This window comes from Chromatiales bacterium, assembly GCA_024234935.1.
Taxonomy (GTDB): domain Bacteria; phylum Pseudomonadota; class Gammaproteobacteria; order Steroidobacterales.
On the sequence record JACKNI010000001.1, the window covers coordinates 57,672 to 172,493 of the forward strand.

Here is a 114,822-nt window from a genome sequence, read left to right on the forward strand (position 1 = left end):
CTGGCAGCGATCCGTTCCAGGGCCAGCACGCCACGGGGCGTTTCGGCCATGATCCAGATCCCGAGGCTGGCAGGTGCGCGGAACTTTTCGAGAAGCGTGACAGCCTGCCTGACGGTCTCCGGATCCTCCACCTTTGGCAACAGCACCGCATCGGCCCCGCTGGTCGCAGCGGCGCGCAAGTCGTCGGCACCCCATTCGGTATCGAATCCGTTTATGCGGATCACGATTTCATGATGGCCGAAACCGCCGGCGGCCAGCCGCTCGATGACGGCTTTACGCGCGGCGGGCTTGGCCTCTGGCAGTACGGCGTCTTCGAGGTCGAAAATCAGGCCGTCAGCCGGCAGGCTGGCCGCCTTGGCCAGTGCCTTGGGGTTGGCGCCCGGGACATAGAGTACCGAGCGACGCGGCCGGACTGTGTTCTGCTCATTCATCGGGCCGGCAAGGATACCTTATAGATGCGGATGTCGGCCTGTGCTGGCACCATCCGGGTATCGGGTCAGGCGAAGCGGGGAAGGTCGGATGTTGCGCAAGACAGTGGTGGTCGTGCTGTGGCTGTTTGCCCTGTCGGTGGTCGGCATCGCGGTTTTTACGCAGGTGGTTGACCGCTATCAGAGCGATGGTGTCCTGCAGCTGTCGGTGCTCTCGGCGCCGGTACGCGTGGTCCGGGATGAACAGGGCATCCCCTACATCCATGCGAAATCCCTCGACGATGCGATTCGTGCCCAGGGCTGGGTGACGGCGCAGGATCGCCTTCTGCAGATCGATTTTGAGCGCTACCTCGCTGCCGGCCGGCTTTCGGAACTGATTGGCGAATCAGCGCTTGAGTCGGATATCGCGCTGCGTCTGGCGGGTACGGCCCGGCATGGTCGCCGGCATGCAGAGCTGCTCGGTCCCGCTGACCGCCGGTTCTACGAACTGTATCTCGAGGGGCTAAACGCCTACATCGAACACCAGACCGGCGAACACCAGTTCGGCTTCGGGCTGCTCGGCACGCGGCCGGAACCGTGGACGGTGGCCGATGTGATGACGCTGCAGTATTTTCTCAACTGGTCGAGTTCGGTCAATCTGCAGGCCGAACTCATCAGCCAGAAAGTCATCGACCGGCTGGGGGCTGTGAAGGCAGCCGAAATCCGCATGATGACCATCAATCCGGATGACAACAGCGGTACGGGTCTCGATGCTGCCCCTTTACCGACACCGTCGGTCGCGCTGAATCTCGAGGTCGACGCGGCCTGGCTGGCACCGGGTCCAGGGCCACGGGAGATCGGCAGTAACCAGTGGGTGATGAGCGGTGCGCGCTCGATCAATGGTGCGCCGGTGCTCGCCAATGATCCGCATCTGGATGCGCGCAACCTGCCGGGCATCTGGCATCCGGTCGGATTGATTACACCGGAGTTTCGTGCCGTGGGCTCTGCCGGCCCGGGTATTCCCGGTCTCGGTGTCGGGCGCACCAGCCACATCGCCTTTGGCGTGACCAATGCCTATGCCGATGTGATCGATCTGTTCATCGAAACAGAAGATCCGCAGCGACCGGGCAATTACCTGGAAGGCGAGCAGTCCTTTCCCTTCGAGGTGATCGAAGAGACGCTGCGCGTTCGCGCGCGACCGGGATCTTCGGAATTTCACACCGTGCCGCTGAAAATTCGCCTGACGCATCGTGGACCGGTGATTTCTGACCATGGGATGAGCGTGGCCGACGGCAAGCTGATTTCGATGCGCTGGAGCGCGCCCGAGGCCATGGCAGCAGATACCGGCCAGTATGCGTTGTTTACCGCGCGGTCGGTGGAGGAGGCGCGTCGTGCCATCTGGATGAATACCGCGCCATACAATTATGTGATCGCCGATACGGAGGGCAACATCGGCCACGCTACCGCAGGCCGTGTGCCGATACGCAGGCAAGGTGATGGTTCAACACCATTGCCGGTCAGGGACAGTGCCGATGCCTGGGCAGGCTTCATTTCGCCGGACCAGATGCCGGGACAGGTGAATCCCGCACGCGGCTGGGTTGGCAATGCCAATCATCGTACGGTGCCGGCTGATTATCCCTATGCCTATTCGACGTACTTCGCCGCCTCCTGGCGCTATCGCCGCATGATCGAACTGCTCGATCAGCCAGAGCGACTTGGTGCGGACGATCACTGGCAATTCATGCGGGATACGCGAAACACCATGGCCGCACAGATTGCACCGGTGATGGCGCAGGCGTTGCTCGCGGCGGACGATACCCGCGACCTGGGTCAGCTTCTCGCCGACTGGAATCATGTCGACGATACCGGCCTGGTTGCACCGACAGTGTTCCAGGCGGTGTACCGCGAGTTTGCCCGCCAGACTTTCGTCGATGAACTCGGTGCCGAGCTCAGCGAAGAGATGCTCGGCAGCTGGTATTACTGGCATGAACGGCTGGCACAGATGGTTCGCACTGATTCATCGGCGTGGTTTGACGATACCCGGACGCCGGCCGTCGAAAGCCGCGACGATATCTTCCGGCGTGCAGCGCGCCTGGCGCGCAGCGAACTTGCAGAAGCCGCAGGCGCGGATCCCGGTCAGTGGCAATGGGGCCGATTGCACACCGTGACTTTCTTCAGTCCGCTGGTGCCGGGGAAGGGGCCGGCCAACGTATTGGGAGCGGGGACTCATCCCAAGGAGGGCTCGGGCGAAACGCTGAACCGCGCCACTTACAAGTTCGGCAAGCCCTGGGATACGACCACGATCGCTTCGTTGCGCTTCGTGGCGGATCTCGGCGATCCGGACAAGGTGACGGCTGTGCTGGTGGGCGGGGCCAGTGGCCGGCAGTTTGATGCTCACCTCAAAGACCAGACGCCCGCCTGGTTGTCGGGGGAGCCACGCTATTGGTGGTTCAGTGATGGGGCGATCGAGAGCCACGCACGCTCAACGCTGGTCCTGCAGCCCTGAGGTCGTGAATCAGTTGAATTATGTTCAATAAAAAACAGTATAAACAATGACCTGAGTGGCGGATTTATTCCCGGTCTACTTGTATCCACGCCAGTGCAGGGAGTAAGCTGAGTCCATTATTCACAGAACCTTCCCGGAATTGTCCGGAGCAGGTCAGCGATGACTCAGCGGGGAATCATCCGATGCGCAGCGTGAAGACCCTGGCCGGACTCGGCTTGATAGCAGCCGGTTTCAGTGCATTGCCAGCCAATGCCGTACCCGTGACCCTTTGCGGTACCAGCATCTGCTACGAGTACGACAACGACGCACTCGTTAACCCCGGCATCTCGGCCTATGGCGTGCCGACGCTGCTGAGTGGCGATACCCTCAAGTTTGTGCCGACCAACTTCAACGCTGATTCTGATGCCAGCACTTCCATCCCTGGTCCGACACGGGTCGAGCTGTTCAAGTTCTCACGGGTATACACCACCAATGGTGGTGAGATCGCTTCGATATCTATCACCGAGAGCGGTGACTACCAGATCATTGGTGCCGGTTTCGTCAATGTGAACATGCGCCTGCAGAGCGTCGATAATGTCGATGACGGTGCGGCGACGCCGGGCTTCCCCGAAACCACCACGCCACAGTTCAACTGGAATACCTCGACGCCGACCGGCGGTCCGCTGGTCAACTGGTCGCTGACGGGTACGGTCACGCCGGCGGCGCTGTTCTCCGACCTGGCAAGTGATATCGATTTTTCGATACAGAACACCTTGCAGGCATTTGCGACTTCGCCCAACTACGCTTTTGTGCAGAAGAAACTCAGCCTGACGATTACTGCGACCTCGACAGTACCTGTGCCGGCTGCGGTCTGGTTGTTTGGTTCGGGTCTCGGGTTGCTCGGTTTGCTGCGAAGGCGGACCGCGCTGCTTGCCTGAGCGGCGCAAATCCGGATACAGGAAAACCCGCACCAGTGCGGGTTTTTTTTGTTGATGGAAATATCGCGACAATGTTCGGTTTTATGTTGCCTTCGGCACAGCCGATCCTGGCGATTAACTAGAATGAGCTGTCTATGAAAAAAATCCCCCGGCAGATCATTCCTGTGGCCTTGCTCGCAGTGGCTGCGTTTGCGATGCCGGTTCATGCCGCGCCTGTGCAGCTCTGCGGCCAGACAGTGTGCTATGAGTACGACAACGATCCCGCGGTAAATGACGGCCTGTTGCTGTTCGGTGCGCCACGCCTGCTTGGCAACAGTGATGTGCTCAGTTTCACGCCGTCGGTTTCTTACGCGACAGCCTTTGGAGCCGACGGCTTCGACGAGCGGACTGCGAGCTTCCATTTCAACCGTATCTGGTCGCCGGCAGGATTCGAGATCGGTACGATCAGTATCCGTGATTCTGGCGATTACCAGGTGCTCAATGGCGGTACGGTCAGTGCGAGCCTGCGGTTGGAGTCGCGCGATCTGGTTGACGATGGCCATGGCCCGGGTTATCTCGAGTCCGCTGCCGCAGAGAATGGTTTCAGCAGTTCGACAGCAACCGGCCTGCCGTTCCAGAACTGGAGTTATGCAAACAGCATCGACCCCGCTGCTGCCTTTGCCGATCTTGCGACCAGCGTCGATCTGAGCATCTTCGGTCGTCTGCAGGCAACGACCGGATCTCCCGAGCAGATCGCCTTCGTCGCCAGGAAGTTGTCCCTGACGGTGGCGACCGCCGTTGTGCCGGCTCCGGCAGGAGGCTTGCTGCTGGCGACCGCCGCCATGACCTTGCTCGCTCGCGTCCGGCGACGCACCGCCCGGGACTGACCCATCCAGGGTAGCCTGGTGTCGCCGCATAGCGGCGCGCCGGGGATTCCGTGCGCTGGCAGATGGTTTCGGATGCGAAAATATTCTCCTTCTGAAGCGCGTGCTACCGGCACCGCGCCAGGCTCAAGTTGCCATATCGATGGTCCTTCAAACTCTTGAGTGCGCAGGAATTATCTTTTCCCATTGGCGTGCTCTCTTATGTAAAAAACAGCGCGCCTGGATCTGTCATGCGCCCGGCGCATAAATAGTTGTACATGTTTGTTGGGCTGTGTTTAGATCTGACCGTGACCGACTAGGCGACGGGGTCCGGAATAATCAAGAGCTGGCTGCCGGGGCGGTCGGCCGATTCAACAAGGTACGTGGGGAAATATCCATGAAGAACGCCGCAAGACTGACCGGATTGCTATGTGCACTGGCTTTACCAGGCGTTGCTTCGGCGATACCGGTCTATGACACTTTTGGCCCGCTCACCGGGGCAAATTTTGGCGGTAGCGGGATACCCAATGATTCCGTGGCGATTTCCTCGCAGTTCTACGACGGCAACAACCTGATCACGGTCGCGATGAACGCGACGCAGCGCTATTCCAACCCGGTTGTGACCAACAACGGTGCGGGTACTTTCTATGCGGGCACAGGCAGCAATACCGGTGGAAACAACGAAAGCACGACGACCGGTGCGCTGTGGAACTGGAACTACTACATCAAGGTTGAGGGCGTGGGCGCCAATCCGCCGAGCCCGATTCTCACCGACTACGACATCAGTCTCTACTATGATTTCAATCCGGCTTTCGACAATCTCGCCGCATCGACGCTGGGCAAGATCGACGTCACCGCTGCACTCAAGTGTTACGGCTCCACGGCCAGCATCACCCAGGGTTCCGAGAACCTGATGTTTGGTTACCTTGCCAGTGCCGCAACTTGTCCGGTGCCGGGTCCAAATTTCGGTACGGCCCTGCTGACGCCTTCGGTCTCGTTCCCGACCTTCAATCCGAATGTTACGGGTGAATACAACTTCTCCATCCGGGTTGCCCGGGATGGTTGGGGTGTAGAAAACGTGGCCATGGACGTGCAGGTAGTCCCGGTTCCTGCTGCTGTCTGGCTGTTCGGTTCAGCGCTCGGTTTGCTCGGCCTGTCGCGTCGTCGCCTGGCTGCCGCCTGACCGGATCCGGCTCCTGATCTGATGCAAGAAACCCCGCCAATTGGCGGGGTTTTTTCTTGTGGGCCAGGGTTTGTTCTGTTGCGACGCGTTGCGGAGATTGGCCGAAGCTCGTACTGTGGATATCGAATGCGTTGTCTGATCCGGATGCACGGACCCCGAGCAAACCTTAGAAGAAAGCGGCAGATGCCGTTCCAAGTCCTTGAGTTTTTGTTGAATCCTGTTCTCGATACGACATATCTTCTTATGTAAAAAACACGAATCGGCAAGAATTTCTTGCGATAGGTCTTGAAATGCTTGCTCAAGGTGCTGTCGCGTGTTTTTATCAGACCAAGTCCAATAACAAAAAAGGACGCCCCGGGGGGTCCAGTGAAGACAAATTTCCTTCTGGCTACAGCTTTGTTGATTGCCGCAGGGTCTGCAAATGCGGCCTCCGTCTCCTACTACATGAACCAGAGCAATGAAGAGGGAACCTGGGCCGATGGCGTCAACTATCTGCTGGTGACGATTTCCGACAGTCTTGCGAACCCGGGCGACATTGAGTTCCTGGTTACACCCCTCGCAACCCTGACCAGTACGGCGGGGAGTAATTTCGGAATCCAGCGCTTCGGATTTAATACCACCGGCGCAGGCAATGCCCTGACTGCGGCAAACATCATCGACCCGGTGGGTTGGAGCACAACTAGCGGAAATCTCGATGGTTTTGGTGCCTTTGAGGTCAGTGAGGACGGCACCGGTTCGAATCGCCAGAATCCGCTGTTTTTCCGCATCACCGGCATCAGTGGTGACAGCATTTATGACTACGCAGTCAACGGTTCTGGTGGCGCACAAGGCACCTATTTCTTTGCTGCCCACGTGGCTGGCATGACCGTCGGTCCGGGTAGTGCCTTTTTTGGTGGCAGCACCGTCGTGCCGGTTCCCGCTGCTGCCTGGCTGTTCGGTTCAGCGCTCGGTTTGCTTGGCCTGTCGCGACGCCGCCTGGCTGCCGCCTGACCGGATCCGGCTCCTGATCTGATACAAGAAACCCCGCCGGTTGGCGGGGTTCTTCTTTGGTGGGCCAGTTACCCTCTGTCAGCTTCGCATTGTTGCCGGCCCTGCGCTGGCGGGATCCGGCTTGTGCCGGTCTATTCCCAGCGTTCCGGCGGCTGCACCCAGCTCGGCTGCGGACACGGCACCGGCGTCGAAGAGCGCAGCGAGCGCCGCCCAGGCAATGTACTCAGCGCTGACTTCAAACCAGTTCCGCAGCTCCGCGCGGGATTCACTGAGCCCATAGCCATCGGTACCGAGTACCACGTAAGGACCGGGTACCCAGCTGGCGATACTGAGCGGCAGTGATTTCATGTAGTCGCTGGCCGCGACAAATACGCCTTTCTCGGCAGCCAGCAGTTCGACGATATACGGTCTTGAGGGCGTGGTGCCGGGGGCGAGGTGATTCTCCCGTTCGACGCGCAGTCCCTCGCGGCACAGCTCGTTGTAGCTGGTAACGCTCCAGACGTCTGCAGAAACACCGAGCGTTTCCAGCAGTGTCTGCGCGCGCAGAACTTCGGTCATGATCGCTCCGCTGCCAAACAGGTGCGCCTTGCGTTGTTGGTCGGCGACAGGCATCGCAACCCGGAAACGGTACATGCCGCGAATGATCCCTTCAGCTGCGCCATCGACCATCGGCGGCATGGCGTAGTTCTCGTTGTGAATCGTGATGTAGTAGAAGACATTCTCCTGCTGCTCATACATCCGGCGTATGCCTTCGCGGATGATTACCGCCAGCTCACTGGCAAAGGCAGGGTCGTAGCTCAGCAGATTGGGAACGGTGCTGGCGATGACCTGCGAATGTCCGTCCTGGTGCTGCAGTCCTTCGCCATTGAGGGTGGTGCGGCCGGAGGTGCCACCGAGCAGGAAGCCGCGACAGAGCATGTCGCCACAGCTCCAGATCATGTCGCCGACGCGCTGAAAGCCGAAGATCGAATAGAAGATGTAGAAAGGAATCGTCGGGACGCCATGAATTGCATAGGCAGTGCCGGCGGCGAGGAACGAGGCCATGGCGCCCGCTTCACAGATACCTTCCTGCAGGATCTGGCCATCGGTGGCTTCGCGATAGGGCATCAGTGTCGAGCTGTCGACGGGCCGGTACTTCTGCCCCTCCGAGGAGTAGATGCCGGCCTTTCGGAACAGCGCTTCCATGCCGAAGGTGCGAGCCTCGTCCGGTACGATCGGCACGATGTAGCGGCCGAGTTCCGGCTGGTCCATGAGCCTGGAGAGCATGCGTACGAAGGCCATGGTCGTGGAAAGCGTTCGCTCACCGGAGCCGTTCAGCTGCTCCTGAAACAGCGTCAGCGGCGGGGCAGGCAGGGCAGGGCAGTCGACCTGCCGTTGCGGCCATGCACCACCGAGTTCAGTGCGCCGGTTTAGCAGATAGCGGATTTCCTCGCTGTCGACGGGCGGCCGGTAGAAGTCAGCCCGCGCCGCCGCTTCATCGGACAGCGGGATGCCCAGCCGGCGGGCGGTTTCCTGGCGTTCCTCCAGGGCCAGGTTCTTCTTTTGATGCACGACATTGGAGCCTTCATAGCCCTGCATGCCGTAGCCCTTGATGGTCTTGATCAGGATGACCGTTGGCCGGCCTTCGCTCTGTATCGCGCGGTTGAAGGCAGCGTAGATCTTGCGCTGGTCATGACCGCCGCGCTTGATGCAGCGGATCTCCTCGTCAGAGCGCACGCGCATGATGTCGGCGAGGCGCGGATCGTTCTCGACCCAGTGCGCGCGCACTTCCGGGCCGCTGGATACCGAGTACATCTGGTAATCGCCATCCACGGCGCGTTCCATGCGCGCCTGCAGTACGCCTTCGTGGTCTATCGCGAACAGCGCATCCCACTCGCCACTCCAGATCACCTTGATGACATTCCAGTTCGCGCCACGGAAGCTGCGCTCGAGTTCCTGGATGATCTTGCCGTTGCCGCGCACCGGTCCGTCGAGCCGCTGCAGATTGCAGTTGACGACCATGATCAGGTTATCGAGGCGCTCGCGTGCAGCGATGTTGATCGTGCCCAGCACTTCCGGTTCGTCGGCCTCGCCATCGCCGATGAAGTTCCAGACCTTGCCGCCGTTCTTCGGCTTCAGGCCGCGGTTCTCCAGATATTTGGCGAAACGTGCCTGATAGATGCAGCTCGGTGTGGACAGCCCCATCGATGCACAGGGTGAAATCCAGAAGTCCGGCATGTTGCGCGGGTGCGGATAGGAGGAGAGGCCGCCGCCCGGCGCCAGTTCGCGCCGGAAATTCATCAGCTGCTCAACCGACAGCCGGCCCTCCAGCAGCGCCCGTGCATAGATTCCCGGTGAGCAGTGCGCCTGGATGCTGACCAGGTCGCCGCCGTAGTCGGGCCCCTTGTTGCGGAAGAAGTGCTGAAGGCCCACCTCAAGCATGGTTGCGCCCGAAGCATATGTGCCGATATGGCCACCGACTCCCGCGCCACTGTCGTAGCCGCGCAGCACCATGGCCATGGCGTTCCAGCGATTGATGTTCTCGATGCGCTGCTCGAGTTCGATATTGCCGGGATAGGCCGGCTGTTCCTCGAGCGGGATCGTATTCCGATAGGGGGTATTGAGCGTGGCATCTTCGATGATGACGTTGGCGTTGCTCAGGTAGTCGCGTACCGCGCGGAACAGTGCCTTGGCCCGTTCCGGACCTTCGGTTTCCAGTACGGACTCGATGGAATCGATCCACTCCCGCAGCTCATCGTCACCCGGGTCCATATCCGCGCGTCTTACAGCCATGTGTACATGCTCCACAGAACTGTGGAGAGGATAACCCGATTAGCCGGATGGATGGATGCGTCCAGGGCTCAGAATGGTATCTCGCACTTCGGCATCGGGCAGTGCCTGTGGATAATCGAGGTTGCAGTGCAGTCCGCGGCTTTCGTGGCGCGACTGGGCGCTGACGATGGTGAGTTCAGCGATCAGCACCAGGTTGCGCAGTTCGATCAGATCGTTGGTCACGCGGAAGTGGCTGTAGAACTCGGCGATTTCACTGCGCAGCAGGTCAACGCGATGGCGTGCGCGCGCCAGCCGCTTGTTGGTGCGTACGATGCCTACATAGCTCCACATGAAGCGGCGCAGTTCGTCCCAGTTGTGCGAGACCACCACCTGTTCGTCGGGATCCGTGACCCGGCTTTCGTCCCAGGGCGGGATGTCGGGTACGGGCGTCTTGTCACTGCCCAGTTCGCGCAGGATGCGGTCGTGGGCTGCTTCGGCAAATACCAGACATTCGAGCAGCGAATTGCTGGCCAGGCGGTTCGCCCCGTGGAGGCCGGTGCAGGTGCATTCACCAACCGCAAACAATCCATGCAGATCGGTTGCGGCATCCAGGTCCGTAACGATACCGCCGCAGGAATAGTGTGCGGCCGGTACCACGGGAATCGGATCACGGGTGATATCGATGCCAAAGCCGAGTAACCGTTGGCGGATGTTCGGGAAATGACGCGTGATCTCGGCGGCGGGCTTGTGACTGATGTCCAGGTACACGCAGTCAAATCCGCCGCGCTTCATTTCCGCGTCGATTGCCCGGGCCACGATATCGCGTGGCGCGAGTTCGGCCCGTGGATCATGGTCGGACATGAATTGACGACCATCCGGCAGGCGCAGAACGCCGCCTTCTCCCCGTACCGCTTCCGAAATCAGCAACGACTTGGCCAGCGGATGGAACAGGCAGGTCGGGTGAAACTGCACAAATTCCATGTTGGCCACACGGCAACCGGCACGCCATGCCATGGCGATGCCGTCGCCCGTGGACGTGTCGGGGTTCGACGTATACAGGTAGACCTTTGCGGCGCCACCCGTTGCGAGAATCACTGCGCGTGCGGCGATGGCCTCGACCTGTCCCGTATTGCGGTTCAACGCATAGGCGCCGACGCAGCGGTTGCGTCCCGGCAGACGAAGTTTTTCAGTGGTGATGAGGTCGATTCCGATGCGGTCATCAAGAATCCGGATGCCGGCATGTGCCTCTGCGCGGCTTGCCAGGCGGCTGATCACTGCATCACCGGTTGCATCCGTCGTATGCACGACACGGCGGCGTGAGTGGCCACCCTCACGTGTGAGATGCAGGTCTTCCGGCCGGCTGTCATCGACGGGCGTGAACTGCACGCCCTGGTCTACCAGCCAATGGATTGCGCGCGGTGCCTTGCCGACGACGAAGTCCACGGTTTCGCTTTTGCAGAGACCGGCACCTGCTGCCAGGGTGTCGGCCGCGTGCTCTGCGGTGGAGTCCTCGGGGTCAATGGCGGCCGCGATACCGCCCTGGGCCCAGGCGCTGGAGCTCTCAGCCGAGGGCTTCTTGCGCAGGATACCGACAGACAGGCCGGAGTCTGCCAGGCGCAACGCGGAGGACAGACCGCCGAGCCCGCCGCCGATGACGAGTACGTCAAAGTGGATCGCTGAAGTCATTTGGGCGAGTGCCCGAATCAGTCGCGCGCAGCACTGCGGCCAACGGCCAGCATGCGGTCAAGTGACAGCTTGGCGCGCTGTGCGATCTCTGCGGGAACGTCAATGGCCGGACTCAAGGTCTCCAGGGCGGCGAGGATGCGGGGCAGGGTAATGCGCTTCATGTGCGGGCACAGGTTGCAGGGCTGGATGAACTCGATATCGGGAAACTCGACTGCAACATTGCCGGCCATCGAGCACTCGGTGATCATTGCGACCTGCTTCGGGTGGACCTTCCCGACGTGGTCGATCATCGCCGAAGTGGATCCGACGTAGTCCGCTTCCTCCAGGACATCTTCCGGACATTCCGGATGCGCCATGACATGGATGCCCGGGTGCATGCCGCGGAACTCGCGCAGTTCAGCGCCCGAGAAGCGTTCGTGGACCTCACAGGCACCTTCCCACATGACCAGCTCGACTTTGGTCTGGCTGGCCACGTATTTTCCGAGAAACTGGTCGGGGATGAAGATCACCTTGTCGACACCCAGCGACTCGACGACCTGTACCGCATTGGCCGAGGTACAGCAGATATCCGATTCTGCCTTGACCTCGGCCGACGTATTGACATAAGTCACGACTGGCAGGCCCGGGTGCCTGGCGCGGAGGGCGCGAACATCGGCACCGGTGATTGACGCGGCGAGAGAGCAACCGGCCTGCAGGTCGGGCAGCAGGACGGTCTTTTCCGGGCTGAGGATCTTGGCCGTCTCCGCCATGAAGTGCACGCCGCACATGACGATGATATTGCCCTCGGTGCGCGCCCCGAACTGGGCCAGGCCGAGCGAGTCTCCCGAGTAGTCCGCGACACCGTGAAAGATCTCCGGCGTCATGTAGTTATGTACAAGAATCAGTGCCTTGCGCTCGCGCTTCAGGTGGTTGATGGCTGAAATCAGCGGTGCATGAACGGACCATTCCACGTCGGGTATCACTTGACGCACGCGGTCATAGAGGTCGCGGGTTTCGCGCTCGATTTCGGCAGTAAAGGCGGATGTCATTCCTTGGTCTCGTCCGTGGCAGGGGCGCGGATCATGCGCAGAAGCGTGAAGTATAAGGCACCAGCCGGTCTGCGCGATCTGCGAGGGGGGTCACGTCGTTCGAGCCGTGATTTCGTCAGAATTTCAGCAGGTTGGACGATACAAGGCTGCTGCGGGATTTATGGCTGATGCTCCGGCACAGGACCAGGTGCTCGGCGATTACGCTGCGTTGCTGCGTATCCTGCTGCCGCAGGCCTGTGGCTTCTATTGCTACAGCCGGGAGGGTGCTGCGATCTGGAAGGATCCCGGTTCCGGTGCAGTGAGACCCGATGGTCGCTATGAATCCGCACTCGCTGCGTTTCGCGAGGGCGAATGCACGGTTGCCGAGCGCGTGGACCTTGGTCATGGGGCTGGGTATCTGCTGCCCTTGCGCAGTGAGAAGGACCAGGCACTCGGTGTACTGGTGATCCTCGTTGAACCGCCGGCAAGCACAATGGACGCGGTGCGCTGCCTCGAACTCACACGCCCCGCCGTGCAGACATTGCAGCGTGAGCTGAGTCTCCGCTTCAGGCTGCTGGACAGTTACCGCAAACTCAACGTACAGGCCGCTGAAGAGCGGCTGCTGCATGACGTGGATCGTGTGGCTCATGATGATGGCGATTGCAATCATGTGCTGGGCAAGGTGCTGGCTCTGTGCCGCCACTATCTGCAGGTTGATTCAGCAGCGCTGCTGGTGCCCGACCGGCGAATTGCCCTGATCCAGGGTGAGGGGCTCAAGCATGCCGAGCTGGCCTCGATGCTTGACGCGAGCATCGAGGCGCAACGTGAAGCCGGTGTCCGCATGATGCCGCCGGACAAGTGGTTCGGTTCCGATCTGTATACCGTCAATATCTGCCATGCCGATAAACGTCAGGCCGGAATCCTCGCGCTGGCCGGCTGGCGCACTGCGGACTTCAGTCTGCGTCGCCGTTCGCGCGTTGCGCGTTATCTGGCTTCACACATCGAGACCATTCTGCAGCGGGGCTTCGATGACCTGACAGGCTTCATGGCCTGGTCGAGTTTCGAAGAACTGCTCAGGTCCATGGGGCAGGCTTCCGGCAACAGCAACAATGCCCTGCTTTATTTCGATATGGACCGTCTGCATGTGGCCAACGACACGCTCGGTCGTGAGGTCGGAGACGAGATCCTGAGCGGATTCGCAAAAATTGCGCGAGAGGAGCTGCCAGGTCATCTGCTGACCCGCATCACCAGCGACAGCTTTGCGGCCCTGCTGGTCGATACCGATATCGAGATGGCGCGGCAGCATGCGGAGAAGATCTGTAGCAGCGTGCGTCTGCTTGAATTTGGTCGCGGTGACCGCATCTACCGGGCTTCCGTGAGCATCGGCGTGGGACCCCTGGGCGGCGGCGACGAGGTTGAGGGCGGGCCGCTCGCAGCCGCCAAGGTCGCTTGCGGTGCCGCCAAGGATCGTGGGCGCGGGCGCGTCGAGGTCTACCAGCCTGCGGACGAATCAATCATCCAGCGCTTTGATGACATCCGTCTGGTCGGCCAGATCCGCAATGCCATAGAGTCAGACCGGCTGATGCTGGTGGCCCAGGCGATCGTCCCCATCAGGGAAGGCACGGGTCATCCCTATTGCGAAGTGCTGGTGCGCTTTCTCGACAACGAGGATCGTCACATATCGCCGGCTGACTTTCTGTCGGCGGCAGAACGCTACCAGCTCATGGAGGAGCTGGATCGCTGGGTTGTAACTCGTACGCTGCAGTTGCTGGAGCCCCATGCTGCACGCCTCGCCGGTACCGGTACCCGCTTCGCAATCAACCTGTCCGGACAAAGCCTGGGCAGTGAGCAGTTCCTGCCCTTCGTGCAGGAGCGGATCGTTGCGAGCAGCGTGCCGCCGGAGATGCTGTGTTTCGAGATCACCGAGTCCGTGGCAGTTGCCAACCTTCAGCGTGCGCAGACTTTCATGCACACGCTGAAACGGACCGGTTGCAAGTTTTCACTGGATGATTTCGGGACCGGGCTCAGTTCCTTCGCCTACCTGAAGCTGTTCCCGGTGGATACACTAAAGATCGACGGCAGCTTCATCCATGATCTGAGTTCGAACGTGGTATCGCAGTCAGTGGTGGCAGCGATCTCGGAAGTGGCGCGGGTGATGCAGCTCGATTCCGTTGCGGAGTTCGTGCAGGACGAAGCGACCCTGGCGCTGTTGCGCAAGCTGGGGATTACCTGGGCGCAGGGTTACCTGTTTGGTCAGCCTGCATCGCTGAGTGAGCGGATTGCCGGACTCGTTGGCAACAGCAGCGAGGCTGCCGTTGTCGCTTCGCCGCTCAGGTCGCGTTCAGTGCGACGTACGTAGACGCATTCATCGCACAGATCCGCTGCCTCACGGCGGGTTTGGGCAGGCGTTCCAGGCCATGCTCGTAGGCGACGATCTGCAGGCGCTTGCTGAATACTGACAGCAATTCACCGGGTGTCAGCAAGAAGTCCGGATTGCGAGGGTGGCCATAAGCTTCGTTGCCAGAGGCGAAGGTATCCATCAGCAATACACCGCCGGGGAGCAGCGTATCGGCCAGCCAGGCAAAGTGAGGCCGGTGCAGATAGTTGCTGACGATCACGGCGGCAAACTGTTCACCGATGAACGGTTGCTCGCCGGTTTCAAGATCGATTTCCAGAAGCCGAATACGCGGATCGCCGCGCCGGTCAGCGAGGCCACTGACGTCTATATCCGCGGCCGTCACCGGATGGCCAGAGTCTGCGAGCAGGCGGGTATGCCGCCCTTTGCCGCAGGCCAGATCGAGCACCCGGCCGCCGGCCGGGATCAGGTGCCGGAAACGCAGCACCCAGGCCGATGGCGCAAGGCTTTCTGCCTGCTTGCGATTGCTCATGGTCAGTCCGTCCGGCGCACACGGATGCTGCGGCCACCGGACTGTTTATACAGCAGCCAGGAACCGAAGGACGCCTTGCGGATCCGGATACTGTCGCCCGGCGCGAGCGGCAATGGCCGGCCATCGATCTGCTCCCAGCGCTGCCCGTTCTGCAATGTGAACAGCAGCTTTCCGTCCGCACGTGTTTCGACTGACGTGATCTCCGTATCAAGCATCTGCGGCGGCTTGATGCCCGTTTGCTCCTGCAGCGCTGTGCTGGTCCGGGCGGCATCGCGTCCGAACAGGGACTCGCCACTGATCGCGGCCAATGCGTCTCCGGGCGGAGGGGTGCTGTCAGCAAGCGCGTCATAGCAGGCCAGGCGTGCCCTGTCGCTGGCGATGCTCCGACAGGCTTCCAGTTCACTGCCGATCGCAAGTGCCGGAAAGCTTGCGGCCACCAGCAGGGTGGCCAGGTGGAACGATACGGGGCAGCCCGCTCTGGCTGCCCCGGTTGCGGATCGTCCGGTCACCGAGGCCCGCTCAGAACTTCGCTCGTACGCCTGCAAAGTAGAAGCGGCCGACCATGTCGTAGGTGCTCGGGTCGGTGTTCTGGTCGATGCTGTTCTCGTAGACCGGCGGCTCCTTGTCGAACAGGTTGCGGATACCGGCTGAAAGTTCGAAGGTCTCGTCGATTGCCCAGACTGCACCCAGGTCGTGATAGGTGTGGCTTGGCAGGTTCTTGTAGCCGCCATCCTCGAACACCGGAATATTTCCCTGGTTTTTCATGGCATCGATATAGGTCGTGGTCCACGTGACATTGACCGGACCGATGTCATAGCCGAGGCGCAGCACGGCCTTGTATTCGGGAAAAGAACCCCGGATGTTGTAGTAGCCACTGGTATCTGCGTAGTCGATACCATCCAGCACGTATTCGTCGAGCCACGACAGCATGAACGACAGCCGCAGCGTCTCACCCAGACCGGATACGCGCTTGCTGGCGAACTCCATCGGAATCCCGTACTGGATTTGCAGGTCTACTCCCGAGGTCTTCAGGCTCGATTCGTTTATCAGCGGTACATTGACCTTCAGATTGCTGGCCATGTCACGATAGATCAGCGGCAAGCCGAGCTCGTCGCTGTAGCAGGCAGGGCTGTCCAGGTCGAGTGAGGCGAAGCAGGCGTCAATAATGCCGTAGGCGCCGCCTCCCAGCGGGTTGATGTAGTCCTCGACGTCAATGTTCCAGTAATCGACGGAAATCTGCAGGTCGGGAATCGAGTCCGGTTGCAGCACAAGACCGAGGGTATAGGTATCGGTGGTTTCTTCCTTGAGTGAGGGGCTTCCGTATTCGAAGAATTCGTTTTGTGTGCTGCCGGTATTGAAGGCCAGGGTGTCGGTTACGCCCTGTTCGGCACAAAAGGCAGCGGTATCGGGATCATCCAGCGGGTCAAGACCTTCGCATGGATCGTAGTAGATGCCGGTATAGCCCTGATCCCCGTTCTCGAGGATTTCGAACAGACTGGGTGCCCGGCTGGCGCGCTGATACATTCCGCGCACGCGGACCGTGTCCACAGGTGCCCAGTTGAGGCCAGCCTTGTAGGCAGTTACATCACCGATGGTCGAGTAGTCGGAGTAACGCACACCGAGCTCAGCATCGAGAAAGCCGATGCCGGGCGCGTCATTGATCAGCGGAATGCGCAGCTCGCCAAACAGTTCCTTCACGTCAAAGCTGCCGCTGACCGGCTGTTGGGCGTTGAAGCCGAGGATGTCGCCGCTTTGCTTGGCCTGGTCGGGCCGGTAGCTCGACTTGTCTTCCCGGTATTCGGCACCGAGGGCGAATCCCATGTCGCCGGCCGGAAGGGTCATGAGCGTACCGTTGATCGTGCCGTTGACAACCGTGCGGCGAAATACCGTGCTGTCGGCAAAATTGAGCCGGATCCAGTCGGCTGCATCGGCACTGATGTTGCCGGCCCCGAAGGGGTTGACGGCTATGCAACCGGGGTTGAACTGCAGGTAATCGGCAGGGCAACCGGCGATGCCGGCTTCGAAGCGGGAGCGGGATACGTCGTTGCTGGTGTAGTTGTCAAAGTCCGTCCGCCCATATGACAGGTAGCTGTCGTACTGCCAGTCCTTGTAGCCCAGATCGCCGCGCAGTCCAGCCGTGATCTGCGCGAGCGTCGAATCATTTTCCTGCACACGGACGCCGGTCTCGACCATGCGCCGGCTGAGCACTGCCGGTCCGGTCGGGTCATCGCGCGAAGCGAGCAGATCCAGTGCAGACTGTGTAAGGAACGGGCTGTCCAGGTCCACGCTCACGCCGGTTGCCGGCGTGGGCGCCAGCTGGACACTGTTGCGACTGTTTACGTAGAGCAGTTCGGCATAGGCTTCCGCGTGGTCGTTGATCTCGAATCTTCCCAGGCCGCCGAGCTGGAAACGCGTTTGCGGCGTCAGCAGAAAGTTGTCCGGTGCAAAATTGTAGCGGTCGCCGAGGCCATCACTGGTTTCGGGCAGCAGGTTGATGAAACCGCGTACGGTGCCGTCAGGATTGAATGCGTAATTTTGGGTGAAGCCGCCTTCGCCGTCATCTGTCTCCGGAAACGGATTATTCGATACGTTATCGAGGCGGCCTCCGCGGCTGATAAACGATCCACCCTGTGCATCGATCCGCGTATAGCTGCGATCTCCCTGCAGTATTGATTCGCGGTCGTAGTAGCTCGCATACAGGGTGGTATTGCCACGGCCATCGGCAAAGTTGCCACCGAGCACCATGTCAAGCTGATACTCGTTGCCATCGCCCTGGTCTGAAAAACCGTTCTGGTAGCCGATATCGAGTCCCTCAAAGTCATTCTTGAGGATGAAGTTGACGACACCAGCCATGGCGTCAGAGCCGTACACAGCCGAGGCGCCGCCAGTCACTACCTCGATACGATCGATCAGCGGGGTCGGTATGTTGTTGAGATCGACGGTACCGTCATTGACGGAGGGGTTCAGCCGGCGGCCGTTAATGAGTACGAGGGTCCTGGTCGGTTTGAGACCGCGCAGATCGACAGTCGTGGTGCCATCCCCCGGATTGTTCGACGTTGCCGAAAAGCCTGGCACGACCTGCGGCAGGGTATTCAGCAGTTGCTCGATATTGGTCCGGCCGGTCGATTCGATAACGTCTGAAGTCAGCGTCGATATGGGGCTGGTTGCAACAAAATCGTCGAGGCGGATACGCGATCCCGTAACGATGATCTCTTCTTCCGCATGGCCGATGCCTATGGTCAGGCTGGTGATGCATAGTGTGAAAAACATGCCACGACGGATGGCGTACAGAATCGGGTTTTGCATGGTTCCCCCTGAGGCGAATGGATTTCAGTAACTGATGGAATGAAGTCCGCAAGCTTTGCCCGTGCCGATACTAGCAAGTGTACGGCTGTACCGGGCATCGACTGTTCTGCGACCAGTGTGCCGGGCATACACCCTTTGCGGCAGCGGGAAACAAGCCAGACGCTTCAAATATCCGTGCAATCGGGCGCGTTGCCGTTTGCAAGTTTCGGCGAGAGCGCCGGTTCACCGACCGGGTTGACGATCACCACCTGGGCGGACGTATCTGTGCCTACGGCACAGAAAATGAAGTCTCCGGTGTGTTGCTGGCTGTCGGGAGCGACCACGCGGCCCGACGGTTCGTAGCTGAACGCACGACTGAAAGTTTCGGAATTGATGACAAAGCCGGGAACCGGTGGCGAGACGCCAAGTATCAGTTCGTCCGGATCGATACCCTGATTCCGGTTGCTGTCAACGAACCGGATCCAGCCGGATTCCCAGGTGGTCTCCGCGCAGCTGCGCAGGTCAAGGCTCGGACAGACCGCTATTGGCGCATTGCGTGTAATCGCTTCGCTGCGCGCCATATGCATGGTCGCGACCAGCTGATTTACGGCAGTGGCACGGGCATTGTCGCGTGCCAGGCTCTCAAGACCGGGGATGGCGAGCGACAGGCTGATACCCAGTACCGCGAGAGTGGTCAGGGTCTCCCCCAGCGTGAAACCATGCTGGCGGGTGCCAGACTGCTGCATGACGGTTCCCCCTCCTCGATGCCAGGACCGGAGTGAGGATAGGAACTGGCGCCGGCGCTGACGTTGAAGCGCGTCACGTCCCGGCCGGAAATAGTAAAATTGCAATCGGGGCTCTGTGGCGGATTGGCAACAACAATATGCCTGAGTTGGTATTTTTCCGGTGATTACGTAAACTTAGAGCGTGTCCAGTCCTTGGATGCTGTCAGTTTTTTCAAACACCCGTTTAGAGAGGTGAAGCGATGCGATGCGTCAAGACCGGGCTGGGTTCAGCTGCCTTGATACTGATTCTGGCCTTGCAGGGGGTTCATGCCGCTGAAGACGTGGGGCGTGTCTATGTGAAGGCTCTCGGTACCTATATCGATGCGGACAGCGACCGCCTGGTCGACGATGAGGTGGCCGGCGGAGCGCTGGGCTTTGGCTATTCCCTGAGCGAGCACTTCAATGTCGAGTTCGATCTTCAGAAACTGAACATGAACGGTGACCCGTCCTCAAATCCGGATCAGGACCAGACGGCGGTCAACCTGAACCTGATGAATATCTACAACCGCAGTGGGTTGTTCGCGCCGTACCTGCTGGCTGGTGCCGGCATCGTTAACACCGACATCAAGGATGGCAGCCAGGATCATGACGACCTGCAGCTGCAGGGCGGTGCCGGCGTACTGACCCGTCTGTGGAGTGATCGGGTCTCCTTGCGTACGGAAGTCCTTTACCGTTGGCAGGATGCATCGAGCAGTCTGAGCGATGTGCTGGTCAACGCAGGCGTCAGCGTCGCGCTGGGCAGCAAGCCCGTTGAGGCAGCTCCGGTTGCTGCCCCGGTGGCTGTTCCGGTCGTCGCAGCACCGAAGGACAGCGACGGGGATGGCGTGGTTGATACGGCTGACAAGTGTCCGGGTACAGTCGCCGGTGCCAAGGTGAATGCACAGGGTTGTGAACTCGACAGCGATGCCGACGGTGTCGTCGATCGTCTCGACGAGTGCCCCGGCTCACCTGCGGGCGCCAAGGTCGATGCCCGTGGTTGCGAAGAGTCGCTGGTCCTGCGTGGTGTGGTTTTCGACAACGACTCGTCAAAGATCACCGCGCAATCTGAAATGATCCTCGATTCCGTGGCGGACATTCTCAGCAAGCGCACGCACTTCAAGCACATCGAAGTGCGCGGACATACGGACAGCGTCGGTACGGATCAGTACAACCAGAAACTCTCGCAGCGGCGCGCCGATGCGGTCAAGTCCTACCTGGTAGGCAAGGGACTGGCGGCTGGTCTGTTCACGACCAAGGGCTTTGGCGAGTCCCAGCCGATTGCGCCGAACGATACGGCCGATGGCCGCGAGCAGAATCGCCGCGTAACGCTGGAGTTCAGTGCTGGCCAGTAATACGCGGTACTGATAGCTGCAAAAGCCCCGGTGATCGTCAGGTCGCCGGGGCCTTTTTCTTGTGGCATCTGATGGCCGTCAGCGCGGTTCTCAGTCCATCAGGAGTGCGAGCATTGACTCGCGATACAGCCGTTCGCCGTCAGGATGATCCTGGTATACACGCAGTAGAGGTACTGCTGTACGTGTCAGCACACGGAAAGTGTACATAGCGCTTCTGTTGCGCAGTTGCTCGCCCTTTGCCGCGTGGTCCAGAGCCTGTTTCATTGCGGTTGTATATGCCTGGTGTGCGTTGCGCATACGTGAGAATGTCGCGGTATCCACGCCGGGAATCAGCATCAGGGCATGCCGGCGCCGATGCCAGAGGTCGGCGTACATTGCGATAATGCCGGGGACAACGGCCTTTGGCGCTTCATCAAGCAGAGCAGTCATCGCCGTGCAACCCTCCGTGAATACCGGTTCGATGATGGCTACGAGCAAGTCAGTCTTGTTTGCGCAATAACCATAAAAAGAACCGCGTGAGATCCCGGCACCTAGCAGTATCTGCTGGACACTGACGCGGGCAGGGCCCTTTTCGGCCATCAGTTGGCCGGCGGTGGCAACCAGTTTCTCCCATGTCTGGCCACGGCGCTCCAGTACCTTTGCGCTGTTGATGCGCTCGCGTCGACGCGGCTTGCGCACGGTTGCCTGTCGTTTGATCGGTGTGTTCATGGCGTCAGAAGTCGGAGAACTGTTCTAGGTATGGCCCTGGCCCAGATTGTCTCTTGTAAAACTTATACAGCGATGTATTATAAAATTCCAGCGACCCGGCGGGTATGTGCAGCGGGGTCATGCAAGGGTATATCAATGAATGAGTCAGTCGGAAAGTCCAGACTCTGGCGACCACCACTGATCGGGGTCGTTACGACCATCCTCATGCTGTTTGCTGTCGGCCTTGCACATGCGGTCATGCGCCTCATTGAGCAGTCCCTGGGTCACGACATGACCTATATCGCCTCCATCGGAATCGGATTTCTTGGCATTCTTCTCCTGTGGAGCGGCGTCAGGTCGCGAAGCGAGAGCTATGCGACCTGGGTGGGCTTCCTTGCCGGTCTGACGATCTGGATGTCCTGGGTAGAGTTCTTCTACATGTACTACGGACGAAAAAACTTCGGGATGTTGCCGCGGATGGTCGGTGATCAGGTTACGACGGAGCCGGAGTACCTGATCATGGCGGCCACCGTCGGTGTGCTGCTGTTCCAGTGCGTTTTCTACACCTTTGACAAAGACACGCGCTGCAACATGTTCATCTGGATCCAGAATCGTTTGCGGCTGCGCGGTGGCCTTGGCCCGTCGACAAAGACGGCACAGGATCGCAACTACGCCATCATTACCTTCATGGAGACCATCTACGTGACATGGTTCTGCTATGCGTGGAACCTGTTGATTTTCGATCCTGCCGTGGTCGGTGTGGGTGAAGGGGTTCGGTTGGCAATGCTCGGGACCGTATTTGTTTCGATCACGTGGGGTGGTTATTGCTTCAGCCGGCTGATCAAGTATCGGCGCATATCAACAGCGCTGCGCTACGCAATTCCGACTGCAAATATTCTCTGGATCAGCGTGGAGGTATCGTCCCGCCTCGGATTGTTGACAGAGGTATGGCTTGAGCCGCAGAAGTACGCCATGGAGATGAGTCTGTATGCGCTGGCTTTCGCAGTGCTTTCGATAATGATCTATCGGGCGCCAAAGAAACCGTCAGAGGTGGGTCAATGGAACTGAATCGGCAGCTCCGCCGGCGGGTGACTGGTCTCTGTGGTGAATTCCTCATGGCGCTCGCCATGGCTGGCATCGGTTCCCCGTTGCAGGCGGCTCCGCTTGCCCTGTACCCGGGAATGGGCGGTGTGCCTGACATGGGCGCGATTCACTGCAGAACATTCAATGAAATGTATCCGGCCGGGCCGAACGGATTGCGGCAAGCAATCCTGTACTGGACGGGGGGATACGTTTATGCACAAACCGGCAAGACGCTTGATGAAGTTCTTGCGGCGCCAGGCATGGGCACGTGGAACTTTGAAACGCTTACCGACCATATCGTTGAGTTCTGCAAGGCGCAACCCGATGCGCCAGTGCCCTTTGCGGTGATCGATCTCTGGAACCGGATCAGTTCCGGTTCCTCCGGCATGTAGGTTATTCAATCAAGGAACTGGAAAGTCATGAGAATACAGGCAGGCGTCATCGCCGTGATTGCAGCGCTGTTACTGCCCGTCGCAGGACTTCGGGCAGCAGATACTCCGCAGCCAGTTGCTGAAGCCGTGGTGCACGAGTTCAATGCTGCCATGACCAGCAAGAGCATCGACAGGATGCTTGCATGTCTGCTTGATAACGGCGTGCAGTTTGATTTGCGGCCAGCACACGCTGATCAGGCTGCCGGAACGTATCAGTTGGTACAGCCGCTGCGCGAACGCTGGACGTCCGTTACGCCGATTGTTTTCAGTGCCACGAAGTCATATACCCGTACTGCCGAGATCATCCATTCGCAAACCAGTCCTGAAATCGCAACTATATGGGCGAGGGTCACTGCCGTCATGCAGATGCCGAACGCCGAAAGTGCCAGTACAAAGACATTCATGGAGGTCTATTTCCTGATTCGTACGCCGAATGGCTGGAAAATAGGTGCAATGGTCGACGATCGGGGTACGGACAGGATTGCTACTGCGGGACCCGGCTGAGCGGGTCTGATCTGGGTGCGGTGGTCGGGGTGACAGGATTCGAACCTGCGACCTCTTGCTCCCGAAGCAAGCGCTCTACCAAGCTGAGCTACACCCCGAACGGTGTCTGGTGCTGACCGGTCCGGGCCGGCAGCAAGAATCGGGCGCCATTTATACGCGGGCCGCACGTGAGCGGCAAGGGAGATCTGGCTGGTGGCTCAGTAACGCCGCTCGACGGCAAACTCGGCCAGGTCGATGAGGGCGGTCCTGAAGATCGAATCCGGTACCCGTTCCAGCGCCAGCTGCGCCTTGTTGGCGCACTCACGCGCCTTGGCTACCGTGTAGGCCAGCGCACCGGTGGACTGGATCGCAGCCTGAATTGCGTTGATTTCCTCAAGTCCGCCATTTTCGATGGCCCGGCGGATCATCAGCTGCTGGCGTGGCGATCCGCGCAGCAGCGCAAAAATGAGGGGGAGGGTGGGTTTGCCTTCGGCAAGATCGTCGCCGATTTTCTTGCCGAGCTCACCGGGGACCGCATCGTAGTCCAGTGCATCATCGACCAGCTGGAAAGCCAGACCGAGTTGCCGCCCGTATTCGACAAAGGCGTCCTCGACGGCGCGCGTTTGTGCGGCAAGGATGGCCCCGATCTGCGCACCGGCTTCAAACAGCCGGGCAGTCTTGCGGTAAATCACATCCATATAACGCTGTTCGGTGGTGTCGGGGTCATTGCAGTTCATGAGCTGCAGGACTTCACCTTCGGCAATGGTATTGGTGGCGTCGGCCAGCACATCCATGATGCGCATCTGGCCGACCTGCACCATCATCTGGAAAGCCCGTGAGTACAGGAAGTCACCGACCAGGACGCTGGCTTCATTACCGAACACGCTGTTGGCCGTATCCTGGCCGCGCCGCAGGTCCGAGGCATCGACAACGTCGTCGTGCAGCAGGGTTGCGGTGTGGATGAATTCGATGATCGCGGCGGTCGTGATGTGCCTGTCGCCGTGGTAGCCGCAGGCCCGGGCGGAGAGCAGGGTGATCAGGGGGCGCAGGCGCTTGCCGCCGCTGCCGATAATGTAGTGGGCCACACTGTTGACCAGTGCAACATCGCTGCTCAGACGCTGGGTGATCTCCCGGTCGACCGCCGGCCAGTCATCGGCCACAAGGGCGCGTACTGCTTCCAGGTCGAAGCGGGAGTATTCAGGTTGGACTAGATGCATTGCGAAACGAATAATGCCCGCGATGGTCTGCCGTGTACACATTGCCGCCTCAGTAATTCTAAGTATTGCCAGCGTCCTGTTGCTGGTACAGGGGGCGCTGGCTTTCGGGCCCGCGGGGCACCGCATCGTGGGCGATATCGCCGATGCATACCTGTGCCCGGGCACCCGCCGGGAACTGGTACCGCTGCTCGGCACGATGAGTCTGGCTGAGGCCGGCGTCTGGCCGGACCAGCTGCGCTCCCGTCCCGAATGGGCGCACAGCAAGCCCTGGCACTACATCAATGTTGCCGATGGCGGGTCTGTAGCGGCTGCAGCCCGGGCCTCGGACGACAACGTACTGGCGGTGCTGGCGCGCTTTGAGGTGGAACTGCGTGACCGGCGGCTGCCCGTTGAGCGGCGCTCGATTGCGCTGCGGTTCATCGCCCATCTGGTCGCGGATATCCATCAGCCCCTGCACGTGGGACGAGCGGAGGACCGGGGCGGCAACGATATCGAAGTGATCGTGCGCGGCAAGGCCACGAATCTGCATGCGGTCTGGGACGGATTGGCCCTGTCTGCTGCGGACCGGCAACGCCCGGCCGATTATGCCCGCCGGCTCGGGCCGATCGATACCGCAGAGCTGCGGCGCTGGCAGGTGGCCGAGCCGCTGTTCTGGGCAGAGGAATCCATGGCGCTGCGCCCGGTCATCTATGCCTTTGGCCGGGAATTCACCCCGTCTGTCCTCAGTCAGACCTATCTGAATTCGGTCCGAACCACGCTGGATCGGCGTCTGGCGCAGGCCGGGGTCAGGCTCGCGGCGCGTCTGAATGCAGTATTTGATTGCCGTACCCGTTGAACCATGGGCGCTGATTCACTAGAATTCGCGCTCATTTCGCGTGGCCGTCAGTCGGCCCACCCCGGAGATTTATCAGATGTACGCTGTTTTCAAGACGGGCGGCAAGCAGTACCGTGCGAGCCAGGGCGATCGCCTCAAGGTAGAGAAGCTGGAGGCCAGCGCTGGCGATACGGTCGAGTTCAGCGATGTGCTGATGGTTGGCGAGGGTGCGCAGGTCCAGATAGGCAAGCCGAGCATCGACGGCGCACGGGTCACCGCCAAGGTGGTTGCCCAGGACCGTACCGGCAAGATCAGCGTCATCAAGTTCAAGCGGCGTACCACCTACAAGCGCATGAAGACCCACCGGCAGGATTTCACGCTGGTGGAGATCACGGCAATTGCGGGCGGCGCGGGCTGAGCAGCACGGGTTTCCGGCAGCATTCGATTCAGACGGCAAGACGATACGGAGTTAATCAGTCATGGCACACAAGAAAGCAGGCGGCAGTACCCGGAACGGACGCGACTCCGAGTCAAAGCGCCTGGGCCTCAAGAAGTTTGGCGGCGAACAGGTCATCGCCGGAAATATCCTGGTTCGCCAGCGCGGTACGGAGTACCACCCGGGCAAGAACGTTGGCCTCGGACGCGACCACACGCTGTTCGCCAAGGCGAACGGGGTCGTCAATTTCGAGGTCAAGGGTGCCTCCAGTCGTCGCGTTGTGAATGTCATTCCGGCCGTCAACGCCTGAGATTGACCACAACGGCGGCCGATAAAAAACCCCGCGAATGCGGGGTTTTTTGTTCCGGCAGCTTGAACCCAGGTATCCGGTACTACGCATGAAGTTCGTGGATGAAGCCAGCATCAGTGTCATCGCCGGCAACGGCGGGCGCGGCTGTGTCAGTTTCCGGCGCGAGAAGTTCATTCCGCGCGGCGGCCCGGACGGCGGTGATGGTGGCGACGGCGGGAGCGTCTGGTTTGTCGCCAGTCGCGGGCTCAATACGCTGGCCGATTTCCGTTTCAACCGGCGCTTTGCTGCGGAGAACGGCGAGCCGGGCTCGGGCAGTCAGTGCACCGGGCGTGGCGGGGCATCACTGTACATTCCGGTGCCGGCCGGTACCCGCATCATCGAAGCAGATACCGGCGAGCTGTTGGGTGACCTGACGCAGGAAGGGCAGCAGCTGATGGTGGCAGCCGGCGGCAAGGGTGGTCGCGGCAATCAGCATTTCAAGAGCAGCGTCAACCGGGCGCCGCGGCAATCCGGGCCGGGCACGCCGGGCGAGCGACGCACGCTGCACCTGGAACTGACCCTGCTTGCGGATGTGGGGCTGCTCGGCAAACCCAATGCCGGCAAGTCGACCCTGCTGCGCGCGGTTTCGGCGGCCCGGCCACGGGTTGCCGACTATCCCTTCACGACGCTGCATCCGGGCCTCGGCGTGGTGTCGGTGGGTCCGCTACGCAGTTTTGTGATGGCGGATATCCCCGGGCTGATCGAGGGTGCCGCTGAGGGTGCCGGTCTGGGTACTCGCTTCCTGCGCCATCTGGGCCGCACCCGATTGCTGGTCCATCTCGTCGACGCGGCGCCCTTTGATGGCAGTAATCCGGCACATGATGCCCGCGCGGTGGTTGCCGAGCTGGAAAGCTTTAGTCCGGCTCTCGCGGCACGGGAACGCTGGCTGGTGCTCAACAAGACCGATTTGCTCGATGAAGCCGGTGTCAGCGCCGCCGAGCAGACCATCTGTGCCGCGCTGGGACATACAGAAAGGGTTTACCGTATCAGTGCGCTGACCGGTGCGGGTACGGCCAGGCTGGCCGCAGATCTGATGACGAGGCTGGAGCAGATGGCCGCGGAAGTTGCCGAGCCGGAGGTCAGCTCTTCTTCGACACCTTCTTCTTAGTTGCCTTTTTCCTGGAAGACTTCTTCGTTGCAGCCTTCTTTGCAGCGACTGGCGTGCCAGGGGCGGCGGCGGCCAGCTTCTTGATGGCCTTGTTCAGGCGGCTCTTGTGGCGAGCAGCCTTGTTGCGGTGGGTCAGGCCCTTGTTGACCATGCTGTCGAGCGAGGCTGCGCTGGCTTTGAAGGCCGCAACAGCTTCATCGACTGAGCCGCTATCCAGCGCGTGCGTTACCTTCTTGATTGTGGTCCGCATCCGGGAACGCAGAGCCACGTTGTGCTGACGGCGCTGCTCGGCCTGTTTGGCTCGTTTCGCTGCTGACTTGGTATTGGCCACCGGGTGCTTCCGTAAGTAAAAGGCTTGAAAAAACGGGCATCAGACCTGCTGATGCCATGTGCGGCAGACCCCGCAACAGGCGCGCATTCTTTGGTTTCCCCCAGGGGATGTCAATAGTTGCGACCCGATCGGCCCGGCCTGCGGGTAGACTTGCCGCCCAATGAGCATATCGTCGAGCACATCTGCTGAACCTGGAAAGCCCGCGTCGAGCGGCCGGCAGCAACCGAGCGGCAGAAAGTTGCTGCGGTCGACCGGCACCGTCGGCGGATTCACGCTGCTGTCCCGGATTCTCGGCCTGGTGCGCGATGTGGTCTTTGCCAAGCTGTTCGGCGCTGCCAGCCTGATGGACGCATTCTTCGTTGCATTCCGAATCCCGAACATATTCCGCCGCTTCTTTGCCGAGGGCTCGTTTTCCCAGGCCTTCGTGCCAGTGTTTGCCGAATACGATGAGAAAGGCGACCACAGCGCTGTTCAGGAACTGGTCGATCGGACCGCCGGTACGCTGGGCGTCATCCTGTTCGGGATCACCGCGCTGGCCGTGATTGCGGCTCCGGTCTTCATCGCATTGTTTGCGCCCGGTTTTGTCACGGAAAGCGGCGCAGCTGATACGGATCGGTATGCGCTGTCCGTGGACATGCTGCGCTGGACCTTTCCCTATCTGCTGTTTATCTCGTTCACGGCGCTGGCCGGCGGAATCCTGAATACCTATCAGCGCTTCACCGCAGCGGCCTTTTCCCCGATTCTGCTCAACGTGGTCCTGATCGGCTTCGCTGCTTACGTGTCGCCACTCTACGCACGACCCGGCATGGCGCTGGCGGTGGGTGTGTTTACGGCGGGCGTGGTGCAGCTGGTATGCATGCTGCCCTCCCTGATGCGCGTCCGGCTCATGCCGCGCCCGAAACTGGGGTTCGGGCACCCCGGGGTGCGCAAGATCCTGCGGCTCATGTTGCCGGGTCTGTTTGGTTCATCGGTGGCCCAGATCAGTATCCTGCTCGATACGCTGATTGCCTCACTGCTGGCCACCGGCAGTATCAGCTGGCTCTACTACTCGGACCGGCTGATGGAGTTTCCACTCGGCGTATTCGGCATCGCGCTCGCGACCGTGATGCTGCCCAACCTGTCCCGGCAGCACGCCAACGGGGCCGCCGCGGATTTCGGCCGGGCGCTCGACTGGGCCATGCGTCTCGTGGTGTTGATTGTTACGCCGGCGACCGTCGGCCTGATGCTGCTGGCCGGGCCGCTGCTTGCCACGCTGTTTTATGGGGGCCGCTTCGGGGCCGGCGACGTCGAGATGGCGACCTGGAGCCTGGTTCCCTTTGCAGCAGGTCTCATCGGTTTCACCATGGTGAAGGTCCTGGCACCGGGCTATTTTGCCCGTCAGATCACGACCACGCCGGTACGCATCGGTTTGATCGCACTCGGTCTCAACATGATCCTGAATGTCGTGATCGTGGGGCCGTGGGTGCTGATGGGCTGGCCTGCGCCCCATGCAGGTCTGGCTGCGGCGACGTCGCTTTGTTCCTTTATCAACTCGGGTCTGCTGTATCGCGGACTGCGGCGCGAGGGGGTCATCAGTCCGGCGCCGGGATGGGGCCGGTTTCTGCTGCGGGTAGCCGTCGCGGTCGGGGTGCTGGTGGTCGTGCTCGTCCAGGCCGTTCCGCCGACCAGTGCCTGGATCGAGGCGGACTTCTGGACGCGCTGCCTGTGGCTGGCGGCTGCCGTCACGGGTGGCGGATGCACATACTTCGCTGCGCTGTTCGCGGTGGGATTCCGCATCGGGGACATGCGCATGCAAAGCGCAGCCCGGCCCTTATAATCCAGCCTTCTCTGGCACGCCGTGTTTCCATGCAAGTGTTTCGCCGCCCGCGACCGGGTGTCAACGCAGTGTTGCCCGGGTGTGTTGCCACGATCGGTGTGTTCGATGGCTTTCACCTGGGTCATCAGCGCATTCTGGACAGGGTGCGTAGCGAGTCGCTGCGCCTGAAGCTGCCGTCGCTGGTCTTCAGTTTTGAGCCGACACCGCAGGAAGTCATGCGTCCAGAGCAGGCGCCGGCTCGCCTGATGCATTTTCGTGACAAGGTCGGCTATCTGCATGCGAGCGGTATCGACAGCTTTTTCTGTCCGCCTTTCGACCACACCCTGGAGCACTACTCGCCGGAGGCGTTCATCGACCGCTTGCTGGCCGATACGCTGGCCGTACGGCATCTGGTGATCGGTGACGATTTTCGCTTCGGACGGGGCCGGGCCGGTAACATTGCCGATCTTGAAGCCGGCGGGAAACGATGCGGCTTCGGCGTGGAGCAGGTCGGCAGCGTGATCCGCGATGGTATTCGCGTGTCGAGTACGGCCGTTCGCGCCGCCCTCGCTGCTGGTAATCTGATGCACGCCCGTGAGCTGCTGGGGCGAAATTACCGGATGAGTGGTCGCGTGGTCGCCGGCCGGCGGCTCGGCCGGCAGCTTGGTTTTCCCACAGCGAATATCCGGCTGAATCGACGCCAGAGTCCGCTGGCCGGCATCTTTGCGGTGCGCGTGCACGGACTCGACAGTTCGCCGCTGGATGCAGTGGCGAGTCTGGGCACCCGGCCGACGGTGGCCGGCGTCGAGCCGCTGCTGGAAGTGCATATTTTTGACTTTGATGCGGATATCTACCGGCAACGGCTTGAAGTCGAGTTCGTTGCGCATCTGCGCAACGAAGAGTGCTTTGCCGATCTCGAAGCCTTGCGCCGGCAAATGGAATGCGATGCGGCTGAAGCGCGCCGCCTGTTGACAGGGACCCCCACGTGACCGACTACAAAGACACACTGAATCTGCCGCAGACAGCCTTCGCGATGAAGGCCGATCTGGCCCGGCGTGAGCCACAGATGCTGGAGAGCTGGGCCAGTCGTGATATCTACGCGCAGATCCGCAAGGCCGCTGCCGGCCGCCCGCGTTTCTTGCTGCTTGATGGTCCCCCCTATGCGAATGGCGATATTCATATCGGTCATGCCGTCAACAAGGTCTTGAAGGACATCATCGTCAAGTCGAAGACGCTGTCCGGCTTCGATGCACCCTATATTCCAGGCTGGGATTGCCACGGCCTGCCCATCGAGCTGCAGGTCGAGAAAAAATTCGGCAAGGTCGGTGACAAGCTGACGCCGGATGAATTCCGCAAGGCCTGTCGTGAATATGCGCTGAGCCAGGTCGACAGCCAGCGTCGTGATTTTCGCCGGCTCGGTGTACTCGGCGACTGGGACCGGCCTTATCTCACCATGGACCGGCGCTTCGAGGCAGAGCAGATTCGCGGCTTCGCAAAGATAGTCGCCAACGGACATCTGCACCGGGGTTACAAGCCGGTGCACTGGTGTCTGGACTGCCGTTCGGCGCTCGCCGAAGCCGAGGTCGAGTACATCGACAAGACCTCGACGGCAATCGACGTCGGCTTTGCCGTACTGGACAGCGCTGAACTTCACCGGCGCGCCGGGCTCAGCGGATCGGCACCGGTGATGTTGCCGATCTGGACGACGACAGCATGGACACTGCCCGCCAACCAGGCCGTGGCGCTCGGCGCTGAGCTTCCGTACCGGCTGGTCGAGGCCGATCTCGGCAATGGACCGGTACGACTCGTGCTTGCCGCCGGACTGGCCGAGGCCGCGCTGAGCCGCTACGGGGCCAGGACTTCCGCCACACTTGCCGTGTTCAACGGCCAGGTACTGGAGGGACTGAAGCTCAGTCATCCCTTCTATGCGCGCGAAGTGCCGGTGATCCTCGCCGATTACGTGACGCTTGATGCCGGTACCGGGGCCGTGCATACCGCACCCGGCCACGGTCAGGACGACTATCAGTCCGGGTTGCGTTACAAGCTGCCGCTGGAGAATCCGGTCGACGGGCGTGGCGTCTATGTACCGGGTACGGAACTGCTGGCCGGGCTGCATATCAAGGCGGCTGAGGAGCGGATCCTGGGCATGCTGCGCGAGGCCGGCCGATTGCTCTGCGCGCAGAAATTCCAGCACAGCTATCCACACTGCTGGCGGCACAAGACCCCGCTGATCTTCCGCGCGACGCCGCAGTGGTTTATCAGCCTCGACCAGAACGGACTGCGCGACTCGAGCCTTGCTGCAATACGCAGCGTGCAATGGATACCGGACTGGGGCCAGCAGCGCATCGAGAACATGATTGTCGGGCGCCCGGACTGGTGTATCTCGCGGCAGCGTACCTGGGGGGTGCCGATTCCGCTGTTCATTCACCGCGAGAGCGGCGAGCTGCATCCGGACACCCTGGCGCTGCTGGAAGAAGTTGCGCGCCGTATCGAAGCGCAGGGCATCGATGCCTGGTTCGATCTGGATCCGGCTGAGCTGCTTGGCGCGGTTGCCGGCGACTACGACCGGGTCACGGACACGATGGATGTGTGGATGGACTCCGGGATGGTCCACCACTGCGTTGCCCGCAGTCATGCAGAAGTGGGCTTCCCGGCAGATCTCTATCTGGAAGGCTCGGACCAGCATCGTGGCTGGTTCCAGAGTTCCTTGCTGACGGCGGTTGCCATGGAGGGCAAGGCGCCGTATCGGCAAGTGCTGACGCACGGCTTCACCGTGGATGACAAGGGCCGCAAGATGTCCAAGTCGCTCGGAAACGTCGTTGCGCCGCAGCCCGTGGTCAACTCACTGGGCGCAGACGTCCTGCGCCTGTGGGTGGCTTCCACGGATTACCGGGGCGAGATGAATGTCTCGCAGGAAATCCTCAAGCGCATGGCCGACTCTTACCGGCGTATGCGCAATACCGTCCGTTTTCTGCTCAGCAATCTCGACGGCTTTGATCCGGCCAGCGAGCAGGTGCCTGTAGCAGAACTCGTCGCGCTCGATCGCTGGGCACTCGGCCGGGCTGCAGAGCTGCAGCGCGAGATCCTCGCGGCCTATGAATCCTATGAGTTCCATCGCGTCTATCAGCAGTTGCACAATTTCTGCGTCGTTGATCTCGGCTCCTTCTATCTGGATGTGATCAAGGATCGCCTGTACACGACCGGCCGGAAATCACTGGCCCGTCGCTCGGCACAGACCGCCATGTACCATATCACCGAAGCCATGGTCCGCTGGCTGGCGCCGGTGCTGAGCTTTACGGCCGAGGAAATCTGGGCGCAGATACCCGGCAAGCGTGGTGACTCGGTATTCATGTCCACCTGGCACCAGTTGCCGGTCGTCATGGCAGCCGATGTGGCTGACCTCGACTGGAAAGGGCTGCTGCGTGTGCGTGAGACTGCTTCCAGGGCCCTCGAAGCGTTGCGTGTATCTGGCGCGATCGGTTCGGGTCTGGATGCGAAACTCACGATTTTTGCTGATGGCCGGCTGCTTGAAGACATGCGGCGTCTCGGCGATGAACTGCGCTTTGTGTTCATCACTTCGGGTGCGACTGCCCTTCCGGCTTCGGAACGCAGCGCGTCTGCGCTGGCCGGAGAGGGGCACTGGGTGGAGGCTGCACCGGATGCGGACGCCAAGTGCGTGCGCTGCTGGCATCGTCTGCCGGATACCGGCAAGAACGCTGCTTACCCTGAACTCTGTGGCCGGTGTGTAACGAATATAGACGGACCGGGCGAGATCCGTCGCTACGTCTGAGCGAGTACGAAATGGAAGCTGCTGCAGAACCTGAGCACAAGCCAGTGCCCGGACGTGTCACCTGGCGATGGCTGCTGCTTGCAGTCGTGGTGGTGCTTCTGGACCAGTGGACCAAGAAACTGGTCGTCGGACATTTCGAACTGTTTGAGCGGCTGCCGGTGATGCCGTTTCTTGATCTGGTGCGATTGCACAACACCGGTGCCGCGTTCAGTTTTCTGGCGAATGCCTCTGGCTGGCAGAACTGGTTTTTCGGCCTGACTGCGCTGGCCGTAAGTGCAGTCCTGTTGTGGTGGTTTGTTCAGCAGCCCGCCGGCAGGGTGGTGGTGCCGCTGGGGCTCGTGCTGGTGCTTGGTGGCGCGATCGGCAATCTCATCGACCGGCTGGCACAGGGCTATGTCGTCGATTTCGTGCTGCTGTATTACGACCGCTGGTCGTTTCCGGCATTCAACGTCGCTGATGCGGGAATCACCGTTGGCGTAATCCTGTTGCTGTTCGACGGATTCTTTCTGGAGCGGCGGCGCTCGTCCTGAGGCGGGACGGCGCCAGCAATTACTGCCATTTCTTCTGAATGGCCTGCCAGCGCTGCATGGCGCGGGTGTGGCAGCCTGAAAACTTCTCGTGGTCGACATCGCGCTCCATCAACTTCATCAGGTACATCGGCGCAGTCATCGGTGATTCGGCCCAGTGTATATAGCGCCAGCCCTCTGCAGTCCGGCGAAGCACTGCGCTGACCCGGATCTCTTCGCCGATGGGCTTGCGACCAATGATCTTCATCTCGAAATGCATCCACCATACTGCGATGGCGAGATCCGGTGCGATGAGCTTCACCGTGATGTCGCGCATCTCCTCGCGGATGCCCTGGACTGCCGGGCTGGGCTGGGCCGGTGCCAGATAGTTTTTCAGCGGCTCCCAGCCGATGAACCAGTCGTCCTGCTCTTCGGCCAGGTAGAACGGCACAGGCTCGGCAGGATCCCATAACTCCACAACCTTGCTGAAATCCTGCGTGTTCCAGGCTTCCGCGGTTGCGTGGATGACCGTGATCACGGCCGCAGTACTGGTGTCCGTGGAGGTGGCCGGGCTGCTGGTGCGGGTCATGTCAGTCGATCCTTGGCGGGAGTGTGCGGGATGATCCTGGAGATCAGCGCCAGCAGGTGCTGCTGATCTCGCCATTGCTGACGCCGTCTGAATTGGTCGCGGTGCGCTGGCCGCTTTGGTCGATGCTGAAGGATGCGCAGTTGGCGTCATCGCGCTGTGACTGGTCGGGCCGGGCAGTTGCGGTTGCGATGTAGCCGACGACAGCTCCGTCTGCCGCCGGCTCTACGCTGAGATCGTAGAGTCCGTGTTCCGTGCCGCCGAGGCCCAGTCCGGCCGGCGGCGGATCGCCCAGTTCGTCGGCGGTCGTCGCATAGCGGTTGTTCTGCAGGTAAAAACGCTCTTCAGCGGCCGACAGCCGCAGCAGCGCGGTGGTGGCATCGGTGCGGTTGGCGCGACGGACGTACTGCCGGTACCCCGCAACACTAGCACTGGTCAGGATCGCCATGATCACCATGACGATCATCAGCTCGACGAGCGTAAAGCCCGTGCCACATGCCGGCGCACGGCGCACCGCTTACTGACTCTCGTCCTGGAACCAGTAGGTGCGCCGGACGACGCGCCGGCTGATGCCCAGCTCATCGCCAGACAGGCACTCCGGCCCGACACAGATGCTGGTCTCGCCGTTATCGCTGCGAATACGGTTGATGGTGATCACCGGAATGCCCGAGCGCAATTCGCGGAAGCGGTCACTGAGGGTGAGTGGTCCGTCATCGACCGACCTGTCGAAGTTGGTACGCGGGCTGCCATCGAAACTGCTGATCGCATACAGACGGTTGATGCCTGTGCCGGCCGAACATTCACTGACCGTCTCACCGGGCGTGAAGCTCGTGAAAAACACCGTATTGTCGAGCGTCAGAGATTCACCGAGCACTTTTTCTCCGGGACCCTGGTTGAGCCGCAGGCGCCAGCCGGCGGTACTGAAAGCCAGCGCGGGCGAGGGGTCGTCGCTTATGTCCGCCAGCTGACCGATGGAGACGGGAGTGGCCGGATAGTCGGCACTGTCGATCACGCCGTAGGCGTTGAAGTCGCGTATCGAGAAGAACTGCTCGCTGATCGTCGTATCCAGCGGGTGACCACGATACCCCGAACCGATATTCAGCAGGATGACCAGTTTCCGGTTGATGATTGTCGGCACGACATCCGGAGCCGCATAGAAGCGGCGCAGATCGGCGGCCGTCGCATCCGGAGCCACGGCCGCACCGCCGAGCGATGCGAGCACGCCGCCTTCAACCAGGTTCGCTGGCTGCTGGCCATTGACGATGTCGAAGCGCCAGATTCGCCCGCCCATGTCGCCGACATACATCCGGTCGGCGAGGCCGTCGCCATTGAGATCGAGCGGGCGCACTGGTGCGGGTATCGAGTGCTGCATGTATTCGAGTTTCAGGCTGTGGTCGCTGACGGCATTCGGGTTACCCGCGCTCCAGATGTATTCCCCGCTCAGCAAATCCACCATGTAGATCGCATTACCCACCGTATCCGTCCGGTAGCTGCGGTTGTCCTGACCGGGGTCGTAGCCACCGCCAAATACCACGACGTCGGTGATTGCGTTGCCGATGCGCACCTTGCCGGTGCCGGGTGTCGACCACGTCTGGCCAAGGTCGGCAAACCCCGGGGTGCCGCTGCTGATCTCCCACAACAGGCGGGGTGCATCCCTTGCTGTCACGTCGACAGCGAAGACGCCATCACCGCCGCGCCCCATGCCGAACAGCAGGATGGCGCGCTCTTCACCGCTCAGGCCGGGCCGACCATCGTCATTGAGTATGACCAGGCTGATCTCGCCGTCCAGACCATAGTGCTTGGTCGCACTCTCTTCGTTGAGATACAGCGGATAAAGCCCGGTGAGCAGTCTGGCGGGCAGGAAGGCCCACAGTTCCTCGCCCGTCTGGCTGTCGAAGGCATGCAGAAAACCGTCGTTGGTAGACAGGAAGACGCTGCCGACCGGGTCATTCACCGTACCGCCGTAAAGCAGGGTGACCGGCTGTACATGCAGCGCATCGCCCATGTCGTGTCGCGTTTCAGCCAGATTGCCATCCTGATCCCGGTCGCGGACGTCGCGGCCGAGCGTCCATTCAATCAGGTCGCGTTGCTCATCCGGCGGTACGCTGGCCAGTGCCGCGATGAGATTGGTGTTGTCCACCGTGATCCGGTTGCTGGCAGCGCTGAGATTGTTGCCGGTGAGGTTGCTGAACAGCCGACGCTGACTGCTGTCAGGCAGCTGGCCTGCTGCTCCGCCTTCATTTACCCGGTCGCCATCGGGTTGATCGGACCAGAAGCTGAAGGCGTCACGCTTGAAAAGCCCGGTGACCGGATCGATGACCGCCGCGCCATTCTGACCCACCAGTTCGCCATCAGTAAAACGGTACTTCTTCAGGTTGCCGGTCCAGCGCGTACGCTCCGATGGCTTGAAGACCGAGAGGAAAACCTCGTTGAGGTTTTCCGTCCTGTTGAAGGCATTCACGGGCACGGTCGGCGCAGCAAAGCTGCCAGCGCTGTCGAAGATGGACAGCACGATGCCGCTCAGCGCTGTGGTGAGGCTGGCGGTATCGTCGACCATGTGATACTGGCCGCCGCCGCGCACCGCGGTGCTTTCGAGCAGCGGGAAGTCAGCCGCGAAGCCGATGGTATGGGTGATTACATTCTGTATGCCGGGGAGGGCCGGGCTCAGATCGTAGCGGGCCAGATAGGCTGCCAGATCGTCGAGGCAGTGGCCCTCGCCGCTGCCATCGCAGGCCGGTGCCACGGTCGCGGCAAAGCCGGGGAGGGCAAGGATCTTGCTGACCGCCCCGGCATCGGCGGAGGGTTCGCCATCGGTGAGCAGAATGATGAAGTTCTTGCTGCAGGCTTCGTCGAGCGGTGACTTGTACAGCGCACCGTTCGGGTCGTTGCCGACACGTGACGCAGCGACGCTGCGGCCATCGACAGTGTTGCCGTAATCAACCGCACGCCCCATGAAATACTGGGTTGCTTCGTACAGGGTTTCAGACAGCGGCGTCTGGCCGCTCGGCGACAGGTCATTGACGATGTTCTGTACGTTGTCCCGTGAGGTCTCGATGTTTTCAAGCGCCGCAACCACGCGGCCACCCTCATCGCGATTGAAGCGCATCACGCCCACCTTGACGTTTCTGAGGCTGGTCGTGAGGTTGTTGACTGCCTGTTTGACGATATCGAGGCGGCTTCTCTGCACCGTTGGCGGATTGGTATTCCAGTTGAGCCAGTTCCCGTCATAGATGGTGTAACGGTTGTTCCAGGCGGGTTCCTGCGCTTCAGTGGCCGCCCAGGGACCCTCCGGTCCATTGGCGGCAAAATGTTCGCTGCCTGACCCCTGGCCATTCACGCCGCGATCGCTCACGCATTCGATCGGGCTCCCGGCTCGTTCGCCGCTCAGCCTGTCCCAGCGTTCACGACTCTCGTCCCAGCTGAGCAGGAAATCGGCGTAGTAGCCAACCGCTGCCAGCGGTTGCGCGCTGGTCGCACAGTAGTTGACGGACTTCGGTACCAGGTCAGGGCTGTCACAGGGCGGTGTGGTGGCCGTTGTCGTGAAGTACAGGGCGTCGCTCCGGTAGCAACCGTCAAAACTCGCATCCGGATCGAAGGGCACCTGGGTTTCGACCAGCGTATTCATGCTGCCCGAGGTGTCGATGATGAACAGCACGTTGGCGTCGGTGACGGTCTCGCTCCGGTCGCTGAGAAAAAGCTCCGAGTCATCGGCCTGCACGGGGAGTGCAGTACCGAGGAGGACCACTGTGCAGAGAAGTCCGCACAACTGTTGCGGCATGCGCCCGTATCGGTGTGAGGTATTCCTGTTCATCGGGGTTGGGTCGGCCGTGGCAGGTCGAGCACCACCCGCCTGACCCGCAGCGTTTGCGGTTCATAGAACACGTGGACGAGTGTCTGTGGATTGCCGCTGGCCGCACGGTAAATCTCCAGTACCGCAGCCTGGCCGGCCGGTTGCCGTTCACTGAGGCTGGAATACCAGCGGGTCGCTGCGGTGACGCGCAGCGCCACGATCGGGCATCCGGCGCAGGGGCGTACCGTCAGTTGTGCATCGGGCCGCGCTGGCAGCTCAACCTGCGCGGGACCGAGTTCGAAAGCCTGCTCGATCTGCCGGATCGCCGCATGGCCAGCTGACAGCCAGGTTGCCAGCAACAGGAATGCCGCACTCTGCAACCTGATGTTCATCGGCCTGAGGCCCCTGTGACTGCGAATCCCTGTACCAGACGCGCACGTGCCCCGCGCTGCCCGGTGGTGCCGTCGGCATGTACCTCATAGTTGAAGGTCGGCACGGTGATCGAGTTGCCCTGCGTCATCGATTCACCGCGATAGCACACCATCGTGGTGTAGCTGCCGCCGAGCGCGTCGATCGCCACCGGTGCGTCAGTGGTGGCGGTGTCGCAACTGACGCCAGTAGCTGGATCACCCGCACGCAGGACCGTATCGATGCCGGTCTGCGCGAGCTGCCAGGCGTTCTGGCGATACTGGGTGTTGCCGGCCATCAGCAAACCAAGGCTGGCGGTGCGCATCGTCGATATTGCAAGAATGGTGAGCACCATCAGCAGCACCAGACTGATGATCAGAACCGCACCGCGCTGTTCGTGCATTTGTCGTGCATGCATGGACATGTCAGGACCCCTGGTTGTTCAGGTAAATGGTCTTGCTGATCTGCACGCGCCTTGCACTGGACGGATAATCGTCCGTGCCCGCAATGAGATCACCGAGGTCGGCGTCGGGGGTGGCGTAGTGCTGCGTATCGCTCCAGCCCTGATCGTCCGCTGCCGTGCCGACCAGCATCCAGAGGCGTACGGCAACAACCGCTGCATCGTCCGTGACCAACGGATTGTCCCCGTCTACATAACGGTCCACGCCACCATCGCCGTTGGTGTCGATGCCCAGCTGGACCTGCAGGTTTTCCACGCCGGGAATGACCTCATCTTCGCCAAGGCTGCCGTCGGCGCGGAGTGTCAGTCGGCGCAGCGAAGGCTGACTGGTGTCGAAGCTGGAACGCTCGTTCACGTAGTAGGCACTGACCACGACATTGTGCCGCGCGGAATCCGCGCCGAGATCCGGCGATATGCCGTCGGCAAATATCCGGCCGTGGGCAAGACTGGTTTGTACCTGCAGTCGTCCGGCTTCAGGTACGGGCTGTGTGCCGCCTGACCATGGCTCCGCATGACGCAGTGTCAGCACATCGCTGCCGGCGCGCGGACTGTTGGCAAAGGCGTTGCAGGGGAGGTCGTAGCGGTCGTCGCTGACTTCGACCGGTACGCCGACCCTGAGTGCCCACGCCGCGACATCCGGGCTGCCGCTGCAGGGCACGGTGACGCCGGCCGGGACTTCGATCATGGCGGGTTCGGCATTCCGCCCCCAGTAGCGTGCCAGGCGGATATCCGGCTCGATCGTGTCGAGTGCAAAGCGGGCGCTTTCCTGCAGGCGTGAGAGGCTGTCGCTGGCCCGATAAGTGTTCTTGCTCTGGCTGTACATATAGAGCGCGCCGCCGATCAGGAACAGGCCGATAGACATCGCGACCATCAGTTCGATCAGGGTCATGCCGCCTTGCTTCGGTGCCGGGGACGCTGCGGAACTCATGGCTGCAGCCTCAGGCTGTAACTGGCCGCTTCGGTTTGACCGATTTCCGGCCACGCCAGGGTAATGGTGTAGACCGGCGAAGGCGCCGCATCCACCTGTATCTCGGCGCTTGCCCCCTGAGGCAGCTGCGCTTCGATGTCGCTATTCCAGCTGAACCAGTCGTCCTCGGCGAGTTGAACCGGCGTGCAGTCCGCATCGCCGTTGACGCAGGACTCGTCAGTGCCGGGACCGGTGCCGGCATAGGCGTTGCCGGCGGGCAGGTTGGCGCGGATACGGTCCGCCATGTCGGCGGCAAGATTGACGGCAGTTGTCCGGTAAACGGCGGTGCGCCCGGCCCGCAGGCCTTCAAGATAGAGCGCCGCGATACCGAGCATGCCAACCGACATCACCACCAGTGCGACAAGTACTTCGACAAGCGTAAAGCCACGCGCAGCGGAGGATATTCTTGTGCGGACAGCGCGCATGGTCATCGGCAGCCACCCAGCGGGTTGATGTCGGTGTCCTGCAAATCGGAACGCATGCGCCGGATCTCCGGCTGTCCGGTCGGCTGCACGCGGATCCAGCGTCCGGCAGCCACGCCGCCACCGGTATCACGATCGCCGCGCGCATCGCAGATCTGGATGTCGGTTGTGGATTCCGCGACGCGCAAGGTACCGGCAGCGGAAAAGGTGATCCGCCCGCCGCTGTCGGCCGGAAAAACACTCAGCTCCAGAACCGGGCCGGAGCCGACAGGGCCGTGTCGTTGCACGATTGGCTCTCCCGCATCGACTGCCGCGTTGTCGTCACTGTCGATGAAAACCAGCCATCCATCCTTCAGGTCGCCGTCTGCCTGACAGCTCGTTCCCGCCGCATTTGCCGGACACAGTACGACGCTGGCCTGCCGGCTGATCGCCTCGCCGCGGGCGGCATGCAGACTGCTTACGAGGTCGTTGACCGCGGTGCTCATGCGGCTGTTGCTCAACATGTCGTTGAACGCGGGGACGCCCAGTCCCAGCGCGAGCGCCAGAACCGAGATGATGACCATGAGTTCGATGAGGCTGAAGCCTTCTTTTTTATGCACCGCAACGCCCGACAGGAGACTTTTTCTTCAGGGCCTATCGTGCCCGCATCGGTGGCGCAGGGGAAACGCTGCCGATAACCGGCAATGCATTCGGGATGACCGGGGAAACTGAAATTCATTCAGGTTGTTATGACGGACATCTAAACTGATTGCTCGCAGGAACTGCTGCAGCACGAGGTCGGCCGGTATAGCTCACGATTACGCTTCTTGCGGCGTCGGGTCCACGACGGTCGCAAAAATTCAGGGTGCCGTTCACTGATCGTTTGCCAAAGGGCCGGAACACGAAAGCGCTGCGGTTGGCTGTGATCACGCCACCCGGATAGCCGGACCCAGCCTGCAGGACTGTCTCGCCAGCATCGACCTGCGGCGGATCGTCACGATCGCGGTTGACGAAAACGATGAAGCCCGACTGCCAGGCTTGTGCATGGTTGCAGGTCCTGCCGTCGGTACTCCGGCAGAGCACCACATCGGTGCCGTACTTTTCCGCTTCCTGTCGCGCGAGGTGAATGCCATGCACATAGCGATTGACCTGTGCGACCATGTCGGCATCGAGCAGCAGCGTGCTGAATGCGGGTACGGCCAGCGTTGCGAGCACGCCCGCCAGCACGCCGACGAGCAGAAGTTCGAGCAAGCTGAATCCTGCCTGGTTTTGCATAAGTCACCGGACGGATACGCTAGCGCAGCATTCGGGCGCAGAACACGCGCCAATCAGCCGAAAGTCGCGGGATTTGCCTGGCGTGATGCCGGTTTGGTTTACACAGTGGCAGTCGGGTGGCTAAAATTCCACCATTCAAGGATGTTGTGACTGGAGTCCCAGTGAGTTTACGTACCCGGATCGAAGACACCCTGCGCGAGCATGGCGTGACCCCGACGGCGCAGCGCATCGAGGTCAGCATGCTGCTGCTCGCTGAACCCTGTCACAAGTCGGCTGACCAGATCCTCCAGACCCTGCGCAGCAATGGCAGCCGGGTCTCCAAGGCCACGGTCTACAACACGCTGAACCTGCTCTCCAGCAAGGGCATCCTGCGGGCGATCTCGCTTGATCCCACGCGGATCGTCTACGACTCCACGACGGTTGTGCACCACCACTTCCTCAATGAGGATACCGGCGAACTGATGGATATCGATCCCAGCCAGGTGGAGTTGCAGAAGCTCCCAGCCCTGCCGCCAGGCATGCGTGCCGAGAGCGTCGAACTGATCATCCGGGTCCGCCCCAGCAAGTAGCCTGTCAGCCGCAAGCGTTGCGGGGCTGCGTTGATTGATGGCCCCGGGTCCTTTCCCTATACTGCGCGCCGGCGCCGGGGTAGCTCAGTTGGTAGAGCACCGCATTCGTAATGCGGGGGTCGGAGGTTCAAATCCTCTCCCCGGCACCAAGCCGTCAACGACCACGGCGTGCCTTAAGCAAAAGCTCATATCAGTCGTATACATTGGCAAGTCCTCGGCCTGGGACTGATGATGTATCTGCTGCTTCTGGAAGATGACCTCAATCTGGGGCGAGCGCTGCACAAGCTGCTGCAGCGCCAATACCGGGTGCACTGGCTGAGAACCCTTGCTGCTGCTCGTGCCCATATGGAGCAGGGTGGCTACGACCTGGTGTTGCTTGACCTCGGATTGCCGGACGGCGACGGTGTCGACTGGCTGAGGTCGCTGCGGGCCGCAGGCTCCCAGGTTCCGGTTCTCGTCATCTCCGCCAGGGATCGCCTCGATGACCGGGTGCGCGGGCTGGACACGGGGGCAGACGACTATCTGGTCAAGCCCTTTGAGCCGGACGAGCTGCTGGCTCGCATCCGTGTGCTCCTGCGTCGCAAGGCCGGTAGCGCGGAGCCTCGCCTGACTGCGGGCAGCCTGGTCTTTGCGACCGACACCCATCAGGTGTACCTCGATGGCGAGGAAATCAGCCTGTCACCGAAGGAGCATCAGATACTGGCGGTGTTGATGCAGTCTGTCGACAAGCCGGTCAGCCGCGAACGACTCAACCGGCAGCTTTACGGGCTGGGCGAGGGGGTCGATTCAAATACCCTCGAAGTACATATTCACGGTTTGCGAAAGCTGCTGGGCAAGGAGAGGATCGAAACGATCCGCGGCTACGGTTACAGGCTGGTGCCCTTGTGAAACTCCGCTTGTCACAGCTGGTGCTGCTTCTGGCGGTGACGACGGTTGCCACCGCCGTCGCCGGGCTCGTCGCGACTTATCGTACGGCCGACCACGAACTTCGCCATGTGCTCGACGAGGATCTGGAAAGCCAAACCCGCATGCTTGCCAAGCTGCTGGCTGCCGGCCGCATCGACATGCCCCGGGCGGAACTCGCGTTACTGCTTACCAGGGCATTCAAGCCGGATGAGGACGATGCCCTGTGGGCCAGCGTCTACGACCTTTCCACCAATCAGCTGGCGAGCAACCTTCCGCACAACCTGAAACTGAAGTCGCCGGACAGCGGCAATGTGAGCCTGCGGTGGGGTGGACACGACTGGCGCGGTTACCAACGCCGTGAAGCGGAACTGGTAGTCCAGTTGCTGCGCCGGGCCGATCTCTATGCGGACGTCCAGGGGGATATCGTCGAGGACATCGTGGTGCCGGTCGTTGCCGGGTCCGCTATCAATCTGCTGTTGCTGGGTGCCTTCCTTGGCCTGCTGCTGTGGCCGCTGTCCCGGTTGGTCCGGCAGCTGGAAAGCCGCAATGCTGATTCGCTCGAACCGCTGACCGTTCGTACCCCGATTGCCGAAATCGGTGTACTGCGCGACGCCCTGAACAGATTGATGGAGGGTATCGATTCAGTCCTGCGGAGAGAGCGGCAGTTCAGCAATGATGTGGCCCATGAACTGCGCACACCGCTCACCACGCTGAAGCTGGAACTCGCCGGTCCAGACCCGGATCTCGCCATGCTGGGTACTGAAGTGAACCGGATTGCGCGCGTCGTCGAGCAACTCCTGACCCTCGCCCGAATCGAGGAGGGTCACTGGCGTGCCAGCTTCGCACAGATCCGGTTTGCTGATTTCTGGGCTGCCGAAGGGCCGCACATTGCCAGTCAGCTTGCAGCTGCACGGATGGAACTGGAGGCCGATATCCAGCCGGTCGCCATCGCCGGCGACGCCGTGCTGATCCAGGTATTGATCCAGAACCTGGTCCGGAACGTCATGCAACACTGCGCGCAGCACACCCGGATCCACATCAGCATGACCAGCGAGTCGGGGCAACCGGTACTCGCCATCAGCGACAACGGCCCCGGGATGGCCCCGGATCAGCTTGAACGACTGAATGCTGGCAGCTTCACCCGCATGGACAGCAAGCATGAGGGCCTCGGTCTTGGCCTGGCCATCTGCCACCGCATCGCCCAGGTTCACGGTGCCCGCCTTGTTTTTGCCGCCAATCCGGGCGGTGCGCCGGGCCTGCGTGTTGAAGTCCGCTTCCCGCTGATCATCTAATGGCGGCGTCCGTCGCCTGGAAAGCCGCAGCGGCTTCCGCGTGCTTGACGGTCACGAGCGCTGTACAGAGCTCTATTCCCTCGAGAGTTTCGGCCAGCGTACGGTCGGCACCGTCCAGGTGGCTGACGATGGGTGTGAAGAACCCCTCGAGTTCATCGCGCTCGGCTCTGGTGCAGAAACCGGCGCCGACAGTGGGAAACCAGCGATGACCGAAGTGGGACACCCGGGCGGTGAAGGTCTCGTCGTTTGCCTTGAACCAGTTGAAGGTGGCCCGGCGCTGGCTGGGGCGCGCCGCCAGCCCGAAGGCGATCGCGGTGGGCTCACGTCCGCGCAGCCGCGGGTCGAGTAACAGTTTGCGCACACGCTCGCCGACCCCGGGGTCGTCGGTTGCACTGAGCCCGGTAGCCGCCTGACCGCGAAACTGGCTGTCGTTGGACGCCAGCATCCGGTCAATGAGTGTCTCCGCAAAAGGTGCTCCGTATTCCTGCACGCCGACCTGCAGTGCCACATCGACGAGCGCAGGCGATACGGCGCTGGTATCCAGGGCCGTCTCCGGATTTGCATTGGTTTTTCCCATGCGGATATAGCGCCGTGCCTTGGCAGCCAGGCTCGAGCGTAGCTCGGGATCGCGCGCCTCCAGCGCCAGGAAGCGGATGAGATTGGTCTGGAATATTGCCTGTTCCGGCGTTGTCGCCGGGCCGTCCTTCTCGAGCGCATCAAGTCGTGGACGGTACAGGCTTCGCATCAGCGCCCGCACTGCATCGGCGTTTTCGGGCGCGAGATAGTCGCGCAGCCGTATCAGGTCGCTATCCGGTGCCAGAACGACCTCGGGATAGGGTGACCGGGCCATGATTCTCATCGCCTCGACCAGTGACCCGGTGGACAGCCGGTTTGCCTGGTAAGCGGCAGAGAGGCTGTCCGCCACCGCCAGTGCTTCGGCCTCACCGAGCTGGTCGAAATGCGTCATGAGCGCGCGCCAGCCATCGTCGTCGAAGCCAAAGCGGTAGTAGCCGGCGCCGTTGGCGTTGGGCATGACAAAAGTCGGGCAGCCTGCCGACTGCAGCGGAATGCTGGTTGTTGATTCAGTGAGCAGGGTGCACAGCTTGCCACCGCCAGCCGTATCTCCGTAGCGCAGACAGAGCGGCAGCTGCCAGCTGCGCGCCGGGTCACCCCGGGAACCGATTGGCAGGTAGCGCGACTGTGCAAGCCGGAGCGAAACGCCGTCAGGCCCGCATTCGGGTTTTGTCGTGACCAGCGGGACGCCGGGCTGATCGATAAAGCTGCGAAACCCGGGAACGATATCCGCACGCCCCGAGCCCTGGGCCAGTGAGGCCATGAAATCTTCCACGTTCGCCACTGCGTATGGAAACCGGCGCATGTGTGCCCGGATTCCTGCGCGGAACCTGTCTTCGCCGAGATAGCTCTCGAACATGCCGAGTACTGCGGCACCTTTGAGATAGGTAATGCCGTCGAAGGCACTGCCGATATCCTGATTGCGGGTGACGGGCTGACGGATCTGTCGTGCGGCGATCCGGCTGTCGATCGTCATGGCGGCGGGGGTCTGCAGTGCCGGCACGACATCGAAACCCAGATCAGGGTTCCATGCGTCGCCGGCCTTGAACGACATCCAGCTTGCGAAGGCCTCGTTGAGCCAGATGTCGTCCCACCACCTGGGTGTCACCAGATCACCGAACCACTGATGCGCAAGTTCATGGGCATGAATCCCGCCAAAGCCGCGGCGCTCTTGCGGGGAGGGATGATCATCCAGAAGCAATCGGCTATCGCCATAGATGATGGCTCCGGCGTTCTCCATCCCGCCACCAGCTTCCGGCGAAGCGATCAGGTCGAGTTTGGGGTAGGGGAAGGGCGTATCGAAGTACGCTTCCAGGTAGTCGATGATGGCCGCGGTATTGTCGAGCGCGTATTTGAGCTTGGGGCCCTTGCCGCGGGTTGCGATGCCGCGCAGGAGCAGGGGCCGGTCGCGGATTGCATTCGGCGGTATCGCCGGTCCATCGACAACATCGAGTGGCCCGACAGCCAGCGCAATCAGGTAAGTGGGCAGCGGCAGGGTGGTCATGAACTCCACCCGTTTGAGTCCCGCGCCAGCCGGCTGCTCGCTGCGGATGGGCGTGTTGCCGATCACGACATTCGCCGGGCGCGTCGTTACGGCAATATCGAACGGCGTCTTGTAGCCGGGTTCATCGAAGCCCGGAAACATGCGTCGTGCATCGATCGGCTCGAACTGGGTGAATGCATAGGATTCCCCGGCCACAGTCGTGCGATACAGGCCCTCGCCGACCTTGTCGAGCGGTGCGCTGTACTGAATGCGCAGCGTGCCCCGGCCCGCCGGGACTGGTGCGGCGAAGTCGATCGCCGCCACACCGGTCGGGTCCAGCTGCTGGTAGCGGCCAGCCTGCGTGGTACCGGCAAGGCGGGTTCCGACAGCACCGGTGTACGTGGCAGAGGCGACCACCAGGCCGTTGCCGTGCAGGTGGATGAGCGGCGTCGGTGCGTCAACCTGAATGTCGATCTCGGTCGTTCCCGAGAACGTCGTCTGGTCCGGCAGTATTTCCAGTTCGAGCCGGTAGGCGAGTGGCCGTACAGTGCCGCCGAGCTTTCCGGTCGGGAAGGCTGTCTGAGCGGATGCCGGCAGGGCCACAAGGAGGGCAATCAGCAGGCTACAGAAGCGCATGGCAAATATGTCCTGACAGTGCAGTGGATGGATATCAGTGCAGCGGTGAGGCCATTTGAGGCAGGGTTCAGCGCACACCACTTCGCTGTTCCGGAGTACCGGTGTAGTGTAGCAGCTGGCATTTTCGCCTGGGTTTGCGACTCTGTTCATGAAGACCAGCTCCCGCAGAATCCTGACCACTCATGTCGGCAGCCTGCCCCGTACGCAGGAAGTGGTCGATGTCGTTTTCGCGCGCGAAGCAGGCGAGGCGATCGATGCAGCACAAGCCGATGCCGTGATAGCCGATGCAATCGGCGACATCGTCAGGCGTCAGAATGACATCGGCATCGATATCGTCAGCGACGGTGAACTGAGCAAGGTCAGTTACGCGACCTATATCAAGGATCGTCTTTCCGGGCTGGGCGGAGAGTCCGACCGGGAGCCAGCCCAGGACATGCTGGAGTTCCCCGGAACCTTGCAGCGACGACAGGCCTCCGGCACCCGTTCGGTGGTCAAGCCACCCCGCTGCATCGGCGAAATCCGCGTCAAGAACCTCGAGCCACTGCAGACCGATCTGCGAAATTTCCAGGCCGCCATCCATGCCTCGCCGCCAGTCGAGGCATTCATGAACTCGGCGTCTCCGGGTGTGATTGCACTGTTCCAGCCGAATGATTACTACCCCGGCCACGAGGCTTACCTCGATGCGCTGGCCGAGGCCATGCGCGTCGAGTATGAGGGAATTGTTGCCGCGGGATTCCTGCTCCAGATCGACTCGCCCGATATCGGCATGGGCCGGCACACGATCTTCCGGCACCAGAGCGATCAGGAATACCTGAAACTTGCCAACCTGCACATCGAAGTGCTGAACCACGCGCTGCGCAATATCCCGGCGGACCGCGTACGGCTGCACGTCTGCTGGGGCAACTATGAAGGACCTCACCACCTCGATGCGCCGATGGACATGGTGCTGCCGGTGGCGTTGAAAGCCAGGGCGCAAGCGCTGCTGTTTGAATCAGCCAACCCCCGCCACGCGCACGAGTGGACCGTCTTTCGCGATACGAAGCTCCCCGATGACAAGGTGCTGGTCCCGGGCGTAATCGATTCGACAAGCAATTTCATCGAGCATCCGCTGCTGATTGCCGAGCGCATTGGCCGTTTCGTCGGGATTGTCGGCATGGAGCGCGTGATTGCCGGCACTGATTGTGGATTTGCGACCTTTGCCGGATACGGTGCCGTTGACGGCGAGGTCGCTTTTGCCAAGCTCGGCGCGCTGGTCGAAGGCGCACGAATCGCGAGCCAGCGCCTGACTGCCTGATCCGCTCGCCCATCCGGGCATCGCTATCATGTGCGTCCGGTGCTGCGAGGCGTTGCGTCTTCAGCAGGATGTGTGGAGTTCTGTCGCGGGTTGCAGCCGCGAACCGCGGTCAGAATAATGACCGCTGACGCGCGGTTACCTGTCACGCAGCAGTGCGGTGGTTTCCGGGGAGGTCGATCACGCCAGAATCAGGGCAACAGGGAGGAAAACTGGATGCAGACCACATTCAAACTGGCCGGATGCGATGTGGATGGCCGGAGCCGGGATTTCCTCCATGGACTTGTAGCCGGCAGGGGCTGAGTCGTGCTGGCGCCACTCGACTGGATCGTCGTGGCGGTTTATCTCGTCGTGGCACTGGCGGTCGGCCTCGCTGTCCGCGAGGGGAGTTCGTCTGGCCGGCTCAGCTATTTCCTCGCCGATCGTTCACTGCCGTGGTGGTGGGCGGGTGTGTCGATTGCCGCGACCACCTTCGCGGCCGACACGCCGTTGGCGGTCTCGGGGATCATTGCGGCGCGGGGCATCTCGGGCAATTGGTTGTGGCTGTCGTGGCTGCTGGTACATGCCGCGGTGGTGGTGATCTTCGCAAAGCGCTGGTGGCGGAGCGGCGTCGTGACCGACGCCGAATTCGTGACACTGAGATATACCGGCGAGGCTGCGGAGACGCTCCGCCTCGCACGAGCCGGTCTCTACGGTCTGGTCTACAACGTGATCATTCTGGGCTGGGTTCTGCGCGCAATGGGCAAGATCGCCGACCCGCTGGTCCCATGGGAACGATGGACGCCCGGGCTCGTGCAGCTGATCGATCGGGTGATGCCGGGTGGCACGGCACTTGGTGGACCCGGGGAGATGCTCACAATTGTCGTGCTGGTGACGATCGTGGCCACCTACTCCTCGCTCGGCGGCATTCGTGGAGTGGTCCGCACCGACCTGCTCCAGTTTGCGCTCGGCGTGCTCGGAAGCATCTGGCTGGCGGTCGCCGCGTGGCGCGCGGTCGGGGGACAGGAAGGCTTGCATGCGGGCCTCGTTCAACTGAACGGCCCAGATGGCCTTGAGGTCCTCAACCTTTTCCCGAGCCTGTCGGGTGGCTGGCCGAGCGGGCTCGGACTCGGTGCGTTTGGCTTCGGCGCCTACCTGCTGGTACAGGCGTTTGCGAATGTGCCCGCAGACGGCGGCGGCTACCTGCAGCAACGCCTGTCTGCCGCGCGGAGCGAGCGCGATGCTGTCCAGGCGGCCTGGTTGTTTGTCGTGCTCCAGTATCTGGTCCGGGTCTGGCCCTGGTTTATCGTCGGGGTTGCGGCCTTGGTGATGATTCCGCTGGATGGATCGACCGCAATGGTTGCGCCGGAACTCGCCGCCACGGTGCGCCTTGACCGGGAGGCCGCCTACCCGGCGTTGATGGTGGCGCTGCTGCCCCCGGGGGTACTCGGTGCATTGGTGGTATCCCTGCTGGCCGCGTTCATGAGCACCATAGATACCCACTTCAACTGGGGCGCCTCGTATGCCGTGAACGATGTCGTGCTGCGCATCAAGCCGGACCTCGCCCCCAGGCACCAGGTCCGGGTCGCGCGATTCATGGTGCTGCTGTTTGCCGTGCTCGCTGTGGCGGTTGCGCTGCAGATTGACACGATCGAACAGGCCTGGAAGTGGGTTGCGGCGCTCGGTGCCGCACTCGGTGTGCCCACTTTGTTGCGGTGGTTCTGGTGGCGAATGACCGCATGGGCGGAACTGCTGGGAGCGGCGGTGGGTCTGGCGACATCGATGGTGATCGCTGCCACCGCGGGCATCGGGTATGAGACCCAGCTGATCTGGGTTGCGGCGGCGAGCCTGGTCGGGACTCTCGTGACGATCGCCGTCGGACCCCGCGCCGACATCGAGCATGCCCGACGCTTTGCCGAATGCGTCCGGCCACCGGGGTGGTGGCCGGATCGACCGACCGGGCGGTCGATACTCGGACTCGCTCGTGAGCTGATCGGGATGGCTGGTGTGGTGGTGCTGGTGGTCGGTGGCCTCATGGCCGGACACCGGTTGTTGTTCATCCTCGGTGATTGAGGTCCAAGACCCTGGCGACGGACCGGAAAGTCGTCCATCCCGGCAGGCATGGCGGAAATGCGATTTATAGTTCCGGTTCATCGTTTGGCAAGGGGGTAGACCATGTCACGGGGCAGCGCTTGATGAACTGGCACCGTCGTCCGGCAAAACAGGTTCTCGAGGATCTTGAGGTCTCGGCTGCCGGCCTTTCTGTTGCCGAGATTCTGCGGCGGCGTGCCGAGCATGGGCCGAATATCCTGACGACAGTGAAGCCCCGCTCGCTGCCCGGTATTTTTCTGGCGCAGTTTGCCGATTTCATGATTCTGGTTCTCATCGTTGCCGCGGTGATCTCCGGCGTGATTGGCGACCTCACCGATACGGTGGTGATCATTGCGATCGTGGTGCTGAATGCGGCGATCGGTTTCGTTCAGGAGTATCGCGCCGAGCAGGCCATTCAGGCGCTCAAGGCGATGGCTGCGCCATCAGCCGTGGTAACGCGCGATGGCTGTACGGCAACCGTACCGGCTGCTGACCTGGTGCCGGGGGACATCGTGCACCTCGAGGCGGGGTGTATCGTGCCGGCCGATCTGCGGCTGGTGGAAGCAGCAAGTTTGCGCATCAATGAGGCCGCACTTACCGGTGAATCCGTGCCGGTGGAAAAAACCACCGATGCACTGTCCGGAGAGGGCGATCTGCCGGTTGGCGACCGGCGCAACATGGCCCACAAAGGCACGTACGTGACTTACGGCCGCGGGCTCGGTGTGGCGATCGCAACCGGCATGCGCACGGAGTTCGGGCGTATCGCTACGCTGCTCAGCGAGGCGCGCGCGGTGGATACGCCGCTGCAGCGCCGGCTGGCAGTGTTTGGCCGGCGACTCGCCCTGGTCGTGATCGCAATCTGCATCATCGTGTTCGCTGCCGGGCTCCTGCGCGGTGAACTGGCGTTGCCGATGCTGCTGACTGCGGCCAGCCTGGCGGTTGCCGCCATTCCAGAGGCCTTGCCGGCGGTAGTCAGCGTTGCGCTCGCGCTTGGCGCGCGCCGGCTGATGTTGCGAAAGGCGCTGATCCGCCGGCTGGCCGCAGTCGAGACGCTCGGTTCGGTCACGTATATCTGCTCGGACAAGACCGGCACTCTGACGGCCAACGAGATGCGCGTCGAGCAGTACTACTGCGACGCCGTGCAGGCCGCGCAGCCGGGTACCGGTGAAGCGTGGCAGGCGCTGCTCTCGGCGATGGCCATCAGTCACGATGCGGCCATCGCCGCCGACGGCACCGTGGTCGGTGATCCGACGGAGGTCGCACTGCTGCTCGCTGCGCGAGCTGCCGGCCTCGATCATGTCGCAGAGTGCGCAAGACTGCCGCGTGTGGCCGAACTGCCCTTCGATTCGGAACGCAAATGCATGACCACCTTTCACCGCCTTCCGGACGGCGGCTGGTGGTCGGTCACCAAAGGTGCGGCTGAAGTCGTCATCGGTGCATCCAGCAGCGAGTTTTTTGGCGGGGTCGCGGCACCGCTTGATGCGGCGCGCCTGCGGCATATTGCCGAGCAGATGGCGGCCGATGGACTGCGCGTGATCGCCGTCGGCGCGCGGTACTGGGCGGAACTGCCGGACCATATCCAGCCCTCGGTCGCGGAGGACAAGCTGGAGTTCATCGGTCTGCTGGGTCTGCTCGACCCGCCACGTGCCGAGGTCGCAATGGCGATCGCGGACTGCCACACCGCCGGCATCACACCGGTGATGATCACCGGCGATCATCCGCTGACCGCGTGCGCGGTTGCGGCCCGACTCGGGCTTGATGCCGAGGGCGAGGCCGTTCTTGCCGGTGCCGAGCTGGCACGGCTGTCGGGAGCGGAACTTGCCGGACGCGTCAGGCATGTGCGTGTCTACGCGCGGGTTTCGCCCGAGCAGAAGCTCAACATCGTCAGTGCTCTGCAGGCCTGCGGGGAAGTGGTCGCCATGACCGGTGACGGCGTAAACGATGCGCCGGCACTGCGCCGCGCCGACATCGGTATTGCGATGGGCATCACCGGCACCGATGTCGCGCGTGAGGCGGCCAGCATGGTGCTGCTCGATGACAATTTCGCAACGGTAGTGCGTGCCGTGCGCGAGGGCCGGCGCATCTACGACAATCTGCGGCGCTTCATTCGCTATGTGCTGACCACCAATTCGGGAGAGATCTGGACAATCTTTCTGGCGCCGTTCATCGGCCTGCCGGTGCCCCTCCTGCCGATACAGATCCTGTGGATCAACCTCATCACCGATGGTTTGCCGGGTCTGGCGCTTGCCGCAGAACCTGCCGAGCGCGAAGTGATGCATCGTCCTCCACGGCCGCCGCAGGAGAGCCTGTTCGCGCAGGGGCTGGGTGCGCATGCCTTGCTTGTTGGCCTGTTCATGGCAGGGCTGGCACTGGGCGCACAGGCCTGGTATTTCGGACGCGATGCGGAGCAGTGGCAGACAATGGTGTTCACGATTCTGTGCTTCATGCAGCTTGGACATGTGCTTGCGATTCGCTCCGAATGGACTTCGCTGTTCAGCCAGGGCCTGACTTCCAACCGGCCGTTGGCGGCGGTCGTGGCGTTTACCGTACTGCTGCAGCTGGCGGTGATCTATCTGCCCGCCGGTAACGCCTGGTTCGGTACCGTACCGCTGGCAGCGGCTGATCTCGGCGTGTGCGTGATCGCGGCCCTGCTGGTACTCGCGGTGGTCGAGGCCGAGAAGGCGATTCGCCGTCGCCGCCTCTTTGGCGTCCGAAAGGCGGGCGGTGGCCAATAGGCCCGTACCCCGCGTATTCTGCGCCCTATCCATAACCTTCGAGATCCGAGGAGCAAGCAGTGCACCGAATCGCCGACTCTCATCAGCAGGTATCGCGAAGCCGGGTCCTTTCTTCCGCGGTGGCCCTGGTGGCCGCAGGCTGTCTTGCTGCCTGTTCTGCCATCAAGGTGGACGCCGCCTGGAGCGCGAGCGTCACCGGTGATCCGGCCTTCAGTAACCTGCTTGTGGTCGGCCTGAGTCCGGACCGCAATGTGCGTTGCGCCTTTGAACAGGCACTCGCCGACAACCTGCGCAGTGCGACGGTCAAGGCAACCCCCAGCTGTGACGTGATGGCGGCGGATGCCAGGCTCAGTCGGGAAGCGGTAGAGGCCGTGGTCAAATCAACCGGCGCCGATGCGGTGATTGCCACGCGTCTGGTTGCCCTGAAAGCGGGTGCCAAAGAGGAGAAGACTGCGGATGCGCGGGGTGGTGGCAGTTACAAGCCGGTGGCCTATGGTTTTGACTACGGTACCTTCGGGACCTATGGCATCCCGGTGGTCTACGGCGACTTCGAGACGGTACCGTCGGTTTTCTCCGTGAGCGGCGCTGTCGAGCTGGCGACGAATGTATACGAGACCAATCACGGCGAGAAGATCTATGGCATGACCACGAAAGCGAAGAATCTGGAATCGCGCGGTATGGCACTGGCGTTGATTACGCCGCGAATCGCCGATCGCCTGCGGGACGACGGGCTGATCCGCTAGCATTGGCGCGGTATTCGGGCCGATGTCGCCTGTGGCTGAGTGTCGGCAGAAGATGGATTCGTACAAGCAAGGAGACGAAATGACGCAGGGATGTGCGGGCCGCGTGGTACTGGCGGCAGCTCTCGGGCTGGCGATGTTGTCAGCAGAGGCCCAGATCGATACGAAAATGGTTTCGGAAGTCATTGCCCCGGTCGACAAGGCGGCGGACAAGGGCCCCTGGGCGGCAAAGCTGGCGGGCGGCTATGCGAAAACCAGCGGCAACTCCGACAGTTCGGCCGCCAACTTCAGCGGTGAAGGCCGCTATGACAAGGAGCGCTGGCACCATATCCTCGGCGCCACCGCCGTTGTTGCCAGCAGTGCCGAAAATCGCGATTCGCCGACGGAGACAACGGCCGAGTCTTATTGGGGCGGGTTCAAGTCGCAGTACGATCTTGCACCAGCCTGGTACGGATTCGGCTCGCTTGACTGGTACAAGGATCGCTTCAGTGCCTATGACCACCAGCTTTACGAAGCGGCCGGCGTGGGCTGGCGCATCCTGCGCAGCGAGGCACATCGACTGGATCTCGAGCTGGGCGCCGGTGCCAAACAGGCGAAGCAGGTCAGCGGTGACAACCAGAACGAGGCGATTGCGCTGCTGCGCGGCCTCTATACCTGGCAGATCAGCAAGAATGCGGCTTTCGTACAGAAGCTCGCGGTGCTGTCGGGCTCAGACAATACCTATACGGAAAGTGTCAGCCAGCTCAAGGCCGGCGTCATCGGCAACCTCAGCATGGTGCTCGGCTACACCTGGAAGCACAACTCGGACGTGGAAATCGATACCTCGCTGGTGACGCCGCGGCCCTTTGAAAAGACCGATACCTATACGACGGTCTCCCTGGAATACGTCTTCTAGGCCGCTGCGAAATCTGTGAACCAGTGCTCCGGTTCGCAGCTGAATTCGATCGCCCTGCCGCGCCAGTCGAAGTAGAGCGCCCGGGCATGGAGGGCATGATTGGGCAGAATCAGCCGATCCCTCTGAGCAGCGGTCAGTCGGCCTTCTACCAGGGCCAGATAGGCATCTTCGTCGCCGCCGTAAATCTTGTCGCCGACGACGGGGTGACCGTGCCAGGCGAGGTGGATGCGGATCTGATGCTTGCGGCCCGTGCGCGGCAGCACGCGGAGCAGCGTGAAGGGAATACCTGTGCGCGTGAACCGGCGTAGCACCTCGAAGCTGGTTTGAGCGGCATTCCCGTCGGCGCGTACGCAATCCTTGATGGCAACGCGGCTGCACGAATCCTTGCCCAGCGCGGCATCGATCAGGCCGCGGTCTTCGCTCAAGTGGCCGTGTACGAGAGCCAGGTACTCCTTGCGTACCCGTCGAGTCTCCCATAATCGACGCAACTCGCGCGCGGCTTGATCGGACTTGGCGATCAGTATGACGCCGCTCGTTTCCCGGTCGAGGCGATTCACCAGCTGTGGGCGGATATCCGTTTCTGCCAGGTACAGGCGCACCCGGCCAATCAGACTCGATAGCTCGCCGTTCTTGCTCGGATGACAGACCAGGTCGGCTGGCTTGTTGATCGCCAGCAGTTCGGCGTCTTCATGAATGATTCTGAACAGGGCAGTCACAGCAGCATCGCTCCTCAACGCGGATTGTCCCGCTGCATCGGCCACCTTGCGTCTGTCAGTCCCAAGTGTGATCCAGTACCGCTTTTGCCTTACATAATCCCGAAATGAGATTGGCGATGCCGAAATGCGCAACGGATAATAGACCCTATCCAAGCAGTCCCGGTTTGACCGGGGCGCATAAGAACAAAATCGTGGGGAGTATCGCCGTGTACAAGTCCTTAAGCATCTCTGCCTTGTGTCTGCTGGCGGTGACGGCGCATGCCAGTTCTACCAATGTACCTGGTATGGCCAATCCCTGGCTGGCCGGGATGCCTGATGGCAGTGCGATCATCTTTGAAAACACGACTGACACTGCGCCCGCACAGTCGCCGACGCTGGTATCTGGCCTTTCCCTGGCGAGTGGTGCAGTGCGATTCAGCGACGCCAGCGGTGGGGTACACAATGGCCCCCTCTGCCCGGGAACCTGTTTTGGTCCTGATGGCCGTACTTTTCAGGGCAATGACTTCGTGAAACACGACGGTGGTGCGGTGAATGGCATCGCCGGAGTCTGGGCGCCCATGAATGCATTGATGGGTGTATTTCTCGACGATACGCAGCCTGACCTGTTGACGGCGCCTGCGGGTCTGGACTTCCGGACGATCGGGCTGGATTTCCTGTCGCTGGCGCCGACGCTTCGCCAGGTATTCTTTATCGGTGACGGTTTTACCAGTGGCGGTACGCAGCAGGAGTTCCTTGTTCCGGTTGGTGCCACCCGTCTGTATCTGGGCACCATGGACGGCTTTGGCTGGGCGAACAACAGCGGTGCATTCAATGTCTTCGTCAGCGACAGCAAGATCAGTACGGTGCCAGTGCCTGCGGCCGGCTGGTTGCTGGGTTCCGCTCTCGGCATGCTTGGTCTCGGTTCGCGGAAGCGAAAGCAAGATCGCGGCTGATACCTGCCCCCCGGTAGTCCGGTCCCCGGCGCCTGGTTTTACTTAATCACGCAAATGCATTCGCACTCTGCTGCCGAGTGGTTGATAATTCGACCAACCGCTGGAGGCCGGCAGGGATTCCCGCCCTCGCAGCAGTGGAAAGGGATTGAAGCAAAGTGTTCAGGTTTGTCAGCATAGTTCTCACATTCAGTCTGCTGGCTGTTAACGCCCACGCGGCAGCCATCACGGTGCCCGGTACCGCGAATCCGTGGCTTGCCGGGATGCCGGACGGAAGTACGGCGTGGCCCGCTGATCTGGCCCCTGCAAATTCTCCGGTATTGGTGTCGACGGTTTCTTTCGACAGCGGCGTGCTCACTTTCAGTGGCGGCACCGGCGGCGTGTTCAACATCCCGGGAAACTGCTGCGATCCGCTCGATGGCGGTGTATTCCAGGGGCAGGCCTTCATCGATCATGAGATTGGTGCGGAGAATGGCATTGCTGCCATACGGGCGCCGATCAACAGCCTGCTGGGTGTGTTTCTCGATGATACCCAGCCCAGTCTGCTCACTGCTCCCGCCGGTCTGGATTTTGAGGTGATCGGACTCGACTTCCTTTCGCTGGCGCCAACGCTGCGTCAGGTGTTTTTCATCGGTGATGGCTTCACCAGTGGCGCAATATCGCAGCAGTTTGTCATTCCGGCCGGGGCAACGCGTCTCTACCTCGGCACGATGGACGGCTCTGAATGGGCCAACAATGTCGGTACGATCGATATTGTCGTCAGCCCGATACCGGTTCCTGCTGCGGGCTGGTTGTTCGGATCCGCTCTGGGCCTGCTCGGGATGCGCTGGCGGAATAATCGCGGCTGAGGCTGCTACTGCGTCGCTCCTGCGGCGCTCTCAGGGTTGGCGCAGATCGCGCATCAGTCTCAAGGCATCTTCCCGGCCGCTGTAGTAGCGGGGTACCCGGCCGGTCTCCAGGAATCCGAGTCGGCGATAAAAGAGCAGTGCCACCGGGTTGCGTGCGCGGACTTCCAGGCAGATCGTGAATGTGCCCGCCGTGATGGCTGTGCGCTCCAGCCAGCCGAGCAGCTGACGCCCAAGTCCAAGCCGCTGATGCGCTGACTCGACGGCCAGCAGGTTCAGGTGGGCGATATCGTCGCCGAAATGCATGATCGCAAACCCTGCCAGCACCGATGTACCGCAGCCGGCCGATCTGGCGGTGATCACCATCGAATCCGGATGCCGGTAATGTCGCATTATCCGCTCGGGCGTCCAGGTCCACGGCAACCCGACTTCGACGAGGCGCCGGGACATATCAGCAATGGTTTGTATGTCGGCACTGCGTGCCGGCGCAATTTCTGCGATGGACGTCATGCGGCTTCTCCGGCCACTTCATGATTCCAGCCTAACGCTTCAGGGGTCATGCGTGGTCGGCGATTTTGCAAAATACGGATATTTCCCGGCCTCGACGGCCCGCCGTTCAGATCCTGCGTGACCGGGTTGCTGCCGGTCGGCGCATTCTTCCGGCCGGAGCGGGCTTCGCACTGCCCCGCACAGATCGCTTGCCGGTTCCTGCTGGCTGCCAGCTCGGCACCAGATGTCGTTGTCCATTGCCGATCAGGTCGGCACGGCCCATACGCTGCAGGGCTTCGCGCAGCACCGGCCAGTTCTCCGCATCGTGATAGCGCAGGAAAGCCTTGTGCAGTCGCCTGATCTTGATGCCCTTCGGTATGAATACCGGTTCACTGCTGCGTGTCACACGGCGCAGCGGATTCTTGCCGGTGTGATACATCGCGGTGGCAGTCGACATCGGCGTGGGCAGGAAATTCTGTACCTGGTCGAGGCGCAGCTTGTTGCTCTTCAGCCAGAGCGCCAGATTCAGCATGTCCTGGTCGGTGGTCCCCGGGTGAGCGGAGATGAAGTAGGGGATCAAAAACTGTTTCTTTCCAGCAGCTTCCGAGTATTTTTCGAAAAGTTCCTTGAACCGGTGGTAGGTGCCGATACCGGGCTTCATCATCTTCGCGAGGGGGCCGGCTTCGGTGTGCTCCGGAGCGATCTTCAGGTAGCCACCCACATGATGGGTGACCAGTTCTTTCACATATTCGGGGGACTCGACTGCGAGGTCGTAGCGGACGCCTGAAGCGATCAGCACCTTCTTCACGCCAGGCAGTGTTCTGGCCCGGCGGTAAAGGCTGATCAGTGCCGAGTGGTCAGTGCCCATGTTGGGGCACACGGCAGGGAATACGCAGGACGGACGGCGACAAGCAGCCTCGATCTCGCGGCTCTTGCAGGCCAGCCGGTACATGTTGGCAGTCGGACCGCCCAGATCTGAAATCACGCCGGTAAAGCCGGGTGTTCCGTCGCGGATCGATTCGATCTCGCGAATGACGGAATCCTCGGAGCGGTTCTGGATGATGCGGCCCTCGTGTTCGGTGATCGAGCAGAAGGTGCAGCCACCGAAACAGCCGCGCTGGATGATGATCGAGAAGCGGATCATCTCCCAGGAGGGAATCTTTGCCTCGCCGTAGGCCGGGTGGGGGAAGCGTGTATAGGGCAATTCATATACCCGATCAAACTCGGCCGTTGTGAGCGGAATTGGCGGCGGATTCAGCCAGATATCGCGATCACCGTGGCGCTGGACCAGCGCCCGCGCGTTGCCGGGGTTGGTTTCCAGATGCAGGACGCGAGAAGCATGTGCGTACAGCACCGGGTCGGCGTGCACGCTTTCGTAGGCTGGCAACCGCACGACGCTGCGGGAGCGATCCACCTTGAGTGCGGCACCGTGCGGTGCTTCCTCGACGCTGCTCGAATCGATTTCCGTCCAGCCCGCCGGCAACTCATTGCAGGCATAAGCGGTGCCGCGGATATCAGTGAGTTCGCTGATCTGTTCGCCACCCGCCAGGCGCTGTGCGATCTCGACAATCTGGCGTTCACCGTTGCCGTAGACGAGGAGGTCTGCCTTGCTGTCGAACAGGATCGACCGGCGCACGGTATCCGACCAGTAGTCGAAATGCGCAACACGCCGCAGGCTGGCTTCGATGCCGCCGATCACGATGGGTACGCCCTTGCAGGCTTCACGTACGCGCTGTGCGTAAACGATCACGGAATGATCCGGGCGACGGCCCGGTTCACCATTCGGCGTGTAGGCATCGTTGGAGCGGATGCGCCGGTCAGCGGTGAACCGGTTGACCATCGAATCCATGTTGCCGGCCGTGACGCCGAAAAAGAGGCGTGGTGTTCCGAGCACCTGGAACGCTTCGGGCGAAGTCCAGTCCGGCTGTGAAATGATGCCGACACGAAAGCCCTGCGCCTCGAGCAGGCGGCCGACTACGGCCATGCCGAAGCTCGGATGATCCACGTAGGCATCGCCCGTAACGATGATGATGTCGCATTCGTCCCAGCCGAGTTCGTCCATCTCGGCGCGCGACATAGGCAATACCGGTGCCGGTGTCAGCCGGCTGGCCCAGTATTTCTTGTAGCTGAACAGGTCGCGGGCGGCTTGCATGGCGGGTCGGTTACCGAAGTTGCTGACGGGAAGGGCGATGGAATCCCGCTATTCTAGACGGGAACCAACCGCGCGCAGGGAAAAAGGTGTTCGACGGCTGCTCAGGGTTGCGTCGACAGCAGCGCCCTGATCGCAGCAGCCAACTTCGGGTGTGCATCGAGCAGGCGTACGAAATCGCGCTCGTGCTGCCCGCCCTTCGCGCGCAGTGCGGCGATGGCGGACTCCTTCTGCGCCGGCGTCCAGGAGCCGAGTCCTTGCAGCGCAGCGATCAGGGGTGCCAGGCGGTAGAGACCGAGCATTTCTGCGCGACTCCAGCCGGCGAGGGAACGCAGGCCGAGGCGGCGCCCGACGATTTCACCAGCGCTTTGGTCGGAGAGTACCGGGAGCCGCAGCCCGGCAGGTGGCACCAGCGGCAGCCAGGAGCGACAGCCGCGGAATGGTGCCCAGTACAGGTGTCTGCGTGCGAGCCCGGTCAGTGTTGTGGCACTGGAGCGATGTCGATGATTGCGTCCCATGCGCGCCAGTTCCTTGCTGACCATTCGCTTGATTGCGGGGTCATGCGGCCGGAAACCAAGCTTGAAATAGAACCACCAGGCGCCCGAGGCGATGGCTTCCTTGTTGTGATGGCCAAGCTGATAGGGCTCCAGCGAGAAGGCCGCACTGCCGAGCAGGGCTCGTGTGGCGGCGAGCAGTCGTGCAAAGAGGAACGCGGACTCACCGCTGCGGAAAGTCTCGAAAGTGTTGAAGGCGATCTCCGCGCCACCGAGCAGTGCATCAACCTGTCCGTAGCCAAGCGGAACGCCGTTGCGCAGTATCAGGAATCCGTATGCAGTGGCCAGCGGCAGTCGCCGCTCCGGTACAGTGCCGATGAAGGCGTAGGCCAGGCCTTCACCGTCATCGACGACATGGATATCTTCCGGATTGCCCCAGCTAAACGTGTCGAGATCGCGGCCGCGGGTGACCATCGCCGCGCGCGCGAGATCCAGCAGTTCCGCGGCATCACCCGGTGTGGCCGCGTTCACTGCCTGCGGTGGCCGCTCCAGTTCCTTGCGCAGGTTTAGCTGTCCACGTTGCAGCGATGCCGTGATGAAAGCGATCGAGGCTCCCGACCAGCGTGCCTGCGTGCGCGAGGGTGAGTCATCCCCCGGTTCCAGCACGTACGCCGGTTGCAGCACGTCGTGCAGGGTTTCGCGTGCGAGCGTATCGCCTGCGGTCCGGTCGATGCCCTGCACGAAGAACACTGCGTCACTCGTCGACCCGCGCAGCGAGTCGAGAATGCTGAAGGGTGACTCTTCCGAGCGTTTGGCGGCCTCGGCCTGCAGCGATGGCAGCGCGACGGGCCACGCGCTCCGCAGCCAGTCCTCGCCCTCACCGCAGTCGCGGTCGAAGTGCAGGAGCGCTGGCCAGCGTGAACCGAGCCAGAGGGCCATGGGCCAGAAAAAATGATAGTGGATGGCTGTACCAGCGATGCCGGTGTCGGCGAGTTTTGCCTGAAAGCGGCGCAGGTCCTTGCGCGCGGAAAATGTCCGGAGCGCGGCGTCCGCAGCGGCCAGCACGCTCTCATCATCGGGATAGGCGCGCATCCAGCACAGTATCTCGTGCAGGCGTTGCACGGCTGATGCCGATGGCAGTTGTGCTTTCCGGAGAATGCCAATCAGGCGGAGTTTGTCAGGGGCTGCCGCCGGAGAGAAGTCCAGGCGGAGTTTTTCCAGTCGGGTCAGTGCCGAAATGCTCGCCATGCGCACAGGATACGCTGCCACGGCTGCTGCAGCATCCCGCTGACCGGGCTGTGGTCGCGATGTCCGTGGGGGTTCGTGTCGACACGCGGTAGCGCGGTGAGCATGCCATGATCGGCCTGCTGTTCTCTGCCGAACGGGAAGGATGCCGGCATGAAGGAAACCAGAATCGGTCCGCTGCGGATGCAGCCGGGCGTTGAACTGCGTCATGTGCTGACGCTGTTCTTTGCCTCCTTCTTCGGGATCGCGACGATGAGCTTTATCAATGCGAGCCAGCCCTATGTGCTGACCGAGATCATCGGCATTCCCTTTGCAGAGCAAGGTTCGCTGTCGGGACGTCTGACGATCATCCAGGAACTCGCACTGCTTGCGATGCTGGCGCCGGTTGGTGCGATATCCGACAAGTTCGGGCGCAAGCCGGTCTACGCCACCGCGTTCTTCATCATGGGCATCGCCTATTTCCTGTACCCGATGGCGGGCGCGATCTGGATGCTGGTGGTGTTCCGGCTGGTGTTTGCGGTCGGCGTGGCCGGCAATGCCGTGATGCTGCCGGCGGTTGCCAATGACTATCCGCAGGAAGCCAGCCGGGCGCGAATGCTGGCGGCCTGTTTCATCTTCAACGGCCTGGGGTTGGTACTCATTCTTTCCGTGATGCGCGGTTTGCCGGTGCGCTTTGCAGATCTGGGAATTGATCCGGTCACGGTGGGCCGTTATTGGCTCTGGACCATGACAGCGGTCTGCTTTCTCGCTGGTACCGTCGTTCTGATTGGTTTGAAGCCCGGTGCGCCCCGGCAGCTGAGTCGGCGTGAGCCGATGCTGGCCACTTTCAGGGTCGGTCTTGAAGCGGCGCGCAATCCGCGGATCGCACTGGCCTACCTGGCGGCCAGCGTATCGCGTGGCGACATGGCCGTGCTCAGTACTTTTTTTGTACTCTGGCTGACGCAGACTGGTGTGGAAACGGGTCTGACGACCGGTGCAGCGAGCCAGAAGGCGCTGACCTTTTATATCGTCATCCAGGCTTGTGCCCTGCCGGCTGCGGTGGTCATGGGCTGGCTGCTGGATCGTATCGACCGGGTGATCGGCCTTGCCATCGCGATGGCCATCGCCGGCCTGGGTTATGGCTCCCTGTGGTTTGTGCCCGATCCCCTGGGTCCGCTCATGTACGGGTCTGCAGCCCTGATCGGTGTCGGCGAAATGAGTGCGAACCTGTCGGCCACCTCCCTGATCGGTCGCGAGGCACCGGAGCGCGGTCGTGGTGCCGTACTCGGCATGTGGAGCTGGTTTGGTGCCGCCGGTATCCTCGGTATTGCGCTGGTCGGCGGCTGGTTGTTCGATAACGTGAGCAAGATCGGTCCGTTCATGTTTATCGCTGCCGCCAACCTTGCCTTGCTGCTGTGGGCGCTGCTGTTGCTTCGCCGCGCCCGGAGGATTGCAGCATGAAATCCGGAATTCGCCGGCAGATTCGCCGCCTGTGGTTGGCCGCGTTGGCCCTGATCATGAGCTGTGAGGTACTTGTGACCGGATGTGCGCAACTCCCGGCGGATTCGGCAGAACCGTCAGCGACCATCGACACCGGCCAGTTGCGCGGCGCCCGCATCGACGGCGTGCTGGCTTTCCGCGGCGTTCCCTATGCCCGGCCACCGGTCGGCGCGTTGCGCTGGCGGGCGCCGCAGCCGGCAGCCGCCTGGGATGGCATCCGACCTGCAACCGACTACGGCGCAAGCTGCGCCCAGCCGCGCACCGCGACTTTCTCCCTGCCGCTGGCCGATCTCAGCGAGGATTGCCTGACCCTCAATGTCTGGACACCGTCGCTTCGGCCGGAGCAGAAGATGCCGGTGATGGTCTGGATTCACGGTGGCGGGTTTTCAGCCGGCAGCGGCAACCTGCCGCAGCTAAACGGTACGGCGATCCCCCGGCAAGGTGTGGTCGTGGTGACGATCAACTACCGGCTGGCGATGTTCGGCTTTCTCGCCCATCCGGCACTGGCGACTGGCGGTGAGACCGCGGGCAATTACGGACTGCTGGATGCCGTGGCAGCGCTGCAGTGGGTGCAGCGAAATATCCATGCCCTCGGCGGCGACCCCGCACGCGTCACGATCTTCGGCGAGTCGGCCGGTGCCGATATGGTGAATTACCTGATGGTGTCACCAGTTGCGCAGGGCCTGTTCAGCCAGGCCATCAGCCAGAGCTCATCGGTGGGCATGGCCCCGATTCCTCGTCTCGATCAGCGGGTCGGATTCAATCCACCGGCGGCAGAGCTGGCGAATAGCTACATCAAGAAGCTTGCTCTGCCAGAGACCGCGGATCTTGCAGCGACACTGCGTGCGCTCACCACCGGGCAGTTGCTCGCGGCGATGGGTGAACGCGACCGTTTCACGCCGATCGTCGATGGTCAGATCCTGCCCGACCAGCCTGGTCGCCTGTTCGCGACGGGCAGGCAGAAAAACGTGCCGTATATGACGGGTGGCAACAGCTGGGAGGCGAGCCTTGGACGCCTGATCGGTGGCGGTTTTTCGCCGGCTTTCGCGGCAAAGCTGGTACCCGCTGCGGACAAGGCCCGCCTCTATCCGGGCCTGGCCGGCGAAACGCTGGATGATGCGGTGTTCGGCGATCTGGTCATCCTTTCGCACTCGCGCTATGTGGCGAACCAGATGCGCGCCCTGCAGGCACCCGTCCATGCCTACTATCTTTCATATGTCGCAGATGACCGTCGCACACGTCAGCCGGGTGCCGCACACTCCGACGATATTGCTTTCGTGATGGGTACCCTGGATGCCGAAACCGATCTGACCCGCGTGACCGAGCAAGACCGCAACGTCAGTCGCCTGATGATGGATTACTGGGTCGAGTTCGCACGACGCGGAGACCCCAACAAGGCAGGCCTGCCCGAGTGGCCCGCTTACGAACGCCGGTCAGCACGGGTGCTGGAGATCGGTGATGAGATTGCGGTACGCAGCGGTTTTCTGGGCGAGCGTATGCAGTATCACATGAAGCGCGGGCAGGAAATGCTGGAGCGTTCGCCCTGATCATTGGCGATCAGGCGACGAACACCAGCCAGGAACCGTAGCCGAGCACGGCGAGCGTGAAGGCCTCGAAAAACATCGAAGCGTAGTGCTTGTGCATGATGTGCAGGGGCACGGTGGCGATGAACGAGCCGCCGAACAGCGCCGCCCAGATGGCCCATGGCGTGCCGATACCGTCGGCCATGACCGTGATGCCGAGCAGCAGCGACAGGCCGAGAAAGCCCCGGCGGGCGGCAAAAATCCTGCTCGTGTACGGGTCCGTCTTGTCCAGCGTCAGTTCCACGCCGCCGGCGATCTCGATATGCCGGAAGCGGGCGAACATGAACAATGCACCGAACAACAGGGACGCAATCAGGATCTCCACATGGTACGGCACGATCCGCGCACTGATGCCGCCCGGGTCGATTGCGGCGATGACGAATGCGCCGGCCATTGTCGTGAACGGAATGCCAAAGCACAGCGCGCTGAAATTGATCCGCGCATACCAGAGCAGGAACCGTCGGTGTCTGCCGAAATGCAGGCCGAGAATATGGCTGAGAAAATCAGAGGCGGTGCCGAAAGCCACCCAGCCGAGGAGCAACAGCGCGATTTCGTCTGTCTGTGCGTACCAGGCGAAGCAAAGGGCTGACAAGAGGTAAGTGCCCAGCGTCGTGCAGTACAAGAAGGCGATGTGCGCGAACCGGCCGGCGGGCCTGATCGCGCCGGTGATACCGGCCGGTTGAGTCATGACGTCCCTGTCGTGGTGCGGAAATTCAGTGTCCTGGAGGCCGATATGACTGATGAGCACGGCGGCCGGGATGAAATTATTGTCGCCCTGCCGTGTGGGTGCAAGCGAAACGGAAGCTGTCCCATATGATGCGCGGCAACAGCCGGAGCGAGTCTCGGGCATATGACCGGTCTGGAGGCGGATGATCCAGTCTCACATACAATGCAGCTCTCGCCCTCTGCAGGAGTATCGCGATGATGAATGAATCGACGGGCATGCGCACAGCGTTCAACGGGCTGCTTCTCGTCATGCTGGTGATGGGTCTGGTCGCTTGTGCCTCTGGTCCGGATATCCGGGTGGATAGCGATCCGAATGTCAGTATCCCCGGCTATCGGACCTTCGGATTCTTCAGTCCCATGGCGACCGACAAGGCGGGTTATTCCACGATACTCACCGCCAGGCTCAAGAACGCTACCCGTCGCGAGCTGGAGAAGCGCGGCTACACCTATGTGGACCGCGACGCGGAGTTGCTGCTCAACTTCAATCTCAACGTGGTGGACAAGTCGGAGATCTATAGCACACCGAGCGTCGGCATGGGCTATGGCTACTATGGTTACCGGACTGGAATGTATGGTGCCTGGGCCGGCTATCCTTATGACATCGAGACGCGCAATTACCGGCAGGGCACCTTGAACATCGATGTCGTCGATGCGGCAAGAAAAGCGCTGGTCTGGGAGGGTGTTGCTGAAGCACGTGTCACGAAAAAGATGCGCGAAAATCCGGGCGACGCAATCGACAGCGCTGTCGCTGAAATGCTGGCCGGTTTCCCGGCCAGGAATTCCGCAGCTGCGGAGCCGGTGAGCCCCTAGACATCAACGTCTGGTGCGCCCCGCATCCTTTGGGGGCGCGCCGGTGGCCGGCGGTGCTTCGGCTGTGTAGGCCTTGTGCAGCTCGACCGGAGCGGCGGCCCTTTTCCGCAGCCGCAGGTTGAGCATCTCGACGCTTACCGAGAAGGCCATCGCGAAGTAGATATAGCCGCGTGGCACATGGGTGCCGAGCCCGTCGGCGATGAGTGCGACACCGACCACCAGCAGGAAGGCCAGTGCGAGCATCTTGATGGTCGGGTGTGCCGAAACGAAATTGCCGATCGTCGTGGCAAACACCATCATCAGTACTACCGAGATAACCACTGCTGCGATCATGATGGGGACTTCGCTGACCATACCAACGGCGGTGATGATCGAGTCCAGGGAAAAGACCAGATCGATGATGATGATCTGCATGATGATTCCGCTGAAGGTGGCCACCACGACGCTTGAGCGACTGCCGGCTTCGCCTTCGAGCAGCTGATGAATCTCGCCGGTGCTCTTCCAGAGCAGGAACAGGCCGCCGCCGATCAGGATCAGGTCCCGGCCTGAAACCGGCTGTTCAAGCACGGTGAATACCGGTTCGGTGAGGCCCACGATCCAGGCGAGCAGCAGCAGCATGCCGATGCGCATGAACATGGCGAGGCCGAGTCCGATGCGGCGGGCAAGTTCGCGGCTCTGTGGCGGCAGCTTGTCGACCAGGATCGAGATGAAGATGATGTTGTCGATGCCTAGTACCAGCTCGAGCGCAGTCAGCGTCAGCAGGGCGATCCATGTTTCGGGCTGGGTAAAGAGTTCGATCATCGCGGGTCCCCGGTTCGGTTAAATCAGCGGGTGGCGGCCCGCATTGTCGGCCAGTATCATGCATGTGTCTGTATGTTGTCAGCTGGCCGCGGGAGTGTTCATGCGACTCATCGTTGCGATTACCGGAGCCAGCGGTGCCATTTACGGCATCCGCCTGCTGGAGGCGCTGCGCGAAGTGCCGGATGTCGAGACGCATCTGGTGCTGAGCAATGGCGGCAAGCTGAATATCGCGCTGGAAACCGACCGGGATCCACGGGATGTGGAAGCCCTCGCCCACGAGGTGCACAACGACCAGAACCTGGCGGCAACCATTGCCAGTGGATCATTTGCCACAGGCGGCATGATCGTCGCGCCGTGCTCGATGAAGACCCTTTCGGGCATCGTCAATTCCTATGCCGACAACCTGGTTGTGCGGGCTGCAGATGTGATTCTCAAGGAACAGCGCAAGCTGGTGCTGATGCCGCGCGAGATGCCGCTGCATGTCGGTCACTGCCGGCTGCTGCTGCAGGCTGCCGAGATGGGCGCAGTGATTGCACCCCCGATGCCGGCTTTCTACAACGAGCCGCAGACGCTTGACGACATCGTCAACCACAGTGTGGGGCGCGTGCTGGACCTGTTCGGCATAGAGAGTGGCCTGGTCAAACGCTGGCAGGGTGCGAAAGCGGCCGGCCGGAACGCAGCGAAGAAATGACCGCGCCGGATGGCGATGCTGATTTTGCCCGCGTGCGTGAGTTGCTGGCCGGGCACAACACGCTGACGCTGGCGACTTCCGGCGAAGGCGGCGCCTGGGCGGCCAGCGTGTTCTATGCGAGCGACGAGCGCTGCAACCTTTATTTCGTATCGGATCTGAAGACGCGTCACGGGCGCGACATGGATCGCGAGCCACGCGTGGTCGCCGCGATCAACCGCGATGTTGCAGGCTGGGATGAGGTGATCGGCCTGCAGGTCGAGGGGCGGGCCGAGGTCCTGAGCGGCGTTGCCCGGGCCGCTGCATTGGCAAGCTATCTGGCCAAGTTCATCCAGGTGCGACGGATATTCGAGTCGCCGCGTGAAGCCAGCGAAAAGCTGATCGCCACGCGGCTGCAGAGCACGGCATTCTGGCGCCTGACACCCGAATGGATACGCCTCATCGACAGCACGCGCGGTTTCGGCTGGAAGCGTGAATTCCGTCTCTGAGTCCGCCCTTCAGTAGGAGTCGCCGCTGGAGTAGGGCGGCAGCGTCCCGATATGGATACCGCTGTCGACGATCAGGGTCTCGCCGGTGATCAGGTGCGGGCCTTCAAGGAACCATACCAGCACGCCGGCGATGTCTTCGGCGGTGGCCACCTTCTTCAGCGGCAGCTGATCGCCCATCGTCTTGATCATCGCCGCATATTGCTCGTCGCCCATGCCGCCTTTCAGCCAGCGGGTCTGGATCATGCCTGGTACCACGGTGTTGATGCGGATTTCCGGCGCCAGTACGTGCGCCAGCGACTTGGCCATCAGGTTGAGTGCCGCTTTCGATGCAGCGTAGGGAATCGACGAGGCGATGCCGGTTACGCCGCCGATCGAGGAGTCATTGACGATGGCACCAAAGCCCTGCTTCTTCATGATCGGTGTGACGGCCCGGATCATCTGGTAGGCGCCGACCACGTTGACGGCATAGATGTCGAGAAAGTCCTGCTTGGTTACCCCATCGAGCTTGGGGTAGGGATTGAACTTGGTACGCGCCGCATTGTTGATCAGGTAGTCGATGCGGCCCCACTTGTCGACGGCGGCCTTTGCCATCGCGCGGCAGGCGTCGTCGTCAGACACGTCGGCCTGGAAGACGATGGTTTCTGCACCCCTGGCGCTGCAGGTCGCTGCGGTCTCGTCGGCCTCGGCCTTGCTGCGCGTGTAATTGATCACCACGTTGCAGCCGTGTTCAGCCAGCAGGATGGCTGCTGCTGCACCCACTCCGGTAGCTGAACCGGTAACGATTGCGACTTTCTTCTGGCTCTTTGTCATGTCCGTCTTCCTGTTTACAGAATGGCCGTTGGCCCGCAGGGCGCATAGCCTACCGGATATCGCCGCCATTCGTGCTCGCCCCTGTCGATATGGAGCATCTGCCGGGCTGCTCCGGTCCGGCCGTCATGCTATGGTTTGCGGATTACGGTTCAGGGCTGCGAATCAAGGGAGCGACGGGCGATGGCGTTCAAGGACATGCGGGAATTTCTGGCCAGTCTGAAAAAGATCGGCCAGCTCAAGGACGTGGATGTGGCCCTGGATTGCGGCCAGGGCACCAATGAGCTTCAGGCGCTGATGCGTTATCTCGCCGAGATCAATGGTCCCGGACTGATGCTGAAAAACCTGCAGGGTTACAACACGCCTGGCGTACCCGTGATCTTCAATCCCTTTGGTACCCGCGAGCGCACCGGTCTCACCATCGGGACCGCGGATGTCATCGAAGCCAAGATGAAACATGCCAGCATCCTCAACGACCGCTCCACCTGGCACAAGCCGACCATGGTCGAGCGCAGCAAGGCACCCTGCAAGGATGTGGTGATTGGCAAGGACGATATTTCTGTCGACAAGCAGTTGCCGCATGTCTGGATCGGCAAGGAAGGTGCTTCCTACATCACCGGTGGTGTGGTCGTCACCAAGGATCCGGAAACAGGCGTGCGCAACGTCGGCTGGTATCGCCTGACGCAGCTGTGGAACTGCAAGCATCCGCAGGGTGGCAGCTATGCGGAGAAGGAACAGAAGAAGCAGCTGTCGATCTTCGCCTTCTGGAATCCGCCGATGAACCACATCGGCCTGCATCTGGCCAAGGCACAGCGCATGGGCAAGCCGCTGGAGATCGCGGTGGCCTGTCAGTGTGATCCGGCCGTGCACATGGCTGCGGCGACCGGCGTGCCCTACGGGCTGGACGAATACGAGTATGCGGGCGGATTGCGCGGTTCGCCGGTGGAACTGGTGAAGTGCGAGACGGTCGATCTGGAGGTGCCGGCGACTGCCGAATACGTGATCGAAGGCGTATTCCAGCCCGACGTGCCGCAGCAGATCATCGGCTGGCATTCGAACTCGGTCGGTTACTACGACAAGCACCAGGTCTTCCCGCTGTTCGATGTCACCTGCATCACCCATCGCAAGAATCCGCTCTGGTACGCGACCATCGAGATGATGCCGCCCTTCGATCACAACTACCTGGCGCTGATCCCGATCGAGGGCGAAATGCTCTCCGACCTGCAGCGCAAGATTCCCGAAGTGAAAGACTGCGTGGTCACGCCGAACATGACTTACATCGTGCAGCTCAATGTCGATGGTGCGCACAAGCCGCATCCGGAATTCGGCAAGTATGTGCTGCACGCGCTGTGGGGCGCCGCCGGCCGCTGGCCGCGAACCGCCAAGATCGCCGTGGTTGTCGGGCCGGACGTGAACCCTTACGACCTGTCGGCAGTCGAGTGGGCGATACAGACCCGCGTGCAGCCTTACAGCGACATCATCATCAACCGCTCGGGTCAGGCCTTCGTGCTCGATCCCTCGGCGCCGAAGGGCCCGCAGGGCTTCCCGATGGTCGGTGAGCAGATGGGCATCGACGCGACGATCAAGATTCCGGAGCGCTTCACCGAGTATGCGGACGTCAGCCAGGCTGATCCGGCAGATGTGGCGAAGATCGCCGAGAAGCTGAAGGGGATCCTCTAGCCGCTGGCTGAGCCCAGGCGATTGCTGGCGGTGTCGGGAAAGATGATGGTCGGCTTGAAGGCCTTGGCCGCGGAGAAATCCATTCCGGCATAGGACAGGACCAGGACGATATCGCCGACCGAGAACAGCAGTGCGGCGGGCCCGTTCATGCAGATGACGCCCGAGCCGCGCTCGCCCTTGATGACGTAAGTGATAATGCGTTCGCCGTTGCGCTGGTTGAGCACGTGTACCTGCTCGTTTTCGATCAGGTTGGCGGCATCCATCAGGTCTTCGTCGATGGTGATGCTGCCGATGTAATTGATGTCGGCTGCGGTAACCGTGACCCGGTGAATTTTGGACTTCAGAACCTGTATCAGCATGGTACGGTGCCGGGCGTTCGCCTTGAAAGGGAGCGACATTGTCCGGACTGTAAACACGGCAGGTCAAGCGCGACCAGCATCGGATGAGCCATCGGGCCATGGGACAGACGCTTAGCGAGAAGATTCTGGCGCGCGCTGCGGGGCAGCCGGTGGCCCGGCCGGGCGAAATCCTGACCTGCAGGGTGGATCTGGCCCTGCTGCTCGACTCCGGCGGCCCGCGGCGCATCTGGCCCCGGCTTAAAGAGCTGGGAACCGGCGTCTGGGATGCGGACCGTATCGTGCTCTGCACCGATCATTTCACGCCCGCCGTGGACGCCGAGTCGGCGGCCATCCTGCAGCTGACACGCGACTTCGCGGCCGGGTTCGGCATCCGTAATTTCTTCGATATGCGCGGTATCGGCCACGTGCTGCTCGCCGAGCAGGGCCTGCTGCAACCCGGAATGTTTGCCTGTGGTGGTGATTCCCATTCCAGCATGGGCGGGGCCTTCGGCTGCTTCATGGCCGGTTTCGGTGCCATCGAAATGACCGGCGTGGTGGTGACCGGCGAGATCTGGATCCAGGTGCCGGGGACCGTTCAGGTGAACTGGTCGGGTCGCTTCAGGCATGGCGTTGTCGCCAAGGACATCGCCCTGTTCCTGTGCCGCGAGCTCGGAATGGAGAATGGCGGCCGGGTGATCGAGTATGGCGGCGAGACGGTGCGTGCCATGTCGGTCTGGGAGCGTATGGTGCTGACCAACATGGCGGCCGAGCTGGGTGCGGAAACCGGCATTGTCGCGGCCGATGAAGTCACGCTGGCGGCGATCTGCGCGGCAGGCCGGGAACCGGCCACCGATGCCCTGCAGTGGCGTGGCGATGCCGATGCCGCATACCTTGATGTGCGCAGCTACGTTGCCGATGATCTGGTGCCGCAGGTGGCGGCGCCGCACTCACCGGCCAACAGCGGGCCGGTGGACGGCTGCGACCGCGTGCATATCGACCAGGCCTACATCGGTGCCTGCGTCGGCGCCAAGCTCACCGATCTGCATATGGTCGCTGAAGTGCTCAAGGACCGGAAAGTGGCGAAGGGTACCCGGCTGCTGGTTGCGCCCTCGTCATCAGCCGTGATGGCACAGGCGGCTGCCGACGGTACGCTGGCGACGATCTCCGCGGCGGGCGCATACCTGCTGCCCACCGGCTGCGGCGCCTGTGCCGCTCTCGGTGCGGGCGTGCTGGCGGAAAACGAGGTGTGCATCTCGTCGACCAACCGGAATTTCAAGGGCCGCATGGGTGCCAATTCTGCGGAGGTCTACCTTGCATCTCCCTATACCGTGGCGGCATCGGCGGTAGCCGGGCGGATCACCGATCCGCGAGAGTTTCTCGCATGAAGCCCATCAGTGGACGCGCCTTCGTATTCGGTGACGACATCAACACCGATGTCATGGCACCGGGTTTGTATTTCAAGGCACCGATGGCGGAGATGGCGCGGCATTGCCTGGAGGCCGTGAATCCCGATTTTCCCCGACAGGTGCAGCCCGGCGACCTCATCGTCGCCGGCCGCAATTTTGGTATCGGCTCCGCACGCGAGCAGGCGGCCATGGCACTCACGCATCTGGGCGTCGGCGCAGTGCTCGCCGTGTCCTTCGGCCGGATCTTTTATCGCAATGCCCTCAACTTTGGCCTGCCCGCGCTGGTTTTTCCGGACGCAGGCCAGATCCGCGCCGGCGATGCCCTGCAGCTGGATCCGGTGACGGGCCGTATCGAGCGGCCGGCGACCGGGGAGAGCTGGACGGTCCAGGGTCTGCCCGTGCATCTGATGGCGATGATCGAGGCGGGTGGACTGATGCCCTGGCTGAAACTGCGTTTGGCAAAAGAGAAAACCTGAATGTCACACACGACGCGTTTACGCGAACTGCTGGTCGGGCAGCCCTTCATTGCGCCGGGCTGCTACGACGCCTTTACGGCGCTGCTCATCGAACAGGCGGGCTTCGGTTGTGCCTATGTGAGCGGGGCGAGCATCGCCTTCACCCGGCTCGGTCGTCCCGATATCGGCCTGACCACCCTGACGGAAGTCGCCGAAACCGTCGGCAGTATCCGTGACCGTGTCAGCCTGCCGTTGATCGTGGACGGCGACAATGGCTTCGGCAATGCGCTGAACGTGCAGCGTACCGTGCGCCTGCTGGAGAAGATGGGCGCCTCCGCGATCCAGCTCGAAGACCAGACCTTGCCAAAGCGCTGCGGTCACCTGGACGGCAAGACGCTGGTCAGCACAGCGGAGATGATCGGCAAGTTGCGGGCGGCGCAGGATGCGCGCATGGATCCGGCCACTGCAATCGTCGCGCGCACCGATGCGATCGCGGTCGACGGTTTCGAGGCCGGGCTGGAGCGGGCGCACCGCTATGCCGAGGCCGGCGCAGATGTGCTGTTTGTCGAAGCACTGCGTACGCCGGAGCAGATGGCGCGGGTGGGCCGTGAGCTGGGTGGGCGTGTGGCGCTGCTTGCGAACATGGTTGAGGGCGGCAAGACACCGCTGTTGTCCATCCGGGAACTTGGTGAGATCGGCTTCCGCCTGGCCATTTTCCCCGGTGCGATGGTCCGCGTCGTGGGTTTCGCGGCCAGCCAGTACCTCGCGACGCTGAAGGCCGACGGTACGACGCGTGGAATGCTCGACCGGATGTTCGATTTCTCCCGACTCAATGCCACCGTCGGCACCGATGTGATGCTGCAGACGGGCGAGCGCTACTCTGCCGAGACCATGGCGAAGAAATAGCGCCGTGATACCGTCGGATTGGCTGCGTCCGGTACACTAAGGGCTGTAAATTGCGCTGGAGGCGGGCAGGACGCACCGCGACCGGGAATGCAACTGAAAAAAACCACCCGGTTCCGGCAACTGCTGGCCAGCCCGGAGCTTGAATTCCTCATCGAGGCCCATAACGGCATCAGCGCCAGGATCGGCGAGGAGGCCGGTTTTCGCGGCATCTGGGCGGGTGGCCTGTGCATGTCGGCACAGTACGGGGTGCGCGATTCAAACGAGGCGAGCTGGACGCAGGTCCTCGAGATGCTCGAGTTCATGGCCGATGCGACCAGCATCCCGATCCTGCTCGACGGCGATACCGGCTACGGGAACTTCAACAATGTGCGTCGCCTGGTGCGCAAGCTGGAACAGCGCGGCATCGCGGCGGTCTGCATCGAGGACAAGCTCTATCCCAAGACCAACAGCTTTATCGACGGTGACAAGCAGCAGCTGGCTGATGTCGACGAGTTCTGCAGCCGCATCAAGGCCGGCAAGGATGCGCAGACTGACGACGAGTTTGCGATCATCACGCGGGTCGAGGCATTCATTGCGGGCTGGGGGCTCGACGAGGCGATGCGCCGTGCCGAGGCCTATCATGCGGCCGGTTCGGACGGCATCCTGATTCACAGTGCGCTCGGCAGCGCGACGGAGGTGCTTGCCTTCCAGAAGGAATGGGCGGGCCGTTCGCCGGTCGTCATCGTACCGACCAAATATCATGCCACGCCCACGGACGTGTTCCGCGAAGCCGGCTTTTCGATCGCGATCTGGGCCAACCAGCTGTTGCGCGCGGCAGTGGTCGCCATGCAGGAAACCGCGCGGACCATTCATCGGGAACAGAACCTGCGCTCGGTCGAGGACCGTATCGCGCCGGTCAAGGAGCTGTTCCGGCTGCAGGGCGCATCGGAGCTGCAGGAGGCCGAAGAGCGTTATCTGCCGAAGCGCCAGGCACGCTCGCGTGCCTTGATCCTGGCCGCGTCGCGTGGCTCGGCGCTCGGCGAACTGACCGAGCACCGGCCGAAGACCATGGTGAAAATCCGCGGCCGTCCGCTGCTCTCGCATATCGTGTCGGCCTACAACGCGGCGGGCATCAAACGCATCAATGTGGTGCGCGGCTATCTGCCGGAAGCTGTCGACCTGCCGGCGATCAGCTATGCCGACAATGCCGACTATGCGGATACCAGTGAGCTGGTTTCGCTCGCCTGCGGTCTGGCCGGCGATCCCGATGACTCGATGGACCTGTACCTTTCCTATGGCGATGTGATTTTCAAGCGATACATACTCGACGCGCTGGCCGAAACCGATGACGATTTTGCGATCGTGGTGGATACCGAATGGCACGAGTCGGTAAACCGCGGCAGGGCCGCCGATTACGTCAGTTGCACCCAGCCGCATTCGCGACGCGCCTTCTATCAGCAGACATTCCTGGAGCGTGCAGCAGAGGATTTGCCCGAGAGCGCGATCCACGGCGAGTGGATGGGCTTCATGAAGATCTCTGCGGCCGCGCTGCCGCGATTTCGCAACACCGTGGCTGCGCTGGCCGCGGAGCCGGGGAACCGCAAAGCCAAGCTGCATGAACTGCTCACGGAGCTGGTACGCGGTGGCGAGCGGATCCGCGTGATCTACACCACCGGGCACTGGCTGGATATCGACAGCCTGGAAGACGTGGTTGCAGCGGGCAGCTTTGCATGATTGAGGCCGGCAGTTTTGTTGCGGCCGCGGCGAAGCGCGGTTTCAGTGTCTACAGCGGCGTGCCCTGTTCTTATCTGACGCCATTCATCAACTACACGATCGGTTCGGACCGGCTGCGCTATGTTGCTGCTGCAAACGAGGGCGATGCGGTGGCGATCGCTGCCGGCGCGGAGCTCGGCGGCTGCGGTGGTGTGGCGATGTTCCAGAACTCCGGTCTCGGCAATGCGGTCAATCCGCTCACCTCGCTGACCTGGACGTTCCGCATTCCGATACTGCTGATCGTCACCTGGCGCGGTGAACCGGGCGGTCATGCCGATGAGCCCCAGCATGAACTGATGGGGCAGATCACGCCGCGCATGCTGGAGCTGATGGATATTCCGTGGACGCTGTTTCCGGCCAGCGACGCGGCGATTGCACCGACGCTCGATGTCGCAGTCGCACGCATGCAGACCGAACAGAGACCCTATGCGCTGGTCATGCGCAAGGGAAGTGTCGCCGACAGCGCGTTGAGCGGAGCACTCAGGGCACCGGTGCCGCTCAAGGCCGCATCTGTTCTGCGCCGGCCGGCCGTCGCCCGGCGACAGGCGATGCTCGCAGCAATCCGGGCCGCAGACTCCGGGCGCGATGTGCTGGTGGCAACCACGGGTTACATGGGCCGCGAACTCTACGCGCTCGGTGACCGGGCCAATCAGCTCTACATGGTGGGTTCGATGGGCTGTGCGGTCAGCCTTGCTCTTGGTATCGCACTCGCGCAGCCACGCCGACGGGTAATCGCCATCGACGGTGACGGCGCTGCGCTGATGAGGCTTGGTGCGTTGAGCACGGTGGCTTATGAACGGCCGGATAACCTGGTGCACATCGTGATCGACAATGGGCAACACGAGTCCACCGGTGGCCAGAGTACGGTGTCGCCGCACGTGGACTTCTGTGCGATCGCGGCGGCCTGCGGCTATCCGGTCGTCGCGACGGCCAGCGAGCCGGGGGAACTCTCCGCACTCCTCGCCGCGAATTCGTCCGGGCCGCTGTTCATTCATGTGCCGGTGCTGCCCGGTGTGCCGGCAAAGCTGCCGCGTCCGGTCATCACGCCTGCCGAAGTCGCAGCGCGTTTGCGGCAGCATCTCAGGGACTGATTCATGCAGCAGCGGCCAACGGAAAACCAGCGTCTGATCCTGCTCAATCCGGGACCTGTGACACTCACCGCACGGGTACGCAACGCGCTCGCCGCCGGTGACTGGTGCCATCGGGAACCTGAATTCGCTGCGCTGATTCGCGATATCAATTTGCGGCTGGCGCAGGTGCATGGCAGCCTCGTGCAGGACTACTGCGCCGTCACGCTGGCCGGTTCGGGTACCAGCGCCGTGGAAGCAATGCTTTCGAGTTTTGCCCCCGACCACGGTGCGACGCTGGTGGTTGCCAACGGCGTGTACGGTGAACGCATGCAGCGCATGCTGGCGGCGCATGGCAAACCGCACCGCGTGGCAGAACACGACTGGACGGCAGGCATCGACCTGGCGGCGATGGAGAAATGCCTGCAGAGCGACCCCTCCATCAGTCATCTGGCCATCGTGCATCACGAGACGACGACCGGGCGGCTCAACGATATCGCCGCCGTCGGGCGGTTATGCCAGGCGCGTGGCCTGACCATGCTGCTCGATGCAGTGAGCAGTTTCGGCGCGGAACAGATCGATGCTGCTGCCTTGAATCTCGGTGCGCTGGCAGGTACTGCAAACAAGTGTCTGCACGGTGCGCCCGGCCTGTCTTTCGTGCTGGCTCGCAATGATCTGTGGGCCGGGCCGGCCCCGAACGCCGGCAGCATCTATCTGGACCTGCGCGCCTACTACGCGGCCCAGCACCGCGACGGCTACTCGCCATTTACGCTGCCGGTACAGATTGCATTCGCACTGCATGAGGCGCTGCTCGAGCATGCCGGGGAGGGTGGTGCCGAGGCGCGCCGCCAGCTCTATCTGGCCCGCGCGCAGCGTATCCACGCCGCGTTGTCGGTCTGCGGTATTGCGACCTTGCTGCCCCCGGACGAGTACTCCAGTGTGCTCTGGTCATACCGGTTGCCGGCGCATCGCAGTTATGCGGAGTTGCACGCGGCACTGAAAGCCGAGGGCTTTATCATCTACGCCGGACAGGGTGATCTGGGCCGGCAAATCTTCCGCATTGCGCATATGGGCGATATCCAGGAAGAAGACCTGATCCGCCTGTGTACGGCGCTGACCGGAAATCTGGGCGCCCGTCCATGAGTGCCACCGTGATTGATACGGCCGTCATCCTTGCTGCCGGGCGAGGTACGCGGCTCGCCGGCCACGTGCAGGACTGTCCGAAAGGCTTCCTGCGACTTGGTGAGAAACCGATCATCGAGGAGTCCATCGACCGCCTGGTCGCTGCAGGTATCGGGGAGGTGATCATCGTGACCGGCCACTGCGCAGGGCATTACAATGATCTTGCCAGGGCTCGTGCCGGCCTGGTGCGCGTGGTACACAACGAACGCTATGCCGATTCCGGCAGCATGTATTCGCTCTGGTGTGCGCGGGATATGGTGCAGGGACCGTTTCTGCTGCTCGAATCCGACCTGGTTTATGAGCCGCGTGCGTTGCGCTGCCTGCTCGATGAGCCGGCGACTGATGCCGTGCTGCTGTCCGGTCCGACGGGCGCCGGCGACGAGGTGTATGTCGAGGTGCGGGATGGCCGTTTGCTCGCCATGTCCAAGCAACCGGCGGCCCTGGGTGGCCCGCCGGCGGGTGAACTGGTCGGCATCTCGAAGATTTCCGCAGAACTGTTCCGGCTGATGTGCGAGATTGCCGGCCGCGCCTTTGCAACGACGCTGCGCTTCGACTACGAAACCGACTGCCTGGTCGCAGCCGCGCGCAAGCGAGCCATCGTCTGCCCGGTAATGTCCGACCTGGTCTGGGGCGAGATCGACGATCCTTCGCATCTGGCGCGTGTGCGGGACACCGTATATGCAGAGGTGATGCGTCGTTCCGCCGCCAGCGTTGCAGTGCCTGCCCAATGATTGTATACAGCCAGCAGTTTTCGCTCCCGACCCAGGACATTACAAGGCCATGAAACGGAAACCCGATGCCGCCATCATGACGGTCGCGCTGCTCAGTCTGCTGGGCTTTGCGCCGCTCGCGCAGGCCTATCTGGATCCGAGTACCGGCAGCATGATCCTGTCGGCCATCGTCGGTTTGTTTGCCACGGCGGCTCTTGCGGTCAAGACCTGGTGGTACAAGCTGAAGTCGCTGTTCCGTGGCGGACCGGACAAAAAGCCGGCCGGGCGCACCGATGCGGAAAAGTCGCAACCACCGGCCTCCGGAGATGAGGGTTCCCGTCGCAGCTGAGCAGCTGCCGGACCCGCCCGCTGCGCATGGCCGTGACGTTCTTCCGGGACTGGAGCGGTTATCGTGCATTCCGTCGCATACCGCGCGACGAGCGCCGTATCGTTTTTCTCGCCGAGAGCGGGCAGGACTGGCATCACTTCGAGCCGGTCGTCCGCCACCTGACCGACGTCCTCGGCGAACCGGTACTCTATGTGTCGTCGGATCCGGGTGATCCGGGCCTGCATCAGGCGTCGCCACTGATCCGCTCCTTCTGCATCGGCACAGGGCTCTGGCGGATCTGGTTCTGCCAGTTCCTGGATGCGGATGTGCTGGTCACGCAGATTCTCGATTTCGGCAACCTGGATCTCAAGCGTTCGGTGCATCCGGTGCACGTGGTCTACATGTTTCATTCGCTGATCAGCACGCACATGGCTGACTACGCCAACTCCTTTGACAGGTACGACACCATCCTCTGCGCCGGTCCGCACCAGATGCGGGAAATCCGCCGCCGTGAAGAACTGCACAAGCTGCCAGCCAAACAGCTGATCCCGCACGGCTACGGACGCCTGGAAGAACTGCTGGCCAACCGCCGCGAAGCGCCGCCGATCAGCAGCGATGGCGACATACATGTGCTCCTCGCGCCGTCCTGGGGCGAGGAGACGATCCTGCCGGTATGCGGTAGCGAGCTGGCGGACTTGCTGATGTCAGCCGGATTCCGGCTGACTTTGCGGCCGCACTACCAGACGCGCTGGAAGATGCCCGAAGTCATCGACCGCATCGTGGCCCGGCATGGCGCCAATCCACGCTTCAGGCTGGTGGAGCAGATGGGTGAGAGTGATTCGCTCCACGATTCCCATGTAATGATCACCGACTGGTCGGGCGCCGGGCAGGACTACGGCATGGGACTTGAAAAGCCGGTGCTCTATATCGATGTACCGCCCAAGGCGCGCAACGACACCTGGCCGGAACTCGGCATGGAGCCTTTCGAGTCATATGTACGGAACAGGCTGGGTGCGCTGCTCAAACCGGAGCGTCTGGCAGAAGCGCCGCAGCTGATTCGCGAACTGGTGCGCGACCCGGCGCGCTTCAGGCGCGAAGTCGCGAAGCTGCGTGAAGAATCGGTATACAACCTCGGCAATAGCGGTCCGGCCGGGGCGCAGGCCATTGCACGGATCGCCGCGGAGTGCAGACGCTGATGCGCAGCTGCGTCATGGTGATTCTCGCCGTGCTGCTTGCCGGGGCGGCGCATGCCCAGGCCATTCGTCTGGATGGCGACCAGCAGAAGCTGCTGATCAATCCCTACGGAGGCTTGCCCGGCCGCTGGCTCGGTTGCATGGAGCGTTGCGCGGGCACCGACGAGCCAGGTGCCGGACAGACCGCCCTGTTGCGCGTTGGGGCCGGCGGCAGCCGCTTCGCCTGGCATGTGCCGGGCGACCCCGAGGCGGGCCGGAAGCTCAATGCGCTGACCTACCGTGCCGAATATCGGCAGACGGATACCCACACAACGGTCATCCTGACTTCGCTGGAACCATTCCGCGGCATGCGCCTTGTTCACCGTTATGCACTTGCGCGTGATGGCCGGACGCTGTCGGCGTCGCTGCAGATGCCACCGGGGGCGGTACTGGAACTGACGGGCGGTGCAGACCTGGTCGGCACACCTTTGCCGGGCTTCGGCAGTTTTTACAGCTATGCCCGGGCCATAAGCGTCGATGCGGATGGTCAACAGAACCTGAGCGGCGATGAGGACGCGAGCGCAGCCGAGCGCCAGTCTGTTCCCGGTACATGGGTGGGCCTGCGCGGTCGCTTCTGGACGGTCCTGCTGCAGCCAAAGGATGCGGTACGGGTTTCAGCCGCCGACATCGCCCCGGACCAGCCGAAGCTCGGCATCCGACGCGATGGCGCGGGCGGCGGCAATCTGGATCTGCAGATCTATGCCGGTCCGGTGCAGGCCACGGAGCTTGGGGCGGTGGCGCCTGAACTGCGCGGCATGATGTACGCCTCGCTGTGGGACTGGTTGCGCGCGCTGGCATTTGCGATGCATTGGCTGCTTGGCCAGATACAGCAGCTGGTCGGCAACTGGGGCCTCGCGATCATGCTCCTCTCCTTGTCGGTCAAGCTGCTGATGTGGCCGCTGACCTTTGTCGCCGAACGCTGGCAGGCTGAGGTCAACCGCACGCAAAGCCTGCTGCAACCGCAACTCACCGCCATCAGGCGCGAGTTCAGGGGCGAGGAGGCGCACCACCGTACGCTGGCAGTTTATGCGGAGCATGGTGTCAGCCAGTTTTATACGCTGAAGAGTCTCGCCGGTTTCCTGATCCAGATCCCGGTCTTCATCGCTGCATTCGACATGCTCGGTGAGAACTTCGGTCTCGGCGGTGCCGGTTTTCTCTGGGTACAGGATTTGTCGCTGCCCGACCGGGTGATGGCCCTGCCGGGCGTGCTGCCGTTTTTTGGCGGATACCTCAATTTCCTGCCGGTGCTGATGACCCTGTTTACCATCGCATCAGCGCGCGTGCAGGAAGAAGCCTCGCTGTCCGCGGAATTGCTGGCCAGCCAGCGCCTGCGGCTGTATGCGATGGCTGCACTGTTTTTCGTGCTGCTCTACACCTTTCCGGCGGGCATGGTGCTGTACTGGACCAGCAACAATCTGCTGCATCTCTGCAAGATCCTGCCGGGAAAGTTGCTGCGCCGCTAAGTCAGCAGATCGCTGATTTTCAGCACCAGCTTGCCCTGCGTCTGGCCGCTTTCCGATTGCCGGTGCGCTTCCTGTGCCGCGTCGAGGTCCAGGACCTTGATGCGCGGTATCGGGAATGTTCCACGCGCGAAGTGGGCGACCAGTTCGGCGAGCATCGCGCCATCGGGGCGGTGGTGCAAAAATGCCGTCTTGATGTTCCGCTCTGCGATTTCCGGCATGTCCGGTGGTTCGTTGTTCATGTAGGCCACGACGCCGCCGGTCTTTGCGAGGCGGATCGCCGCTTCTGCGATGCCATCCCCGAGCAGTGACTCGAGTATCACATCCAGACCATCCGGCTCCTGCACCCTGAGTACCTGCTCATAATCGGAAGTGCTGTAGTCGATGACATGGTCGGCACCGAGACCGCGCACATAGTTGAAGTTCCTGTGCCGCGCAGTCGTGTGGACGATTGCGCCGAGTCGTTTGGCCATCGGTATGGCGACACTGCCGAGACCACCGGCGCCGGCCTGGATGAGCACCGTCTGTCCCGGTTGCAGATTCGCGTACTCGGCGAGCGCCTGCCAGGCGGTCAGGCTGACCAGTGGCAGGGCGGCGGCTTCGATGAACGACATCGTTGCCGGCTTGGCTGCAATTGCGGAGGCGTCGATCGGTGCGTATTCCGCGTAAGTGCCGTGCTGTACAGACCAGCTGAATGCCAGCCCCAGTACCTCATCGCCGGGCTTCCAGTCGCGGACATTTTTTCCCGTGGCGACGATGCGGCCGGCCAGATCCCAGCCCGGTACGACAGGAAAGGTGCGCGTGATGTATTCCTGCAGTTCTCCGCCGCGCAAACGCCGGTCGATGGGATTGACGCCAGCGGCGGCGACCTGCACCAGTACCTGGTCATCGCCAGGCACCGGTATCGGCAGTTCGCCGATCTGCAGAACCTCCGGACCACCGTGTGCTGCGTAAAATGCTGCTTTCATGACTGCAAATGCCCTTATCATTCCCGATCATGATGTTCACCCCCGATACTGTAAAGCCTGCAGCGCGAGGCCCTCGCCGGACTGGCGGCCACCCGATCTAGTGTCTCGTACCGTACCGCAATATCTGGGGCTTGCCGTGCTTCTCGCCGGCCTGTCGATGGTGAGCCCGTTCTCCATCGATACCTTCTTCCCGTCATTTCGTGCCATGGAAGCGGACCTGAACGTTTCCCGCTGGCAGATGCAGCAGACGCTCACGGCCTACATGCTGCCCTATGCGGTCACTGCCCTGTTTCACGGGCCGCTGTCAGATGCGCTCGGCAGGCGGCCGGTGATCATCTGGGGCCTCGGTCTCTACACGCTTGGCTCACTCGCCTGTGTGCTGGCACCAAACTTCGGCTCGCTGCTCGCATTCCGGGCCGTGCAGGGGGCGACCGCCGGCGCCGGCATGGTGGTGGGACGGGCGATCGTCCGCGATCTGTACGAGGGTCCGCAGGCGCAGCGTCTGATGAGTCTGGTCACGCTGATCTTTGGCGTCGCACCGGCTCTCGCACCGGTCATCGGCGGCTGGATTCACGTCGCGCTGGGCTGGCGTGCGGTGTTTGCCTTCCTCGCGCTGTTTGGCCTGGTCATGGTGATCTCGTCCCATATCCGGCTGCCGGAAACCCATGCACCGGAACATCGTGTCCCGTTTTCGTTGCGTGCGCTGGCGGCAGCGGCATTTCGCGTTATCCGCGACCGGCAGTTCCTGCTGCTGGCACTGGCCGCGAGTTTCAATTTCCTCGGCGTGTTCTGCTACGTGGGTGCGGCGCCGTCACTGATTCTCGATCACTGGAAGCTCAGTGAAACACAGTTCATCTGGCTGTTTCTGCCAATAATTGCCGGTTTCACGCTGGGTGCGACGCTTTCGGGTCGGCTGGCCGGACGGATTCCGCCGATGCGGCAGGCTGGCTTCGGCTTCGCGCTGATCGTCACCACCTGTACGCTGCGGCTGCTGTTGCACTGGCAATTTGGCGAACTGCCTGTCTGGCTCCAGCAGATCGCGCTGTTCCTGTCGGGTATCGCAACCCAGCTCGTGTTCCCGGTGCTGACGCTGCGGATGCTCGATCTGTTTCCGCAGGCGAGGGGGTCTGCCGCCTCGACGCAGTCCTTCGTGTCGCTGGCTGTAGCGAGCCTGACGGTTGGTATCCTCGTGCCGCTCGTACAGGCGAGCCTCATGCACCTTGCGCTGCTGTCGGCGTTCAGCGTCTGGTTCGGGCTGGCGCTGTGGCGCGTCGAGTGCCGGTTGTCCGCACAGGTGATTTGACCTCGGCCGTCAGAGCGGACACCTGCTCGTACAGTTCTTCCAGTGTCTGTGTCGCGAGCGCTATGCGTTTGCCGGGAATGCGGTCCGCGGCCTGTTGAATTGACTCTCCGCCGACCCGTACCCATTCGCGCATCACCTCGGAGCCATGGTCGGTCAGCTGGACCAGTTTTGCCCGGCGATGATTCGGATTGGGCAGGTACCCGACCAGGCCCTCCCTGACGAGAGCATCCGTTGCCCGCTGAACATTCTGCCGGCTCATGGCCATTTTCCGCGCTACCGCGGAGACGGTCACCGGTCCGAGGGATATGGTGCTCAGAACCATGATCCGGGATCCGGTGGTGCCGAGCCTGGCAGCCGTGCGGTCGGTGAAGGCCATCAGCTGTACGTAGGTCTTCTGGATTTCGGAAAACAGGCGATACAGCGCCAGCGCTTCCGCCGAGGGTCTGGTCTGGTCGATGAAGCTCATGGGCATCACTCAGGGCTCAGTTGGCAGCGTTGACAGCATGATGACAGACTGACACCATGCTGCGAAATTGACAACATGGTGTCAATGTTCGGCAGGCGTCACAAGTGGAGAGCCGCGACCGGTGGGTATGTCCTTGTTCGATTTCTTCTCGGTATTCGACCGCTTCCGTCGCCCGGCAAATACCCGTGATGAGGCCTTTCATCGCGTGCACCCCAGGGACAACTTCTATCAGTCGGCCGGGTTTTTTCCGATGCCCTTTGCGATGGTGACGACGGTCAACGAGCAAGGCGTTACTTCAATCGGTCCACATTCACTGGCCTTTCCCTTCGACATCATCGAACAGCCCTCGATGATGCTGATCTCGAGGGCGAGTTCGAATACCTCGACGAACCTCCAGCGCGGCAGCAAGGCCGCGCTGCATTTCATCGAATACAGGGAGAGCTGGTTGCGGCCCATCGTGGCGCTGGGTTTTCCGGGTGTGGAACCGGAAGAGAAGATGAAGGGCATTCCCTTCGAGATGGTCAGGACACCATCTGCCGAATATGCCGGAGATCCCGACTTTCCGCTGCTGATGAAGGATGCGTTCCAGGTTTTCGAGTGTGAGCTGGACGGAGAATTCCACTACCAGCCCGGCAGGGAGACCGATCCCTCCGGCTGCGAGAAGTTCTGGTGCCTCAAGGTCAGGAACATTCTCCTCAAAGAGACCTTCCATGAACGGCTGCTGGCGCAGAAGGAATTTCCCAGCATGCCCATTTCATACGGCTTCCGGCATAACGAAGCGGGTGACCGGCGTTTCTTCTTTTGCTCCCATAACCGGCCAAAGCCGGTGCCCATACCGGTTGCCAAAGGGCTCGAGGCAAATTCCATCTATTACACGGCCAACAAGCTCGATCCGGAGGTCCGCTTCGAGCTTGAGGCCTGCAAGCTCCTGATCGACGCGCCGAAGGCGCTCCTCACTGTTGCCTTGAAGGGGATCATCCGTGAGGCAAAGAAGCAGGGCGTGACCATGGTCGATGCGGACTTCGTGCGCCAGGTCAACGCAAAGCGCCGGGCGTAGCCGGGGGAGGCCGGCCCCTCCTCGGGGGGGGGCAGCGAGTTGCGCGGACTAGCGCCCGGGATCTCTGAGCGGCTGGTACGATGCCGGACCATGCAGGAACCGCGCTTCGAAGCCAGCGAACTTGCCGGGTACCGACCGGTCCTGTTGCGCTATGCACGGCTGCACCTGCGCGATGCGGCCGCCGCTGAAGATGCCGTTCAGGACACGCTGCTGGCTGCCCTGCAGTCGGCGGCTGCCTTTCGCGGCGGGTCTTCGCTGCAGACCTGGCTGATTGCCATTCTGCGTCGCAAGCTGATCGATCAGCTGCGGAGGGGGAAACGCGAGGTCGCCGAAGCGGATGCCGGTCTCGAAACCGGGGACGACGATGGCGGGCTGCTGAACCGCCTTTTCGAGCGCAACGGTCACTGGGCCGTACCGCCGGCGGTCTGGGCTGATCCCGACGCCGCGCTTGAGCAGGCCGATTTCTACGCCGCCTTCGATGAATGTGTACAGGGGCTGCCTGAGCGCACGGCACAGGCTTTCGTGCTGCGCGAGGTCAGCGGCTTCGAAGCGGCGGAAATCTGCAAGGAACTGGCGATCTCGACGTCCAACTACTGGGTACTCATGCATCGTGCGCGACTGCGCCTGCGTGAGTGCCTCGAAAAGCGCTGGTTTGGCTCACGCTCCTAGGTGTTCACTATGCTTTCCTGCAAAGACACATCGACACTGGTTTCACGCAGCATGGATGAGACGCTGTCGTGGCGGCAGCGCCTGGCGGTACGGCTGCATCTGATGATGTGCGGCGCGTGCCGGCGTTTTGTGGGGCAGATGGGCTTTCTCAGGCGGGCGGCACGCCGCTACCCGGGTAGAGCGAACCGGCCGGACGGGGACTCGCGCTGAAGCGACAGTTTGCCGGGGCCGAATATCACCACGGTGAGCAGCATCAGTCCCCACAGGAAATGCTGGGCGAGCGCTGCTTCAAAACCACTGCTGAGCAACACGTGTGCATAGGAAACAACGGCCAGCACGTTGACTGCCGACAGTCCGATCGCAGCGACGCGGCTCAGCACACCGAAAGCCAGCAGCAGCGAAAAAAACAGTTCGCCGAAGGTTCCGGCGAATGCAGCGAGTTCCGGCGACAGCAGGGGGACCCGGTACTCTTCCTGAAAGAGAAACAGCGTACTGTCCCAGTCCGTCAGCTTCAGCCAGCCGGATTTCAGGAACTGCCAGCTCACCCAAAGACGCAGCGCGAGCAGAAACAGCGGCTGCAGGTGGTTCAGTAGCCGGGCCGCCACGGTCTCGGTCGTCCACAGCATGACCGGCAGTTTCACGATATGAGACCCGTGATGACACCTGCGGATACCCAGCGGGCCAGCACCTCGCCGTGATTCAGCGAAGTATCGCCGGGCGCAGCTGCCTGCTCGATGGCCCTCTGCAGGCACTCACCCCGCAACAGCGCTTCGAGAAAGCGGAATTCGCCTGGCTCCAGGCGATGCAGCTCCACCCCGTCGCCGCTGCGGCGGATGAGCAGATCGTCCCTTGTCTTGCTGGCAGTCGGGGGCATCCCGGCAAGCTTCCCACGGCGCTGATATTCACTCCAGAGGACAAACAGCGGCAGTGCCGAACTGTACAGGCGTGTCGCCGGATGCAAACGAAAGCACAGCGATCCATGCCCTGCTTCAGGCAGTGTGGCCAGTTTGCCGAAGTCGAAGCGCGCGGACTCATCGGGAGCGACCAGTACCTGCTGGATCAGCCACTCGAAACGCGAAATGTCGGCCAGCGGTGCGTCAGGCGTGCCGGCCAGATGTGCGGCAAGAAAGTCACCGAGTCCGGCACCGCAATAAAACAGGTTTCCGGAGCGTGACGGACAGGCCCGCTGGTACGCCCATGCCATCGCGCGAAATTCATCGTGACCCATCAGTCCGTGCAGAAGGGGGAACGCAGCCTCGAGTGCGGCCGCAAAGTTTTCCCGCGTGTTGCTTCGGTAAACGGCCAGGCGGCGATGTGGCCACCTTGCCGTGTGGGCTGGATCGCGGCCCAGTATGGCGGCGAGAAAGCCGGCCTGGGCGTCACGCAACGCGGACATGAGGTACTCCGGCAATGGCATCGGCATGCCGTGCTTCGGCGACCAGCCTGTCCAGCGCGGGTAGTTGCGAGTCCCACTCGATCAGGGTTGGCAGCGGGCCGGTCCGCGCAATCGTGCGCCGGTAAAGATCCCAGACCGGATCGGCAACGGGCGCGTCGTGGGTATCGATCAGCAACCGTCCGTCATCATCGTCCACGGCAGTGTGACCGGCGAGATGGATCTCCTGGATCAACGCGATGGGCAGCGCGGCGATATAGGCGTCGGCATCGTAGCCATGATTCTGCGCGCTGACGTAGACATTGTTGACGTCGAGCAGGATGCCGCAGCCGCTGCGCCGTGCCAGTTCGGCAAGGAACTGCCATTCCGTCACGGAGTCTTCGGGAAAGCGCAGGTAGCTGGAGACATTCTCGATGAGGATCTGTCGCTGGAGAAAATCCTGTATCTGGCTCACACGCGTTGAAAAATGGGTGAGTGCTTCACCGGTATGTGGCATCGGCAGCAGGTCATTGCTGAACACATCGCCGACCGAACTCCACGACAAGTGTTCGGAAACGAGTGCCGGCTGTATGCGGTCGACGAGCCGCTTCAGGCTTTTCAGGTGTTGTCCGGACAGCGCATCGGTCGAGCCTATGGACAGCCCGACCCCATGCAGGCTGATGCCGTAGTTGCGCCGTACGGCATCGAGCACATCGATCTGCCGGCCGCCTTCAGCAAAGAAATTCTCGCTGTGCACTTCGACCCAGGGAATCCCGGGCTGTCGCTCGAGAAATTCGCGATGGTGGGGGGCGCGAAGACCGATCCCGGCGCAAGCCGGGATCGGGTGCGCGGCACCGGTCATCGAGGCCGATGCCGTGGCCATTACATCGCCGATCCGGGTGCGCTGGTCTTGCCACCGGCCGCTTCGCATTCACCCTTGGGGACGTACTTCCATTCCGCCGGATCATTGTCTGCCTTGGCCTGGCCCTGGCAGGAATGACCATTGGCGGCGCAGCTGTTCTGCCCCGCTTTTGCAATGCCATAGCACTTTTCCTTGGCGCCATCCTGCGCGGCATTGGCGCTGGCGGTAAGTCCGAGTGCGCCGAGCGCCAGCAGGCCGCTGATGGCCGTGGATGCGATGAGTGATCTGTTATTCATGGTATTTGCTCTCCATTGTGGAATGACGGCATTAGCCGCTGATGGCCCCGGCTGCCGGCTCGCGCCGGCCTTGCAGGTGGCCTGACCGTTGGTCGTGTGGCAGGGCGAATCCTTACACAGGACGGCCGGGTTTGCTGTCCGGCATATGGTTCCGCTCCCGTCCCGATTGACGCTAGACTGGCCCCGAAGTTCCTGGCAGCGGTCGGATGGCGAAGAAAAAGACGACGCAGACCAGGTCGGGCATGGTGCGTGGAAAGAAGCGTGCCGGGCGGCGGCCGGCAGTCGAGCGGCGACGTAATCTGGCGATGCGCCGGCAGTTCTCGTGGGCTGATCTGCCTGACGAGGACTTGCTCGATGTGCGCCTCTGCGATCTCGGTCTCGATACATCCCATGGCCGGATCCCGGCTGCACTGGCGCGTCTCGACGACGAGCTGGCACGGCGCGGTATCCGCTTTCGCCCGCACTGCTGGCTTTCCGAGGACTGGTTTTCGCCAGATGGCGTCCCCGGTATTGCCATCCCGTTCTATCTCGCCCATCCGCGCCTGACGCGCCTCGAACGCCGGATGATGCACGAAGTGGAGGGTGGCAACCTGCGCTGGCTGCGCCGCATCCTGCGCCACGAAGCCGGACATGCCATTGATACGGCCTACCGGCTGCGCCGGCGCAAGGGCTGGCGGGAGATCTTTGGTCCGGCCTCGGTGCCGTATCCCGTCAGCTATGTGCCACGACCCGGCAGCCGCCGATATGTCATGCATCTCGGCCACTGGTATGCGCAGAGCCATCCAACGGAAGACTTCGCCGAAACCTTTGCTGTGTGGCTGGCGCCAAATTCAACCTGGCGCAAGGACTATGCCGAATGGCCTGCACTGCGCAAGCTGCTCTATGTCGATGAACTGATGGCAGAGATCCATGATCAGGTGCCGCCGGTGCGCAGCCGGAAGCATATCGAGCCGCTGCGCGAGAACCGCAGCACGCTGCGGCAGTACTATGAGGAGAAGCGTGCCTATTACGACACTTCGGAAACCGACCGCTACGATCAACGCCTGAAGCGCGTGTTTGGCTCGCGCGCCCGTCATCCGGGCCGCCCCCTGGCCTCTGCGTTTATCCGGCAGGTACGCCCGCAACTGCAGCGCCTGCTGATCCGCCGTTCGCGGTTACATCCTTACCTGGTACATAACGTCATGCGCATCGTCATACAGCGGACGCGGGATCTCGATCTCTGCGTGCATCGGCCTCTTCGCCAGACAAAGCGCGAAACATTCCGCTTGCTTGAGCGTATCCTTTTCGATTCGATACGCCGTGGCCGGGAGCGTTACGCATTATGAGAAAGAAGTGGCGTGTGCTGGTACTGATGCACGAGAGTCTCGTTCCGCCGGATGATCTGGACGGATACACCGAGCAGCAGATCGATGCGTTTCGTACCGAGTATGACGTGATGACCTTTCTGGAAAATGCCGGTCACGAAGTACGCGCACTGGGCCTGTACGACAAGCTGTCGGAGTTGCGGCAGACGGTTCGGGACTGGAAGCCGCATATCGCCTTCAACCTGCTGCAGGAATTCCAGGGCATCGGCGCCTACGACCAGTACATCGTGGCCTACCTCGAGCTGATGCGGCAGCCCTACACCGGTTGCAACCCGCGCGGCATGATGCTGTCCAGGGACAAGGTGCTGTCGAAGCAGATTCTCGCCTATCATCGTATCCCCACACCGCATTTCCAGGTTTTTCGCCGCGGCATGCGCCTGCGCCTGTCGCGGCGGCTGTCATTTCCCCTGTTCGTCAAGTCGGCGGTTGAAGATGCCTCGCTGGGCATTGCCCAGGCTTCGATCGTCGACGATCTGGCGCATCTTGAAGAACGTGTGGCTTTCATTCATGAGAATGTCGGTACCGATGCGCTGGTCGAGGAATACATCGCCGGACGTGAGCTCTATGTGGGTGTGCTGGGAAACACGAGGCTGACGACGCTGCCGGTGTGGGAGATGCACTTCGGTACCTTGCCTGGTGTGCAGGCCGGGATCGCCACACGCAAGGTGAAGTGGGACGGCAACTACCAGCGCAAGCACGGCATACACACCGACCGTGCTGCCGACCTCCCGGATGGCGTGACCGAAAAGCTCAATCGCCTGAGTCGCCGTGTATACCGTGCGCTGCACATGAGCGGCTATGCGCGCATGGATTTCCGCCTGGCGGCCGATGGCACTCCTTACTTGCTGGAGGCGAACTGCAACCCGAACCTCAGCTACGGTGAGGATTTTGCGGAGTCGGCAGAAACGGCCGGTATCAGTTATGAGCAACTGATGCACCGGCTGATAAAGCTGGGTCTCGGCTACCAGGCTGAATGGCGGACGATGGAGCCCTGAGGTGACGAAGCGGCGGCGCGTGGCAGTCAGCGACCTCATGCAGCGCGACTACGTCTATTACCTGACCGAGCCGGTCGGCAGGAATTTCGATCCCGCCTTCAAGCCTGAGCTGACACCTGCGCAAATGCTTGCGCTCGGTGTGTTCGGTGGCAAGTACATGACGGACTGTGTCCGGGAGTTTCCGGCCAGCTGGTTCCGGAGGGCAAAGCTCTCGCCGACACGCTACGACGCCTCACTCAATTTTTTCGGGGTTCGCGCCTCCCAGTCATTGGCCGTCTGGCGAGCAAAAGGCTGGATATGGGAGGCGGACCCGCGCGGCTGGTTCCAGTGGTACTGCCGTTACTACATGGGCCGGCGCAGCGAGGATGATGCACGGCAGATCAGTCGCTGGCGGGCGATACGCCGGCACGTCACCCAGTTGCAGCGCTCCTGCCTGCGCGGTGATCTGGGCTGTCGCCCGCGCCAGCGGCAGGCTCTGCTGCACTGGGCTTATGACTCGCGGGTGCTGTGAGGTGCAGCAGGCGGATTCATTTACCCGATACGAAGGGTTCCCAGCCGCCGCCCAGCGACTTGTAGACGGCGACGGCGGCAAGCGAGGCATCGGTCTCGGCGGCGGCAAGCAGGTCTTCCGCTTCGAGCAGCCGCCGTTCCGAATCCAGCACGGTGAGGAAGCTGTCAGCACCATAGCGGTAGCGCAGCCGCGCCAGGTCAGCGGCCTTTGCACTGGAGCTCGCCGCAATACGCAGGCGCGCTGCACTCTCGCGGGTTCTCGAGTAACGATTCAATGCCGATTCGGTTTCCTGCAGCGCCGTCTGGACGGTCTTTTCCCAGTTCGCCAATGCGGCTTCGGCGCGGGCATCGTTGGCCGCTACCCGGGCACGGACCCGGCCCATGTCCAGTGCTGCCCAGCTGATGGTGGGCCCGAAGCTGTACCGCTCTGCCGCAGCATCGCCGAGATCCGCGAGCGAGGTGGCGTTCCGGCCGACCGAACCGCTGAGCGTAACGCGGGGAAAATAATCAGCAACAGCCATGCCGGTGCGTGCGGTTGCGGCCGCCAGCTGCCGTTCCACGGCGCGGATGTCTGGCCGGCGTCGCAGCATGCCGGCCGGGTCATCCACCGCAATCAGCTCCGGCGGATGCGGCAGTTCCTGGCGTGAACCGGCCAGCGCGAGCAGTTCCGCGGAGTCTCCGCCGAGCAGGACTTTCAGGCGGTTGATGGCCTCGGTCTCCGCGGCCTGCAGCGGTCCGATGCTGGCGCGTGTCGTTTCCAGCTGGGCGAGGGCCCGTGCGATATCGAGGTCGCTTCCGCGACCTCCTTCCAGAAGTGCGAGCGTCAGCTGGTAGGTTTCTTCCTGGTTGACGATATTGCGTTCAGCAACGGCAAAGCGGTACTGGACGCCGCGCAGCTCGACATAGGTCCGGGCGACTTCGCCGACCACGCTACGCAGCGTATCGCGCCAGGCGGCTTCTTCGGATTCGTAGTCGGCCCGCAGTGCCTCCACGGAGCGGCGCACGCGACCGAAGATATCGATTTCCCAGCTGGCATCGAAGCCGGCATCGTAGTAGTCACCGTCGATGTCGTAGGCAATGCCGGCAGCGTCGCTGGTCTTTTCCCGGGTGGCGCTGCCTTGTGCCGTGACGATGGGGCCGAGTTCCAGCCGGCCGCCCCGCAACAGGGCGCGGGAGGCGCGCAGATTGGCGATGGCGATACGCACATCGTAATTTGATGCTGCGGCCTGTTCGATCAGCTTGTCGAGGGTGGGGTCTTTGAATTCTCGCCACCAGTCCGCATCGGGGATCTCCTGCGTCAGGCCCGCGCCCTCGGCGGTCGCGAATCTTGCCGCAGTCTCCGGAACCTTCGGGTGGTAGTCCGGACCGGCGGCACAGCCGGCGACCACCACTGCGAACGCAAGCGCCGCCGGAAACTTCATGGCTGGCTCTCTCCGGCCGGCGCATCCGGCACCGGGGCCTCGCGCAGCCGGCCGCGGATCACCGTGTAGAAAACCGGTGTCAACAACAGGCCGATGAGGGTGACGCCAAGCATGCCGCCAAACACGACGGTGCCCAGCACCTGCCGCATCTCGGCACCGGCACCTGAAGCGAGCATCAGCGGCAGCACGCCGGCAATGAATGCAAATGAGGTCATCAGGATGGGCCGCAGCCGCAACTGGGCGGCATCCGTTGCAGCGCTGAAGCGATCCTTGCCTTCGCTTTCCTGCTGGCGGGCAAACTCGACGATCAGGATGGCATTCTTGCTGGCCAGCCCGATCAGCACGATGAAGCCGATCTGCGCCAGGATGTTGATATCGAGACCACGCAGCAGCAGGGCAATGATGGCGAACAGCAGGCAAAGCGGAACGATGAGGACAATCGTCAGTGGCAGGGACCAGCTTTCGTATTGCGCCGTCAGCACGAGAAATACAAACAGCACGCTGAGCGGGAACATCAACAGGCCGAGATTTGATGTGTGTGTCTGCTGATAGGCCAGCTCCGTCCACTCGTGGTCGATCCCGGGAGGAAGGGTCTGTGCGGCAATGCGCTCGACGGCTGCCAGGGTCTGGCCGCTGCTCCGGCCTGGCAGTGTTCCCATCTGTACTTCGGCCGCAGGGTACAGGTTGTAGCGCACGACGCGGTCGGGGCCCGACGAGGGGCGCAGCGCGACCAGCGAGCCGAGCGGCACCATCTCGCCATCGGCATTGCGGGTACGCAGCCGGCTGATGTCCTCGGGTGTCAGGCGCCAGGGCGCATCGGCCTGGGCGGTTACGCGATAGTTGCGGCCGAAAAGTGTCAGGTCATTCACATATGACGAGCCCAGGTAGATCTGCAGGGTTTCAAACACGTTCTCTATCGGCACGTTCATCATCTCGGCCCTGGTCCGGTCGATATCCAGGAAGTACTGCGGCGCTGTCGTCGTAAAGGTACTGTAGGGTCGTGCCACTTCACCGGACTGGGCGAGCGCGCCCACCAGGTCCCATGCCGCTTTCTCGAGTGGCCGCAGACCCTGTCCGCTGCGGTCCTGCACCATCAGCTTGAAATCACCGCCACTGCCGATGCCGCGCACCGGTGGCGGTGCAACTACGAACAGACTGGCTTCCTGGATTTCGCTGAACGCAGCATTCAGCCTGGCGGCAATCTCCGGGCCTGACTCGCCCGCCCGCCGGTCGCCGAAATCCCTGAGCCCCGTGAACACCGTGCCGGAGTGGCTGGCATTGGAACCGGTAACCACTGAAAAACCCGCGAAGGCCACAACGCGCTCGACGCCCTGCGTCTTTAACGCGATCTCTGTTGCCCGCTTAATGACCGCTGTGGTCCGGTCCAGCGAAGCGCCCTTTGGCAACTCGACGATCGTGATCAGATAGCCCTGGTCCTGCTGCGGAATAAAGCCCGTTGGCACCAGCAGGAAGCCGACCGCCGTCAGTCCCAGCATGAGTGCAAAAGCCGACAGTGCCAGGCCGGGCCGGCGCACTGTCCGGCAAACGACCCGTCCGTATCCTTCCCGCAGTCGGTCAAATCCGCGGTTGAAAGCGCGAAACACGCCGCCAAGCAGGCGCTCGAGCCACCGGTCGATACGGTCGGGTGGTGCATCGTGATGCCGGAGGAGAATGGCGCCGAGTGCCGGGCTGAGCGTGAGCGATACCAGTGCCGAGATCGCGGTGGCAGCAGCGATGGTCACGGCAAACTGCCGGAAGAACTGTCCGGTGATGCCGCCGAGGAAGGCAGTCGGCAGGAATACAGCGACCAGCACCAGCGCGATGGAGACCAGTGCCGTGCCCACTTCCGTCATCGTCCGGCGTGCCGCCTCCCGCGCTTCAAGCCCCTTTTCCAGGTTCCGTTCGATGCTTTCGACCACCACGATCGCGTCATCCACGACGATGCCGATCGCCAGCACCAGGCCGAACAGCGTCAGGTTGTTGAGCGAATAACCGAGTGCAGCCATGACGCCGAACGTGCCGATCAGGGACACCGGGATGGCGGTGACCGGAATGATCGCGGCGCGCCAGTTCTGCAGGAACAGCAGGATCACGACGATTACGAGGGCCGTGGCTTCGAACAGCGTGATGTAGACGGCCTTCACGGACTGGGCGATGAAGTCGGTCGGGTTGTAGACAATGCGATAGACCAGGCCCTTGGGAAATCCCGGTGCGAGAGCAGCCATGGTCCGTTTGACTTCCTCGGCGGTCTCCAGCGCGTTGCTGCCAGGCCGCTGGAACATGACCAGTGCCACGGCCGGCCGGCCATCGAGGAGGCTGTTGGTAAGGTAGTCACGCGCACCGAGTTCGACGCGGGCAACATCGGCGACGCGGGTGAGACGGCCATCCTCGCCGCTTTTCACGATGACCTGCCCGAACTGTTCCGTATCCGCCAGGCGTCCCTGGCTGCTGACCGTCACCTGAAAGGCATTGCTGCCCGGTGACGGCTGCTCGCCCAGTGCGCCGCCCGCTACCTGCACGTTCTGGGCACGCAGGGCGTTGACCACATCGCTGGCCGTCACCTTGAGCCCGGCCATGCGATCCGGATCCAGCCAGACACGCATGCTGTATTCGCGCGCACCCACCACGTTGATCTGGCCGACACCGTTGATGCGTGCCAGCACATCGCGGACATTCAGCAGCGCGTAATTGGAGATATACAGCTGATCGAGACTGTCGTCTGGCGATTCCAGATGGACGACGATCATCAGGTCCGGTGAACTCTTGGCTGTCACCACGCCGATGCGACGGACCTCTTCCGGCAGTCGCGGTTCCGCGATGGCAACCCGGTTCTGGACCAGTACCTGTGCCGCGTCGAGGTTCGTGCCGAGTTCGAAGGTGACGGTCAGGGTTACCCGGCCATCGCTGGTCGAAGAGGAGGTGAGATAGAGCATCCCTTCCACACCGTTGATTTCCTGCTCGAGCGGCGCAGCAACGGTGTCGGCGATGACCTCGGGCGTGGCACCCGGGTAGCTGGCCGAGACGATGATTGTCGGCGGGACGACGTTCGGATACTGGGTCACGGGCAGGCCGAAGTAGGCGATCGCACCGATGATCGTGATGAGAATCGAAACAACCGCGGCAAAGCGCGGCCGGTCGATGAAGAAGTGGCTGAATCTCATGGGCTGACGGCTGCCGCGGCCCCGTCCGCAGGCTCCGGAATGCTGCCTTCAACCGGTGCTACCGTAATGCCTGGCCTGACACGCTGAATGCCGTTGATCACCACCCGGTCAGTGGCGCTGAGGCCATCGCGGATTATCCGCAGCTCGCCCAGCGAGCGTCCCAGCGTGACGGGGCGCGCCGCAACCACGTTGTCGGGACCAAGCACATAGACCAGTCGCTGGCCCTGGTCGGTGGCGATGGCCTGATCCGGCAGGATCAGTGCCTTGTAGGGACCTTCACCGAGCAGCTTGACCCGCGCGAAGAGCCCGGGTGTGAGATCGCCGTCCGGGTTGTCGAAAACTGCGCGCCCCTGCATGGTGCCGGTGGCCTGGTCGATCTGGTTGTCGACGAAGTCCATGTGCCCCAGGTGCGGGAAGCCCTGTTCGTCGGCGAGCTGCAGGCGGACCGGATTTGGTGTGGTGCGCGAACTCGGCCGGATGCCTTTCTCATCGAGGCGTGTATAGCGCAGAAAGGCGCGCTCGTCGGCCGTGAAATACACGTGAACCGGATCGACCGATACGATCGTGGTCAGCAAGGTGGGCTGGTCGCCTGAACTGCTGACCAGATTGCCGACGGTTACCAGCTTGCGGCTGATGCGTCCGCTGATCGGCGCCCTGATGCGTGCAAACTCGAGGTTCAGCGCCGAGCCTTTCTCGGCAGCCTGCGCTGCCTCCAGGAAAGCTTCCGCTTCACGATGCGCCTTGGTGCGCGCGTCCAGCTCTTCTTCGGAGATTGCCCGTGCGGTGAAAAGTCGCTTGGCGCGGTCCAGATCGTTGCTTGCAAGTTCGAGGCGCACTTTCGCCTGCGTCAGGTCAGCCCGCGCTTCGTCCAGGGCCGCTTCATAGGGACGGGGATCGATGGTGAAGAGCAGGTCGCCGCGCTTCACCAGCGCGCCGTCCTCGAAATGTACGGACTTCAGGTAGCCGCTGACCCGTGGCCTGATCTCCACGGAATCCACGGCGGCCAGCCGTCCTGTGTACTCGTCCCAGTCGGTGATCCGGCGGACCAGCGGCGTCGCCACTGTGACCTGCGGCGGACCCATCGACGGCGGTGGCTTGCCACCACAGCCAGCCAGGCCAAGCAAGACAAGAAATAAAATCAGGGTCCGTGCGGACATGGACTGCTCCTCGATCACGACCGCCATTCTACGGAATTCCTGAAGCGTCCTGCTTGCCTGAAGCGTTGATGCCCGGCAACATGTCGGCACATCCGATTTCCAGTCTGTTTTATGGCCAAAAGACATCCGGCACTGATCCCCGTTGCCCGCGATCACCACGAATGCCTGATTCTCGCGCAACGCCTGATGCACGGAACAACGGCATCGGAGCGCGACTGGCCGCGCGAGCCGGCACCGCAGGCGGCGCTGCTCGCCGGGTTCTTTGCCCGGCATCTGCAGGCGCATTTTACCGTCGAGGAGGATCTCGTATTCCCGGCTGCCCGCAGTGCCGGCCGCGAGGCCGAAAGCCTGGTCGTGCAGCTCATGGCCGAGCATCGGGAAATGGCCAGCCTGGTCGAGCGCCTGGCCGCGAACCCGCAGGTCACGGCAGCTGAACTCGCGGCATTCGGGAAGCTGCTGAACGACCACATCCGGCTCGAAGACCGACAGCTTTTTCCGCTGATGGAAACGCAGATGCAGGGCGATGCGCTGCTGGACCTGCAGCAGCGTGTAGAAGCACGTTACGGCTGATCCTCCGGACCAGTTGCGCTCTAGCGGCGGCGCGTATTTGGAGTGAGGCGCGGCGTCCTGCGCTTGAGGGAAGGCGCCTTGCTCTTGCCGGTCGTCTTCCTCGCCGCTTGCAGTTCGCGTCGGGTCGCGGGACCGACGGGCGCCATCAGGCCACTCGCGACCACATCGATCAGGTTGCTAACGAACAGCGCATGTCCGGACTGGCCGGCGTTCTCGCGCAGCAGGTCCTGGTCGGCCAGCGCATGAATAACCTGCTCCCACATCAGCCCGATGCGCAGGCTGCCGAGCGGTGCCGGGAGTTCCGGCAGGCTGCGGCGCAGATGCGCGACGATGCGTGAAAGGCCATCGGCGTGGCGGCTGGTCCAGAGCTTGTCGAGGCGCAGCTGCGGGTGGCCGATGACCTGGGCCAGAAAGCGAATGTAGTGCGTGCCGCCATCGCTGGTGGTCACTTCCTCGACGATGGGCATCACCACGCCTTCGACCAGCGCGTGTATATCACCCTGCCGGTCTGCTGCCTCGATACTCGCCAGCAGTTCCATCCGCCGCCGGTTCACGCGCTCCATGCGGAAGTCATAGATGATGTCGATGAGCGCTTCCTTGGAACCGAAGTGATAGAGCGTTGCCGAGAGGTTGCGCTGGCCGGCTTCGGTATTGATCTGCCGCAGCGATACCGCGTCGATGCCCTGTTCTGCGAACAGCCGCTCTGCCGTGAGGATGAGCCGTTCCCTGGTGTTCTGCGCGGCGACAGTGTCGAGATGCCCGGTCATTTGCAGGTGGCGTTCCGGGCACTCAGCCGGCCGTCGTGCCGGTGGTGTGGCCGTAAGCCAGTTCCGGCCTGGTGTCGAAAAGCTCCTCGGTATTCACGAAAGGGACATCGCCGAACTGCAAGACCTTTTCCGTCTCCGGGTGGAAGGATGGGCGCTGGTCCTCTACCACCGGAATACGCTGCATCAGCCGAAAAGCCGGGAAGAAGTCATTGATGCCGCGATGCTGGGTGCAGCGGTTGTCCCACATGGCCACTGAATTGTTTTCCCAGCGGAAGCGGCATTCAAACTCCGGGCTGTAGCTGTGCCGGTACAGGAACTGCAGCAGGTTCTCGCTTTCTTTTGCGCTGAGTTCAATGACCCGGTCGGTGAGCAGTTCGCTGGCATAGATGGACTTGCGGCCGGTCTCCGGATGTACGCGGATCAGCGGGTGGATGGTCGGTGGGTTCCGCTTCATCATGTTGCCGAGAGCCTGGACGCCATACTGGCGGAGTATGCCCATGCCGAAGGACTTCATCAGGCTGTGCTCGGTGGTGAGGCCATCGAGGAATGCCTGCATGGGCGCGGAAAGGGCGGCGTAGGCCTTTTCCATGTCGGCCCAGATGGTGTCACCCCCGGCCTTCGGCATGTCGATGCCGTGCAGGATGGAAAACTTCGAGGGGTAGGTCCTAAAGGAATCATCGGCGTGAAAGTTCACGTCGGAGCCGATCTTCGAGAACTGGTCGTACTGCTGGCGCCGGATCATCGGGTAGCCCTCGGGCTGCGGTATCGCCCCCGGTCCCTGCGGCGTGCCGAAGCGGCGTGCGAAAGCCAGGTGGCGATCGTTGTCGAGCGGCTGGTCGCGGAAAAAGATCACCTTGAACTCGAGCAGCGCCTGGTGCAGTTCGTCGATCACCGCTTGCGGCAGGTCGCCGGCGATACTGATGCCGTGTATCTCGGCGCCGAGCGCGCCGCTGACCGGCCGGATGCCGAAGTGGCGGAAAGTCGGCAAGGTGCGCTGTGAGACGAATTCGTAGGTCATCGGCATGCTCCCGGATCAGGATGATCCGGGAGCACGATGCCACGAGCACACGGCTAAAGCAATTGCTTCAGGTGGCGGAGCATTCGATGATCTGATCAAGGATTGAAGGGCTGGCGGGACTGCCCTCTGCAGCCGCCGGTTCCGTCGCTCAGCCGAGTTGCTTCTCCATCGCCGCCCACGACGGGTTGGGGCCCAGGTCTTTCGGTGCAACGTAGCCCTGTCGCTGGTAAAACTGTATGGCCGGGCCGGTCGCCTGCAAGCTGATGCTTGACAGCCCGGCGTCTCTCGCGATTTCCTCGATACGAATCAGCAGCTGTCGTCCGATTCCTTGCCGCCACCGCTCCGGTGCGACATAGACTGCATCGATATTGGCTTTTGCCGTATCCAGCGCGGCGAAGCCCAGCAGGTCGCCATCTTCTTCAGCAAGGATGACCGCCCATTTGCCGATCTCGGCAGCGCAGACCGCCGGGCTGCGTGTCGCCAGCCACTGCTCCAGACCCTTGCCGCCGAAAAACCGCTGGTAGACTGCGGTGGAAGAGGCGACGTGCAAAACATGCATCCTCTCCGCGTCGCTGACGGTTGCTCTCCTGATGCTGATCATGAACGCAATTCCGGAGATCAATTGGCGAACGGACAGGAGGAGCGATACTGGTACCAGCTTCTGACAAAGCTCATGGTGGCGCCGGAATCTTCCCCGTGGGAGCCCCCGCAGCTGCTGTTGCAGAGGCGGCATGTGCTTCGGCCGCGGCCAGCGGTTTCGGCAGCGGCAGGCGATCGCCGGCTTTTGCCACGCGCAGGCCGGCTGCCGCCAGTGCCGCGCCATCGGCGGGTGATGCATAGTGATACACCAGCATCTGCCGGATGTGCTCTGCGGAGTATTCGCGCAGCAGGTCCGGCAGGCCGGTGTGGGACGGATTGCCGTGCAGGTCGCAGTCGTGGATCAGCGGCATGCGGCCGTCGGCGTACTGTGCGATGACTTCCGGAATCGGTCGCGTGTCGCCGCTGTAAAGGAATGCCCCGCGCAGGCAGAGCCCGTAAGCGGTACCGGGTACGTGGTGGCGGACCGGAAACACATCAAACCAGCGGCCCTCGTGCCAGAAGCCGCGACTGACCGGAATCAGCCGGAAGGCGTCCCAGAAATTTGCCGCACCTTCGGCAACCACGTTCGGGTAATCGGCGATGCGGCCCTGGAGCAGCGGCACGAGCAGGGCCGGCACATAGAGACGCGTGTAGGCATCCTGCCCGGTGCCGAAATAATTGCTGACGAACAGTCGCTCGAAGCCAGCGACATGATCCAGATGCAGGTGCGTGATGAATACGGCAGGTGGCGGTTGTCCGTATGCGGCCAGATAGGCACTCAGCGCTTCCTGGCCGCAGTCCACCATCAGCAGCGGCTGGCCGTCGCGTTCAAGTACCACGCTTGCCGAGCCCAGTTCCGGTGCAGCCGCATTGCCGACGCCCAGGAAATTCAGGATCCATTCGGAGGTATCGGCAGGCATGTCTGGCATGGGATGGCTGCTCCGGTCGCGGTGCAGGGCTGAGCAGCGCTAGCATCAGGGATCTGCTGATCAACTGCAAACCTGATGCATAACATCGGCTTATGTTGTATTGGGACGAAAGCATGTCAGAATCCGCGGCAGACATGGATCATCGGCTCACAATCACCGGCATGCAGGATGCGGTCGGCTCCCGTACCGCGGGTGGCCTCGACATCCTGTATACGAAGCTGGCAGTCGATCTGCAGAACATGGTGGCCGGGCAGGCAGACGCGGTTCTGGCCACCGCGCTGGAAACGCTGCGCGACGAACTCGGATGCGACGCGACCTGCGTTGCGTTGTTCAGCGAGAACGGCCGGCGTATCGAACGCGTGGTCGCGGCACGCAGCACTTTCGCGATCTGCAATCCCGAGGTGCTGACGGACGTCGCCATGGATGAATTTCCATGGCTCGACCGGTGCCTGCAACACCTGCGGGTCCGGGGTTTCGCCGATACGGCGGTGCCGCCGGCGTACCAGGCGGCGGACGCTGCGCGCCTGGCCGTGCTGGGCTGTGGCGCAGTCCTGTTGATTGCTTTCGATATACAGGGTCGCCGGGCCGGGTTCATGGCGCTGTTTTTCGGCCAGCCCCAAGCCAGCTGGAACGCCGAGCACACCCTGTTGCTGAAGTTGCTCGGCTCGAGCTTTGCTACCGGGCTTGAGCGCCTGCGGTCGGCTCAGCGCATTGCCGAGCGCGATGAGCGCGAGGGCCTGCTGGAGCAGACGGCCAACGACGGCAGCTGGGATTTCGATGCGGTGAACAACCGCGTCGAATACTCGCCGCGCTGGAAAGCGATGATGGGTTACAGCGATGAAGACCTGGCCCGTTCCGCGCCGGACTGGCGGCGGATCGTGCACGTTGACGATCTCGCACGCCTGCAGGCAAAGCTGCGTGAACATCTGGCTGGCCATACCGCGATTTTCGAGAACACGCACCGCATGCGCCGCAGGGATGGCGAGTGGCGCTGGATTCTCTGTCGTGCCAAGGCACTGCTCGATGAGCAGGGGCGGTTGCGGCGTCTGGTCGGTGTGGAAACCGACATCACCGAACAGAAGGTTTATGAAGAGGCGCTGTTCCGCGAGAAGGAGAGCGCGCAGATCACCCTGCAGTCGATTGGCGACGGTGTGGTCACGACCGATGGCGAAGGGGTGGTCGAGTACGTGAATCCCGTCGCCGAAGAACTGACCGGCTGGAAGCTGGATGACGCGAGTGGCCGGCACGTAGACGAAATTTTCCGCGGCTTCCACGAGGAGACCTGCGAGCCGCTCGAGAATCCGGTGATGAGTTCGATCAAACGCAATCGCTCGGTCAAGTCGGTGCGGCCGTCGCTGCTGATCCGCCGGGACGGCAATGAACTCTATATAGAGAGCACGGCTTCACCGATCCGCAACGATCGCGGCAACGTCACGGGCGGTGTGCTGGTGTTCCATGACGTCAGCGAATCCCGCGAACTCAATCGGCGGCTGTCCTTCCACGCGAGCCACGACCTGCTCACCGGCCTGGTGAATCGCCGCGAATTCGAGAGCCGGCTGGAGCGCTCGCTGAAGAGTGCCAAGGCCCGTGAAACTTCCTATGCCCTGCTTTATCTGGATCTGGACCAGTTCAAGATCATCAACGACTCCTGCGGGCACGGTGCGGGCGATACGCTGCTGACGCAGATCAGTGCGCTGCTGACGGCCAAGATCCGCTGGCGCGATACCCTGGCACGCCTCGGTGGTGACGAGTTTGGCCTGCTGCTCGAGGCCTGCAGCGCCGAGGAGGCGATGCGCACCGCCGAGATGTTGCGCGAGGCGATCCGCGAGCACAAGTTCAGCTGGGACGACCGGAGTTTCCGGCTCGGCGTCAGCATCGGCGTGGTGCCGATCAACGGCGAAGACGAAAGCGTGGCAACCCTCATTGCTGCCGGCGACAGCGCCTGTCAGGCGGCGAAGGAGGCCGGTCGCAACCGCATTCACTGCTTCCGGCAGAACGATATCGACCTGATGCGGCGGCGGCGCGAGATGCAGTGGGCGGCGCGGATCAACAATGCATTGGAGGAAGACCGCTTCGAGCTGTATCGCATGACGATACAGCCGCTGCAGTCTGAAGAGACAGGCTCCCATTACGAGATCCTGTTGCGCATGCGCGATGAGGCCGGTGCGCTGGTATCGCCGGACCTGTTTATTTCCGCCGCCGAACGTTACGGGCTGATTTCCAACATCGACCGCTGGGTCGTCGAGCATGCCTTTCTGTGGCTGGTGTCCGAAGCCGATGAGCGTGAGCGGCTGGCACTGTGCTCGATCAACCTTTCGGGATCGAGCCTGGCCGACAACGAGTTCCTGCCCTTTGTGATCCGCCAGTTCCAGCGCAGCGGGCTCGATGCCAGCAAGATCTGTTTCGAGATCACCGAGACGGCGGCCATCGCCAGCTTTGCGCAGGCGAGCCGCTTCATCAATGCGCTCAAGGAACTGGGCTGCAAGTTTGCGCTCGATGACTTCGGTACCGGGCTGTCATCCTTCGGCTATCTGAAACATTTTCCGGTCGACTACCTCAAGATCGACGGCAGTTTCGTCAAGGAGATGCTGCATGACCCGATCGACCGGGAAATGGTCCGCTCGATCAACGAGATCGGTCATCTCACCGGCAAGAAAGTCATCGCCGAGTGGGCGGAGAACCAGGAAATCATCACCATGCTGCGGGGCATGGGCATCGACTACGCCCAGGGTTACGGAATCTCCGAGCCCAAGCGCGTGCTGATGTCGTCGGTGGTCAACGGCTGACCCGCATCGCGGGCACGCTGCAACAGGGTGCGCAGCAGGCGGCGCAGGCTCGTGCGCAGTTGCTCTGATTCCCCCAAAGCCGGCAGTGTGTCGGCTATTGCCTCCAGCGTGGAGACAAGATCCCGCCTGGGTTCGTTGCGCAGCCGGCCGTACATCGACGGCTCACGGGGCGTGAGCACGATCCGCGGCAGTTTGAGCAGCCAGGCATTCCGCCACCACAGTGTCTTGGCCTGGCTCCAGGTGCCGTCGAGTACGATGATCCCGTCGAGCCCGTGACGCTTGAGATCACGCATGCGGCCCTTGCGGTCGATTACCACAACCGGCTGCTTGCGGGCCTCATCGGGTAACGCGACCCCGAGTTTCACACCGGCCAGTACGGCCCAGCGTTCGCGATTGGCATCGGTGAGGCCCGTGGCGTGATCGAGCGATGCCCATGACAGGCCGACGCGGATCTCGGCCTTCGGCAGCGTCAGCGTGACCAGCCTTGCCGTGCCGAGGACGGCATCGTTCTCCTGCGGGTGCTGCAGGATCACGACGCGCAGTCGGGTATCGGCAGGTTCCACGCGATCACAGATGCACAGGGCGGTTGGTTTGCCACAGTCGGGGCACGGCGGTACGGGTTCGGGTGTCTGGCTGTTCACGCGCTGGAGCGCTCCCGGACATGCGATGGCGCACTGAAGCTGAAGCGCATCGACAGATCGACGGCACGGATGTTCTTGGTCAGATCGCCGACCGAGATGAAATCGATACCGGTTTCCGCAACGCTGCGGATGGTTTGCAGCTCGATGCCGCCCGAGGCCTCAAGCCCGGTGCCAGGGGCGAGCGCATCGCGCAGCGCGACCGCTTCACGCATCAGCGCGGTCGTGAAATTGTCCAGCAGCAGCCGGTCAGCACCGGCGCGCAATGCTTCCTCGGCCTGCGCGAGCGTCTCCACCTCGACTTCCAGCAGCTCGGTTGAACCCTGGTCACGCGCGCGTCGTACGGCCGGCGTGATACCGCCTGCCGCAACGATATGGTTTTCCTTGATCAGGATGCCGTCGTACAGCCCGATACGGTGATTGCTGCCGCCACCGACCCGCACCGCATATTTCTGCGCCAGCCGAAGTCCCGGGATCGTCTTGCGCGTGTCGAGAATCGTGGCGCGGGTACCCGCGATGGCGTCGACGTAGCGACGGGTTGCGGTGGCAACAGCCGACAGGGTCTGCAGGAAGTTGAGCGCGGTACGTTCGCCGGTCAGGATGCTGCGCGCCGAGCCACGGAGTTCGCAGAGCTTTTGCCCCGGTGTCACGGCAGCGCCGTCGCGGCAATGCCAGTCAATGGCAACTGCCGGATCGAGTTCGGTGAAAACTGCATCGACCCAGGTCTGCCCGCAGAGCACCGCGGCCTCACGCGTGATGACCGTGGCCATTGCCTGCTGTGCATCCGGAACCAGTGCGGCGGTCAGATCGCCGCTGCCGATATCTTCAGCCAGCGCAGCGCGCACGGCTGCGCTTATCGCAGCTGTCGGCGGCGGTGTCGGTTGTGGAGTGTTCAGGGGCATAAGGTGCAGAGCGCGCCGCTCACCGGCAGCTTCAGAAAGGCAGGCCGTGCGACTGGCCCGTCATGCACATCAGCATCGGCAGCGACAGTATGAAATTGGTGCGCGAGGCGAGAAAAGCCACATTGCGTGCTGCGGCTTTCTGCTCCTCGGTGGCAGCGGTGATGCCGAGAATCTTTTTCTGGTTTGGCCAGATCAGCACCCAGACATTGAACAGCATGATCAGGCCGAGCCAGGCACCGATGCCGATGATCCGGAAGCCTTCCTTCAGTGCCATGACCTGCATGAAGCCGCCACCGGCCGGCCTGAACGCAAATTCGATCAGAATGATGCCGGACAGGACAGTCACCACGCCTGCCCAGCGAAACCAGAAAAGGGCGCGCGGCGTGATGTATTTGTTGATGCCTGCACCACCGGGACCGCTCTTGTCAGCAACGGCTTCTGCAAGTGCCGGTACCTGGACGACATTGAAGTAATAAAGGAATCCCACCCAGGCGATGCCGGCAACGATGTGCAGCCACCGGTCGAGGTTATGGAGGCTGAATCCGGCGCCACCGAGCGCAAAACCGATAATCGCCGTCAGGAGCAAACTGCCCAGAACTGCGCCATTGACCGATTTCAGGGGATTCATGTTGTTTCCAGACTGGCCGGCTGAAGTTTGCGGAAGGCGAGGCCGGCAGAATAGGAGAGTGCCCGGCTTTATTCAATTCACTGCCGGCGTGAGCGGTCAGGTCTCCGGCGGCAGCGGTTCATCATCTGCGCTTTCCGCGACAACCGGGGGTAGCGGCAGTGCGGCAGCGTAAATCGGCTTGAAGCGGTTGACGATCTCGCAGAACAGGTCGGCGGTCATTTCCGCGTCGTAGGCCGCTGCATGGGCGGCATCGCTGTCCCACTCCATGCCCGCGGCAAGCGCGGCCTGGGCCAGTACCGTCTGACCAAAGGCGACGCCACACAGCGTTGCAGTATCGAGCACGCTGAAGGGATGAAAGGGACTGCGCTTGACGGCGGTACGGGCGATCGCCTCGTTCAGGAAGCCGAGATCGAAATGGGCATTGTGCGCAACGAGAATCGCGCGCTTGCAGCCCGCATTCCGGACAGCCTGACGCACTTCGCGGAAGATGTTTTGCAGGGCTTCGCGTTCGGGAATCGCAGGTCGCAGCGGGTGGAAGGGATCGATTCCGGTGACCTGGAGTGAGGCCGCTTCGATATTGGCACCGTCAAACGGCTGCACATGGAATGACACCGTCTCGCCCCTGCGCAGCGTGCCGTCCTCGTCCATGGTCAGCAGCACCGCGGCAATTTCCAGCAGCGCATCGGTCCGCGCGTTGAAACCGCCGGTTTCAAGGTCGACGACGACCGGCAAAAAGCCGCGAAAGCGGGTGCTGATCATCAGCGGTGGCGTGGCTGCGTGACGGGCATGGCCAGTTCATGCAGGTCGGCAGCGTGATCGAGCAGCAGTGCCAGGCTGTAACGTACGCCGAAACCGGTAAACCCGCCCGGCATCTGTCCGAGGCCTTCCTTGCGGGTCACGGAGGACAGGTCCATATGAATCCAGGTCGTCGCTTCCGGCACGAAACGCTGCAGGAATCGCGCGGCCAGGATCTGGTCTGCCTCACCGCCGGTGCTGCACTGGCTGACATCGGCGACTTTCGATTTGAGGTCATCGTCGAAATCGTCGTCCATCGGGAAGGGCCACACGCGTTCGCCTGAATCCCGCCCGGTGCGTACAAGCAATTCGTTGAGCGATTCGCGGTTGCTGAATACACCGCTGTAGCGTTCGGACAGCGCGTGGACACAGGCGCCGGTCAGGGTGGCGTAGTCGATCATGAGTCGCGGCTTTTCACGTCCCGCCAGTGCCAGCGTGTCAGCCAGCACCATGCGGCCCTCTGCATCCGTGTGCATGACCTCGATGGTCACGCCGTTGCTGGCGGTGATCACATCGCGCTGCTTGTAGGCGGCAGGCCCGCTGCGGTTCTCGGTGATGGCGAGCCAGCAGTCGATGGACAGTGGAGAACGGAGTGCAGTCAGTGCCTGCAGCACGGCAAGCGACACGGCACTGCCCGACATGTCCAGATGCATGTCGAGCATGTACTTGGCGCTCTTGGTATTGGTACCACCGGTGTCGAAGATGATGCCCTTGCCGACGAGTGCCAGATCAGGCTGGCGGGCGATGCCCGCCGGCCGGTAACGCAGGCGGGCGATGCCCGCGTCGCGACTGGCGTTTCCCTGGGAGACCGCGAGGAAGGCACCGGCGCCGAGTCTTGCAAGTGCGGGTTCATCCAGCCACTCGAATTCCCAACCGTTCTGCCTGGCCAGCTCGCCCAGCAGCCCGCGATACGCGCTTGCGTTCAGCTTGTTGGCGGGCAATGCGGTAAGCCCACGCACCAGATTTGCGCTTTCTGCCTCTGCCAGCACGCGCTCCAGGTCGATCTCCGCCGGCAGGCCGAGCAGCTGGATCTTCTTGAGCTGTGCGGGCCGGTTGTCCTTGCGGAACGCGGGCGGCTGCCAGGCGCGCGCGCCAAGTGCGAGCAGCAGTGCAGTGACGATGCGTTCAGCGTCCTCGGCCGCAAAGCCGTGTGCGAGCAGACCAATCGAGCGCGGTTCGTCGCCGATCGCGTCCGCGACCAGATCGCCGGCAAACCTGAGCAGACTGAAAGCCGGCAAGGGGCCGCTGCCTTTTTTTTGCGGCGGAAGCAGTCCGAGTGTTGCAGCCGTCGTGCTGCTGCCGACCATACTGCGCAACGGGCGGCCGGCAGAGGCCTTGCCGAGGCGCCTGATCCGTGGCTGCAGCGATTTGAGTCCGGGTACGTCACGCCACAGCGAAGCTTTGGGCCGGGTTGGCGCTACGACGATGAGGTGATCGAAGGTCGTGAGCATGCTTTTGCGCAGGCGCCCCGGTGTCTGCGTTACCTTGAACGGAATACCGGCAGGAAGCAGGCTGTCCGCTGTTGCTTGCTTGACCTGTTTTCGCGAAACGCCGATCATTGTTTTTCTGCCAGCTCAGCCTCAGTCCATCCAGCCCGCAGTATAGGGCAAGTCGCACAACGTCAGCGGAGCCACAGTGTCGGATTCAGTCAACCCGAGTATTCAGCCTGATGATTTCGATCCGGACGAGACTCACGAATGGATCGAGTCGATCGACTCCGTGCTGCGCGTACATGGGGCCGAGCGTGCGCAGTTCCTGCTCAACCAGATGGTCGATCACGCACGGCGTTCCGGCGCCTATCTGCCATTTCGTCCCAATACCGCCTACCTGAACACGATTCCGCTCTGGCTGCAGCCCGAGTATCCCGGCGATCGCGCCATCGAGCGGCGAATCGAGGCCTATCTGCGCTGGAACGCGATGGCCATGGTGGTGCAGGCCAACCGGCGGAGCACCGAGTATGGCGGCCACATCGCGACCTATGCTTCAGCGACGACCCTGTATGAGGTCGGTTTCAATCACTTCTGGCGGGCGGCCAACGCCGAGTCCGGCGGTGACCTGATCTACATCCAGGGTCATTCGTCACCGGGAATCTATGCCCGTGCCTATCTCGAGGGCAGGCTGAGCGAAGAACAGCTCGACTATTTTCGCCAGGAAGTGGCCGGCAAGGGCAAGGGACTTTCTTCCTATCCGCACCCATGGCTGATGCCGGACTTCTGGCAGTTCCCGACCGTATCGATGGGCCTCGGCCCGATGATGGGCATCTATCAGGCCCGCTTCATGAAGTATCTGGAGCATCGCGGCCTTGCCGACACCAGCGGGCGCAAGGTCTGGTGTTTCCTCGGCGATGGCGAGATGGACGAGCCGGAGTCGATGGGCGCAATCACGATGCCGGTGCGCGAGAAGCTCGACAACCTGATCTTCGTGATCAACTGCAATCTGCAGCGTCTCGATGGCCCGGTACGCGGCAACGGCAAGATCATCCAGGAACTCGAAGCAGCGTTTCGCGGTGCCGGCTGGGCAGTCATCAAGGTACTCTGGGGCTCGCGCTGGGATCCGCTGCTGGCGGAAGACCACCAGGGCTTCCTGCATCGACGGATGGAAGAAGCGGTCGATGGCGAATACCAGAATTTCAAGGCTGCCGGTGGCGCCTATACCCGGGAGCACTTTTTCGGCAAGTATCCCGAACTGAAGGCTATGGTCGCCCACATGTCGGATGACGAGATCTGGCGGCTCAATCGCGGTGGTCTCGATGCCATCAAGGTACACGCCGCTTATGCGCGTGCCATGCAGCAGGACGGTCGTCCGGTGGTCATTCTGGCGAAGACCATCAAGGGTTATGGTCTCGGTCAGGCGGGCGAAGGGCGCATGACAGCGCACCAGACCAAGAAGCTCGACGTCGACGATCTGAAGGCGCTGCGCGACCGCTTTCACATCCCCATTTCTGATGCCGACATCGACAAGGTTCCGTTTTACCGACCAGCGCCGGACAGCGAGGAGATGCGCTACCTGCAGGAGCGCCGCAAGCAGCTCGGTGGTTATCTCCCCGCGCGCAAGCGGCAGATCGAGCCGCTCGTGGTGCCCGGCCTGGACTTGTTCAAGACCCAGCTGGAAGGCACGGGTGACCGGGCTGCATCGACGACGATGGTATTTGTCCGCCTGCTAAACAGCCTGCTGCGCGATCCGGCCATCGGCAAGAACGTCGTACCGATCGTGCCCGATGAGGCACGCACCTTCGGCATGGAAGGCATGTTCCGGCAGATCGGCATCTATTCCTCGGTAGGGCAGCTCTACACGCCGCAGGATGCCGAGCAGCTCATGTACTACCGCGAGGACAAGGAGGGCCAGATCCTCCAGGAAGGCATCAACGAAGGCGGCGCCTTCTGCTCCTGGCTCGCGGCGGCAACCTCTTATGCGAATCATGGCGTGTACATGATTCCCTTCTACATCTTCTATTCGATGTTCGGCTTTCAGCGCATCGGCGACTTCATCTGGGCGGCGGGCGACTCGCAGGCCAAGGGCTTCCTGCTCGGTGCAACGGCTGGCCGCACCACGCTGGCCGGTGAAGGTTTGCAGCACCAGGACGGACACAGCCATCTGGCTGCATCCACGATCCCGAACTGCGTGGCCTACGATCCGGCATACGGCTACGAACTTGCCGTGATCATGCACGACGGAATGCGGCGGATGTACGAGAGACAGGAGCGTGTCTTCTACTACATCACCGTCATGAACGAGAACTATGTCCAGCCCGCCATGCCCGAGGGCGTCGAAGAAGGCATCCTGCGCGGCATGTACCGGCTGCGGAGCGGAGCGCGTAAGAAGCTGCATGTGCAGTTGATGGGGTCCGGCACCATCCTGCGGGAAGTGATCGCGGCAGCGGAGATGCTCGAGAAAGACTTCCAGGTGTCGTCAGACGTCTGGAGCGTGACCAGTTTTACCGAGCTGCGGCGCGATGGCATCGACTGCGACCGCTGGAACATGCTGCATCCCGCAGAGGCGCCCCGGCGGTCCTTTGTGGCGAGCAATCTGGCAGACCAGGCCGGACCCTGCATAGCGGCCACCGACTACATGCGCATCGTCGCTGACCAGATCCGGCCCTGGATGCCCGGTCGCTATGTGGTGCTGGGTACAGACGGCTTTGGCCGCAGCGATTCCCGGGCTGCGCTGCGCGAGTTCTTCGAGGTGGATTCCCGGTATGTCGTGATCGCCGCGCTCAAGGCGCTTGCCGATGAAGGCAGTATCGATGCGAAAACGGTTGCGAAAGCGATTGCAACGCTCGGCGTTGATCCCGCCAGACCGAATCCTGTGACTGTCTGATTTTTCCGGGTTGAGAGCAATTCATGGCACGACGTGAGATAAGAGTCCCGGATCTCGGCGACTTCAAGGACGTCGAGATCGTCGAGGTTGTGGTCAAGCCGGGCGATCAGGTGCGTGCCGAGCAGACGCTGATCACGCTGGAGACCGACAAGGCGGCGATGGAAGTGCCATCGCCCGTGGCCGGCAAGGTCATCGAACTGAAAGTCGCCCAGGGTGGCCGCGTGTCCACCGGTGACCTGATCGCCTTCCTTGAAGCAGACGAGGCGGAAACGGCAGCGGCGACACAGCCGCCGGAAGCGAAATCGGCCGCACCGGCTCCCGCGCGAACCGAAGCGCCTGCGGCGCCGCCCGCACGTCGTACCCTGGAGCCCTCGCGACCCGCCGCTGCGCAGGCCTTGCCGCCGATCGATGAGTCCACGTTCTCGCGCGCCCATGCCAGTCCTTCGGTGCGCAAGTTCGCCCGCGAACTCGGTGTGGATCTCGGCCGGGTAAGAGGCTCGGGCCAGAAGGGCCGTGTGCTGCTCGACGACGTCAAGCAGTTCGTGAAGTCGGTGATGAGCGGCGCAGTCAGCTCCGGCCCTTCGCTGCCGAAGGTTCCGGCGGTGGACTTTGCGAAATACGGCCCGGTCGAGGTCTCGCCGCTGTCACGCGTGCGCAGGATTTCCGGTCCGCGCCTGCAGGCAGCCTGGCTCAACATTCCGCATGTCACACAGCAGGACGAGGCCGATATCACCGCACTCGAAGAGCGGCGCAAGGCGCTCAGGGACAAGGCTGCCGCAGAGGGAGTAAAGCTCACGCCACTGGCTTTCTTCGTCCGTGCGGCCGTGCTCGGGCTGCGGGAGTTTCCGGACTTCAACAGTTCGCTGACCGAAGACGGTACCGGTCTCGTACACAAGAAGTACTGGCATATCGGCTTTGCCGCCGATACGCCGCAGGGCCTGGTGGTGCCGGTGATCCGCGATGCCGACCAGAAAGACCTGTTCACGATCGCCCGCGAACTCGGTGTACTGAGTGAGAAGGCACGCAGCGGCAAGCTCACGGCTGGGGAGATGCAGGGTGGCACCTTCACGATTTCGAGCCTCGGTGGAATCGGCGGCACCTACTTCAGTCCGATCGTGAACGCGCCGGAAGTGGCGATACTCGGCGTTGGCCGCGCCAGCATCAAACCGGTCTGGGCAAAGGACAAGTTTGTGCCACGCATGGTCCTGCCGCTGTCGCTGGCTTACGACCATCGCGTCATCGACGGTGCGACCGGCGCCCGCTTTTCCACCTTCCTCGTCAGCCTGCTGGGCGACGTGGATCGTCTGCTGGCGGACTGAGCGGCGATGGCAGTAATCGAGGTCAAGGTTCCCAATCTCGGCGACTTCAAGGACGTCGAGATCATCGAAGTGCATGTGGCGATTGGCGATACCGTCAAGCCCGAAGGCACGCTGATCACGCTGGAAACAGACAAGGCTGCGATGGAAGTGCCATCGACTGCCGGTGGCGTGGTCGAAGAGCTGCTGGTGAAAAAGGGCGACCGGGTTTCGGAAGGACAGCTGATCGTCAGGCTGGACGGCGAAGCGATCGCTGTGCCGGCCAGTTCCCCGGCCAAGGCGCCGGCCAGCGCTGCGGCCAGCGGTCCGGCCAGCGCTGCGGCCAGCGGTCCGGCCACCAGTCCGGCCAGCGCTGCGGCCAGCGCTGCGGCGGGCGCAGCGGCGGGCCGGTCGGCTGGCAGTGCGGGTGCGGCGCCGGCAGCCGGTGCACCGGCGCCGTCTGCCAGGGCGATACCGGATACCGCAGCGACCTATAGCGGCCCGGTTGATCTGGAAACAGAATTGCTGGTGCTGGGTGCGGGCCCCGGTGGTTATCCGGCGGCTTTTCGCGCGGCCGATCTCGGCCTCAAGGTCACGCTGGTCGAACGCTGGGCCACGCTCGGTGGTGTCTGCCTGAATGTCGGCTGCATTCCATCGAAAGCGCTGCTGCATGCGGCCAAGGTCATCGACGACGTCGAGGGCATGGCCGACTGCGGGCTGCGCTTTGGCGAGCCGCAGATCGATATGGCTGCACTGCGCGGCTGGAAGGACCGCACCGTCGGCAAACTGACCGGCGGCCTGGCGATGCTGGCGCAGAAACGCAAGGTCGATATCGTGCGCGGTACGGGCAGTTTCCTGTCGCCGTACCATCTGGAAGTCGTCGATGGCGGGCAGCGCAAAGTCATCGCCTTCAGGCAATGCGTGATCGCGGCGGGTTCCGAGTCCGTGCGTCTGCCGGGATTTCCGGATGACCCGCGCATCATCGATTCCACCGGTGCGCTGGAGCTGCGCAGCGTGCCGAAGACCATGCTGGTGGTGGGCGGCGGCATCATCGGACTGGAAATGGCTACCGTCTACAGCGCGCTCGGCACGAAGATCTCGGTGGTCGAACTCACCGATGGCCTGATGCCGGGCTGTGATCCGGACCTGGTCCGCCCCTTGCAGCGGCGCATCGCCAAACGCTACGCACAGATCATGACCGGCACAAAGGTGACCAGGATCGTGCCGGCTGCTGATGGCCTGCAGGTTACTTTTGAAGGCAAGACCTCAGCGACCGAGACCTACGACCAGGTCTTGATGGCGGTGGGCCGTGCGCCTAACGGCAAGCGTCTGTCGGCGGAGAAGGCCGGGGTAACGGTAGACCAGCGCGGCTTCATTCCGGTCGACAAACAGATGCGTACCAATTTGCCGCACATCTTTGCGGTCGGCGACATCGTCGGCCAGCCGATGCTCGCCCACAAGGCCAATCACGAAGGCCGCGTGGCCGCTGAAGTTGCGGCGGGCCACAAGGCGGCGTTCGATGCGCGGGTGATACCCTCAGTCGCTTATACCGATCCGGAGATCGCCTGGGTCGGCATCACGGAGAGCGAAGCGAAAGCGCAGGGCGTCGACTACGGCAAGGGCCAGTTCCCCTGGGCCGCGAGTGGCCGGGCGCTCGGCCTCAATCGCGACGAGGGCATGACCAAGCTGCTCTTCGATGCAAAGACCCACCGCGTGATCGGCGCCGGCATCGTCGGTCCGAACGCCGGCGATCTCATCTCCGAAGTCGCTCTCGCCATCGAGATGGGCTGCGATGCTGCCGATATCGGGCTCACCATCCATCCGCACCCGACCCTGTCGGAAACCGTGGCCTTCGCGGCGGAGGCCTTCGAAGGCACGCTGGTCGATCTGTACCTGCCGAAGAAATAGCTCGCCAACGGCTAGCGATGGCCAGCTTCTGGCTTGCCTTCATTCGGGAAAAAAGTTCCGGGCCATCCATGGCCCGGAACTTTCCTAATCACCGTACTGCAAGCAGGGGCTCGCAGTACGGGAATCGATTGACGCCTACGGTGCCGCGATCTTTTGCCAGACCTTGGTACCGACATAGGCGCCAACCAGCGGGCTGTCGCTTGGTGGCGTCCACAGGGCCCACGTACCGGTGTACTGGTTCTGTACCGGTGCATTCACGTCTGGTGCGCCCTGGTTCGGGTCATAGCCCAGATGGCCATACTCCGATACGGCATAGGCGAGGTTGGGATCAAGCGCACTGATGGGCGAAGTGGCCGAGGACTGGCGCAGCGGCGGGTAGGGCTGGGTCGTGGCAGGGCAGCCACTCATCACGAAACAGCAGCCTTCAGTGCCGGTGCCGCCGGGTATCTTGCACTGCGTGTTTGCCCAGTTGCCCCAGTAGGCAGCGAAGGGATGGCCGACACCCGGATAGGTGTCGTAGTCCTTGGTGTTCCAGTACAGCCAGTTCTTGAAGCCGATTTCCTTGGCAATCTGGTTGGGAATCTCGACCAGATTGAGTACCGATTCCGACATGATCTGCGGAAACGCGATGATGATGTG

The 114,822-nt window shown here is 62.3% G+C and carries 104 protein-coding genes and 2 tRNA genes (2 of these 106 running past the window's edge); 57 read left to right on the plus strand and 49 right to left on the minus strand.

Annotated elements, in window-relative coordinates; all coding sequences use genetic code 11:
- Nucleotides 1-431, minus strand: the start of a protein-coding gene (locus tag H6979_00225; protein ID MCP5138272.1) for a CoA ester lyase. The gene continues 466 nt to the left of window position 1, outside the view; the window shows 431 of its 897 coding nt (coding positions 1-431); its start codon is at nt 429-431; the stop codon falls past the left edge of the window.
- A gap of 88 nt (nt 432-519) precedes the next feature.
- Here H6979_00225 and H6979_00230 point away from each other — a divergent pair, with 88 nt between their 5' ends.
- The 5 genes from H6979_00230 (at nt 520) to H6979_00250 (ending at nt 6,845) form a co-directional block, all read left to right on the plus strand.
- Nucleotides 520-2,913 (plus strand): penicillin acylase family protein, encoded by a 2,394-nt coding sequence (locus H6979_00230; GenBank protein MCP5138273.1) that lies wholly within the window; start codon nt 520-522, stop codon nt 2,911-2,913.
- 182 nt (nt 2,914-3,095) lie between these two features.
- Nucleotides 3,096-3,830 (plus strand): hypothetical protein, encoded by a 735-nt coding sequence (locus tag H6979_00235; GenBank protein MCP5138274.1) that lies wholly within the window; start codon nt 3,096-3,098, stop codon nt 3,828-3,830.
- A gap of 134 nt (nt 3,831-3,964) precedes the next feature.
- On the plus strand, nt 3,965-4,696 hold the full coding sequence (locus H6979_00240) for a hypothetical protein (GenBank protein MCP5138275.1): 732 nt from the start codon (nt 3,965-3,967) through the stop codon (nt 4,694-4,696).
- A 373-nt stretch (nt 4,697-5,069) separates the two neighbouring features.
- Nucleotides 5,070-5,855, plus strand: a complete 786-nt coding sequence (locus tag H6979_00245; protein MCP5138276.1) for a hypothetical protein — start codon at nt 5,070-5,072, stop codon at nt 5,853-5,855.
- A 294-nt stretch (nt 5,856-6,149) separates the two neighbouring features.
- Nucleotides 6,150-6,845, plus strand: coding sequence for a hypothetical protein (locus tag H6979_00250; GenBank protein ID MCP5138277.1), 696 nt, complete (start codon nt 6,150-6,152; stop codon nt 6,843-6,845).
- Nucleotides 6,846-6,923: 78 nt separating this feature from the next.
- Here the strand turns inward: H6979_00250 and aceE (H6979_00255) are convergent, their stop codons facing one another.
- The 3 genes from aceE (H6979_00255) to nadA are packed head-to-tail and all read right to left on the minus strand — an operon-like array spanning nt 6,924 to nt 12,310.
- Complete coding sequence (gene aceE, locus H6979_00255; GenBank protein MCP5138278.1) at nt 6,924-9,617, minus strand: pyruvate dehydrogenase (acetyl-transferring), homodimeric type; 2,694 nt, start codon at nt 9,615-9,617, stop codon at nt 6,924-6,926.
- A gap of 39 nt (nt 9,618-9,656) precedes the next feature.
- Nucleotides 9,657-11,270: an L-aspartate oxidase gene (gene nadB, locus H6979_00260; GenBank protein ID MCP5138279.1), complete on the minus strand. Its 1,614-nt coding sequence runs from the start codon at nt 11,268-11,270 to the stop codon at nt 9,657-9,659.
- A 29-nt stretch (nt 11,271-11,299) separates the two neighbouring features.
- Entirely contained in the window at nt 11,300-12,310 is a 1,011-nt protein-coding gene (gene nadA / locus H6979_00265) for a quinolinate synthase NadA (GenBank protein MCP5138280.1), read from the minus strand.
- Between the two features lie 160 nt (nt 12,311-12,470).
- On the opposite strand from nadA, the gene H6979_00270 reads away from it, so the two are divergent.
- Nucleotides 12,471-14,648 (plus strand): EAL domain-containing protein, encoded by a 2,178-nt coding sequence (locus H6979_00270; protein MCP5138281.1) that lies wholly within the window; start codon nt 12,471-12,473, stop codon nt 14,646-14,648.
- On the opposite strand, the gene H6979_00275 is transcribed toward H6979_00270, so the two are convergent.
- The 4 genes from H6979_00275 to H6979_00290 form a co-directional block, all read right to left on the minus strand.
- Nucleotides 14,620-15,177 carry a class I SAM-dependent methyltransferase gene (locus H6979_00275; protein ID MCP5138282.1) on the minus strand — a complete coding sequence of 186 codons (558 nt, stop codon included), beginning with the start codon at nt 15,175-15,177 and terminating at the stop codon, nt 14,620-14,622. The genes H6979_00270 and H6979_00275 overlap by 29 nt on opposite strands.
- A 2-nt stretch (nt 15,178-15,179) precedes the next feature.
- Nucleotides 15,180-15,686 carry a hypothetical protein gene (locus H6979_00280; GenBank protein MCP5138283.1) on the minus strand — a complete coding sequence of 169 codons (507 nt, stop codon included), beginning with the start codon at nt 15,684-15,686 and terminating at the stop codon, nt 15,180-15,182.
- A 10-nt stretch (nt 15,687-15,696) separates the two neighbouring features.
- On the minus strand, nt 15,697-18,483 hold the full coding sequence (locus H6979_00285) for a TonB-dependent receptor (protein ID MCP5138284.1): 2,787 nt from the start codon (nt 18,481-18,483) through the stop codon (nt 15,697-15,699).
- 164 nt (nt 18,484-18,647) lie between these two features.
- Nucleotides 18,648-19,208 carry a GspH/FimT family pseudopilin gene (locus H6979_00290; GenBank protein ID MCP5138285.1) on the minus strand — a complete coding sequence of 187 codons (561 nt, stop codon included), beginning with the start codon at nt 19,206-19,208 and terminating at the stop codon, nt 18,648-18,650.
- Nucleotides 19,209-19,447: 239 nt separating this feature from the next.
- On the opposite strand from H6979_00290, the gene H6979_00295 reads away from it, so the two are divergent.
- Nucleotides 19,448-20,578, plus strand: coding sequence for an OmpA family protein (locus H6979_00295; GenBank protein MCP5138286.1), 1,131 nt, complete (start codon nt 19,448-19,450; stop codon nt 20,576-20,578).
- Between the two features lie 90 nt (nt 20,579-20,668).
- Here H6979_00295 and H6979_00300 read toward each other — a convergent pair whose 3' ends face one another.
- Entirely contained in the window at nt 20,669-21,286 is a 618-nt protein-coding gene (locus tag H6979_00300; protein MCP5138287.1) for a TetR/AcrR family transcriptional regulator, read from the minus strand.
- A gap of 135 nt (nt 21,287-21,421) precedes the next feature.
- Between H6979_00300 and H6979_00305 the strand changes: the two genes are divergently transcribed.
- Genes H6979_00305 through H6979_00315 form a run of 3 tightly spaced genes read left to right on the plus strand, consistent with a single transcriptional unit; the run spans nt 21,422 to nt 23,283 of the window.
- A complete protein-coding gene (locus H6979_00305; GenBank protein MCP5138288.1) occupies nt 21,422-22,333 on the plus strand; it encodes a hypothetical protein in 912 nt (303 codons plus the stop codon).
- On the plus strand, nt 22,324-22,740 hold the full coding sequence (locus H6979_00310) for a hypothetical protein (GenBank protein ID MCP5138289.1): 417 nt from the start codon (nt 22,324-22,326) through the stop codon (nt 22,738-22,740). The genes H6979_00305 and H6979_00310 overlap by 10 nt, the downstream gene beginning before the upstream one ends.
- A gap of 54 nt (nt 22,741-22,794) precedes the next feature.
- Nucleotides 22,795-23,283, plus strand: coding sequence for a hypothetical protein (locus H6979_00315; GenBank protein MCP5138290.1), 489 nt, complete (start codon nt 22,795-22,797; stop codon nt 23,281-23,283).
- A gap of 21 nt (nt 23,284-23,304) precedes the next feature.
- Here the strand turns inward: H6979_00315 and H6979_00320 are convergent.
- Nucleotides 23,305-23,381, minus strand: a tRNA-Pro gene (locus tag H6979_00320).
- 99 nt (nt 23,382-23,480) lie between these two features.
- Entirely contained in the window at nt 23,481-24,479 is a 999-nt protein-coding gene (gene ispB / locus H6979_00325; GenBank protein ID MCP5138291.1) for an octaprenyl diphosphate synthase, read from the minus strand.
- Between the two features lie 13 nt (nt 24,480-24,492).
- On the opposite strand from ispB, the gene H6979_00330 reads away from it, so the two are divergent.
- From H6979_00330 to obgE, 4 genes are all read left to right on the plus strand, one after another.
- Nucleotides 24,493-25,314, plus strand: coding sequence for a S1/P1 nuclease (locus H6979_00330; GenBank protein ID MCP5138292.1), 822 nt, complete (start codon nt 24,493-24,495; stop codon nt 25,312-25,314).
- A 76-nt stretch (nt 25,315-25,390) separates the two neighbouring features.
- Nucleotides 25,391-25,711 (plus strand): 50S ribosomal protein L21, encoded by a 321-nt coding sequence (gene rplU, locus H6979_00335; GenBank protein ID MCP5138293.1) that lies wholly within the window; start codon nt 25,391-25,393, stop codon nt 25,709-25,711.
- 61 nt (nt 25,712-25,772) lie between these two features.
- Nucleotides 25,773-26,039 carry a 50S ribosomal protein L27 gene (gene rpmA, locus H6979_00340; GenBank protein MCP5138294.1) on the plus strand — a complete coding sequence of 89 codons (267 nt, stop codon included), beginning with the start codon at nt 25,773-25,775 and terminating at the stop codon, nt 26,037-26,039.
- Nucleotides 26,040-26,127: 88 nt separating this feature from the next.
- Nucleotides 26,128-27,186, plus strand: a complete 1,059-nt coding sequence (gene obgE, locus H6979_00345; GenBank protein MCP5138295.1) for a GTPase ObgE — start codon at nt 26,128-26,130, stop codon at nt 27,184-27,186.
- On the opposite strand, the gene rpsT is transcribed toward obgE, so the two are convergent.
- A complete protein-coding gene (gene rpsT / locus H6979_00350; protein MCP5138296.1) occupies nt 27,158-27,517 on the minus strand; it encodes a 30S ribosomal protein S20 in 360 nt (119 codons plus the stop codon). The two genes, obgE and rpsT, sit on opposite strands and share 29 nt — an antisense overlap.
- 160 nt (nt 27,518-27,677) lie before the next feature.
- Between rpsT and murJ the strand changes: the two genes are divergently transcribed.
- The 4 genes from murJ to H6979_00370 are packed head-to-tail and all read left to right on the plus strand — an operon-like array spanning nt 27,678 to nt 33,632.
- Nucleotides 27,678-29,333: a murein biosynthesis integral membrane protein MurJ gene (gene murJ, locus H6979_00355; protein ID MCP5138297.1), complete on the plus strand. Its 1,656-nt coding sequence runs from the start codon at nt 27,678-27,680 to the stop codon at nt 29,331-29,333.
- A gap of 29 nt (nt 29,334-29,362) precedes the next feature.
- Complete coding sequence (locus H6979_00360; GenBank protein ID MCP5138298.1) at nt 29,363-30,301, plus strand: bifunctional riboflavin kinase/FAD synthetase; 939 nt, start codon at nt 29,363-29,365, stop codon at nt 30,299-30,301.
- Nucleotides 30,298-33,102, plus strand: a complete 2,805-nt coding sequence (ileS, locus tag H6979_00365; GenBank protein ID MCP5138299.1) for an isoleucine--tRNA ligase — start codon at nt 30,298-30,300, stop codon at nt 33,100-33,102. The genes H6979_00360 and ileS overlap by 4 nt, the downstream gene beginning before the upstream one ends.
- An 11-nt stretch (nt 33,103-33,113) precedes the next feature.
- Nucleotides 33,114-33,632, plus strand: a complete 519-nt coding sequence (locus H6979_00370; protein ID MCP5138300.1) for a lipoprotein signal peptidase — start codon at nt 33,114-33,116, stop codon at nt 33,630-33,632.
- 19 nt (nt 33,633-33,651) lie between these two features.
- Here the strand turns inward: H6979_00370 and H6979_00375 are convergent, their stop codons facing one another.
- The 9 genes from H6979_00375 to H6979_00415 all read right to left on the minus strand — a co-directional run bounded on the left by H6979_00375 (nt 33,652) and on the right by H6979_00415 (nt 41,471).
- On the minus strand, nt 33,652-34,197 hold the full coding sequence (locus tag H6979_00375; protein ID MCP5138301.1) for a nuclear transport factor 2 family protein: 546 nt from the start codon (nt 34,195-34,197) through the stop codon (nt 33,652-33,654).
- A gap of 43 nt (nt 34,198-34,240) precedes the next feature.
- Entirely contained in the window at nt 34,241-34,708 is a 468-nt protein-coding gene (locus tag H6979_00380; GenBank protein MCP5138302.1) for a prepilin-type N-terminal cleavage/methylation domain-containing protein, read from the minus strand.
- A gap of 3 nt (nt 34,709-34,711) precedes the next feature.
- Complete coding sequence (locus tag H6979_00385) at nt 34,712-37,972, minus strand: VWA domain-containing protein (GenBank protein MCP5138303.1); 3,261 nt, start codon at nt 37,970-37,972, stop codon at nt 34,712-34,714.
- 29 nt (nt 37,973-38,001) lie between these two features.
- Entirely contained in the window at nt 38,002-38,376 is a 375-nt protein-coding gene (locus tag H6979_00390; protein ID MCP5138304.1) for a hypothetical protein, read from the minus strand.
- A complete protein-coding gene (locus tag H6979_00395) occupies nt 38,373-38,810 on the minus strand; it encodes a pilus assembly PilX N-terminal domain-containing protein (GenBank protein ID MCP5138305.1) in 438 nt (145 codons plus the stop codon). Before H6979_00395 ends, H6979_00390 begins: the two co-directional genes overlap by 4 nt.
- 7 nt (nt 38,811-38,817) lie before the next feature.
- Entirely contained in the window at nt 38,818-39,780 is a 963-nt protein-coding gene (locus H6979_00400; protein ID MCP5138306.1) for a PilW family protein, read from the minus strand.
- A complete protein-coding gene (pilV, locus tag H6979_00405; GenBank protein ID MCP5138307.1) occupies nt 39,777-40,250 on the minus strand; it encodes a type IV pilus modification protein PilV in 474 nt (157 codons plus the stop codon). The genes H6979_00400 and pilV overlap by 4 nt, the downstream gene beginning before the upstream one ends.
- Nucleotides 40,247-40,840 (minus strand): GspH/FimT family pseudopilin, encoded by a 594-nt coding sequence (locus H6979_00410; protein ID MCP5138308.1) that lies wholly within the window; start codon nt 40,838-40,840, stop codon nt 40,247-40,249. The genes pilV and H6979_00410 overlap by 4 nt, the downstream gene beginning before the upstream one ends.
- Before the next feature lie 127 nt (nt 40,841-40,967).
- Entirely contained in the window at nt 40,968-41,471 is a 504-nt protein-coding gene (locus H6979_00415; protein MCP5138309.1) for a GspH/FimT family pseudopilin, read from the minus strand.
- 263 nt (nt 41,472-41,734) lie between these two features.
- Between H6979_00415 and H6979_00420 the strand changes: the two genes are divergently transcribed.
- The 4 genes from H6979_00420 (at nt 41,735) to H6979_00435 (ending at nt 44,262) form a co-directional block, all read left to right on the plus strand.
- Entirely contained in the window at nt 41,735-42,064 is a 330-nt protein-coding gene (locus H6979_00420; GenBank protein MCP5138310.1) for a transcriptional repressor, read from the plus strand.
- Between the two features lie 73 nt (nt 42,065-42,137).
- Nucleotides 42,138-42,213, plus strand: a tRNA-Thr gene (locus H6979_00425).
- 82 nt (nt 42,214-42,295) lie between these two features.
- Entirely contained in the window at nt 42,296-42,952 is a 657-nt protein-coding gene (locus tag H6979_00430) for a response regulator (protein ID MCP5138311.1), read from the plus strand.
- The gene (locus H6979_00435) at nt 42,949-44,262 is read left to right on the plus strand and encodes a sensor histidine kinase N-terminal domain-containing protein (GenBank protein MCP5138312.1); all 1,314 of its coding nucleotides are present in this window, start codon (nt 42,949-42,951) and stop codon (nt 44,260-44,262) included. The genes H6979_00430 and H6979_00435 overlap by 4 nt, the downstream gene beginning before the upstream one ends.
- Here H6979_00435 and H6979_00440 read toward each other — a convergent pair.
- Nucleotides 44,255-46,954: an ERAP1-like C-terminal domain-containing protein gene (locus H6979_00440; protein ID MCP5138313.1), complete on the minus strand. Its 2,700-nt coding sequence runs from the start codon at nt 46,952-46,954 to the stop codon at nt 44,255-44,257. The genes H6979_00435 and H6979_00440 overlap by 8 nt on opposite strands.
- 148 nt (nt 46,955-47,102) lie before the next feature.
- Between H6979_00440 and H6979_00445 the strand changes: the two genes are divergently transcribed.
- The 5 genes from H6979_00445 to H6979_00465 all read left to right on the plus strand — a co-directional run bounded on the left by H6979_00445 (nt 47,103) and on the right by H6979_00465 (nt 54,685).
- Entirely contained in the window at nt 47,103-48,248 is a 1,146-nt protein-coding gene (locus H6979_00445) for a cobalamin-independent methionine synthase II family protein (protein MCP5138314.1), read from the plus strand.
- A 303-nt stretch (nt 48,249-48,551) separates the two neighbouring features.
- Nucleotides 48,552-50,297, plus strand: a complete 1,746-nt coding sequence (locus tag H6979_00450; GenBank protein ID MCP5138315.1) for a Na+:solute symporter — start codon at nt 48,552-48,554, stop codon at nt 50,295-50,297.
- A 122-nt stretch (nt 50,298-50,419) separates the two neighbouring features.
- Nucleotides 50,420-53,050, plus strand: coding sequence for a cation-translocating P-type ATPase (locus tag H6979_00455; GenBank protein ID MCP5138316.1), 2,631 nt, complete (start codon nt 50,420-50,422; stop codon nt 53,048-53,050).
- 59 nt (nt 53,051-53,109) lie between these two features.
- Nucleotides 53,110-53,793 carry a hypothetical protein gene (locus H6979_00460; protein MCP5138317.1) on the plus strand — a complete coding sequence of 228 codons (684 nt, stop codon included), beginning with the start codon at nt 53,110-53,112 and terminating at the stop codon, nt 53,791-53,793.
- A gap of 79 nt (nt 53,794-53,872) precedes the next feature.
- Complete coding sequence (locus H6979_00465; GenBank protein MCP5138318.1) at nt 53,873-54,685, plus strand: DUF481 domain-containing protein; 813 nt, start codon at nt 53,873-53,875, stop codon at nt 54,683-54,685.
- On the opposite strand, the gene H6979_00470 is transcribed toward H6979_00465, so the two are convergent.
- Nucleotides 54,682-55,446 (minus strand): RluA family pseudouridine synthase, encoded by a 765-nt coding sequence (locus H6979_00470; GenBank protein MCP5138319.1) that lies wholly within the window; start codon nt 55,444-55,446, stop codon nt 54,682-54,684. The genes H6979_00465 and H6979_00470 overlap by 4 nt on opposite strands.
- A gap of 263 nt (nt 55,447-55,709) precedes the next feature.
- On the opposite strand from H6979_00470, the gene H6979_00475 reads away from it, so the two are divergent.
- Both H6979_00475 and H6979_00480 read left to right on the plus strand, forming a co-directional pair.
- Nucleotides 55,710-56,333, plus strand: a complete 624-nt coding sequence (locus tag H6979_00475; GenBank protein ID MCP5138320.1) for a PEP-CTERM sorting domain-containing protein — start codon at nt 55,710-55,712, stop codon at nt 56,331-56,333.
- Nucleotides 56,334-56,593: 260 nt separating this feature from the next.
- Nucleotides 56,594-57,178, plus strand: a complete 585-nt coding sequence (locus H6979_00480) for a PEP-CTERM sorting domain-containing protein (protein MCP5138321.1) — start codon at nt 56,594-56,596, stop codon at nt 57,176-57,178.
- Between the two features lie 30 nt (nt 57,179-57,208).
- Here H6979_00480 and H6979_00485 read toward each other — a convergent pair whose 3' ends face one another.
- The 3 genes from H6979_00485 to H6979_00495 all read right to left on the minus strand — a co-directional run bounded on the left by H6979_00485 (nt 57,209) and on the right by H6979_00495 (nt 61,576).
- Nucleotides 57,209-57,685: a GNAT family N-acetyltransferase gene (locus tag H6979_00485; protein MCP5138322.1), complete on the minus strand. Its 477-nt coding sequence runs from the start codon at nt 57,683-57,685 to the stop codon at nt 57,209-57,211.
- 106 nt (nt 57,686-57,791) lie between these two features.
- Nucleotides 57,792-59,816: a YgiQ family radical SAM protein gene (locus H6979_00490; GenBank protein ID MCP5138323.1), complete on the minus strand. Its 2,025-nt coding sequence runs from the start codon at nt 59,814-59,816 to the stop codon at nt 57,792-57,794.
- A gap of 101 nt (nt 59,817-59,917) precedes the next feature.
- The gene (locus tag H6979_00495; GenBank protein MCP5138324.1) at nt 59,918-61,576 is read right to left on the minus strand and encodes a hypothetical protein; all 1,659 of its coding nucleotides are present in this window, start codon (nt 61,574-61,576) and stop codon (nt 59,918-59,920) included.
- 129 nt (nt 61,577-61,705) lie between these two features.
- Here H6979_00495 and H6979_00500 point away from each other — a divergent pair, with 129 nt between their 5' ends.
- Together H6979_00500 and H6979_00505 are read left to right on the plus strand one after the other, a co-directional pair.
- A complete protein-coding gene (locus H6979_00500; protein MCP5138325.1) occupies nt 61,706-62,992 on the plus strand; it encodes an MFS transporter in 1,287 nt (428 codons plus the stop codon).
- Nucleotides 62,989-64,578, plus strand: coding sequence for a carboxylesterase family protein (locus H6979_00505; protein MCP5138326.1), 1,590 nt, complete (start codon nt 62,989-62,991; stop codon nt 64,576-64,578). Before H6979_00500 ends, H6979_00505 begins: the two co-directional genes overlap by 4 nt.
- Nucleotides 64,579-64,588: 10 nt before the next feature.
- Here H6979_00505 and H6979_00510 read toward each other — a convergent pair whose 3' ends face one another.
- Nucleotides 64,589-65,302, minus strand: coding sequence for a hypothetical protein (locus H6979_00510; protein ID MCP5138327.1), 714 nt, complete (start codon nt 65,300-65,302; stop codon nt 64,589-64,591).
- 236 nt (nt 65,303-65,538) lie between these two features.
- On the opposite strand from H6979_00510, the gene H6979_00515 reads away from it, so the two are divergent.
- On the plus strand, nt 65,539-66,150 hold the full coding sequence (locus tag H6979_00515) for a DUF4136 domain-containing protein (protein MCP5138328.1): 612 nt from the start codon (nt 65,539-65,541) through the stop codon (nt 66,148-66,150).
- 3 nt (nt 66,151-66,153) lie between these two features.
- Here H6979_00515 and H6979_00520 read toward each other — a convergent pair whose 3' ends face one another.
- Entirely contained in the window at nt 66,154-66,951 is a 798-nt protein-coding gene (locus H6979_00520) for a TerC family protein (protein MCP5138329.1), read from the minus strand.
- Nucleotides 66,952-67,051: 100 nt separating this feature from the next.
- Here H6979_00520 and H6979_00525 point away from each other — a divergent pair, with 100 nt between their 5' ends.
- Both H6979_00525 and H6979_00530 read left to right on the plus strand, forming a co-directional pair.
- Entirely contained in the window at nt 67,052-67,642 is a 591-nt protein-coding gene (locus tag H6979_00525; GenBank protein MCP5138330.1) for a UbiX family flavin prenyltransferase, read from the plus strand.
- The gene (locus tag H6979_00530; protein ID MCP5138331.1) at nt 67,639-68,127 is read left to right on the plus strand and encodes a pyridoxamine 5'-phosphate oxidase family protein; all 489 of its coding nucleotides are present in this window, start codon (nt 67,639-67,641) and stop codon (nt 68,125-68,127) included. Before H6979_00525 ends, H6979_00530 begins: the two co-directional genes overlap by 4 nt.
- 9 nt (nt 68,128-68,136) lie before the next feature.
- Here the strand turns inward: H6979_00530 and H6979_00535 are convergent, their stop codons facing one another.
- Nucleotides 68,137-68,937, minus strand: coding sequence for an SDR family oxidoreductase (locus H6979_00535; GenBank protein ID MCP5138332.1), 801 nt, complete (start codon nt 68,935-68,937; stop codon nt 68,137-68,139).
- Nucleotides 68,938-69,117: 180 nt separating this feature from the next.
- Between H6979_00535 and H6979_00540 the strand changes: the two genes are divergently transcribed.
- Nucleotides 69,118-70,614: a UbiD family decarboxylase gene (locus tag H6979_00540; protein ID MCP5138333.1), complete on the plus strand. Its 1,497-nt coding sequence runs from the start codon at nt 69,118-69,120 to the stop codon at nt 70,612-70,614.
- Here the strand turns inward: H6979_00540 and H6979_00545 are convergent.
- Complete coding sequence (locus tag H6979_00545) at nt 70,611-70,973, minus strand: aspartate 1-decarboxylase (protein ID MCP5138334.1); 363 nt, start codon at nt 70,971-70,973, stop codon at nt 70,611-70,613. The two genes, H6979_00540 and H6979_00545, sit on opposite strands and share 4 nt — an antisense overlap.
- A gap of 83 nt (nt 70,974-71,056) precedes the next feature.
- Here H6979_00545 and H6979_00550 point away from each other — a divergent pair, with 83 nt between their 5' ends.
- The 10 genes from H6979_00550 to yidC all read left to right on the plus strand — a co-directional run bounded on the left by H6979_00550 (nt 71,057) and on the right by yidC (nt 81,453).
- Nucleotides 71,057-72,337 (plus strand): 3-isopropylmalate dehydratase large subunit, encoded by a 1,281-nt coding sequence (locus H6979_00550; GenBank protein MCP5138335.1) that lies wholly within the window; start codon nt 71,057-71,059, stop codon nt 72,335-72,337.
- The gene (locus H6979_00555) at nt 72,334-72,834 is read left to right on the plus strand and encodes a 3-isopropylmalate dehydratase (GenBank protein MCP5138336.1); all 501 of its coding nucleotides are present in this window, start codon (nt 72,334-72,336) and stop codon (nt 72,832-72,834) included. The genes H6979_00550 and H6979_00555 overlap by 4 nt, the downstream gene beginning before the upstream one ends.
- Nucleotides 72,835-73,719, plus strand: a complete 885-nt coding sequence (locus tag H6979_00560) for an oxaloacetate decarboxylase (GenBank protein ID MCP5138337.1) — start codon at nt 72,835-72,837, stop codon at nt 73,717-73,719. It abuts the gene before it with no gap.
- Between the two features lie 87 nt (nt 73,720-73,806).
- Nucleotides 73,807-75,432, plus strand: a complete 1,626-nt coding sequence (aepX, locus tag H6979_00565) for a phosphoenolpyruvate mutase (GenBank protein ID MCP5138338.1) — start codon at nt 73,807-73,809, stop codon at nt 75,430-75,432.
- Nucleotides 75,429-76,562: a phosphonopyruvate decarboxylase gene (aepY, locus tag H6979_00570; GenBank protein MCP5138339.1), complete on the plus strand. Its 1,134-nt coding sequence runs from the start codon at nt 75,429-75,431 to the stop codon at nt 76,560-76,562. Before aepX ends, aepY begins: the two co-directional genes overlap by 4 nt.
- Before the next feature lie 33 nt (nt 76,563-76,595).
- Entirely contained in the window at nt 76,596-77,681 is a 1,086-nt protein-coding gene (locus H6979_00575; GenBank protein ID MCP5138340.1) for an aminotransferase class V-fold PLP-dependent enzyme, read from the plus strand.
- Nucleotides 77,678-78,451 (plus strand): phosphocholine cytidylyltransferase family protein, encoded by a 774-nt coding sequence (locus H6979_00580; GenBank protein ID MCP5138341.1) that lies wholly within the window; start codon nt 77,678-77,680, stop codon nt 78,449-78,451. The genes H6979_00575 and H6979_00580 overlap by 4 nt, the downstream gene beginning before the upstream one ends.
- Before the next feature lie 49 nt (nt 78,452-78,500).
- Nucleotides 78,501-78,779, plus strand: coding sequence for a hypothetical protein (locus H6979_00585; protein ID MCP5138342.1), 279 nt, complete (start codon nt 78,501-78,503; stop codon nt 78,777-78,779).
- Nucleotides 78,780-78,805: 26 nt separating this feature from the next.
- Nucleotides 78,806-79,954 carry a CDP-glycerol--glycerophosphate glycerophosphotransferase gene (locus H6979_00590; GenBank protein MCP5138343.1) on the plus strand — a complete coding sequence of 383 codons (1,149 nt, stop codon included), beginning with the start codon at nt 78,806-78,808 and terminating at the stop codon, nt 79,952-79,954.
- A complete protein-coding gene (gene yidC, locus H6979_00595) occupies nt 79,954-81,453 on the plus strand; it encodes a membrane protein insertase YidC (GenBank protein MCP5138344.1) in 1,500 nt (499 codons plus the stop codon). Before H6979_00590 ends, yidC begins: the two co-directional genes overlap by 1 nt.
- On the opposite strand, the gene H6979_00600 is transcribed toward yidC, so the two are convergent.
- Nucleotides 81,450-82,418 (minus strand): NADP-dependent oxidoreductase, encoded by a 969-nt coding sequence (locus H6979_00600; GenBank protein ID MCP5138345.1) that lies wholly within the window; start codon nt 82,416-82,418, stop codon nt 81,450-81,452. The genes yidC and H6979_00600 overlap by 4 nt on opposite strands.
- A 100-nt stretch (nt 82,419-82,518) precedes the next feature.
- On the opposite strand from H6979_00600, the gene H6979_00605 reads away from it, so the two are divergent.
- Complete coding sequence (locus tag H6979_00605; GenBank protein ID MCP5138346.1) at nt 82,519-83,721, plus strand: multidrug effflux MFS transporter; 1,203 nt, start codon at nt 82,519-82,521, stop codon at nt 83,719-83,721.
- On the opposite strand, the gene H6979_00610 is transcribed toward H6979_00605, so the two are convergent.
- Nucleotides 83,657-84,187 (minus strand): MarR family transcriptional regulator, encoded by a 531-nt coding sequence (locus H6979_00610; protein ID MCP5138347.1) that lies wholly within the window; start codon nt 84,185-84,187, stop codon nt 83,657-83,659. The two genes, H6979_00605 and H6979_00610, sit on opposite strands and share 65 nt — an antisense overlap.
- Before the next feature lie 121 nt (nt 84,188-84,308).
- On the opposite strand from H6979_00610, the gene H6979_00615 reads away from it, so the two are divergent.
- From H6979_00615 to H6979_00625, 3 genes are all read left to right on the plus strand, one after another.
- The gene (locus tag H6979_00615; GenBank protein MCP5138348.1) at nt 84,309-85,244 is read left to right on the plus strand and encodes a hypothetical protein; all 936 of its coding nucleotides are present in this window, start codon (nt 84,309-84,311) and stop codon (nt 85,242-85,244) included.
- Nucleotides 85,245-85,334: 90 nt separating this feature from the next.
- Nucleotides 85,335-85,913 (plus strand): sigma-70 family RNA polymerase sigma factor, encoded by a 579-nt coding sequence (locus H6979_00620; protein MCP5138349.1) that lies wholly within the window; start codon nt 85,335-85,337, stop codon nt 85,911-85,913.
- A 9-nt stretch (nt 85,914-85,922) separates the two neighbouring features.
- Nucleotides 85,923-86,123 (plus strand): zf-HC2 domain-containing protein, encoded by a 201-nt coding sequence (locus H6979_00625; protein MCP5138350.1) that lies wholly within the window; start codon nt 85,923-85,925, stop codon nt 86,121-86,123.
- Here the strand turns inward: H6979_00625 and H6979_00630 are convergent.
- From H6979_00630 to H6979_00645, 4 genes are read right to left on the minus strand one after another with little or no spacing between them, the layout of a single operon-like run.
- The gene (locus H6979_00630; GenBank protein MCP5138351.1) at nt 86,081-86,539 is read right to left on the minus strand and encodes a DoxX family protein; all 459 of its coding nucleotides are present in this window, start codon (nt 86,537-86,539) and stop codon (nt 86,081-86,083) included. The genes H6979_00625 and H6979_00630 overlap by 43 nt on opposite strands.
- Before the next feature lie 11 nt (nt 86,540-86,550).
- Nucleotides 86,551-87,309, minus strand: a complete 759-nt coding sequence (locus H6979_00635) for a putative DNA-binding domain-containing protein (GenBank protein MCP5138352.1) — start codon at nt 87,307-87,309, stop codon at nt 86,551-86,553.
- A complete protein-coding gene (locus tag H6979_00640; protein ID MCP5138353.1) occupies nt 87,293-88,147 on the minus strand; it encodes a DUF692 domain-containing protein in 855 nt (284 codons plus the stop codon). The genes H6979_00635 and H6979_00640 overlap by 17 nt, the downstream gene beginning before the upstream one ends.
- A 20-nt stretch (nt 88,148-88,167) precedes the next feature.
- Nucleotides 88,168-88,443 carry a DUF2282 domain-containing protein gene (locus H6979_00645; protein MCP5138354.1) on the minus strand — a complete coding sequence of 92 codons (276 nt, stop codon included), beginning with the start codon at nt 88,441-88,443 and terminating at the stop codon, nt 88,168-88,170.
- A 206-nt stretch (nt 88,444-88,649) separates the two neighbouring features.
- Here H6979_00645 and H6979_00650 point away from each other — a divergent pair, with 206 nt between their 5' ends.
- From H6979_00650 to H6979_00660, 3 genes are read left to right on the plus strand one after another with little or no spacing between them, the layout of a single operon-like run.
- Nucleotides 88,650-89,768: a hypothetical protein gene (locus H6979_00650; protein ID MCP5138355.1), complete on the plus strand. Its 1,119-nt coding sequence runs from the start codon at nt 88,650-88,652 to the stop codon at nt 89,766-89,768.
- Between the two features lie 26 nt (nt 89,769-89,794).
- Nucleotides 89,795-90,802 carry a D-alanine--D-alanine ligase gene (locus H6979_00655; protein ID MCP5138356.1) on the plus strand — a complete coding sequence of 336 codons (1,008 nt, stop codon included), beginning with the start codon at nt 89,795-89,797 and terminating at the stop codon, nt 90,800-90,802.
- A gap of 37 nt (nt 90,803-90,839) precedes the next feature.
- Nucleotides 90,840-91,313 carry a hypothetical protein gene (locus H6979_00660; GenBank protein ID MCP5138357.1) on the plus strand — a complete coding sequence of 158 codons (474 nt, stop codon included), beginning with the start codon at nt 90,840-90,842 and terminating at the stop codon, nt 91,311-91,313.
- A 16-nt stretch (nt 91,314-91,329) separates the two neighbouring features.
- On the opposite strand, the gene H6979_00665 is transcribed toward H6979_00660, so the two are convergent.
- The 3 genes from H6979_00665 to H6979_00675 are packed head-to-tail and all read right to left on the minus strand — an operon-like array spanning nt 91,330 to nt 97,051.
- Nucleotides 91,330-92,733, minus strand: a complete 1,404-nt coding sequence (locus H6979_00665; GenBank protein ID MCP5138358.1) for an efflux transporter outer membrane subunit — start codon at nt 92,731-92,733, stop codon at nt 91,330-91,332.
- Complete coding sequence (locus H6979_00670) at nt 92,730-95,894, minus strand: efflux RND transporter permease subunit (protein ID MCP5138359.1); 3,165 nt, start codon at nt 95,892-95,894, stop codon at nt 92,730-92,732. The genes H6979_00665 and H6979_00670 overlap by 4 nt, the downstream gene beginning before the upstream one ends.
- Entirely contained in the window at nt 95,891-97,051 is a 1,161-nt protein-coding gene (locus H6979_00675; GenBank protein ID MCP5138360.1) for an efflux RND transporter periplasmic adaptor subunit, read from the minus strand. Before H6979_00675 ends, H6979_00670 begins: the two co-directional genes overlap by 4 nt.
- 111 nt (nt 97,052-97,162) lie before the next feature.
- On the opposite strand from H6979_00675, the gene H6979_00680 reads away from it, so the two are divergent.
- Complete coding sequence (locus H6979_00680) at nt 97,163-97,621, plus strand: hemerythrin domain-containing protein (protein ID MCP5138361.1); 459 nt, start codon at nt 97,163-97,165, stop codon at nt 97,619-97,621.
- A gap of 20 nt (nt 97,622-97,641) precedes the next feature.
- Here the strand turns inward: H6979_00680 and H6979_00685 are convergent, their stop codons facing one another.
- The 4 genes from H6979_00685 to H6979_00700 form a co-directional block, all read right to left on the minus strand.
- A complete protein-coding gene (locus H6979_00685) occupies nt 97,642-98,388 on the minus strand; it encodes a TetR/AcrR family transcriptional regulator (protein MCP5138362.1) in 747 nt (248 codons plus the stop codon).
- Between the two features lie 22 nt (nt 98,389-98,410).
- Nucleotides 98,411-99,406 carry a TauD/TfdA family dioxygenase gene (locus H6979_00690; protein MCP5138363.1) on the minus strand — a complete coding sequence of 332 codons (996 nt, stop codon included), beginning with the start codon at nt 99,404-99,406 and terminating at the stop codon, nt 98,411-98,413.
- A 148-nt stretch (nt 99,407-99,554) separates the two neighbouring features.
- Entirely contained in the window at nt 99,555-100,007 is a 453-nt protein-coding gene (locus H6979_00695) for a GNAT family N-acetyltransferase (GenBank protein ID MCP5138364.1), read from the minus strand.
- 70 nt (nt 100,008-100,077) lie between these two features.
- On the minus strand, nt 100,078-100,905 hold the full coding sequence (locus tag H6979_00700) for an MBL fold metallo-hydrolase (GenBank protein ID MCP5138365.1): 828 nt from the start codon (nt 100,903-100,905) through the stop codon (nt 100,078-100,080).
- 122 nt (nt 100,906-101,027) lie between these two features.
- Here H6979_00700 and H6979_00705 point away from each other — a divergent pair, with 122 nt between their 5' ends.
- Nucleotides 101,028-103,700 (plus strand): EAL domain-containing protein, encoded by a 2,673-nt coding sequence (locus H6979_00705; GenBank protein MCP5138366.1) that lies wholly within the window; start codon nt 101,028-101,030, stop codon nt 103,698-103,700.
- On the opposite strand, the gene H6979_00710 is transcribed toward H6979_00705, so the two are convergent.
- The 5 genes from H6979_00710 to H6979_00730 all read right to left on the minus strand — a co-directional run bounded on the left by H6979_00710 (nt 103,646) and on the right by H6979_00730 (nt 108,222).
- Entirely contained in the window at nt 103,646-104,341 is a 696-nt protein-coding gene (locus H6979_00710) for a DTW domain-containing protein (protein ID MCP5138367.1), read from the minus strand. The genes H6979_00705 and H6979_00710 overlap by 55 nt on opposite strands.
- A complete protein-coding gene (nadC, locus tag H6979_00715; GenBank protein MCP5138368.1) occupies nt 104,338-105,240 on the minus strand; it encodes a carboxylating nicotinate-nucleotide diphosphorylase in 903 nt (300 codons plus the stop codon). The genes H6979_00710 and nadC overlap by 4 nt, the downstream gene beginning before the upstream one ends.
- 31 nt (nt 105,241-105,271) lie before the next feature.
- On the minus strand, nt 105,272-105,868 hold the full coding sequence (locus H6979_00720; GenBank protein ID MCP5138369.1) for a urate hydroxylase PuuD: 597 nt from the start codon (nt 105,866-105,868) through the stop codon (nt 105,272-105,274).
- Nucleotides 105,869-105,964: 96 nt separating this feature from the next.
- Nucleotides 105,965-106,627: a ribonuclease T gene (gene rnt / locus H6979_00725; GenBank protein ID MCP5138370.1), complete on the minus strand. Its 663-nt coding sequence runs from the start codon at nt 106,625-106,627 to the stop codon at nt 105,965-105,967.
- Nucleotides 106,627-108,222, minus strand: a complete 1,596-nt coding sequence (locus H6979_00730) for a leucyl aminopeptidase family protein (GenBank protein MCP5138371.1) — start codon at nt 108,220-108,222, stop codon at nt 106,627-106,629. Before H6979_00730 ends, rnt begins: the two co-directional genes overlap by 1 nt.
- Before the next feature lie 76 nt (nt 108,223-108,298).
- On the opposite strand from H6979_00730, the gene aceE (H6979_00735) reads away from it, so the two are divergent.
- Genes aceE (H6979_00735) through lpdA form a run of 3 tightly spaced genes read left to right on the plus strand, consistent with a single transcriptional unit; the run spans nt 108,299 to nt 114,183 of the window.
- Nucleotides 108,299-110,980 (plus strand): pyruvate dehydrogenase (acetyl-transferring), homodimeric type, encoded by a 2,682-nt coding sequence (gene aceE / locus H6979_00735; GenBank protein MCP5138372.1) that lies wholly within the window; start codon nt 108,299-108,301, stop codon nt 110,978-110,980.
- 23 nt (nt 110,981-111,003) lie between these two features.
- Nucleotides 111,004-112,299 (plus strand): dihydrolipoyllysine-residue acetyltransferase, encoded by a 1,296-nt coding sequence (locus H6979_00740; GenBank protein ID MCP5138373.1) that lies wholly within the window; start codon nt 111,004-111,006, stop codon nt 112,297-112,299.
- A gap of 6 nt (nt 112,300-112,305) precedes the next feature.
- Nucleotides 112,306-114,183 carry a dihydrolipoyl dehydrogenase gene (gene lpdA, locus H6979_00745; protein ID MCP5138374.1) on the plus strand — a complete coding sequence of 626 codons (1,878 nt, stop codon included), beginning with the start codon at nt 112,306-112,308 and terminating at the stop codon, nt 114,181-114,183.
- Between the two features lie 135 nt (nt 114,184-114,318).
- Here the strand turns inward: lpdA and H6979_00750 are convergent, their stop codons facing one another.
- Nucleotides 114,319-114,822: the 3' end of a hypothetical protein gene (locus tag H6979_00750; protein MCP5138375.1), read on the minus strand. The gene runs 1,302 nt beyond the window's last position; the window shows 504 of its 1,806 coding nt (coding positions 1,303-1,806); the start codon falls outside the window, past its right edge — the gene reads right to left on this strand; it ends in the stop codon at nt 114,319-114,321.

Excerpts from the sequence above, each read along its gene's own strand:
- H6979_00555 (MCP5138336.1), top strand. The coding sequence starts at position 72,334 with ATGAAGCCCATCAGTGGACGCGCCTTCGTATTCGGTGACGACATCAAC.
- H6979_00630 (MCP5138351.1), bottom strand. The coding sequence starts at position 86,539 with ATGCTGTGGACGACCGAGACCGTGGCGGCCCGGCTACTGAACCACCTG.
- H6979_00455 (MCP5138316.1), top strand. The coding sequence starts at position 50,420 with ATGAACTGGCACCGTCGTCCGGCAAAACAGGTTCTCGAGGATCTTGAG.
- H6979_00465 (MCP5138318.1), top strand. The coding sequence starts at position 53,873 with ATGACGCAGGGATGTGCGGGCCGCGTGGTACTGGCGGCAGCTCTCGGG.
- H6979_00330 (MCP5138292.1), top strand. The coding sequence starts at position 24,493 with ATGCCCGCGATGGTCTGCCGTGTACACATTGCCGCCTCAGTAATTCTA.
- H6979_00305 (MCP5138288.1), top strand. The coding sequence starts at position 21,422 with ATGAATGAGTCAGTCGGAAAGTCCAGACTCTGGCGACCACCACTGATC.
- obgE (MCP5138295.1), top strand. The coding sequence starts at position 26,128 with ATGAAGTTCGTGGATGAAGCCAGCATCAGTGTCATCGCCGGCAACGGC.
- H6979_00695 (MCP5138364.1), bottom strand. The coding sequence starts at position 100,007 with ATGATCAGCATCAGGAGAGCAACCGTCAGCGACGCGGAGAGGATGCAT.
- H6979_00675 (MCP5138360.1), bottom strand. The coding sequence starts at position 97,051 with ATGTCCGCACGGACCCTGATTTTATTTCTTGTCTTGCTTGGCCTGGCT.
- H6979_00550 (MCP5138335.1), top strand. The coding sequence starts at position 71,057 with ATGAGCCATCGGGCCATGGGACAGACGCTTAGCGAGAAGATTCTGGCG.
- H6979_00655 (MCP5138356.1), top strand. The coding sequence starts at position 89,795 with ATGCACGAGAGTCTCGTTCCGCCGGATGATCTGGACGGATACACCGAG.
- H6979_00730 (MCP5138371.1), bottom strand. The coding sequence starts at position 108,222 with ATGATCGGCGTTTCGCGAAAACAGGTCAAGCAAGCAACAGCGGACAGC.
- murJ (MCP5138297.1), top strand. The coding sequence starts at position 27,678 with ATGAGCATATCGTCGAGCACATCTGCTGAACCTGGAAAGCCCGCGTCG.
- H6979_00530 (MCP5138331.1), top strand. The coding sequence starts at position 67,639 with ATGACCGCGCCGGATGGCGATGCTGATTTTGCCCGCGTGCGTGAGTTG.
- H6979_00670 (MCP5138359.1), bottom strand. The coding sequence starts at position 95,894 with ATGAGATTCAGCCACTTCTTCATCGACCGGCCGCGCTTTGCCGCGGTT.
- H6979_00240 (MCP5138275.1), top strand. The coding sequence starts at position 3,965 with ATGAAAAAAATCCCCCGGCAGATCATTCCTGTGGCCTTGCTCGCAGTG.
- H6979_00400 (MCP5138306.1), bottom strand. The coding sequence starts at position 39,780 with ATGAGTTCCGCAGCGTCCCCGGCACCGAAGCAAGGCGGCATGACCCTG.
- H6979_00685 (MCP5138362.1), bottom strand. The coding sequence starts at position 98,388 with ATGACCGGGCATCTCGACACTGTCGCCGCGCAGAACACCAGGGAACGG.
- H6979_00705 (MCP5138366.1), top strand. The coding sequence starts at position 101,028 with ATGTCAGAATCCGCGGCAGACATGGATCATCGGCTCACAATCACCGGC.
- yidC (MCP5138344.1), top strand. The coding sequence starts at position 79,954 with ATGCGCAGCTGCGTCATGGTGATTCTCGCCGTGCTGCTTGCCGGGGCG.
- H6979_00490 (MCP5138323.1), bottom strand. The coding sequence starts at position 59,816 with ATGCAAGCCGCCCGCGACCTGTTCAGCTACAAGAAATACTGGGCCAGC.
- H6979_00270 (MCP5138281.1), top strand. The coding sequence starts at position 12,471 with ATGGCTGATGCTCCGGCACAGGACCAGGTGCTCGGCGATTACGCTGCG.
- H6979_00610 (MCP5138347.1), bottom strand. The coding sequence starts at position 84,187 with ATGAGCTTCATCGACCAGACCAGACCCTCGGCGGAAGCGCTGGCGCTG.
- H6979_00430 (MCP5138311.1), top strand. The coding sequence starts at position 42,296 with ATGTATCTGCTGCTTCTGGAAGATGACCTCAATCTGGGGCGAGCGCTG.
- H6979_00310 (MCP5138289.1), top strand. The coding sequence starts at position 22,324 with ATGGAACTGAATCGGCAGCTCCGCCGGCGGGTGACTGGTCTCTGTGGT.
- nadA (MCP5138280.1), bottom strand. The coding sequence starts at position 12,310 with ATGACATCCGCCTTTACTGCCGAAATCGAGCGCGAAACCCGCGACCTC.
- H6979_00515 (MCP5138328.1), top strand. The coding sequence starts at position 65,539 with ATGAATGAATCGACGGGCATGCGCACAGCGTTCAACGGGCTGCTTCTC.
- aepX (MCP5138338.1), top strand. The coding sequence starts at position 73,807 with ATGCAACTGAAAAAAACCACCCGGTTCCGGCAACTGCTGGCCAGCCCG.
- H6979_00535 (MCP5138332.1), bottom strand. The coding sequence starts at position 68,937 with ATGACAAAGAGCCAGAAGAAAGTCGCAATCGTTACCGGTTCAGCTACC.
- H6979_00600 (MCP5138345.1), bottom strand. The coding sequence starts at position 82,418 with ATGAAAGCAGCATTTTACGCAGCACACGGTGGTCCGGAGGTTCTGCAG.
- H6979_00230 (MCP5138273.1), top strand. The coding sequence starts at position 520 with ATGTTGCGCAAGACAGTGGTGGTCGTGCTGTGGCTGTTTGCCCTGTCG.
- H6979_00650 (MCP5138355.1), top strand. The coding sequence starts at position 88,650 with ATGGCGAAGAAAAAGACGACGCAGACCAGGTCGGGCATGGTGCGTGGA.
- H6979_00275 (MCP5138282.1), bottom strand. The coding sequence starts at position 15,177 with ATGAGCAATCGCAAGCAGGCAGAAAGCCTTGCGCCATCGGCCTGGGTG.
- H6979_00245 (MCP5138276.1), top strand. The coding sequence starts at position 5,070 with ATGAAGAACGCCGCAAGACTGACCGGATTGCTATGTGCACTGGCTTTA.
- H6979_00590 (MCP5138343.1), top strand. The coding sequence starts at position 78,806 with ATGGCCGTGACGTTCTTCCGGGACTGGAGCGGTTATCGTGCATTCCGT.
- H6979_00375 (MCP5138301.1), bottom strand. The coding sequence starts at position 34,197 with ATGACCCGCACCAGCAGCCCGGCCACCTCCACGGACACCAGTACTGCG.
- H6979_00385 (MCP5138303.1), bottom strand. The coding sequence starts at position 37,972 with ATGCCGCAACAGTTGTGCGGACTTCTCTGCACAGTGGTCCTCCTCGGT.
- H6979_00505 (MCP5138326.1), top strand. The coding sequence starts at position 62,989 with ATGAAATCCGGAATTCGCCGGCAGATTCGCCGCCTGTGGTTGGCCGCG.
- H6979_00645 (MCP5138354.1), bottom strand. The coding sequence starts at position 88,443 with ATGAATAACAGATCACTCATCGCATCCACGGCCATCAGCGGCCTGCTG.
- H6979_00390 (MCP5138304.1), bottom strand. The coding sequence starts at position 38,376 with ATGAACATCAGGTTGCAGAGTGCGGCATTCCTGTTGCTGGCAACCTGG.
- lpdA (MCP5138374.1), top strand. The coding sequence starts at position 112,306 with ATGGCAGTAATCGAGGTCAAGGTTCCCAATCTCGGCGACTTCAAGGAC.
- nadC (MCP5138368.1), bottom strand. The coding sequence starts at position 105,240 with ATGCCCCTGAACACTCCACAACCGACACCGCCGCCGACAGCTGCGATA.
- H6979_00625 (MCP5138350.1), top strand. The coding sequence starts at position 85,923 with ATGCTTTCCTGCAAAGACACATCGACACTGGTTTCACGCAGCATGGAT.
- pilV (MCP5138307.1), bottom strand. The coding sequence starts at position 40,250 with ATGACCATGCGCGCTGTCCGCACAAGAATATCCTCCGCTGCGCGTGGC.
- H6979_00360 (MCP5138298.1), top strand. The coding sequence starts at position 29,363 with ATGCAAGTGTTTCGCCGCCCGCGACCGGGTGTCAACGCAGTGTTGCCC.
- H6979_00740 (MCP5138373.1), top strand. The coding sequence starts at position 111,004 with ATGGCACGACGTGAGATAAGAGTCCCGGATCTCGGCGACTTCAAGGAC.
- H6979_00445 (MCP5138314.1), top strand. The coding sequence starts at position 47,103 with ATGAAGACCAGCTCCCGCAGAATCCTGACCACTCATGTCGGCAGCCTG.
- ispB (MCP5138291.1), bottom strand. The coding sequence starts at position 24,479 with ATGCATCTAGTCCAACCTGAATACTCCCGCTTCGACCTGGAAGCAGTA.
- rnt (MCP5138370.1), bottom strand. The coding sequence starts at position 106,627 with ATGATCAGCACCCGCTTTCGCGGCTTTTTGCCGGTCGTCGTCGACCTT.
- H6979_00585 (MCP5138342.1), top strand. The coding sequence starts at position 78,501 with ATGAAACGGAAACCCGATGCCGCCATCATGACGGTCGCGCTGCTCAGT.
- H6979_00620 (MCP5138349.1), top strand. The coding sequence starts at position 85,335 with ATGCAGGAACCGCGCTTCGAAGCCAGCGAACTTGCCGGGTACCGACCG.
- H6979_00285 (MCP5138284.1), bottom strand. The coding sequence starts at position 18,483 with ATGCAAAACCCGATTCTGTACGCCATCCGTCGTGGCATGTTTTTCACA.
- H6979_00475 (MCP5138320.1), top strand. The coding sequence starts at position 55,710 with ATGCCTGATGGCAGTGCGATCATCTTTGAAAACACGACTGACACTGCG.
- rplU (MCP5138293.1), top strand. The coding sequence starts at position 25,391 with ATGTACGCTGTTTTCAAGACGGGCGGCAAGCAGTACCGTGCGAGCCAG.
- H6979_00680 (MCP5138361.1), top strand. The coding sequence starts at position 97,163 with ATGGCCAAAAGACATCCGGCACTGATCCCCGTTGCCCGCGATCACCAC.
- H6979_00440 (MCP5138313.1), bottom strand. The coding sequence starts at position 46,954 with ATGCGCTTCTGTAGCCTGCTGATTGCCCTCCTTGTGGCCCTGCCGGCA.
- H6979_00545 (MCP5138334.1), bottom strand. The coding sequence starts at position 70,973 with ATGCTGATACAGGTTCTGAAGTCCAAAATTCACCGGGTCACGGTTACC.
- H6979_00480 (MCP5138321.1), top strand. The coding sequence starts at position 56,594 with ATGCCGGACGGAAGTACGGCGTGGCCCGCTGATCTGGCCCCTGCAAAT.
- H6979_00290 (MCP5138285.1), bottom strand. The coding sequence starts at position 19,208 with ATGCAGCAGTCTGGCACCCGCCAGCATGGTTTCACGCTGGGGGAGACC.
- H6979_00720 (MCP5138369.1), bottom strand. The coding sequence starts at position 105,868 with ATGAATCCCCTGAAATCGGTCAATGGCGCAGTTCTGGGCAGTTTGCTC.
- H6979_00370 (MCP5138300.1), top strand. The coding sequence starts at position 33,114 with ATGGAAGCTGCTGCAGAACCTGAGCACAAGCCAGTGCCCGGACGTGTC.
- aceE (MCP5138278.1), bottom strand. The coding sequence starts at position 9,617 with ATGGCTGTAAGACGCGCGGATATGGACCCGGGTGACGATGAGCTGCGG.
- H6979_00510 (MCP5138327.1), bottom strand. The coding sequence starts at position 65,302 with ATGACTCAACCGGCCGGTATCACCGGCGCGATCAGGCCCGCCGGCCGG.
- H6979_00525 (MCP5138330.1), top strand. The coding sequence starts at position 67,052 with ATGCGACTCATCGTTGCGATTACCGGAGCCAGCGGTGCCATTTACGGC.
- H6979_00520 (MCP5138329.1), bottom strand. The coding sequence starts at position 66,951 with ATGATCGAACTCTTTACCCAGCCCGAAACATGGATCGCCCTGCTGACG.
- H6979_00485 (MCP5138322.1), bottom strand. The coding sequence starts at position 57,685 with ATGACGTCCATCGCAGAAATTGCGCCGGCACGCAGTGCCGACATACAA.
- rpmA (MCP5138294.1), top strand. The coding sequence starts at position 25,773 with ATGGCACACAAGAAAGCAGGCGGCAGTACCCGGAACGGACGCGACTCC.
- aepY (MCP5138339.1), top strand. The coding sequence starts at position 75,429 with ATGATTGAGGCCGGCAGTTTTGTTGCGGCCGCGGCGAAGCGCGGTTTC.
- H6979_00540 (MCP5138333.1), top strand. The coding sequence starts at position 69,118 with ATGGCGTTCAAGGACATGCGGGAATTTCTGGCCAGTCTGAAAAAGATC.
- H6979_00580 (MCP5138341.1), top strand. The coding sequence starts at position 77,678 with ATGAGTGCCACCGTGATTGATACGGCCGTCATCCTTGCTGCCGGGCGA.
- H6979_00560 (MCP5138337.1), top strand. The coding sequence starts at position 72,835 with ATGTCACACACGACGCGTTTACGCGAACTGCTGGTCGGGCAGCCCTTC.
- H6979_00690 (MCP5138363.1), bottom strand. The coding sequence starts at position 99,406 with ATGACCTACGAATTCGTCTCACAGCGCACCTTGCCGACTTTCCGCCAC.
- H6979_00420 (MCP5138310.1), top strand. The coding sequence starts at position 41,735 with ATGCTGCTGCTCGCTGAACCCTGTCACAAGTCGGCTGACCAGATCCTC.
- H6979_00295 (MCP5138286.1), top strand. The coding sequence starts at position 19,448 with ATGCGATGCGTCAAGACCGGGCTGGGTTCAGCTGCCTTGATACTGATT.
- H6979_00500 (MCP5138325.1), top strand. The coding sequence starts at position 61,706 with ATGAAGGAAACCAGAATCGGTCCGCTGCGGATGCAGCCGGGCGTTGAA.
- H6979_00660 (MCP5138357.1), top strand. The coding sequence starts at position 90,840 with ATGCAGCGCGACTACGTCTATTACCTGACCGAGCCGGTCGGCAGGAAT.
- H6979_00640 (MCP5138353.1), bottom strand. The coding sequence starts at position 88,147 with ATGACCGGTGCCGCGCACCCGATCCCGGCTTGCGCCGGGATCGGTCTT.
- H6979_00635 (MCP5138352.1), bottom strand. The coding sequence starts at position 87,309 with ATGTCCGCGTTGCGTGACGCCCAGGCCGGCTTTCTCGCCGCCATACTG.
- H6979_00235 (MCP5138274.1), top strand. The coding sequence starts at position 3,096 with ATGCGCAGCGTGAAGACCCTGGCCGGACTCGGCTTGATAGCAGCCGGT.
- H6979_00700 (MCP5138365.1), bottom strand. The coding sequence starts at position 100,905 with ATGCCTGCCGATACCTCCGAATGGATCCTGAATTTCCTGGGCGTCGGC.
- H6979_00665 (MCP5138358.1), bottom strand. The coding sequence starts at position 92,733 with ATGAAGTTTCCGGCGGCGCTTGCGTTCGCAGTGGTGGTCGCCGGCTGT.
- H6979_00300 (MCP5138287.1), bottom strand. The coding sequence starts at position 21,286 with ATGAACACACCGATCAAACGACAGGCAACCGTGCGCAAGCCGCGTCGA.
- H6979_00395 (MCP5138305.1), bottom strand. The coding sequence starts at position 38,810 with ATGCATGCACGACAAATGCACGAACAGCGCGGTGCGGTTCTGATCATC.